Source organism: Celeribacter litoreus (assembly GCF_020165855.1).
Taxonomy (GTDB): Bacteria; Pseudomonadota; Alphaproteobacteria; order Rhodobacterales; family Rhodobacteraceae; genus Celeribacter; species Celeribacter litoreus.
Genome location: NZ_JAIUFY010000007.1, coordinates 1 through 114,151 on the forward strand (window position 1 = coordinate 1; position 114,151 = coordinate 114,151).

General features: G+C 61.7%; 103 protein-coding genes and 1 pseudogene (1 of these 104 cut by a window edge). 73 read left to right on the top strand and 31 right to left on the bottom strand.

The features are described 5' to 3' along the window. The 5 genes and pseudogenes from LA304_RS07380 to LA304_RS07400 all read left to right on the top strand — a co-directional run. Positions 1-114: pseudogene (locus tag LA304_RS07380) on the top strand (ABC transporter permease); the annotation flags it as partial. Continuing rightward, positions 111-1,115: an ABC transporter permease gene (locus LA304_RS07385; RefSeq protein ID WP_224502496.1), complete on the top strand. Its 1,005-nt coding sequence runs from the start codon at positions 111-113 to the stop codon at positions 1,113-1,115. The pseudogene LA304_RS07380 and the gene LA304_RS07385, both read left to right, overlap by 4 nt. Next, the gene (locus LA304_RS07390; RefSeq protein WP_224502721.1) at positions 1,115-1,429 is read left to right on the top strand and encodes an L-rhamnose mutarotase; all 315 of its coding nucleotides are present in this window, start codon (positions 1,115-1,117) and stop codon (positions 1,427-1,429) included. Before LA304_RS07385 ends, LA304_RS07390 begins: the two co-directional genes overlap by 1 nt. Further along, the gene (locus LA304_RS07395) at positions 1,426-2,805 is read left to right on the top strand and encodes an FGGY-family carbohydrate kinase (RefSeq protein ID WP_224502497.1); all 1,380 of its coding nucleotides are present in this window, start codon (positions 1,426-1,428) and stop codon (positions 2,803-2,805) included. The genes LA304_RS07390 and LA304_RS07395 overlap by 4 nt, the downstream gene beginning before the upstream one ends. Then, on the top strand, positions 2,796-3,941 hold the full coding sequence (locus LA304_RS07400; RefSeq protein ID WP_224502498.1) for an alpha-hydroxy acid oxidase: 1,146 nt from the start codon (positions 2,796-2,798) through the stop codon (positions 3,939-3,941). Before LA304_RS07395 ends, LA304_RS07400 begins: the two co-directional genes overlap by 10 nt. Here the strand turns inward: LA304_RS07400 and LA304_RS07405 are convergent. The 5 genes from LA304_RS07405 to LA304_RS07425 form a co-directional block, all read right to left on the bottom strand. Beyond that, the gene (locus LA304_RS07405; protein ID WP_224502499.1) at positions 3,932-4,771 is read right to left on the bottom strand and encodes a glycerophosphodiester phosphodiesterase; all 840 of its coding nucleotides are present in this window, start codon (positions 4,769-4,771) and stop codon (positions 3,932-3,934) included. The genes LA304_RS07400 and LA304_RS07405 overlap by 10 nt on opposite strands. Next, a complete protein-coding gene (locus LA304_RS07410) occupies positions 4,764-5,828 on the bottom strand; it encodes an ABC transporter ATP-binding protein (protein ID WP_224502500.1) in 1,065 nt (354 codons plus the stop codon). The genes LA304_RS07405 and LA304_RS07410 overlap by 8 nt, the downstream gene beginning before the upstream one ends. A gap of 10 nt (positions 5,829-5,838) precedes the next feature. Beyond that, positions 5,839-6,699: an ABC transporter permease gene (locus tag LA304_RS07415; protein WP_224502501.1), complete on the bottom strand. Its 861-nt coding sequence runs from the start codon at positions 6,697-6,699 to the stop codon at positions 5,839-5,841. Then, positions 6,696-7,490: an ABC transporter permease gene (locus LA304_RS07420; protein ID WP_224502502.1), complete on the bottom strand. Its 795-nt coding sequence runs from the start codon at positions 7,488-7,490 to the stop codon at positions 6,696-6,698. The genes LA304_RS07415 and LA304_RS07420 overlap by 4 nt, the downstream gene beginning before the upstream one ends. A 107-nt stretch (positions 7,491-7,597) precedes the next feature. Further along, positions 7,598-8,755 carry an extracellular solute-binding protein gene (locus tag LA304_RS07425; protein ID WP_224502503.1) on the bottom strand — a complete coding sequence of 386 codons (1,158 nt, stop codon included), beginning with the start codon at positions 8,753-8,755 and terminating at the stop codon, positions 7,598-7,600. Between the two features lie 203 nt (positions 8,756-8,958). Here LA304_RS07425 and LA304_RS07430 point away from each other — a divergent pair, with 203 nt between their 5' ends. Both LA304_RS07430 and LA304_RS07435 read left to right on the top strand, forming a co-directional pair. Next, entirely contained in the window at positions 8,959-10,125 is a 1,167-nt protein-coding gene (locus LA304_RS07430; protein ID WP_224502504.1) for an MFS transporter, read from the top strand. Between the two features lie 30 nt (positions 10,126-10,155). After that, on the top strand, positions 10,156-11,517 hold the full coding sequence (locus LA304_RS07435) for a CehA/McbA family metallohydrolase (RefSeq protein ID WP_224502505.1): 1,362 nt from the start codon (positions 10,156-10,158) through the stop codon (positions 11,515-11,517). Positions 11,518-11,524: 7 nt separating this feature from the next. Here LA304_RS07435 and LA304_RS07440 read toward each other — a convergent pair whose 3' ends face one another. Then, complete coding sequence (locus tag LA304_RS07440) at positions 11,525-12,418, bottom strand: LysR family transcriptional regulator (protein ID WP_224502506.1); 894 nt, start codon at positions 12,416-12,418, stop codon at positions 11,525-11,527. Between the two features lie 191 nt (positions 12,419-12,609). Between LA304_RS07440 and LA304_RS07445 the strand changes: the two genes are divergently transcribed. The 11 genes from LA304_RS07445 to LA304_RS07495 all read left to right on the top strand — a co-directional run bounded on the left by LA304_RS07445 (position 12,610) and on the right by LA304_RS07495 (position 23,210). Then, positions 12,610-13,617, top strand: a complete 1,008-nt coding sequence (locus LA304_RS07445) for a hydroxyacid dehydrogenase (RefSeq protein ID WP_224502507.1) — start codon at positions 12,610-12,612, stop codon at positions 13,615-13,617. A 1-nt stretch (position 13,618) separates the two neighbouring features. Continuing rightward, a complete protein-coding gene (locus LA304_RS07450) occupies positions 13,619-14,299 on the top strand; it encodes an RraA family protein (RefSeq protein WP_224502508.1) in 681 nt (226 codons plus the stop codon). Positions 14,300-14,347: 48 nt separating this feature from the next. Beyond that, a complete protein-coding gene (locus tag LA304_RS07455) occupies positions 14,348-15,301 on the top strand; it encodes a Bug family tripartite tricarboxylate transporter substrate binding protein (protein ID WP_224502509.1) in 954 nt (317 codons plus the stop codon). Between the two features lie 149 nt (positions 15,302-15,450). Further along, on the top strand, positions 15,451-15,912 hold the full coding sequence (locus LA304_RS07460) for a tripartite tricarboxylate transporter TctB family protein (RefSeq protein WP_224502510.1): 462 nt from the start codon (positions 15,451-15,453) through the stop codon (positions 15,910-15,912). Positions 15,913-15,919: 7 nt separating this feature from the next. Further along, the gene (locus LA304_RS07465; RefSeq protein WP_224502511.1) at positions 15,920-17,428 is read left to right on the top strand and encodes a tripartite tricarboxylate transporter permease; all 1,509 of its coding nucleotides are present in this window, start codon (positions 15,920-15,922) and stop codon (positions 17,426-17,428) included. 3 nt (positions 17,429-17,431) lie between these two features. Further along, positions 17,432-18,475 carry an amidohydrolase family protein gene (locus LA304_RS07470; RefSeq protein ID WP_224502512.1) on the top strand — a complete coding sequence of 348 codons (1,044 nt, stop codon included), beginning with the start codon at positions 17,432-17,434 and terminating at the stop codon, positions 18,473-18,475. After that, positions 18,472-19,389, top strand: coding sequence for a tripartite tricarboxylate transporter substrate binding protein (locus LA304_RS07475; RefSeq protein ID WP_224502513.1), 918 nt, complete (start codon positions 18,472-18,474; stop codon positions 19,387-19,389). Before LA304_RS07470 ends, LA304_RS07475 begins: the two co-directional genes overlap by 4 nt. 82 nt (positions 19,390-19,471) lie before the next feature. Beyond that, the gene (gene dctP, locus LA304_RS07480) at positions 19,472-20,446 is read left to right on the top strand and encodes a TRAP transporter substrate-binding protein DctP (protein WP_224502514.1); all 975 of its coding nucleotides are present in this window, start codon (positions 19,472-19,474) and stop codon (positions 20,444-20,446) included. Beyond that, a complete protein-coding gene (locus LA304_RS07485) occupies positions 20,430-20,966 on the top strand; it encodes a TRAP transporter small permease (RefSeq protein ID WP_219783727.1) in 537 nt (178 codons plus the stop codon). Before dctP (LA304_RS07480) ends, LA304_RS07485 begins: the two co-directional genes overlap by 17 nt. Before the next feature lies 1 nt (position 20,967). After that, positions 20,968-22,260, top strand: coding sequence for a TRAP transporter large permease (locus tag LA304_RS07490; RefSeq protein ID WP_224502515.1), 1,293 nt, complete (start codon positions 20,968-20,970; stop codon positions 22,258-22,260). Continuing rightward, positions 22,257-23,210: an SMP-30/gluconolactonase/LRE family protein gene (locus LA304_RS07495; RefSeq protein WP_224502516.1), complete on the top strand. Its 954-nt coding sequence runs from the start codon at positions 22,257-22,259 to the stop codon at positions 23,208-23,210. Before LA304_RS07490 ends, LA304_RS07495 begins: the two co-directional genes overlap by 4 nt. Before the next feature lie 33 nt (positions 23,211-23,243). Here LA304_RS07495 and LA304_RS07500 read toward each other — a convergent pair whose 3' ends face one another. The 4 genes from LA304_RS07500 to LA304_RS07515 all read right to left on the bottom strand — a co-directional run bounded on the left by LA304_RS07500 (position 23,244) and on the right by LA304_RS07515 (position 26,241). Beyond that, positions 23,244-24,263 (bottom strand): nucleotidyltransferase family protein, encoded by a 1,020-nt coding sequence (locus LA304_RS07500; RefSeq protein ID WP_224502517.1) that lies wholly within the window; start codon positions 24,261-24,263, stop codon positions 23,244-23,246. 276 nt (positions 24,264-24,539) lie between these two features. Beyond that, the gene (locus tag LA304_RS07505; RefSeq protein WP_224502518.1) at positions 24,540-25,406 is read right to left on the bottom strand and encodes a VOC family protein; all 867 of its coding nucleotides are present in this window, start codon (positions 25,404-25,406) and stop codon (positions 24,540-24,542) included. Further along, positions 25,406-25,852: a DoxX family protein gene (locus tag LA304_RS07510; RefSeq protein ID WP_224502519.1), complete on the bottom strand. Its 447-nt coding sequence runs from the start codon at positions 25,850-25,852 to the stop codon at positions 25,406-25,408. The genes LA304_RS07505 and LA304_RS07510 overlap by 1 nt, the downstream gene beginning before the upstream one ends. A gap of 83 nt (positions 25,853-25,935) precedes the next feature. Next, positions 25,936-26,241 carry a hypothetical protein gene (locus LA304_RS07515; RefSeq protein WP_224502520.1) on the bottom strand — a complete coding sequence of 102 codons (306 nt, stop codon included), beginning with the start codon at positions 26,239-26,241 and terminating at the stop codon, positions 25,936-25,938. A gap of 190 nt (positions 26,242-26,431) precedes the next feature. Between LA304_RS07515 and LA304_RS07520 the strand changes: the two genes are divergently transcribed. The 3 genes from LA304_RS07520 (at position 26,432) to LA304_RS07530 (ending at position 28,901) form a co-directional block, all read left to right on the top strand. Next, positions 26,432-27,232, top strand: coding sequence for a glutathione S-transferase family protein (locus tag LA304_RS07520; RefSeq protein ID WP_224502521.1), 801 nt, complete (start codon positions 26,432-26,434; stop codon positions 27,230-27,232). 145 nt (positions 27,233-27,377) lie between these two features. Continuing rightward, positions 27,378-28,004, top strand: a complete 627-nt coding sequence (locus LA304_RS07525; RefSeq protein ID WP_224502522.1) for a TetR/AcrR family transcriptional regulator — start codon at positions 27,378-27,380, stop codon at positions 28,002-28,004. Positions 28,005-28,070: 66 nt separating this feature from the next. Then, positions 28,071-28,901, top strand: coding sequence for a CPBP family intramembrane glutamic endopeptidase (locus LA304_RS07530; RefSeq protein WP_224502523.1), 831 nt, complete (start codon positions 28,071-28,073; stop codon positions 28,899-28,901). Here LA304_RS07530 and LA304_RS07535 read toward each other — a convergent pair. After that, positions 28,896-29,381 (bottom strand): GNAT family N-acetyltransferase, encoded by a 486-nt coding sequence (locus tag LA304_RS07535; RefSeq protein WP_224502524.1) that lies wholly within the window; start codon positions 29,379-29,381, stop codon positions 28,896-28,898. The two genes, LA304_RS07530 and LA304_RS07535, sit on opposite strands and share 6 nt — an antisense overlap. Positions 29,382-29,516: 135 nt before the next feature. On the opposite strand from LA304_RS07535, the gene LA304_RS07540 reads away from it, so the two are divergent. Both LA304_RS07540 and LA304_RS07545 read left to right on the top strand, forming a co-directional pair. Continuing rightward, positions 29,517-30,581, top strand: a complete 1,065-nt coding sequence (locus LA304_RS07540) for a dipeptidase (protein WP_224502525.1) — start codon at positions 29,517-29,519, stop codon at positions 30,579-30,581. Then, positions 30,578-31,270 carry a gamma-glutamylcyclotransferase gene (locus LA304_RS07545; protein ID WP_224502526.1) on the top strand — a complete coding sequence of 231 codons (693 nt, stop codon included), beginning with the start codon at positions 30,578-30,580 and terminating at the stop codon, positions 31,268-31,270. The genes LA304_RS07540 and LA304_RS07545 overlap by 4 nt, the downstream gene beginning before the upstream one ends. A 487-nt stretch (positions 31,271-31,757) precedes the next feature. Here LA304_RS07545 and LA304_RS07550 read toward each other — a convergent pair whose 3' ends face one another. From LA304_RS07550 to LA304_RS07560, 3 genes are all read right to left on the bottom strand, one after another. Beyond that, the gene (locus LA304_RS07550; protein WP_224502527.1) at positions 31,758-32,402 is read right to left on the bottom strand and encodes a CPBP family intramembrane glutamic endopeptidase; all 645 of its coding nucleotides are present in this window, start codon (positions 32,400-32,402) and stop codon (positions 31,758-31,760) included. 14 nt (positions 32,403-32,416) lie between these two features. Further along, positions 32,417-33,349, bottom strand: coding sequence for an XdhC family protein (locus tag LA304_RS07555; protein ID WP_224502528.1), 933 nt, complete (start codon positions 33,347-33,349; stop codon positions 32,417-32,419). Between the two features lie 133 nt (positions 33,350-33,482). Continuing rightward, a complete protein-coding gene (locus LA304_RS07560) occupies positions 33,483-34,187 on the bottom strand; it encodes a dihydrofolate reductase family protein (protein ID WP_224502529.1) in 705 nt (234 codons plus the stop codon). 412 nt (positions 34,188-34,599) lie between these two features. Here LA304_RS07560 and LA304_RS07565 point away from each other — a divergent pair, with 412 nt between their 5' ends. Further along, positions 34,600-35,061: a (2Fe-2S)-binding protein gene (locus tag LA304_RS07565; protein WP_224502530.1), complete on the top strand. Its 462-nt coding sequence runs from the start codon at positions 34,600-34,602 to the stop codon at positions 35,059-35,061. Beyond that, positions 35,058-37,310 carry a xanthine dehydrogenase family protein molybdopterin-binding subunit gene (locus tag LA304_RS07570; RefSeq protein ID WP_224502531.1) on the top strand — a complete coding sequence of 751 codons (2,253 nt, stop codon included), beginning with the start codon at positions 35,058-35,060 and terminating at the stop codon, positions 37,308-37,310. Before LA304_RS07565 ends, LA304_RS07570 begins: the two co-directional genes overlap by 4 nt. 53 nt (positions 37,311-37,363) lie before the next feature. Here LA304_RS07570 and scpB read toward each other — a convergent pair whose 3' ends face one another. Both scpB and LA304_RS07580 read right to left on the bottom strand, forming a co-directional pair. Continuing rightward, positions 37,364-37,939: an SMC-Scp complex subunit ScpB gene (gene scpB, locus LA304_RS07575; protein WP_224502532.1), complete on the bottom strand. Its 576-nt coding sequence runs from the start codon at positions 37,937-37,939 to the stop codon at positions 37,364-37,366. Between the two features lie 3 nt (positions 37,940-37,942). Next, positions 37,943-38,827: a DUF1403 family protein gene (locus LA304_RS07580; protein WP_224502533.1), complete on the bottom strand. Its 885-nt coding sequence runs from the start codon at positions 38,825-38,827 to the stop codon at positions 37,943-37,945. 126 nt (positions 38,828-38,953) lie between these two features. Here LA304_RS07580 and LA304_RS07585 point away from each other — a divergent pair, with 126 nt between their 5' ends. Beyond that, positions 38,954-40,000 (top strand): tyrosine-type recombinase/integrase, encoded by a 1,047-nt coding sequence (locus LA304_RS07585; RefSeq protein WP_224502534.1) that lies wholly within the window; start codon positions 38,954-38,956, stop codon positions 39,998-40,000. 66 nt (positions 40,001-40,066) lie between these two features. Here LA304_RS07585 and LA304_RS07590 read toward each other — a convergent pair whose 3' ends face one another. Together LA304_RS07590 and LA304_RS07595 are read right to left on the bottom strand one after the other, a co-directional pair. After that, complete coding sequence (locus LA304_RS07590) at positions 40,067-41,158, bottom strand: ParB N-terminal domain-containing protein (protein WP_224502535.1); 1,092 nt, start codon at positions 41,156-41,158, stop codon at positions 40,067-40,069. Then, complete coding sequence (locus LA304_RS07595; RefSeq protein WP_224502536.1) at positions 41,155-42,459, bottom strand: AAA family ATPase; 1,305 nt, start codon at positions 42,457-42,459, stop codon at positions 41,155-41,157. Before LA304_RS07595 ends, LA304_RS07590 begins: the two co-directional genes overlap by 4 nt. A gap of 570 nt (positions 42,460-43,029) precedes the next feature. Between LA304_RS07595 and LA304_RS07600 the strand changes: the two genes are divergently transcribed. Next, positions 43,030-43,731, top strand: a complete 702-nt coding sequence (locus LA304_RS07600) for a hypothetical protein (protein WP_224502537.1) — start codon at positions 43,030-43,032, stop codon at positions 43,729-43,731. A 4-nt stretch (positions 43,732-43,735) separates the two neighbouring features. Here LA304_RS07600 and LA304_RS07605 read toward each other — a convergent pair whose 3' ends face one another. Continuing rightward, a complete protein-coding gene (locus LA304_RS07605; protein WP_224502538.1) occupies positions 43,736-44,518 on the bottom strand; it encodes a helix-turn-helix domain-containing protein in 783 nt (260 codons plus the stop codon). Positions 44,519-44,808: 290 nt separating this feature from the next. On the opposite strand from LA304_RS07605, the gene LA304_RS07610 reads away from it, so the two are divergent. The 8 genes from LA304_RS07610 (at position 44,809) to LA304_RS07645 (ending at position 55,059) form a co-directional block, all read left to right on the top strand. Continuing rightward, positions 44,809-45,663: an oxidoreductase gene (locus LA304_RS07610; RefSeq protein WP_224502539.1), complete on the top strand. Its 855-nt coding sequence runs from the start codon at positions 44,809-44,811 to the stop codon at positions 45,661-45,663. Between the two features lie 52 nt (positions 45,664-45,715). Then, positions 45,716-46,714: an ABC transporter permease gene (locus tag LA304_RS07615; RefSeq protein ID WP_224502540.1), complete on the top strand. Its 999-nt coding sequence runs from the start codon at positions 45,716-45,718 to the stop codon at positions 46,712-46,714. A gap of 40 nt (positions 46,715-46,754) precedes the next feature. Then, positions 46,755-47,762, top strand: coding sequence for a sugar ABC transporter substrate-binding protein (locus LA304_RS07620; protein WP_224502541.1), 1,008 nt, complete (start codon positions 46,755-46,757; stop codon positions 47,760-47,762). A gap of 25 nt (positions 47,763-47,787) precedes the next feature. After that, the gene (locus tag LA304_RS07625) at positions 47,788-49,899 is read left to right on the top strand and encodes an ABC transporter permease (protein WP_224502542.1); all 2,112 of its coding nucleotides are present in this window, start codon (positions 47,788-47,790) and stop codon (positions 49,897-49,899) included. Beyond that, positions 49,896-50,990 (top strand): SMP-30/gluconolactonase/LRE family protein, encoded by a 1,095-nt coding sequence (locus LA304_RS07630; protein WP_224502543.1) that lies wholly within the window; start codon positions 49,896-49,898, stop codon positions 50,988-50,990. Before LA304_RS07625 ends, LA304_RS07630 begins: the two co-directional genes overlap by 4 nt. Continuing rightward, positions 50,990-52,492, top strand: coding sequence for a sugar ABC transporter ATP-binding protein (locus LA304_RS07635; RefSeq protein WP_224502544.1), 1,503 nt, complete (start codon positions 50,990-50,992; stop codon positions 52,490-52,492). Before LA304_RS07630 ends, LA304_RS07635 begins: the two co-directional genes overlap by 1 nt. Before the next feature lie 99 nt (positions 52,493-52,591). After that, positions 52,592-53,623 carry a zinc-dependent alcohol dehydrogenase family protein gene (locus LA304_RS07640; RefSeq protein WP_224502545.1) on the top strand — a complete coding sequence of 344 codons (1,032 nt, stop codon included), beginning with the start codon at positions 52,592-52,594 and terminating at the stop codon, positions 53,621-53,623. 23 nt (positions 53,624-53,646) lie between these two features. Continuing rightward, the gene (locus tag LA304_RS07645) at positions 53,647-55,059 is read left to right on the top strand and encodes an aldehyde dehydrogenase family protein (RefSeq protein ID WP_224502546.1); all 1,413 of its coding nucleotides are present in this window, start codon (positions 53,647-53,649) and stop codon (positions 55,057-55,059) included. Positions 55,060-55,161: 102 nt separating this feature from the next. Here LA304_RS07645 and LA304_RS07650 read toward each other — a convergent pair whose 3' ends face one another. Further along, positions 55,162-55,314 (bottom strand): hypothetical protein, encoded by a 153-nt coding sequence (locus LA304_RS07650; RefSeq protein ID WP_224502547.1) that lies wholly within the window; start codon positions 55,312-55,314, stop codon positions 55,162-55,164. A 291-nt stretch (positions 55,315-55,605) separates the two neighbouring features. Between LA304_RS07650 and LA304_RS07655 the strand changes: the two genes are divergently transcribed. The 3 genes from LA304_RS07655 to LA304_RS07665 all read left to right on the top strand — a co-directional run bounded on the left by LA304_RS07655 (position 55,606) and on the right by LA304_RS07665 (position 58,633). Continuing rightward, on the top strand, positions 55,606-57,069 hold the full coding sequence (locus LA304_RS07655) for an NAD-dependent succinate-semialdehyde dehydrogenase (protein WP_224502548.1): 1,464 nt from the start codon (positions 55,606-55,608) through the stop codon (positions 57,067-57,069). 75 nt (positions 57,070-57,144) lie between these two features. Next, positions 57,145-58,071: an XdhC family protein gene (locus tag LA304_RS07660; RefSeq protein WP_224502549.1), complete on the top strand. Its 927-nt coding sequence runs from the start codon at positions 57,145-57,147 to the stop codon at positions 58,069-58,071. Continuing rightward, positions 58,064-58,633 (top strand): nucleotidyltransferase family protein, encoded by a 570-nt coding sequence (locus LA304_RS07665; RefSeq protein WP_224502550.1) that lies wholly within the window; start codon positions 58,064-58,066, stop codon positions 58,631-58,633. Before LA304_RS07660 ends, LA304_RS07665 begins: the two co-directional genes overlap by 8 nt. 29 nt (positions 58,634-58,662) lie before the next feature. On the opposite strand, the gene LA304_RS07670 is transcribed toward LA304_RS07665, so the two are convergent. Continuing rightward, positions 58,663-60,324, bottom strand: a complete 1,662-nt coding sequence (locus LA304_RS07670) for a sigma-54 interaction domain-containing protein (RefSeq protein WP_224502551.1) — start codon at positions 60,322-60,324, stop codon at positions 58,663-58,665. Between the two features lie 314 nt (positions 60,325-60,638). Here LA304_RS07670 and rpoN point away from each other — a divergent pair, with 314 nt between their 5' ends. From rpoN to LA304_RS07700, 6 genes are all read left to right on the top strand, one after another. After that, positions 60,639-62,090 (top strand): RNA polymerase factor sigma-54, encoded by a 1,452-nt coding sequence (gene rpoN, locus LA304_RS07675; RefSeq protein WP_224502552.1) that lies wholly within the window; start codon positions 60,639-60,641, stop codon positions 62,088-62,090. Between the two features lie 72 nt (positions 62,091-62,162). Continuing rightward, a complete protein-coding gene (locus LA304_RS07680) occupies positions 62,163-62,969 on the top strand; it encodes an enoyl-CoA hydratase-related protein (protein WP_224502553.1) in 807 nt (268 codons plus the stop codon). A 5-nt stretch (positions 62,970-62,974) separates the two neighbouring features. Then, a complete protein-coding gene (locus LA304_RS07685; RefSeq protein ID WP_224502554.1) occupies positions 62,975-63,367 on the top strand; it encodes a Zn-ribbon domain-containing OB-fold protein in 393 nt (130 codons plus the stop codon). Between the two features lie 33 nt (positions 63,368-63,400). Next, the gene (locus tag LA304_RS07690) at positions 63,401-64,246 is read left to right on the top strand and encodes an SDR family oxidoreductase (protein WP_224502555.1); all 846 of its coding nucleotides are present in this window, start codon (positions 63,401-63,403) and stop codon (positions 64,244-64,246) included. Positions 64,247-64,270: 24 nt separating this feature from the next. After that, positions 64,271-65,125 (top strand): thioesterase family protein, encoded by an 855-nt coding sequence (locus LA304_RS07695; protein ID WP_224502556.1) that lies wholly within the window; start codon positions 64,271-64,273, stop codon positions 65,123-65,125. Continuing rightward, positions 65,122-65,946 (top strand): acyl-ACP thioesterase, encoded by an 825-nt coding sequence (locus LA304_RS07700; RefSeq protein WP_224502557.1) that lies wholly within the window; start codon positions 65,122-65,124, stop codon positions 65,944-65,946. The genes LA304_RS07695 and LA304_RS07700 overlap by 4 nt, the downstream gene beginning before the upstream one ends. 105 nt (positions 65,947-66,051) lie before the next feature. Here LA304_RS07700 and pcaF read toward each other — a convergent pair whose 3' ends face one another. The 4 genes from pcaF to LA304_RS07720 all read right to left on the bottom strand — a co-directional run bounded on the left by pcaF (position 66,052) and on the right by LA304_RS07720 (position 69,870). After that, the gene (gene pcaF / locus LA304_RS07705; protein WP_224502558.1) at positions 66,052-67,254 is read right to left on the bottom strand and encodes a 3-oxoadipyl-CoA thiolase; all 1,203 of its coding nucleotides are present in this window, start codon (positions 67,252-67,254) and stop codon (positions 66,052-66,054) included. A 152-nt stretch (positions 67,255-67,406) separates the two neighbouring features. Then, a complete protein-coding gene (locus LA304_RS07710) occupies positions 67,407-68,207 on the bottom strand; it encodes an enoyl-CoA hydratase/isomerase family protein (protein ID WP_224502559.1) in 801 nt (266 codons plus the stop codon). A 10-nt stretch (positions 68,208-68,217) separates the two neighbouring features. Further along, the gene (locus LA304_RS07715; RefSeq protein ID WP_224502560.1) at positions 68,218-68,682 is read right to left on the bottom strand and encodes a MaoC/PaaZ C-terminal domain-containing protein; all 465 of its coding nucleotides are present in this window, start codon (positions 68,680-68,682) and stop codon (positions 68,218-68,220) included. Between the two features lie 21 nt (positions 68,683-68,703). Next, on the bottom strand, positions 68,704-69,870 hold the full coding sequence (locus LA304_RS07720; RefSeq protein WP_224502561.1) for a thiolase C-terminal domain-containing protein: 1,167 nt from the start codon (positions 69,868-69,870) through the stop codon (positions 68,704-68,706). Between the two features lie 323 nt (positions 69,871-70,193). Here LA304_RS07720 and LA304_RS07725 point away from each other — a divergent pair, with 323 nt between their 5' ends. After that, the gene (locus tag LA304_RS07725) at positions 70,194-71,393 is read left to right on the top strand and encodes an acyl-CoA dehydrogenase family protein (RefSeq protein ID WP_224502562.1); all 1,200 of its coding nucleotides are present in this window, start codon (positions 70,194-70,196) and stop codon (positions 71,391-71,393) included. Positions 71,394-71,474: 81 nt separating this feature from the next. Here the strand turns inward: LA304_RS07725 and LA304_RS07730 are convergent, their stop codons facing one another. Continuing rightward, a complete protein-coding gene (locus LA304_RS07730; protein WP_224502563.1) occupies positions 71,475-73,814 on the bottom strand; it encodes a xanthine dehydrogenase family protein molybdopterin-binding subunit in 2,340 nt (779 codons plus the stop codon). A gap of 364 nt (positions 73,815-74,178) precedes the next feature. Between LA304_RS07730 and dctP (LA304_RS07735) the strand changes: the two genes are divergently transcribed. From dctP (LA304_RS07735) to LA304_RS07755, 5 genes are all read left to right on the top strand, one after another. Then, a complete protein-coding gene (gene dctP / locus LA304_RS07735) occupies positions 74,179-75,318 on the top strand; it encodes a TRAP transporter substrate-binding protein DctP (RefSeq protein ID WP_224502564.1) in 1,140 nt (379 codons plus the stop codon). 70 nt (positions 75,319-75,388) lie between these two features. Continuing rightward, a complete protein-coding gene (locus LA304_RS07740) occupies positions 75,389-75,961 on the top strand; it encodes a TRAP transporter small permease (RefSeq protein ID WP_224502565.1) in 573 nt (190 codons plus the stop codon). After that, entirely contained in the window at positions 75,958-77,265 is a 1,308-nt protein-coding gene (locus LA304_RS07745) for a TRAP transporter large permease (RefSeq protein WP_224502566.1), read from the top strand. The genes LA304_RS07740 and LA304_RS07745 overlap by 4 nt, the downstream gene beginning before the upstream one ends. A gap of 67 nt (positions 77,266-77,332) precedes the next feature. Next, the gene (locus LA304_RS07750; RefSeq protein ID WP_224502567.1) at positions 77,333-78,820 is read left to right on the top strand and encodes an aldehyde dehydrogenase; all 1,488 of its coding nucleotides are present in this window, start codon (positions 77,333-77,335) and stop codon (positions 78,818-78,820) included. A gap of 57 nt (positions 78,821-78,877) precedes the next feature. Further along, complete coding sequence (locus LA304_RS07755; RefSeq protein WP_224502568.1) at positions 78,878-79,975, top strand: alcohol dehydrogenase catalytic domain-containing protein; 1,098 nt, start codon at positions 78,878-78,880, stop codon at positions 79,973-79,975. A gap of 18 nt (positions 79,976-79,993) precedes the next feature. Here LA304_RS07755 and LA304_RS07760 read toward each other — a convergent pair whose 3' ends face one another. After that, entirely contained in the window at positions 79,994-81,022 is a 1,029-nt protein-coding gene (locus tag LA304_RS07760; RefSeq protein ID WP_224502569.1) for an AbrB family transcriptional regulator, read from the bottom strand. Between the two features lie 412 nt (positions 81,023-81,434). Here LA304_RS07760 and LA304_RS07765 point away from each other — a divergent pair, with 412 nt between their 5' ends. From LA304_RS07765 to LA304_RS07785, 5 genes are all read left to right on the top strand, one after another. Continuing rightward, entirely contained in the window at positions 81,435-82,667 is a 1,233-nt protein-coding gene (locus LA304_RS07765) for an acyl-CoA dehydrogenase family protein (protein ID WP_224502570.1), read from the top strand. A 63-nt stretch (positions 82,668-82,730) separates the two neighbouring features. Further along, on the top strand, positions 82,731-84,347 hold the full coding sequence (locus LA304_RS07770) for a GMC family oxidoreductase (RefSeq protein ID WP_224502571.1): 1,617 nt from the start codon (positions 82,731-82,733) through the stop codon (positions 84,345-84,347). 109 nt (positions 84,348-84,456) lie between these two features. Beyond that, entirely contained in the window at positions 84,457-85,266 is an 810-nt protein-coding gene (locus tag LA304_RS07775) for an SDR family oxidoreductase (protein WP_224502572.1), read from the top strand. After that, positions 85,263-86,105, top strand: a complete 843-nt coding sequence (locus tag LA304_RS07780) for an enoyl-CoA hydratase/isomerase family protein (RefSeq protein WP_224502573.1) — start codon at positions 85,263-85,265, stop codon at positions 86,103-86,105. The genes LA304_RS07775 and LA304_RS07780 overlap by 4 nt, the downstream gene beginning before the upstream one ends. Before the next feature lie 26 nt (positions 86,106-86,131). Beyond that, positions 86,132-87,028 (top strand): NAD(P)-dependent oxidoreductase, encoded by an 897-nt coding sequence (locus tag LA304_RS07785; protein WP_224502574.1) that lies wholly within the window; start codon positions 86,132-86,134, stop codon positions 87,026-87,028. A gap of 67 nt (positions 87,029-87,095) precedes the next feature. Here LA304_RS07785 and LA304_RS07790 read toward each other — a convergent pair whose 3' ends face one another. Further along, complete coding sequence (locus LA304_RS07790; RefSeq protein ID WP_224502575.1) at positions 87,096-89,216, bottom strand: acetate--CoA ligase family protein; 2,121 nt, start codon at positions 89,214-89,216, stop codon at positions 87,096-87,098. A gap of 273 nt (positions 89,217-89,489) precedes the next feature. Between LA304_RS07790 and LA304_RS07795 the strand changes: the two genes are divergently transcribed. Genes LA304_RS07795 through LA304_RS07805 form a run of 3 tightly spaced genes read left to right on the top strand, consistent with a single transcriptional unit; the run spans position 89,490 to position 91,270 of the window. Further along, on the top strand, positions 89,490-89,930 hold the full coding sequence (locus tag LA304_RS07795; protein ID WP_224502576.1) for a CoxG family protein: 441 nt from the start codon (positions 89,490-89,492) through the stop codon (positions 89,928-89,930). A 30-nt stretch (positions 89,931-89,960) separates the two neighbouring features. After that, entirely contained in the window at positions 89,961-90,440 is a 480-nt protein-coding gene (locus LA304_RS07800; protein WP_224502577.1) for a (2Fe-2S)-binding protein, read from the top strand. 11 nt (positions 90,441-90,451) lie between these two features. Then, positions 90,452-91,270, top strand: coding sequence for an FAD binding domain-containing protein (locus LA304_RS07805; protein ID WP_224502578.1), 819 nt, complete (start codon positions 90,452-90,454; stop codon positions 91,268-91,270). Positions 91,271-91,298: 28 nt separating this feature from the next. Here LA304_RS07805 and LA304_RS07810 read toward each other — a convergent pair whose 3' ends face one another. Further along, a complete protein-coding gene (locus LA304_RS07810) occupies positions 91,299-92,324 on the bottom strand; it encodes a cyclase family protein (protein WP_224502579.1) in 1,026 nt (341 codons plus the stop codon). A 185-nt stretch (positions 92,325-92,509) separates the two neighbouring features. Here LA304_RS07810 and LA304_RS07815 point away from each other — a divergent pair, with 185 nt between their 5' ends. The 13 genes from LA304_RS07815 to LA304_RS07875 all read left to right on the top strand — a co-directional run bounded on the left by LA304_RS07815 (position 92,510) and on the right by LA304_RS07875 (position 109,405). Further along, complete coding sequence (locus LA304_RS07815) at positions 92,510-93,265, top strand: electron transfer flavoprotein subunit beta/FixA family protein (RefSeq protein ID WP_224502580.1); 756 nt, start codon at positions 92,510-92,512, stop codon at positions 93,263-93,265. Next, on the top strand, positions 93,265-94,185 hold the full coding sequence (locus tag LA304_RS07820; RefSeq protein ID WP_224502581.1) for an electron transfer flavoprotein subunit alpha/FixB family protein: 921 nt from the start codon (positions 93,265-93,267) through the stop codon (positions 94,183-94,185). Before LA304_RS07815 ends, LA304_RS07820 begins: the two co-directional genes overlap by 1 nt. A gap of 309 nt (positions 94,186-94,494) precedes the next feature. Next, positions 94,495-95,610 (top strand): CaiB/BaiF CoA transferase family protein, encoded by a 1,116-nt coding sequence (locus LA304_RS07825; RefSeq protein WP_318010681.1) that lies wholly within the window; start codon positions 94,495-94,497, stop codon positions 95,608-95,610. Between the two features lie 360 nt (positions 95,611-95,970). Continuing rightward, complete coding sequence (locus tag LA304_RS07830; protein WP_224502583.1) at positions 95,971-97,350, top strand: aldehyde dehydrogenase family protein; 1,380 nt, start codon at positions 95,971-95,973, stop codon at positions 97,348-97,350. Between the two features lie 61 nt (positions 97,351-97,411). Continuing rightward, positions 97,412-98,509, top strand: coding sequence for an alcohol dehydrogenase catalytic domain-containing protein (locus tag LA304_RS07835; RefSeq protein WP_224502584.1), 1,098 nt, complete (start codon positions 97,412-97,414; stop codon positions 98,507-98,509). Positions 98,510-98,639: 130 nt separating this feature from the next. Next, positions 98,640-99,896, top strand: a complete 1,257-nt coding sequence (locus LA304_RS07840; protein ID WP_224502585.1) for a sugar ABC transporter substrate-binding protein — start codon at positions 98,640-98,642, stop codon at positions 99,894-99,896. A gap of 14 nt (positions 99,897-99,910) precedes the next feature. Continuing rightward, on the top strand, positions 99,911-101,434 hold the full coding sequence (locus tag LA304_RS07845; protein ID WP_224502586.1) for a sugar ABC transporter ATP-binding protein: 1,524 nt from the start codon (positions 99,911-99,913) through the stop codon (positions 101,432-101,434). 18 nt (positions 101,435-101,452) lie between these two features. Continuing rightward, positions 101,453-102,442, top strand: a complete 990-nt coding sequence (locus LA304_RS07850) for an ABC transporter permease (protein WP_224502587.1) — start codon at positions 101,453-101,455, stop codon at positions 102,440-102,442. 31 nt (positions 102,443-102,473) lie between these two features. After that, positions 102,474-103,457 (top strand): ABC transporter permease, encoded by a 984-nt coding sequence (locus LA304_RS07855; protein ID WP_224502588.1) that lies wholly within the window; start codon positions 102,474-102,476, stop codon positions 103,455-103,457. A gap of 55 nt (positions 103,458-103,512) precedes the next feature. Next, positions 103,513-104,577 (top strand): sugar ABC transporter substrate-binding protein, encoded by a 1,065-nt coding sequence (locus LA304_RS07860; RefSeq protein ID WP_224502589.1) that lies wholly within the window; start codon positions 103,513-103,515, stop codon positions 104,575-104,577. Between the two features lie 63 nt (positions 104,578-104,640). Then, complete coding sequence (locus tag LA304_RS07865; RefSeq protein WP_224502590.1) at positions 104,641-106,788, top strand: ABC transporter permease; 2,148 nt, start codon at positions 104,641-104,643, stop codon at positions 106,786-106,788. Then, complete coding sequence (locus tag LA304_RS07870) at positions 106,785-107,873, top strand: SMP-30/gluconolactonase/LRE family protein (RefSeq protein WP_224502591.1); 1,089 nt, start codon at positions 106,785-106,787, stop codon at positions 107,871-107,873. The genes LA304_RS07865 and LA304_RS07870 overlap by 4 nt, the downstream gene beginning before the upstream one ends. Continuing rightward, positions 107,870-109,405 (top strand): sugar ABC transporter ATP-binding protein, encoded by a 1,536-nt coding sequence (locus LA304_RS07875; RefSeq protein WP_224502592.1) that lies wholly within the window; start codon positions 107,870-107,872, stop codon positions 109,403-109,405. The genes LA304_RS07870 and LA304_RS07875 overlap by 4 nt, the downstream gene beginning before the upstream one ends. Positions 109,406-109,480: 75 nt before the next feature. On the opposite strand, the gene LA304_RS07880 is transcribed toward LA304_RS07875, so the two are convergent. Next, complete coding sequence (locus LA304_RS07880; protein ID WP_224502593.1) at positions 109,481-110,626, bottom strand: C4-dicarboxylate TRAP transporter substrate-binding protein; 1,146 nt, start codon at positions 110,624-110,626, stop codon at positions 109,481-109,483. A gap of 34 nt (positions 110,627-110,660) precedes the next feature. After that, positions 110,661-111,713, bottom strand: coding sequence for an alcohol dehydrogenase (locus LA304_RS07885; protein ID WP_224502594.1), 1,053 nt, complete (start codon positions 111,711-111,713; stop codon positions 110,661-110,663). Positions 111,714-111,968: 255 nt separating this feature from the next. Here LA304_RS07885 and LA304_RS07890 point away from each other — a divergent pair, with 255 nt between their 5' ends. Further along, positions 111,969-112,748, top strand: coding sequence for an enoyl-CoA hydratase-related protein (locus tag LA304_RS07890; RefSeq protein ID WP_224502595.1), 780 nt, complete (start codon positions 111,969-111,971; stop codon positions 112,746-112,748). 9 nt (positions 112,749-112,757) lie between these two features. Continuing rightward, positions 112,758-114,151, top strand: the 5' portion of a protein-coding gene (locus LA304_RS07895; protein ID WP_224502596.1) for a class I adenylate-forming enzyme family protein. The gene runs 223 nt beyond the window's last position; only the first 1,394 of its 1,617 coding nucleotides appear in the window; it begins with the start codon at positions 112,758-112,760; the stop codon falls past the right edge of the window.

Here is a 114,151-nt window from a genome sequence, read left to right on the forward strand (position 1 = left end):
TTCTGGCAACTCGCCATCTCCGGGGCTGCGATCATCATCGCCGTGACCTTCAACTCCCGCGCTGGCCGCTCGAAAGGCCGTGTCATCCTCAAATCCGCGGAGCATGCCCAATGAGCCTTGCAGAGACACAACAGACCACCGCCCGCCAAATCCCCGACCGGCTGACGACGCCCCTCGCGCGGACGCTCAAAAGCTGGGAAAGCCTGCTCCTGTTGGTGGCCGTCGGGATTTTCATCCTCAACAGCTTCGCCTCGCCCTACTTCCTGAACGCATGGAACCTCTCGGACGCGACGTTCAACTTCACGGAAAAGGCAATGATCGCGTTCGCCATGGCGCTCTTGATCATCGCGGGGGAGATTGATCTCTCTGTCGCCTCCATCATCGCGCTCGCCTCCACCGCGATGGGTCTCGTGATGCAGGCCGGATTTGGCACCCCCGCGATTGTCGCCACGGGTCTCGTGACGGGTCTCCTGTGCGGTGCCTTCAACGGGGTGCTCGTCACCCGCCTCGGCCTGCCGTCCATCGTTGTGACCATCGGGACCATGAGCCTCTTTCGCGGGATCAGCTACATCGTCCTCGGCGACGGCGCGTTTCGCGGCTACCCGAGTGAGTTTGCGTGGTTCGGTCAGGGCTATGTCTTCTGGGTGATCACCGTCGAACTGACGATCTTTGCGATCCTCGCGGTGATATACGGCATCGTGCTCCACAAAACCAACTTCGGCCGCGCGGTCTATGCCATCGGCAACAACGCCACCGCCGCGACCTTTTCCGGTATCCGTGTAGAGCGGGTGAAATTCATCCTCTTTCTGCTCACGGGCCTCATGTCGGGTCTGGCGGCGGTCTGCCTCACCTCACGTCTTGGCTCCACCCGTCCGTCCATCGCCTCCGGCATGGAATTGGAAGTCGTCACCATGGTCGTCCTCGGCGGTGTGAGCATCCTCGGCGGCTCCGGTTCCATCCCCGGCGTCGTGATCGCGGCCTTCGTGATGGGTCTCGTGACCTTCGGCCTTGGCCTGTTGAACGTGCCGGGCATCGTGATGTCGATCGTCGTCGGCGCGCTCCTGATCGGCGTGATCGCCCTGCCGCGCATCTACCATAACCTGCGGGGGAAATGATGGAGAAATACGCCTTTCGCATGGTCCTCAATGAGGGATGTCTCGACGAATATCGCAAACGCCATGACGAGATCTGGCCGGAGCTTGTCACCCTGCTCAAAGACGCGGGCGTCGAAGATTACTCCATCCACTACGACCCCGAGACCCGCCATCTGTTCGGCGTCCTCTGGCGGCGCGACGATCACGGCATGGCGGACCTGCCCGACCATCCTGTGATGAAGCGCTGGTGGGCGCATATGGCGGATATCATGGAGACCCATCCGGACAACCGCCCGAAAGAGCAACCCCTCGAAACCGTGTTCCACCTGCCATGACCACGCCGCGCCATATCGCCGTTCTCGATGTCGGGAAAACCAACGCCAAGCTTGCGTTGGTTGACGCGGGAAGTCTGACGGAACTCGCCGTCGTCACCCGCCCGAACACCGTTCTCGCGGGACCGCCGTGGCCGCATTTCGATCTCGAAGGGCATTGGGCCTTCTTCCTCGACAATCTCACGGCGTTTCATGCAAGCCACGGGATCGACGCGATTTCTGTCACCACGCACGGTGCCTCGGCTGTGTTGCTCGATGCGGACGGAGGCCTCGCCGCGCCGATGCTCGACTATGAACACGACGGGCCGGATAGCCTCACCTCCGAGTATGACGCCCTCCGCCCGCCATTCTCGGAGACCGGATCGGCCCGCCTCGGCATGGGCCTCAACGTCGGCGCACAGCTCTTTTGGCAGTTCGAGTCTGATCCGACCCTTCGCGACCGCGTCGCCCATGTGCTCACCTATCCGCAATATTGGGGCTATCGCCTCACGGGGCGAATGGCGACGGATGTGACCTCGCTCGGATGTCACACCGATCTGTGGAACCCGTGGGAGGGGCGGTTTTCGTCGCTTGTGGACCGTCTCGGCCTCACCGACAAACTCGCTCCTGCGCATCCCTCCGCTGATGTGCTCGGCACGGTGTCTGAGGAGATCAGCGCCCGCACGGGTCTCTCGCCCGACACACCGGTCGTCTGCGGCATCCACGATTCCAACGCCTCGCTCCTGCCCCATGTCCTCGGACGTCAGGGCGCGTTTTCCGTCGTCTCGACGGGAACTTGGGTCGTCGTCATGTCGGTCGGTGGACGTTCTACCACGCTCGATCCAGACCGCGATACGCTCGTCAATGTAAACGCCTTGGGCCATGCCGTGCCCTCCGCGCGCTTCATGGGCGGGCGCGAATATGAAATCATCCGCGCGGGCGGCGAGACAGAGGTCACAGACGCCGACCGCGCCGCCGTGCTCGCAGAACAGATCATGCTCCTCCCAGCCGTTGAGCCGGGGTCTGGCCCGTTCAGAGGGCGTGAGGCCACGTGGCACAATGAGCCGAACGAGCAAGGACAGCGCATGGCCGCGCTCGGCTTCTACCTCGGGCTGATGTCCAAGACCTGCCTCGATCTCGTCGGCGCAGACGGTCCTGTGATCGTCGAAGGCCCCTTTGCGCGGAACCGCGAATACCTCGATATGCTTGCGACACTGCACGAAGATGGGGTCGAGATTGCGGCGTCCGCGACGGGCACCTCTGTGGGCGCAGCGATGCTATTCGCGGAAAATGCCTCCCCGCCGGAAACCCATAAGGTCACGCCCACACAGAGCGACGCGCTCCTGTCCTATGCCGCCGCATGGAAAGCCAGAGTTGAAGGGGAAACCACATGCGCCTGACCGATTGTCACAACTTCCACGACTTCCGCCGCCTCGCCGAACGTCGCCTCCCCGGTCCGATTTTCAACTACATCGACGGCGGGGCGGATGACGAAGTGACCCTGCGCCGCAACACGGAGTCTTTCGAGCACGTCGATCTCGTCCCCAACGTGCTGCGCGGCGTGACCGATGTGGACCTCTCGACAGAGATCATGGGGCAAAAACTCGACCTGCCCGTCTACCTGTCCCCCACCGCGCTTCAGCGCCTCTTCCACCACGAGGGCGAGCGCGCCACGGCGGCCGCCGCCGCGAAGTTCGGCACAATGTTCGGGGTCTCCTCCCTCGGCACCGTGTCGATGGCGGAGCTCGCCGCGAAACACGACACGCCGCAGGTCTACCAGTTCTATTTCCACAAGGATCGCGGCCTCAATTCCGCGATGATGCAAAAGGCGAAAGAGAGCGGCATTCAGGTGATGATGCTCACCGTCGACAGCATCACCGGCGGCAACCGCGAACGCGATCTGCGCACGGGCTTTTCGATCCCCTTCCGCCTGACGCTCGCGGGTTTGATCCAGTTCGCGATCAAGCCGATGTGGGGGATCAATTACGTCACCCATGAAAAATTCAGCCTGCCCCAACTCGATGCCCATATCGACATGAAAGGCGATACGCTCACCATCGGACGCTACTTCACGGAGATGCTCGACCCGTCGATGAACTGGGACGATGTGGAACGCATGGTCGCCGAGTGGGGCGGGCCGTTCTGTCTCAAAGGGGTGATGAGCGTCGAGGATGCGAAGAAGGCCGCAGAGATTGGCTGTCAGGGCATCGTGCTCTCGAACCACGGCGGGCGGCAGTTGGACGGATCACGGTCGGGCTTTGATCAACTCGACGAGATTGTGCAGGCCGTTGGCGACAAGATCGACGTCATGGTCGATGGCGGGTTCCAGCGCGGCACCCATGTGCTCAAGGCGCTCGCGCTTGGCGCGAAAGCCGTGGGTCTTGGCCGCGCCTATCTCTATGCGCTCGCGGCGGCGGGTCAGCCGGGGATTGAGAGAATGCTCACCCAACTGACCGCAGAGATCACCCGCGACATGCGCCTGATGGGCGTGACGCGGGTCTCTGATCTGACGCCGGATATGCTGCGCTATCGCTGACAGGCCGCGAAGAGGCCCTCGGGATTGTCCGTCGTGATCTGATCCACGCCCAAATCCATGAGGCGTTTGCAGAGGGCGACGGTCTCCGGCGTTGTGGACTGGACCGTGTAGGCGTCGATCCGGCATCCTTCTGCGTGGAAGGCCGCGATCATGTCGAAGTCCCGCGACAGCGCATCGAGGATGAGGCGAATGTCGAGATAGATGACCCGCGCGCGGCCTGCCTCACTCATGGCGTGGGACACAAAGCTCACATCATCACCCGACAGCGCGAGCGCCTCTCTCATCCCGAAGTGACAGGGATCGTGCCCGACCTGCATCTTCGGAAGCGCCTCCGCCAGCAGACCGACCGCTTTGGCGTCGCCGCCCGAGAGGATCATGTGTTGCTGAACAGGAGCGACGGCGCGGGCGAAGGCGTCCACGTCAGCCTGCGTGAGTGTCTTGGAGGTCTCTTTGAGATCAAGCTGGAGCAACGCCCCGTCGCCGACCGTCATCTCGGACAGCGTAGCGCAGAGATCAGAGAGCAGAGCGACCGGCGTGTCCGTCACCTGCCCCGCATTGTCGCGGCGCGTGAGGGACCGGATTTGATCTGCGGTCGCGTCCGCGACGCGCCCCGACCCCGTCGTCGCACGGTCCAGTATTTCGTCATGAAGCACGGCAAAGCCCCCGCCCGCATGGCGCACGAGGTCGATCTCGACTGAGGCGCCGAGTTGCATGCCTTCGATGATCCGCGCGGGGGCGAATTCCATATCAGAGGCGCATTTGCGCCCCCGATGCCATTTGAGCCACGTCCGGCCTTTGGGGTGGAGGATCGTGACAGGAGCGTCAGACATGGGCCACCTCCCGCATCTCAACAGGCGCAACATCGGCGAGCTTTTCGGTGCCACGGAACACGGTGACACGGTCAGCGCTCAGCGAAACCGGCTGTCCGGTCGCGAGACGCGTGGCGGGCGGGCACATGGCCTTCACCCGCGTGCCATCCGCGAGGTCAATGTCCACAAGGATATGCGTGCCGTAATCCGTGGTGCGATGCACTCGCGCGGTTGAGGTCGCCGACGGGGTCACCACGATGGCCTCGGGCCGGATGGCGAGTTCCACGGGTCCGTCGCTCACAGAGGCCTCAATCTGGAAGACCGCATGATCGCTCCGTCCGCCGCGCATGTCACAGGCGAGGAAGTTCATCGACCCGATGAACCCCGCAACAAACCGCGTCTCTGGGGCGCGATACATCTGATCGGGGCTGGCCACCTGTTCGATCTCTCCGCCCTGCAACACGACGATGCGATCGGCGAGCGCCAGTGCTTCGTCCTGACCATGGGTCACGAAGAGCGTGGTGATCCCCAGACGGCGCTGGATGTCGCGCAACTCTTCGCGGAGGTGTTCGCGCAGGTGTTGGTCGAGGCTCGCGAAGGGTTCGTCGAGCAACAGGATTTTCGGCTCCAGCACGAGCGCGCGGGCAATGGCGACACGTTGTTGTTGCCCGCCCGAAAGCTGCCAGACACGGCGGCTGCCATAGTCGGCGAGGCCCACCAACTCGAGCGCCCCCGCCACTTTCTCCTGAATCTCGCGGCGCGGCATCCGGCGGAGTTTGAGGCCAAAGGCGATGTTGTCCGCGACCGACATATGGGACCAGAGCGCGTGGCTCTGAAACACCATCCCCGTCGGGCGTTTCTCCGGCGGGATGCGCGTGACATCCTGCCCGTCGATCAGAATGGCACCGCGATCCGGAGTTTCGAACCCGCCCGCCATGCGCAGGATCGTGGATTTGCCGGACCCCGACGGGCCGAGCAGGCAGACAAGTTCGCCGTCTTCCACATCGAGGGAAATGTCGCGGATCACATCCGTGCCGTCGAAGGACTTGCCGATATTTTTGAGTGAGAGTTGAGCCATAATGTTTTCCTCAGACGCCGAAGCCTTTGGCAAAGGATGCGGACCCGACGAGACGGCGGGTGAACATCAGCGCGATGAAGCTCGGAATCCACAAAAGGACCGAAAGCACCGCGCCGTATTGCACGACGATCTGGTTGTTGATGAAGGTGATCATGAGGACGGGCATGGTGCGGATTTCCGGCGCACCGATGAGCCAAGCGCCCTCGGTTTCGTAGAAGGTGCCGACAAAGCTCAGGAGCACGGCGGCAAAGATGGTGGGCGCGGCCTGCGGCAGGCTCACGGACCAGAAGACCCGCAGAGGGCCAGCGCCCGCATCCCGCGCCGCCTCTTCCATCGCGCGGTCCACGTTCTGAAACGCCGCGACGGGAATCCAGATCATCATCATGAGCGTGCCGACGAGCTGAATGAGCACGACGCCCCAGAAGGTCGAAATCAGGCCGAGGTTGAGAAAGATGCCCGCAATCGCGACCAGCAGGCCGAACTTTGGAAAAGCGTGCGAGGCGAGGAAGGACAGGAACAGGACATTGCGTCCCGGAAAGTCCAACCGCGCAAAGGCATAGGCCGCCGGCAGACAGATGATCGCGGAGAGCAGTGTCACCGTGACCGAGAGCCGGATCGACAGGAACATCGCGCCCCACACATCCGGCCGCGCGAGCGTGGCATTCCAGAACCGCAAACCGAACTCCTGCGGCAGGAGGCTCGGGTAGCGCCAGACCTCGGCAAAGGCCCAGATCGCGACAACGACGAGCGGGACGACGACAACGAGGCCAAGCACCGCCACGATCCCGAGGCCGAGCCAGTCGGTCTTTTTGGTCTTATGCGTGGGCACATGGCTGTCCCTCGCCATGGTGACGGGGTCTATGGCAGTCATCGACGCGCCTCCCGGTTCTTGGCGATGGAGCGGACGTAGAAGGCCCCGAACCCCGCGCAGATGATAAAGGTGATGACGGCCTGCGTGACGGCCATGCGGGTGTCGAGCACCTGAGAGAAGGTCCGCTGCATGAACGGGCCCATCATCTCCGGCGAGGCGGGGCCGAGGACGTAGGGCAGCGTGAAGGCGGAGAAAATGCTCAGCACCGTAAAGGACAGCACCACGAGCATCGCATTCCCGATCTGCGGCAGGATGATGTGCCGGAGGAGTGCAAAGTGCCGCGCACCTGCGTCCCGTGCCGCCTCGACGGCGTTATCCGACACACCCCCAAGACCCGCGACGAGCATGAGGGTCGTGAGCGGAATGTTGTCCCACACGAGACCGATGATCGGCCCCCACGGGGTCAGGTAGGGCGAATTGATTTTCGGCAGGCCCACCGCATTCAGCACCAGATCGACGGCCCCGTTAGGACCAATGGTGCGGATCAACGCGTAGGCGAGGATCACCGACGGCACGAACATCGGAAAGAGCGCGAGGCCCTGAACCAACGCCGCAACCCGGCTCTTGGCGAACCGCAGATAGAGCGCGAGCGGCAGGCACGTCGCCATGAGCAGGGCAGCACAAACCGCCGTCACCCAAAGCGTGAGCCAGAGGTTCGAGAGCGAATAGCCGTCCGTGAGAAACTGGTGATAGCTGTCGAAACCGAACCGGACGCCAGCGTCACCCTTCACAAAGAGCGTGCGTCCGATCGCGTTGAAGATCGGATAGATGATGAGCCAACCAAGAAGCATGACCGGCGCAGAAACGAGAAGGAGGCCCGTGAGCCCCCTTCCGTGACGTTTTGCCTGGCCACCCTTCCGGATACTGCGATCCGGGGATGCCAAAGTCGTCATGGTGCTTAGCCCCGCGAAATGCCCGGAGCGACGTAGCGATACCAACCATCGTTGATCGCCGCGTCCCAGTCACCGCCCGGGAAGGTCGGGATGGAGGCCGGAATGACGTCTTTGTACTTCTCGCGCAGCGCCGCATCGACGTGATCCCACGACACGCCCGGGAAACCGCCAAGCTCGGTGATGATCTTGGACTGCACTTCTTCGGAGAGCACATAGTTTACGAGCTGCATGGCAACGTCTTGGTGGGAGGCGTTGGTCGGCACGGTGATCCGGCTGAACCCACCGCAAAGCGCGAGGTCCTGAAGCTGGACGAGACCGGTGGTTTCCGGCAGCACACCCATGTTGAGCGCCTGAAGAACCTGATCGGACCACACCGGCGTCATAGTCACAACGCCTTGAGCCAAAAGCTGGATCGACTGCGTGTTACCGGAGGAGTAGGACCCGCCTTCATAGAGGCTCGGGGCCAGAGCGTTCAGGATGCCCCATGCGCCCGGCAGGGTCTCCGCCGCGTAGGCGTCGGAGTAGTTGGCAAGGGTGAATTTCATCGGGTCGCGACCGTTGGCTTCGTGGATCGCACGACGCACGAAGTTGCCGCCGGAGCCGCCTTTGTCCGGACGGTTGTAGATGAACTGGCCCGGGTTTGCGTGAATCCACGCGGTCATTTCGTCCCATGTTTTCGGAGCGTCTTCGGCGGACACGCGGGTCGCGTCATAGGCGAGCAGCACCTGAGAGCCACGGTAGGGCAAATCGAAATCGGTCTGTTTCGCGGCAGGGTTCACACGGCCCCAACCGTCGACATTGGCTTCCGCAAAGTTGACCCAGAGACCTGCGTCGATGGAACCTGCGGTCTGGTCCGGCGTGTAGGCTTCGAACAGATCGACCTGCGGGTCGTTGGAGGTGCCGAGAGCCGCCATCGCACGGTCGGCAATTGCACGCAGACCGGCACCGTCACCCGCATCAACCACGCGCACTTTCGCGTCCGCATTCACAGCGCGGAAGCCCGGAAGAATGACGTTGGTCCAGAAATCGGAGATGTTGCTGTCAGAGCCGGTGTAAACGTTGACGAAGCCGTCGGCAGCGAGCGCGATGCGCGGCATGGCAAGCGTTGCGGAAGAGAGAGCTGCCGTTTTGAGAAGGCCGCGGCGCGAAATTTGGGAGGTCATGACATATCCTGTCTAGTCTTGGAAAATCATCGCCAAAGGGAGGATCGGCGATTTGATCAAGTGGTCAGATAGGAACGCTTCGCTGCACTTCGATGAAAGTTTCACGACAGATATATGAAATTCGGCAGCGCTAACAATCGTGCTTTGACTAGCCCCGAAAATGGTGTTTGAGCTGTCCTGTTCCCTTCGATCGGTCAAGACTCATGCCATTCCCCATGCCGCTCACGCTTCTCCCCGCGTGCATCTTCTTCGCCAATGCGACGCTCTACGTGACGCTCTATTCCCGCCTGCCGGAGGTGAGCAACGCACAGGGTGTTTCGCCCTCCGCACTCGGTCTGGCGCTCTTGGCGCAGACGATCGGGACGTTGATGGGCTTTCCATTGGCGACGCCGGTGATCGACCGCTTCGGCGCACGCCGCGTTGCGGGGGCCACCATGTTTGCGGCGCTGATCCTTTTGCCCGCCGCGGCGACAGGCATCATCGCACCGGGGCTTTGGGGCATTGCCATTCCGCTCTGGTTTTACGGGTTCGCGATGGCCATCATGGAGGTCGCGAAAAACCTCATCGCCGCACGGATCGAAGAGCGCAGCGGCAAAAACGTGATCTCGAAGAGCCACGGCTTCTGGTCCGCCGGTCTCTTTGTCGGCGCGCTCCTTGGCGGGTGGGCCGCAGGCAATGGCATGACCACCGGAGAGGAACTGCTCTGGCTCGGCGCAGCGTTTCTGCCTCTCGCCCTTCTCCTGCTGGCCCGCGCCGGTGATCCCGAACCGATGGGCCCCGCGCCCGATAGCGGCCCGCGCTTTTCCAAACCCGACGCCTTTGTCGTCGCCCTCCTCATTCTGGTCGCGGGGTTCAGTATCACCGAGGGCGTCATCTATGACTGGTCCATGTTCTACCTCCGCGAAGAACTAGCCCTCGACGCCACGTTCGCTGCGAAAACCTATGCCGCCTTCACCATCGGGATGTTCGTCGCGCGGATGGTCGGGGATGACCTGCGCAAGCGTCTGTCCACAGATCGCCTGATCCGCCTCATGGCCGTCGTCGTTCTGCTCGGCATTGCGATCACGGTCTTCGGGCCGGAGTTTTCTCTCGGCCTGCTCTACGTCGGCTTCGTGCTGATCGGCTCCGGCGTGGCTCTCGCCGCGCCTGTGGCGACCTCGCTCGCCATGCGTCACCCGACCCGGTCCGCGACCAAGACGATGGCGTCCTATTCCCTTATCTCTCTCTTGGCGCTCTTCGCGGTGCCGCCGCTCATGGGGACGGTCGTCGAAACCCATGGCGCGGTCTGGGCGATCCTGTCTGCCTCGCCCCTTCTGGCCTTTGTCGCGCTCTTTGCCCCTCGCGTTGTCGCGCGGATGCGGGACACCTGAGCCGCCCCACATTTCAGTCACGAGATCATCATGCCCCAGACATTCACCGGACACCTCGGCCTCGACCACATGGGCACACATGTGCCGCACGCTTTCACTGTGCCGGAGGGCGTTGGCACCCTGCGGATACGCTTTACCCACGATCCCGCCCATCCGGGCAGCGGCGACATCCCGCACCAGCTTTCGATCTCCGTCTACGGTCCCAATGGCGCGCGCGGGACGCGGCACAACAACGCCGACCAAAGCCCCGTGATCTCCACGCACCATGCCTCCCCCGGCTATCTCCCCGGCCCGATTGAAGCCGGAGACTGGCGGGTCGAGATTGACGTCCACCGCATCCTTCCGCCGGGCGGGGTGTCCTATCGTATCGAGGTGGACTGGGACGCGGACGAGTTGCCCGCACCTGACGCCCCGCCCGTCCAAACAGCCACGCGAAACCGTGGCGAGGGCTGGTATAAGGGCGATCTGCACGGCCATACGCTCCATTCCGACGGCGCGCTCACCGTCGCGGAGTATCTCGACTATGCGCTAGAACGCGGCTTCGATTTCGTCGCCCTGACCGACCACAACACCACCTCCGCGCTGCCGGAGCTTATGGCCCGCGCGGGGGAAGCGATCACCATTCTTCCGGGCGAGGAACTCACCACCTACAACGGCCATGCGCTCGTCCTCGGGACAACGGCGTGGGTCGATTGGGCCATCCGTGACGGTCAGACGATGGCCGGCCGCGCGCGTGAGGTCACGGAGGACGGCAAGGTCTTCGTCATCGCGCACCCGAAATCCGAGGGCCATCCCTTTTGCACCGGATGTCGCTGGGCCTTTGCCGACCTGCTCCCCGGTCCGGCGCGGCATGTGGAGGTTTGGAACGGGCCGTGGACGTCCTGCCCGCAAAACCCCGGCGGGGTCGCGCTCTTCTATCGCTGGCTGAACGAGGGCTACCGGATGATTGCCACCTGCGGCACCGACACGCACCGCCGCGCCAAACCGGACCAGCGCCACGGGTTCAACGTCATTCGCGCCGCGGACAACACGCTCCCTGCCCTGCTCGACGGTCTACGCGCCGGCGAATCCTATATCACCAGCGGCCCGTTGCTCTACGCGCAGGCCATCAGCGCAGGTGAGAGCGCCACGTTTGGCGACTGCCTTCCGGCGGGCGAGGTCACGGCGACATGTGTCCTCGGCGACGAGGACATGCCCGGCGACCTCACTCTGACCCTCATCCACAACGGCAAAGTCATCGCCCGCACACCCTGCGCGACGGGACTGGAACATAGCGCGGTCCTCACGGCGGGGTCCGGCGATTGGATCACATGGGAACTCCGCGACAGCGACGGCGCACTGCACACGATCACCAACGCCATCCTCTTTGGCGGCGAAGAGGCGTGGATATAACCCCGCCTCACTCCTCCGCGCGCGGCACGCCGTAGTCGCCGCAGAGCGAGACGAGCACCTTGTGCAGCGCCGTCGTGAGTTCGTGGCGGGGCGATCCCGTGCGTTCCACGAGGCCGATCTGTCGGGTCAGTTGCGGCGTGCCGAACGGAATGCGGACGAGGTTCATGTCCTCTGGTTCCTGCAACGCCACATGCGGCACGACGGAGATGCCGAGCCCCTGACGAACGCAGGTCACAATCGAGCCAATGGTGTCGATTTGCGCCACGTCCTGCGTGACGGCACCGATGCGCGACAGCTCTGTGTCGATCAGATTGGCGAGCGGCACCTGACTGTGGAACCGGACATAGGGCATCGTATTGAGCAAATGAATCGGGTCGCGACTCTCGGTATTTCGGGGCGCAATGAGCCAAAGAGGCTCCCGAAGGAAGGGAGTCCACCGCAATGCAGCCGGAAAACCGACGTGTTCCGCGACCATTGCGGCGTCCAAACGGCCCGACGCGACATCCGCAATCAATGTTGAGGAGAGCGAGACCCGCAGGCTGATTGTCAGCTTCGGATAGGTGTCGCGCATCTGCAAAATCGTCCGCGGCAGCAGGTTGAGCGCACTGGAGCGCACCGAGCCGAGCAACAGCTTTCCCGCCACCAGATCACCGCGCAGACTGGCCTTCGCATCCTCCTGACGCTGGAGAATATCCTTCGCCATTTCAATGACCTGCATCCCGTGCGGCGTGAGCTTTGGCGGCCTGTGGGTGCGGTCGAACAGCGTGACGTTCAGCTCCTGTTCGAGGGCCTGAATCTGTTGGCTGACCGCAGAGGGCGTGAGGCCGACAACATCGGCGGCATGGGCAAATGTGCCGTGGCTCTGGATCGCCAAAAGGGTTTTGAGTTGACGCGTGTCCATTCCTAAATCCAGTTTTTCTAAACTTAATAACAAGAATTAATCGCTTTTGTGAAGAGTATCTTCGTCTTACGGTGCTCGCCACACGGAGGAGACTGCCCGTGCTCTGCTGGGAGGCAGACACGGTGATCCCAAATACAGAATTTTGAAGACTGCGCTCGGCTCTGGCTGGGGCGCAACTGGAGACATGTGCGATGAGCAAGACGATCCTTGTAACCGGCCCCGATCTCGCCCCTGCTGCGAAAACGCTCGCTGCCGAGCGCGGCTATAGCCTCGTTTACGGCCCGGCCTACGCAGAGGCCTCTGTGCTCGCTGATCTGATGGTCGAAAGCGGCGCGGTCGGCATCGTGTCTCGTCTGGGTCGCATCGACGCGCAGGTGATGGATGCTGCGCCCCAGCTCAAAGTGATCTCCAAACACGGCGTCGGCGTCGATAACATCGACCTCGCCGCCGCTGGCGAACGCGGCGTGCCTGTCCTCGTTGCAACGGGGGCCAACGCGGTCTCCGTGGCCGAACACGCCATCGCTCTCATGCTCGCCACCGTGAAACGCGTGCTGCCGCTCGACGCGAGCCTCCGCGATGGCCGTTGGGAGAAACCCGGTTTTCAGGGCCGCGAACTCTTTGGTGCGACCATGGGTCTGATGGGCATCGGCGCGATTGCGCGGGCCACTGGCCTCATGGCAAAGGGCCTCGGCCTCAACCTGATCGCATATGACCCGTTCGCCCCCGACAGCCTGTTCGAAGAGATCGGCGCGAAACGCTGCACCACGACCGAAGAGCTTTTCGCCGCCTCCGACGTCCTGTCGCTGCACTGCCCGCTGACCGACAGCACCCGTGGCATCGTGAACGCCGAAGCGCTCGCCCAGATGCCGAAAGGCTCCTACGTGGTGAACACCGCGCGCGGCGGTCTCATCGACGAACCTGCTCTCGTGGCGGCGGTGGAATCCGGTCACATCGCAGGTGCCGGTCTCGACACCTTCGCCTCTGAACCGCCGGGTGCTGACCACATCTTCTTCTCGCAGCCCAACATCGTGATGACCCCGCACATCGGCGGCGTCACCGCTCAGGCCAATGCCCGCGTCGGCGTCGAAGCCCTGACTGGCATCTTTCAGGTGCTCGAAGGCGAATCCGTCGCCCCCGCGCGCATCGCCAACCGCAAATTCCTGACCGCCGATGCGGTCCTTACCACAGTGGAGAAATAATATGCCTGTCGGTTTCCGTATCCTCAACCGCACCCAGGTCGCATCCAAAGATCTGGTCGACGCCTATGCCAAGCTCCCTGTCGCCAACGTGTCGGACAGCATGTCCCGCATGACCGCCGCTGGCCCGACCCTGCGCCCGATGCACGCCTCCGGCGGCATGGCCGGTGTTGCGCTCACGGTGAAAGCCCGCCCGGGTGACAACCTGATGCTGCACAAAGCCATCGACATGGCCGTGCCGGGTGACGTGATCGTCGTTGACGCGGGTGGTGATCTGACCAACGCGCTGATGGGTGAACTGATGCTCGCCTATGCCGTGAAAAAAGGCGTGGCCGGTTTCGTGCTCAACGGTGCAATCCGCGACGTTGACGCCTTTGTCGAAACCAACCTGCCGACCTTCGCCGCCGGTGTGAGCCACCGTGGCCCGTACAAAGACGGCCCGGGCGAAATCAACGTCCCGATCAGCCTCGGCGGCATGGTGATCCACCCGGGTGACATCGTGATCGGCGACAGCGATGGAGTGCACTGTGTGCCGCTCGCAGACGCGGAAGAGGTTCTGAAAAAGACACAGGCCAAATCCGACGCCGAAATCAACCAGATGAAAGCCATCGCCGAAGGCACGAACGACCGCACCTGGGTCGACGCTGCTCTGACGCGGCTTGGCTGTGAATTCCCGGCCGAGTGAGGCCGGGATTATCCCTAACTGACTATTCGCATGAACAGGAGGAGTAGCATGCATAAACTGTTTCAGAAAACCGCCCTCGTGGGCGCCTTTGTCCTCGCAGCGGGCGCTGCCGTGGCCGAATATCCGGAAAAGCCGATCGAAGTGATCGTCGGGTATTCCGCAGGCGGCGGCACCGATGTGATGGCGCGCACGGCCGCTCCGTTCATCGAGAAATATCTCGGTGACGGTGCAAGCCTCGTCGTCAAGAACATGCCCGGCGCGTCCGGTCAGATCGGTGTGACCGAGGTGGCGAATGCGGATCCTGACGGATACACGCTCGGCACGTTCAACCTGCCGGGGATGATGGCCCGCACCATCGACCGTAAGGCCGATTACGACCGCGAGAGCTTTACCTATCTCGCCAACGTCGTGAACGACCCGAACGTGATCGTAACCGCGAAAAGCAGCGGCCTCGACACGATGGACAAACTGATCGAAGCCGCCAAGGCCGATCCGGGCGCCATCACCGTCGGTATGTCGAGCCTCGGCGGTGACGACCACTTCATGTTGATCAAGCTCGAAGGTCTGACCGAGAGCGAGTTCACCATCGTGCCGTTCAAAGGCTCCGCGCCTGCACGGACCGCACTCATGGGTGGCCACGTTGCCATGGGCATTCTCAACATCTCCGAGGTCGCCAGCTTCCAGGAAGAGCTGAACGTGCTCGGTGTTGCGACAACGGAACGCTCTGACTTCGCACCGGAACTGCCGACGCTCCAGGAGCAAGGCTTTGACGTGGTCAACGGCTCCATGCGCGGCTTTGTGGCCCCTGCCGGTCTGCCCGAGGACGTCGTTGCCAAACTCGACGCAGCGTTTGCGCAACTCGCCAGCGATCCGGACTTCCTTCAGGCGATGAAAGACACCGCCAACCCGGTCGAAGTCGTCCGTGGCGAAGAGTTCAAGGCGTTGACCTCGGATCTCTACGATCTGGCAAACCAGGTGTGGCAAGAGACCCCCTGGAACTAACCCTCCTGACCGCAGGCGGCTGATCTGTCGCCTGCGGATCAAAAACGCGCCGGGGCCTCGCTTCCACCTCCCTGACGAGATCCCGGCGTGTGATTTTTCGCGGCTCGGCCGCAACGCCGTTCCCCCCCTATCTCTTTGGAGCTTCAACCATGTCCGAAGGTCAAAAAAATCGCTTCTTGCGTCCCGAAACACTGAGCGCAGTCGGCATTCTCGTTGTTGCCGCCGGTTTTCTGATCCCGACGACCGACTTGCGGTCGATTTCGGCACTGCTGCCCGCCGCCATGCTGATCGGTCTGATCATCCTGTCGCTGCTGCTGCTGTTGTCCGATCAACGCAAAGCTTCTGCGGGTGAAGCCGCCGAGAAAGTGACCAACTCGCCCAAGCGCGTGATCGGGGCGTTCTGTCTCATCGTCGCCTATGCCGTCGCCTCCGACATGATCGGTTTCTACATCAGCACCGTCATTGCCGTGCCGACCGTGGCCTATGTCTTTGGCTTCCGCAATCCGCTCGGTCTCGCGATCGCGACTGCGATCGTCGTTGGCTCCATCTGGCTGATTTTTGATTTCGGGATGTCGCAGGACTTCCCCACTGGCCGTCTCTGGCAGAACTGAGGCTCCCATGTATTCTGATCTACTCCACGCCCTTCCCGAAGTTTTCGCCCTCACAAACTTCATCGCCGTGATCATCGGCGTTCTCGCCGGTATCGTTGTCGGCGCTATGCCGGGCCTGAGCGCTACCATGGCGATCTCGGTCCTCGTGCCTTTCACTTTCGGTCTTGAGCCGCTCGTTGCGCTCGGCCTGATGGCGGGTATCTACAACGGCGCCATGTATGGCGGTGCGATCCCGGCAGTGCTGCTGCGCATTCCCGGCACGCCTGCCGCCGTGGCCACCACCTTTGACGGCTACCCGATGGCCCAAAAGGGTCAGGGCGGTTTTGCCCTTCAGGTCGCTGTTGTGTCCTCCTCCATCGGCGGTATTGCCTCGGCCTTCGCGCTGATGCTGCTCGCGCCGCCGCTGTCCAAAGTGACGCTGCTCTTCGGTCCGGCCGAAGTGTTCTGGGTCGCTGTGTTCGGTCTCGCCTCCATCATCTTCCTGCTCGGCGGGAATCCGGTGAAGGGCCTGATCTCCGCGTGTTTCGGCGTCTTTGTCTCCGTCATCGGCTCTGACCCGATCTACGGCAACGACCGCTTCACCTTTGGTCAGCTCGAACTGCTCGACGGCATCAACATCGTGATCCTGCTCGTGGGTCTTTACGCGCTCCCGCCGGTGATCGACCTGCTCGAAACCCCGCTCAAAACCGACAGCGTCGAAGGCGAGAAACTCGGCACCGAGCCGATCTGGAAAGCCCTGCCCAAAATGAAGGGCTACTGGAAAACATGGCTGCGTGGCTCTTTCATCGGCATCTGGATCGGCATCCTGCCGGGCGCAGGTGGCTCCATGGCCGCGTTCATGTCCTACAACGAAGCGCGTCGTAGCTCCAAAAAGCCTGACGACTGGGGCAAAGGTGAACCCGAAGGCGTCGCAGCCGCAGAAACCGCGAACAACGCAGACACCGCGTCCGCGCTGATCCCGGCCCTGACGCTCGGCATCCCGGGGACGGCTGTGGCGGCTGTTATGCTCGGTGGTCTGCTCGTGCATGGTCTGCAACCGGGTCCGATGCTCTTCCGTGACAACCCTGATGTTGTGTTCGGCTTCATGTGGCAGTTCCTCTTCGGTGCGATCCTGCTCGTGCTGCTCGGCGGCTCTCTCGCCACCAACAGCTTCGCGCGTCTGCTGAACCTGCCGCGTCCGCTGCTCGGGTCGATCATCATCGTCCTCATGCTGATCGGGGTCTATTCGATCCACGGCCGTATGTTCGACGTCTACATGATGCTCGGGTTCGGTGCTGTCGGTTGGGTGATGGACAAACTGAAGTTCCCGCTCCCGCCTGTGGTGCTCGGCCTGATCCTAGGTGCATTCGCCGAAGAGAACCTGCGTCTCGCCCTGCGGATTGGTCGCGGTGACTGGGCCGTGCTCTTCAAGAACACCACCAGCCTCGTGCTCGTCGCTCTCACCGTTGCCGTCGTTGTCGGTCCGATGATCAAGCGTCGCTTCATCGACAGCCGCAAAAAGGAAGGCGAGGCCTGATCCATGGCGCTGGCAAGCCCTCATCATACCGTCCGTGAGGACTGGCTGGCCTTGGTCCGCGAAGAGGTGATTGATCCCGCGCAGCCGATTTTCGACTGCCATCATCACCTCTGGGACCGGCCGGAGGGTCGTTATCGGGCCGAGGAGCTTGCCGCCGACATTGGCGATGGTCACGACCTGCGCGCCAGCCTCTATGTCCAATGCCGCACCGGATATGATGAAAGCGGCCCCGAAGCCCTTCGTCCGGTGGGTGAGGTGCGCACGATCCTCGAGTGGGGACGTGCGCAGCCGCAGTTTCCGGTCGGTCTCGTAGCCTTTGCCGATCTTCAACTGGGCGCCGATGTGCGCCCGGTTCTCGATGCTCTCAAAGCCGCAGGCGAAGGCCGCGTAAAGGGCATTCGCAACACAACCGCGTGGCACGCCGATCCGGCCGTGCGCTCAAATCCGCGCCCTGCCCCTGACGGGCTGTTGCGCACCCCTGCGTTCTACGAAGGGGCCCGTGCGGTGGCCGAGGCGGGGCTTTGCCTCGATGTCTGGGCCTATCAAAGCCAACTCTCCGAGGTCGCGGCACTCGCCCGTGCCCTGCCGGACCTGACAGTGGTCGTGGATCATTGCGGTGGCCCTTTGGGGATCGGGCCCTACCGCATCAATGACGCGACCTGTTTCGCGGACTGGCGCAGCGCCTTGGCCGAGGTGGCCGCGCTGCCCAACACGCGGATCAAGATCGGCGGCTTTGGTCTCTCGGTCATGGGCTATCGCTATGCCGATGCCCCCCTGCCACCGCACTCCGAAATTCTCGCGGCTGACTGGCAACCGCATGTGGCCGCCTGTCTCGATCTCTTCGGTGCAGAGCGCGCCATGTTCGAGAGCAACTTTCCCGTCGACAAAGGGCAGTTCGGCTACCGGACGCTCTGGAATGCCTTCAAACGGCTCGCTGCAGATCTGGACGCCTCTGCGCGCGACGATCTGTTCTGGCGCACCGCCGCCCGCTGCTACGGCATCGACGACACACTTTTCACGACATCAACCGGGAGGACCCTGTCATGAGAAAAACCCTATCCGCCGCGCTGCTCGCGGCGATGGCCGTCGCCACCCCTGCGCTGGCCGAATACCCCGAGAAACCGATCGAAGTCATCGTTGGCTATTCCGCCGGCGGCGGCACCGACGTGATGGCCCGCACCGTGGCGAAGTTCCTTGAAACCGCGCTCGGCGATGGCGCCGCTGTGGTTGTCAAAAACATGCCCGGCGCAGGGGGCCAGATCGGCTTTACCGAAGTCGCGAATGCCGATCCGGATGGCTACACGCTCGGCACGTTCAACCTGCCTGCCGCTTTGGCTCTGACCAACGACCGTAATGCCGATTACGACGTGACGAGCTACACCTACCTCGCCAACTTCGTCGAAGACCCGAACACCGTTGTCGTGAGCGCAGAGTCCGAATTCGAAACCCTCGACGAACTCTTGGCCGCGGCCAAAGCCGATCCGGGCGCAATCACCGTGGGTCTGTCGTCTCTCGGCGGCAATGACCACTTCTCCGCGAACATGATCGCCCAGGCATCCGGAGCCGAATTCACCCTCGTGCCGTTCAAAGGCGCGTCGATGGCCCGCACCGCTCTGATGGGCAAACACGTTGCCGCAGGCACCATGACCCTCAGCCAAACCGCGTCTTTCCAGGACGAACGCTCCGCCTTCCGCCCGGACGTGCCGACCGCGAAAGAACTCGGATACGATGCGCAAATGTCGTCGCTCCGTGGTATCGTAGCACCGGCGGGTCTCGATCCGGAGGTCGAAGCAAAGCTCGAGGCCGCACTGAGCGCAGTGAACGCCATGGAGGAGTTTCAGGCGATGATGGCCGAGCAGGGCAACCCGATTTCTTTCGTATCGGGTGACGCGTTCGAAGCCGTTGCCGTTCAGCAAGATGGTGTCGCACGGGCAATCTGGGAAGAGACGCCCTGGAAATGATCTTTTCCGGCGTTGCCCCTTCGGGCGCGCCGGTCCATACCGCCGAGGAGGAGACCTTCGGCATCTCTAGGAGGATAAACACATGAATTTCAAAACCATCGCCGCCACCGCGCTCACGCTGACCCTGCCGCTCGCAGCACAGGCTGACGACTGGACCGCCTACACCTACTCGTCTGTGTCCACCACGTCCGCCGTGAAAGGCATGACCCGCATCTCGGAACGCGTCGCTGCGGAAACCGACGGCGAACTCGACATCACCCTGCACCTCGGCAAAACGCTTCAGATCGCATCCGCCGACATCACGCAGGCTGTCGGTGACGGCATCGTCGATTTCGCAGCAGACTTCTTCTTTTCCGGCAACGTGCCGATCGCACGTATCCTGAACCTGCCGATGCTCATCGAAAACGATGAAGAGTGGGCCGCTGCCTATGCCGCCATTGAGCCGACGCTCGTCGAGGCCTTCGCAGACCAGAACGTCGTGCTGCTCGGTGGCTACCGCTATCCGGAACAGACGATCTTCACCACCTTCCCGGTCAACAGCCTCGCTGATCTCGACGGTCACAAAATCCGCGTGACCTCGCCGGAACAGGGCAAGTTCGTCGAAGAGTTCGGCGGCGCCGCAATCACCCTGTCGGGCAGCGAAGTGCCGACCTCTCTGGAGCGTGGCGTGATCGAAGGCGTGCTGACCGCAAGCGCCGGTGGTGCGAAGAACTGGCACGAGTTCCTGCCCTACAACTACCGTTTCGCGGTGAACTACGGCAACTCGATGATCATCGCCAATGCCGACGCCTTTGACGCGCTCGATCCGGAAGTGCAGGAAACGCTCCGCGCCATCGTCGCAGAAGAAGGTCCGGCCACAACGGCGGCGTTCCTCGTGGACGAAGACGCACAAAAAGCGTCGCAATCCGCAGCGGGTATGACCCTCACCGATGCTGCCGAAGGCGATGTAGACATGGCCGCTGAAAAGCTCGCTCCGTTCTGGGCAAGCTGGGCGGAAGAAAATGGCCCCGAGTATGTCGAGGCCCTGAAGGTAGTCCGCGATGCAATCGGAAAATAATCCAAACTTTGAAGAACAGAAGGGGCCGGCAACAGCCGGTCCCGTTTTCGACGTTGCCGAACGCACCACACAGGTTGTGACCGGTGTCGTTCTGGCCGCCCTCGTGATCATGGTCTGCACCGAAGCGTTCCTGCGCGGGGCATTCAACTACTCACTGGGCTTCGTCGAAGAACTGACCGGCTACTCCGTCGTGCTGCTGACCTTCCTCGGCGCGGCACAGGCACTCCGTCACGGGGCCCTGTTTCGGGTGCATTTCCTGTTCGACATCCTGTCGCCCAATGCACAACGCTGGATCACACGCATCTTCGTTGTGATGGCGCTTGTGGTTTGTGCGATCCTCGCATGGAAAACCAAAGACCTGATGCTCTCGTCCTTCTCGCGCGGCAAATTTGCCCCGACGGTCCTGCGCACGCCGCTGTGGATTCCGCAGATGGTGCTCCCGCTGGGCTTTACCGTCATCGGTATCTTCCTGGTCGAGAAACTCATCCTGACCTTCCAAAAATCCAAAGAAAGCCTCTGACATGGAAGCGATACTTGCCTTTGGCGTTCTGATCGGCCTCATCCTCGGGGGCATGTGGGTCCAATTCACCGTCGCGAGTGCGGGCCTCTTCTACCTTTGGATGCTCAAAGGGTTTGCTGGCTGGAAGGCACTTGGCCTCGTCAGCTGGGGCGCCGCCAACAGCTTTACCCTCGCGGCGATCCCGCTCTTCGTGCTGATGGCAGAAATCCTCCTCGGATCCGGCCTCGCCTCCCGCCTTTATAACGGCGTCGCGCCCTTTATGCGGCGTTTGCCAGGTGGACTGTTGCACACCAACATCGTCGGCAGCGGCATCTTCGCCGCGATCTCGGGCGGTAGCGCCCCGACCGCCGCAGCGATGTCCACCGTCTCTCTCCCCGAACTGAGCGGCCGCGGCTATAACCGCCGTCTCGTCGCCGGATCGCTGGCCGCTGGCGGCACGCTGGGCATCCTGATCCCGCCGTCGATCACCATGATCATCTACGCCACCTTTACCGAGACCTCGATCGCGCGCCTCTTCGCCGCCGGTCTGATCCCGGGTATCGTGCTGGCGCTGCTCTACATGGGCTTCATCATGATCCGCGCCGTAATCAACCCGTCGCTCGCCCCCAAGAGCGAGACCCGCGCAACGCCTGCCGTGCTGGCGCGGTCGCTCCTCGACATCCTGCCATTCGTTCTGCTGATCTTCATCGTTCTTGGCAGCATCTATGGCGGCTTTGCCACCCCGACCGAAGCGGGCGCCGTCGGCACCGTGGGCGCGATCATCATCTCCGCGATCTATGGCAAACTGAGCCTCGGCCTCATCACCGAAGCGCTCAAGCGCACGGCGGTCATGAGCGGCAACATCCTCTTCGTGGTCTTCACCTCGATGATTTTCGCCTATGCAACGGCCCTCTCGGGCGTCGGCGAAGATCTCGTCGCGAAACTCGAAAGCGCGGAAGTCTCCAAAGTCACCTTCCTCCTGATCATCATGGTGGTCTTCGCGATCCTCGGCTGTTTCATGGAAGGCCTCGGCATGATCGCGATCATCGTGCCCGTGATCTTCCCTGCGCTTCTGGCGCTCGGGGTCGATCCGATCTGGTTCGGTGTCTTCGTGGTGATCCTCGTGGAACTGGGGCAGCTCACACCACCCTTGGGCGTGATCCTCTTCGTGGTGGCGAGTTCGTCGGATAAGGTCTCTGTCGAAGACGTCATTCTCGGCACGATGCCCTTCTTCGTCATCATCCTGATCTTTATGCTCCTGATGATCGCGTTCCCGCAAATCACCCTGTTCCTGCCGGAGGTCACATTCGGATGACGACCCACACCTACCCTGCCCCCGAACCGGTGGTCCTCGATGCAGAGGTGTTCACCGAACTGCCGACCGCGCTGCGGCGCACGGGCGTGTCGTCCTACTGGGCGGACAAGAACCGTGGCGGTGAAGCGGTGGACAGCTTTGTCGAAGGGCCGTCCTTTGACCGCGCGGGCAATCTCTACTTCGTCGATATCCCCTTCGGTCGCGTGTTTCGCGCGACGCCGGAGGGTGTCGTCAGCCAGATTGCCGAATACGAGGGACAGCCCAACGGGTTGAAAATCCACCGTGACGGGCGGATCTTCCTCGCGGATTATCAGAATGGCATCATGCTCCTCGACCCGGAGAGCGGAGCGGTCACACCCGCCCTCGCCGATTGCGACACGGAAGGGTTCAAGGGCTGCAACGACCTGCACTTCGGTCGTGACGGCACGTTGTTCTTCACCGATCAGGGTCAAACCGGCCTCCACGATCCGACCGGCCGCGTCTACCGCTGGAACGAAGGCACCGGACGCCTCGATTGCCTGATCGACACCGCGCCGAGCCCGAATGGTCTCGTGCTCGATCTCGCGGAGCGTGTGCTGTTTCTCGCCGTGACCCGCGCCAATGCGGTGTGGCGTCTGATCCTGTCCCCGAGCGGACGGGTCAACAAAGCGGGGCTGTTCATTCAGTTCTCCGGCGGTCGCGCGGGACCCGATGGACTCGCGCTCACGGCGCAGGGCGGTGTCGTGGTCTGTCAAACCGGCATGGGCCTCGTCTGGGTGCACAACGCGCTCGGTCAGCCGATTGCCGTCGTCCGTTCTCCGCGCGGTCTCGGCACGACCAACTGCGCCTTCGGCGGACCGGACGGACGCAGCCTCTTTATCACCGAATCCGACAGCGGCTCTATCCTCAAGGTCGATTTCCCGCCCGAACTCGGCATCTCCGGCGCGCCGATGTTCTCACAGGCAGACTGATATACCGACGACCGACGCATCCCGTGTCGGTCGTCAGACCACCCCGCGCAACGTCTCTGCCACCTCCGGCAGGAGCGCGAGACTGGCCTCAATCCGCGCGCGCCAACGGGGACCCTGGGCCAGCGCGTCGTCATAAGCCTCGGCGAGATCGTCGGGCCGATCCGCCGCCAGAACCTCAATCAAAAACGCCGCCTGCGCGCGGTCTTTGCGGGACTTCGCCTGATCTTCGCCCCCACGCCGCCGATCCGCGACGATGAGTTTGTGGATCGCAAACCGTTCCGGCCGCGGGATTTGCACCAGGATACCGGACCGATAGAGCGCCACCGCGGGGATCGGTTCTGCAATCAGGTAGTTCAGGTAATTAAGCCCCTGCGCACTCACCCCGAGCGCGGGCAGAGGTTTCACCGTCTCGTCCCCAAACGCGGGCGTCAGGAATTCGACCAGAGCCTCCCCGCTCGCCTGCCGCCACCGCCATACCTGCCGCGTGCCGACACTCGGGACCGGATCGAATTTCAGCGCCTGAAGGATCGTGTCCGGCGCTTCTTCCACCTGATCGCCGAGGGCGACGGACAGGCGTTCGAAACTCGCAAAGTCGATGTCGCCCGTCTGAGCCAACTCTTCGCTGTCGAACCGCACGCCAAGCTCACCCTGATACAGCCCATAGGCCCCCGTCCCGATCAGCGTCCCGCCGAGACGAAACACCCCTGCCCGTGCAAAGGCGGACAACAACGCGCCGGTGTCACGGTCTAGCGCCATGAACCCTTCGGCCCGCAATACGCGCGACAGGCGGGCCATCGTCTTGCGGCGGCCCTCGCTCTCGGCCTTGAGCGCAACGGCATTCTCGATCCGCGACCGCAATTCCGGCGTCGCCTCCCCGAGATAGCGGCTCCGCATCGTCGTCCCGATCCGGAACTTGTCATAGAGATACACCCGCCCGCCGCGCTGCCGCTCTTCGATAGAGCCAACGATTTCAGACGCGGCTTCATCAAGGTGAAGGCGTTTCAAATCCTGATAGGCCACCTGCGCGGCGCGGGAGTGGGATGTGACGGTCATTATCGCTCTGACATGTGTGCAGCAAAAATATTACTGATGCACATAACTGATGTGTGCAGCAAAATCAAGAATGATGCACATGTCCACTCAGCGGCCCGCGACCAAGGCGTCGGACGGAAGACGGAGATTCGGACTACGGGGTGCTGTTGAAGATCAAACGCGCCCAGCAACGTGCATTCAAATATCGCACCAAAGTTCGCTTAAAATTATAAAAATATCGAATAAGAATACAAAAACGGGGCCGCATTTCGCCGCCCCGCTTTTCGTTTTCACGCCTTAGACGAACCGGATGCGTGTGCCCCAGTCGTCCTCGTAGAACATCGGCTCTCCGCCGTCGCGGCGGATGAGTTCGACGTAGTCGAGACCCGCGTCGCGGTCGGAACGGCGGCCGGATCGGGCGCTGAGCCATTCGTTGACGGCGATGTGGTGGTGATAGCCGCCTGTGGACAGGAACACCGCATCCCGACGCGTGCTCACCGCATCGAACCCGAGCGCATCGCTCCACCATTTGCCGGCACGCGTCGCGTTGCCGACCTTCAGGTGCACGTGGCCGATGCTCGTGCCCACCGGCGCGCCGGTCCAGCGCGGCGGCAAGAGACCGAGGGTGCCCATGATGCCATCGACATCCAAAGCAAAGGTGCCCATCTGCACCTCCCCCGCAACCCATTGCCAGGTCTCTTCCGGTTTGTCGGCGTAGATCTCCACACCGTTGCCTTCGGGATCGGTGAGATAAATCGCCTCGCTCACACGGTGATCAGCGGTGCCGGTGACGGGCAGTTGCTCCGCAATGGCCATAGAGATCCACTGCGCGAGCGCCTCACGCGACGGCAGCAAAAACGCGGTGTGGAACAGGCCGGACTCGCGCTGACCGGGGAGGCGAAGCCCCTCTTCCTGCGTCAGACCGAGGAGACGTTGCCCGGCAACACCGAGCCAGATGGTCGATCCCTCACGGCTCACCTCTTTGAGGCCAACAGCCTTTTGATACCACGCAGACAGTGCCTCGGCGTCCTGCGCCTTGAGCCCCACCGCGCCCACATGGATCGGCGCGGAGTGCGGGAGGGCGTTGGCCGCATGCGCGACCAACGGCAGGGTGGACGCGAATGCCGCGGCCCCTGCCCCTTTCAAAAGAGTTCTTCGTTTCATCACAGCTCTTTCTTGATCAGCCGATCCAGCGAGAAACGGCCGCCACCTTTGGTCACAAAGCTCAGCGTCACGGCGGACCAGATGAGCGAAAGTTCAGCGCCCTTATAGCCCTGATCGAGCTTGATCCAGTGGAAGTAAATGGTGACCAGCAGGATCACCGTGGTTCCAGCGGCAGCAAGACGCGTCAGAAGACCAAGCGCGAGGAGCAAGCCGCCCCCGAATTCAGTCACAGAGAGAAGGATGGACCAGAACCAGCCCGGAGCAAAGCCCATGCCCGCCACCATATCGGCGGCGCCGGTCGGGTTTTGAATTTTCGGCCAGCCGTGGGCCATGAGCGCCACGCCACAGATGACACGCAACCAAAGCTGCGCGAGGGGCGCGGTGGCGGCGTAGACGGGAGCGAGAGCAGGAATAAAGAGAGCGGTGCGGTCGGTTTCGTTAGACATAAGTGTATCTCCATAGGGTGCGTTCACCGGAACGGCGACGCGTAAAGTCAGGCGCGGAATGCGCGACGATGTGGGAATGGAGATCAGGCTCTCGGAGGTCGGAAATCCGGCGGCACAATCCGGTCTGCGAGATCAAGTTCGCTCAGAGACAGGGCAAGTTTGTCCCCCGCATCGCGAGGGGTCATCGGGTCCTGCGCGGCTGTGATCGTGCAGGTGAAACAGGGTTTCTCCGCAGGCGCGTGCACGTGGACCGCGGCGCCGGGCGCATAACACACGTCTTCGATGACCACTGTGCTCGGGCACGTGCTCCCCTGCGCCGCCGAGGCGGGCAGAAGCGCGGACATCAGGATGGCCGCAGCAGACAGACAAAGAAGAAGGTAACGCAGCATCCGCGCTCCTCGGTGGTAACTTGCTTCTGGTCTTGTAGCCCCGCCGGAATTTCGATCGCAAGTTTACCTCGCGTCGGTCACGCAGATGTTATGAGATGAAACGAAGCCCGCCCGACAATGCGTTTTGCCGGATCGAGCCGCCGTGCAGTAGGCTCCGATCAACGGACGCGATTTTGAGGAAAGGCCAGCCATGACGCAAAAGCACATCATGTATCACATCCCGATCTGCCCCTACTCGCAACGCCTCGAAATCCTCTTGGCGCTGCGCGGTCAGAGCGACGCGGTGGAATTCAGGGTCGTGGACATCACCAAACCGCGCGATCCCGAATTGCTCGCCAAGACACGCGGGACGACCGCCCTTCCCGTGCTGGAAACCCCGGACGGGCGCATCCTCAAAGAGAGCCTCGTGATCCTCCGCTATCTCGATGAGGTCTTGGACGGCCCCGCGCTGCGCCGGACCGATCCGGTCGAACACGCGATTGAATCCATGCTCATCACCCGCGAAGGCCCGTTCACCATGGCGGGCTATCTCTATGTGATGAATCAGGACAAAGCCCGCCGCGACGAGCACCGCGACAAACTCCTGTCAATCTATCGCGACATCAACGACTTCCTCACCCATGAGAGTCCCGACGGCCCGTATCTGTTCGACGACTTCGGTCTCGCAGAAGCCGTCTTCACCCCGATGTTCAAACGCTTCTGGTTCCTCGACTATTACGAAGATTTCGACCTGCCCGACGGCAAAGACTACGACCGCGTTCGCGCGTGGCGCGAGGCCTGCATGGCCCACCCCGCCACCGATCAGGTCAGCAAGGAAGAAATCGTCAAACTCTACTACGACTACGCCCTCGGCGCGGGCAACGGCGCACTGGTAAAGGGACGGTCGGTGTCGAGCTTTGTCTTTGAACCCGACTGGAAAACCCGCCCGATGCCGCCGAAAGACAAATATGCAGGCAGCGCGACGGACGAGGAACTCGGCCTCATTGCGTGACGTTTCGAGACGCGCAGACGGCAGTTGAAGGGACGCTTTGGCGTCCCTTTTTCACTTGAACCCACCACATGCCGCGCGCCCGGATTTGCCACACATCTTGACTGACTGACCGTCAGTCAGTATAAAAGACAGAAGGAGCATGGCTATGGGAAGAATCGTCAAAGATCCGAAAGTGCGGCGCGCAGAGATCGTCGAAACGGCGGAGCGGCTGTTTCGGGCGCACGGATATGCCAACTGCTCCGTCGACATGATCATCCGTGAAATCGGCGTCGCGAAGGGCACGTTCTACTACTACTTCAAATCCAAACCCGCGATTCTTCAGGCCATCGTGGACAAGACGCTGGACCAGATCGTCGCCATGGCGCGGGGCGTCGCAGACACCCCCACCCTCACAGCCCTCCAAAAGATGGAGGCCCTCCTCGGCAACAGTCACATGGGCGACGACGAGAGCCTTGAAGTCGCCGACATGCTGCATCTGCCGGAGAACCGCGAGCTTCACGAACTGACGAACATCGAGACCATCCTCCGCCTGTCCCCCATCCTCGCGAAGGTGGTTGAGCAGGGAAATAAGGAAGGTGTGTTCGACGTCGAACACCCGCTGGAAACCGTCCAGTTCCTCTTCACCGGCGCGCAGTTTCTCACCGACGGCGGCATGTTCCAGTTTTCCGAATCCGAAATCCGCGCGCGGCGTCTCGTCACGCAAACGATCATTGAAAAAGCCCTCGGCGCAGCAGCGGGCAGTTTTCACTTCATGAACCCGACGCCGACCTAGGCGTCCTCACCCCGCGTTCCGGCATAGCCCGAAACGCGATTAACCAACCATCCGGGGGATCATCCCATGGACCTCACCACCTCAAACACCCGCACCCGTCGCGTTCCGTCTCTGGCCCTCATCGGCTTTTACGCGCTGACCTTTGGCATCACATGGGGCATCGTCGCCATGTATATTCTCGCACCGGACTGGGCGACGGCGCGGTTTGGTGAGATCAGTGGCTCCCACCCGTTCTTCTTTATCGCGACGTGGGCGCCCTGCATCTCCGCCGTCACCCTCGTCCTGTTGTTCGGCGGAGTTTCGGGGCTCAAATCCTTCCTCTCCCGCCTGACGCTCTGGCGCGTGCCTCTTCCGTGGATGCTCCTCATCGCGCTCGGCCTCCCCGCCGTTTACATGATCGGATCGCTGCTCAAGGGCGGACCGCTCCTCACACCGCTTCCGCCCAAAGGCCTCGGCGCGATGGTCAGCCTCACCTTCATGATGCTCTTTCTCGGCCCCATCGAGGAATTCGGCTGGCGCGGCGTCGCCCAACCAATCCTCCAGCGCCACGTCGCGCCGCTCTTTGCCGGCATGATCATCGGCACCGTCTGGGGCATCTGGCATCTACCGGCGTTTTTCCTCGCCAACACCGTATTCGCGACGTGGAATTTCCTGCCGTTCCTGATCGGCAACATCACCCTCGCCGTCCTCGTGACCCCGCTCTTCAACGCCTCACGCGGCAGCCTCCTGTGGCCGATGCTCTTTCACTGGCAACTGATCCTCCCGATCTGGCCGGACGCGCAGCCCTATGACACATGGCTCTACCTTGCCCTGACCGTCGTGGTCGTCTGGTTGAACCGCAACACCATGCTCCGCCGTGCGGGCGCGGTGACAGAGGTCATTCCCGCCGCGTCATAGCTCCATCGACATCTCGTGCCACGCCATCCCGCCGTGATCCGATTCCGATGGTTGTCGGTAAGTATACCCGAATTTCTGATAGAGCGGGACGTGGTGCTCTTTGCACATGAGGTGGATCGTGGCCTTGCCCATCTGCCTCATCCGCGCGACGAATTCGGTCATCAGCGCGGTCGAGAGCCCCTGCCCCTGACGTGCGGGATCGACGACGACGGACATGATCACGACGTTCGGCGCGGCGGGGTCGTGGCCGATCAGCTCCTTGAACGCCTCATTCGACATCTCGACCTCATAGGCGCAGCCGCAGTTGATAAAGCCCGCGATGTCCCCATCGATCTCCAGAACGAGAAATCCGTCGGGATAGGTGGCAATCCGCGTCGCGATCTTTTCCAACGTCGCGGCCTCGTCGCCCTCATAAGCGGTGCTTTCAATCTCATAACAACGGCCCGCGTCCGACGGTCGGGCATTTCGAAAGATGTGCATAGGGTCGTCCAAATCTCTTGAAGCGTTCCACATCATTGCCGCGTCTCCGAGGGGAGGCAAAGGGAATATCCTTGAAAAACGCGCCCCAACGTTGCGAAATGGGGATCACACCCACATCAGAAAGCAGCCCGTCTCATGTCCGATCCCATTCCGTTCTTTGACGGCCACAATGACTTCCTGCTGAAGCTGATGAAATCCCCCGCCCCGCGCGCGGAGATTTGGCTCGGGGATGGAGCCATCGGGCATCTTGATCTCGCCCGCATGAAGGCGGCGGGGTTTGTTGGCGGGTTGTTTGCGATCTTTGTGCCTCCGCGCAGCACCGGAAAGCCGCCGGATTTCAAAACCGCGATGGCGAACCCGCCCTATGCGATGCCGATGCCGCCGGCGCTCTCTCACGACGTGGCGCAGCCTGACGCGCTGACCATGGCGGGATTGCTGCACTGGATGGAGCGCGCCGCGCCCGAGAGTTTCCGTGTCTGCCGCAATGCATCCGACATCCGCGCGGCGATTGCCGACGACGTGATTGCGGGCGTCATGCATATGGAGGGGGCGGAGGCGATTGGGCCTGATCTCGATAGTCTTTACCTCTTTTACGAGATGGGCTTGCGGTCCCTCGGCCCAGTGTGGAGCCGCGACACGATCTTTGGCTACGGCGTTCCGATGGCCTTTCCCGGCACGCCGGACATTGGCCCCGGCCTCACGGAAAAGGGCAAAGACCTCATCCGCCTCTGCGATGAAATTGGCATCCTCATCGACCTGTCGCACCTCAATGAGAAAGGATTCGACGATGTGACGGCGACCTCGACCGCACCGCTGGTCGCGACGCACTCCAACGTCCACGCCCTCTGCCCCAGCCCGCGCAACCTCACGGACCGGCAATTGCACATGATCCGCGAGCGCGGCGGGATGGTCGGATTTAACTTCGCCACCTTCTATATCAATGAGGACGGGAAGGCCGCGAGTGACACCGGATGGGACGCGATGCTGCGCCATATCGACTATCTGATCGAGACGCTCGGCGAGGATCACGTTGGCCTCGGGTCTGACTTCGACGGCTGTGTGCTGCCCGATCTGATCGGCGATGTGACCGGCGTCCCGCGTTTGTTCGACGCGATGAAGGCCCACGGCTATGACGCGCCCCTCCTCACGAAACTCGCGCGGGAGAACTGGCTCTCTTGCATTGAACGGTGTGTGACTTGACCACCCCGACCCTGCGCCTGACCCGTGCGCTGGTCGACCGCCTCCCCGCCCGAACGGACGAACGCGGACCCGCGCTCGTGCAGGAACCACCGGATGAGTTCTACGAAGACACCGCCGCCGATCTACTCGCGCGGCTCGCGTCGAAGGATGAGGTCTGGATTTTTGCCGCAGGCTCTCTGATCTGGAATCCGCGCATGGAGGTGGCCGACCGCCGCGCGGCACACCTCACAGGATGGCAGCGCGCCTTTTGCATCCTCGATCGCCGCTATCGTGGCTGCCCGAGCAATCCGGGCCTCATGATGTCCATTGATCGTGGCGGGAGCTGTTCCGGCGTCGCCCTACGGATGGACACTGGCGACGATCCACACGCCGCGCTCGTGAGCCTATTGAAACAGGAACCGCCCCTGCCGCCCGAACTCGTCGCCGCCGAAACAGACGCGGGCGTGGTGCAGGCCGTGCTCTTCAACATAGATGAGAGCTTTCCGCTCTACCAACCCGAGCCACCCGTCGACACCCTTGCCGACATTCTCGCCTCTGCTATCGGACATGTGGGCACGATGGCGGACTACCTGCTCAACACCGTCACAGAACTCGAACGCGCAGGCGTTCACGACGCGCATCTCTGGCGGTTGCAAGAAATGGTCGCAGAACGGCTAGAGGCCCTGCCTGATCCGAGCGGGCAAACGTGATCAGACGCTGCTGACTTTTCTCTGATTTTCGAGGAGGGGGAGGAAGGAAACGGCAACCCCAGGGAGGAGGAGGAGGGGTTGCCGTCAAATCCATGAAGCTCAAGGGAGGAGGACGAGCTTCCCTTACTTTATGCCTTATCTCTTCGCTGCGAACCATCGCCAATGCTGCAAAGCAGCATTGCGCTGTGTGCAAGTGTCCTTACGTAAACGACTACCTTGGGGGAACGGTCCGGCGCGGCGTCAAAGTGGTCTCTCGCACCTGCCAAAACGGGCGCCCTGACGTGCGGACAAAAAAAAGACCGAGCTAAGCTCGGCCTTAAGTCCAACAGGGAGGTAAAAAGCGCCTCGAGTTTCCTCATGTCGCCCTCTACTGCGCTCTATTTATGTGCGGTTTAAAAACTTATCAAGTAAAACAGTCCTGCAATTCGCACATGGCCGTTATGCGTTACTGCACTGCAACAATGCAGGGCGTCTCACCTGCGTTGAATCAGAACGGCCGGACGACATTGCCCGAATAAAAGAACATGCCCATTCCGAAGGTAAACAACACATTCCCCGCGACGGAATGCAGAATCACCGCGAGCGGAAAAGACCGCCGCACCTCATAGGCCCACGCGAACACAATCCCGCCGCCAAAGGTCATGAGCGCCACCGCCCAGTTCCAATAGAGCAGATGCGCGAGGGAAAAGAGCGCAGCATTGAGCGTGAGCGCCACAGGTTTGTGCGGCAGGATGCTCTCGTAGCGGCGGAAGAACAGAGGGCGAAACACGACCTCTTGCGGCAGGGCCGACACGAGCGGGTAAAGCAGCATGATCGTCAGCCAAAGCGCAGGATTGCTGCGCAGCAATGCAAAGATCGCTGCGGGTTCCGTCACCGACAAAATCCCCCAAGACACGAGCGCCGTCGCACCCCCAACCCCGAGGATGAGCTTGACCGGAATCCTTCGACGGCCTTGAAGCAACTCCCGCCACTGAAACCCCGGCGTCAGGTGCAAGAGCACGATCCCGAGACAGGTGGAGAGCGCGAGCACGGTGAACATCCGACCGGGCGGCAAGAGAACCGCGACGAGGATCGGAAGGATCACAAAGAACGACAGGAACTCGGCCCATAGCAGCCGGCGGTCGAATGCCATCTCAACACGCTCCGTCATCTGGCCCGACCGTGATCGAGGACCTGCGCCAATACACCCACGGCCAGATCACGCGGCGATTTCGCGCGGCGGATATAGCCGAACGGTTGGACCATCCGCGCGATGTCGGCCTCGCTCAGCCCGTTGGCTTGCAACGCATAGCTGCGCAAGGTGCGCGCGCGTTCGCTGCCTTGGGCACCGATGTAGAAGGCATCTGACCGGAGCGCATGGGACAGCAGAGCCGTCTCCCGATCATGATCATGGAAAAACACCGCGACCGCCGTGCGCCCGTCGGGCGTCTCCCCCTCCGGCCAGGCATTGCCAATGAGGAGATGTTCGTAGGGCCCGGATGCATCGCTGAGATAGGTCGTGACAGACAGGTCCGCCGCCTGCGCAAGACGGGCAAAGTGGCGCGGTTCTTCGCCGCTGCCAAAGATGAGCGCCCGCAATCTCGGTTTCACGGTCAGGATCAAACTGGCCCCGTCCGCCACCCCCGCGACCAGTCGGCCCTCTTCCGAGACGGACACCGTGACAGGGGTTCGCGCCTGCAAACGTGTCTGCATAGAGGACAGCACCTCCGGCTCCGGCGTCGGGATCAGCGTCACATCGAGACCGCCACCGCAGGGCAGTTTCAAATCCATAAACGGAGACCCCGCGCCGTAGCGGAGCGTCTTTCCCGCCCCGCTCTGCAGCGCCTCAATCCCGTGGAGCGCCACATCTTCGTCGATGCAGCCAGAGGACAGATTGCCGAACCGCGCGCCTGTGTCAGCCACCGCCATCCCCGCGCCGACGGGCCGATAGGACGTGCCCTCAACCCCCGTGATCAGACAGAGACAGTCGGCCTCCCCCGCAAAGAGCGGCGACAGAGCCAGATCGCTTTCGCACACGGAGACGACACGCGGGCGCGCGTCGATGCCTTGGAGCAGCTCGTGGTCCTTGTGCATCTTCATCGTCTGGGTCTCCGTCGCTATTCAGGCTTCACCGCAGAGCGGTGCTCACACTATTAGATGGGGCAAACTTTCGGGATGATTAGGCACGAATTGCAAAAAGCGTTTATGTGACCCACTCATGAATGCCCGAGGCTCAGGCGTCCGGCGCCTCGACGTCGTAGCACAGGTGCACCGCGCCCTTCTCCAGCGTATCAATGCTGCGGAACCGGATGTTCGCCTGATCGCGAAGCCCCTCCGGCCCCGCTTCAAAGAGCGTATGGCTCCCCGTCACGCCACTCACCGACGGCAAAATCACGAGACTGATCCGGTCCACCGCATGTGCGCGCATGAAGTGCCCGTTGATGATCCCGCCACCGGCGACAATGTAATGATCCCCGCCGAACACCTGTGCCAGACGGTCCAGCAGCCAGAGAGGATCGACATGGCGTTCCGGCGCGACAATGTAGGAAATCCCGCGCTCCGCCAGTTCACACAGATGGCTGTTCGAAATGTTCGGCCCGAGCACCATCACGAGATGATCCCCGTCGAGCATCCCGCTCTTCCAATGCAGCTTGCCATCCGGATCAACCACCACGGCGAGGCTCTCGGTCGCGTCCTGCGCCATATAGCAACAGCGCGCCGCCTCATCGTCTTCTTGCGGTTCACGCGCGTCACCGTCGGCATAGGGCTCCATCGTCGTGCGCCCGACGATATAGCCACGCGCGCCGAGGTCGCGCAGGATGTCGAAATAGATGGTCTCGTAGTCAGAAAACGGGGCGTCGGTGGAGGGGCTCCATTCGGCAACGTCCACGCGCCCGTCAAGCGGGCTGAGCATGTGGCAGGTCACTAAGGGTTTCATGTTTGCCTCGAAAATTAGGTGGTGCGTTTCATCTCTCGCCGCGCGGTCCGGTGCGCCGACGAAAGCTAGGTCCTAAGTCCCGCACTGCCGGAAACTCAAACGGATTTCTCCACAGGCCTCACCAAACGGCGCTCACGGGTTTGTGAAACGCTCCGCGCAAGTCTCGGTTTTTTCAGGAAAAGCGGCAAAAACTCCGGTCGATTAATCGATCTGGACCATAAGTGCTATACGCCCCAGCCCCCTAAATGTCGAAAGCCCCGCGCCCCATACTATCATGTGTAAGCAGTCACGCCGGCACAGATCGGCCCTGCACACACAACCCAGCACCCACAACGGGCGCACGGCGAATACAAAGAAACGCATAACGCACATCTCTCTGGCCTCGTCTTCAGACTTCTTCAAAGAGGATTCCATGCAACTTACCATTAACAATGAAACCTATGACATCGACGCGGATGGCGAGACGCCGCTGCTTTGGGTCATTCGTGACAACCTCGGCATGACCGGAACGAAATACGGCTGCGGCGTCGCCCAATGTGGCGCCTGTTCTGTTTTGGTCGATGGCGTTGTGACGCGCTCCTGCGTGACCCCGATCGAAGTCGTCGAAGGCTCTCAGATCACAACCATCGAAGCCATTGAATCCGATCCCGTCGGCAAACGCGTCGTCGAGAAATGGGTCGAGCATCAGGTGCCGCAGTGCGGTTACTGCCAGTCCGGTCAGGTGATGGCCGCGACATCGCTCCTCAAAGAGACCGCGAAACCGACCGAAGAAGACATCGAATACGCGATGCTGAACCTGTGCCGCTGCGGGACCTACAATTTCATCAGCGCCGCGATCCATGACCTCGCCGGTGGCGAAGGAGACGCGCAATGACCTTTGACCGTCCCGCTTCCGCACCTCAAGACCTCCCGACCGGCGCACCGGTCAACATGTCGCGCCGCCGCTTTCTGATCGGCACCACGACCGCCACCGCAGGCGCGCTCGTCCTCGGTTTCGGCATCCCGACCAAGGCCCGCGCCCAAGCCGCGAACATGGCGCCTGGCACCCGCGTTCCGGCCTTCCTCGAAATCCGCCCCGACAACACCGTGCGCTTCCTGAGCCCCTTCGTCGAAGGCGGCCAAGGCATCTACACCGCCATGGCGCAGATCGTTGGCGAAGAGCTTGACGCCGACCCGTCGTCGTTTGTGGTCGAAAGCGCCCCTGCCGGAACTGACTACCTCGTCGTTGGCGGCTCCATGCGTATCACCGGTGGCTCCATGTCCGTGCGGACGAGCTATGACACCATGCGCAAACTCGGCGCGCTTGCCCGTGCGATGCTGCTCGAAGCGGCTGCCGCGCGTCTCGATGTGCCGGTCTCTGAGTTGACGACCGAACCGGGTCACGTGGTCCATGCCGCCTCCGGTCGCACAGTCACCTATGGTGAGATTGCTGACGCCGCGCTTGATCTTGAGGTGCCGGATCCGGAGAGCATCACGCTCAAAGACCCCGCCGATTTCCGCTGGATCCGTCAGCCGGTCGAACGTCTCGACGTTTATGAAAAATCCACAGGCAAGGCCGTCTACTCCATCGACACCAAAGTTGACGGCATGGTCCACGCCGCCGTGCAACACGCCCCGCGCCTCGGCCTCACCGTCGGCTCCATCGTGAACGAAGCCGAAGTCGCCGCCATGCCCGGCGTGATCTCCATCCACACCCTGCCGGGCGCTGTCGCCGTCGTCTCAGAACGCTGGTGGACCGCACGTCGTGCTGTGGAATCGCTCAATGTCGAGTGGAACGAACCCGGCGCGGACGCCGATCCGACCGCGCGCTATATGCCCGCCGACTTCTCCACCGCCGCCTTTGCCGAACGCCTCGCCAATGAAACCGGCGAAGGCATGGACGCAGAGAACGAAGGCGATGTTGCCGCCGCGTTTGCAGAGGCCGAAACCACCCTCGAAGCCACCTATCACAGCCAGTATGTGAACCACGGCCAGCTAGAGCCGCCCTCGACCACGGCGCGGTTTAACGAAGATGGCTCGCTCGATGTCTGGATGCCGAACCAAGCACCGGAACAGTTTCAGGGCGCGATTGCGCGGATGACCGGCCTCGAAGCGTCGCAGATCAACATCCACTCCCCGATGCTCGGCGGGTTCTTCGGGCGTCACTTCCTCTATCCGCACGCCAACCCCTATCCGCAGGCGATCCAACTCGCCAAGGAAACGGGCCGTCCGGTCAAACTGATCTGGAGCCGCGAAGAAGAGTTCCTCCGCGACCCGCTCCGCCCGATGGCAGCCGTGCGGTTCAAAGGCGCGCTCGACAGCACGGGTATGCCCGTCGCACTCGAAGCCATCTCCGCGACCGAGGGTCCGACCGAAGGCATCTGGGGCCGCAATCCCGAGAGCGTGGACGGCACCGCCGTCGAAGGTCTGTCGGGCAAATCCTACGGCATCCCGAACCACCGCATCGCGCAGGTCTACGTCGAAAACCCGACCATGCTCGCCTATTGGCGCTCTGTCGGGAACTCGATGAACGACTTCCTCTATGAGTCCTTCCTCGACGAACTCGGCGATACGGGCGGCCAAGACCCGTTCGAGATGCGCATGAAACTGCTTGAGGGCAACACCCGCCTTCAGACCCTCCTGCAATCCGTTGCGGATCTGTCCGGCGGTTGGAAACGCGGACCGTTTGAGGCAGAGGACGGCACGATGCGCGCACGCGGTATCGCCATGGCCTCTCCGTTTGGCAGTCACACCGCCGCCATCGCCGAGGTCTCCATCGACCGTGGCGAAGTGAAGGTGCACGACATCTGGCAGGCCATCGACCCCGGCAGCATCGTGAACCCAGCGATCATCGAGGCGCAGGTCAATTCCGCCGTCGCTCTGGGCCTGTCCCAAGTGCTTCTGGAAGAATCCGTCTACGAGAACGGCATGCCGAAAGCGCGCAACTTCGATATGTATCCGATCCTCTCACCGGACCGGATGCCGCGCGTTCACGTCAAAATCGTTGAGAGCGGTGCCCCCATGGGTGGCATCGGCGAACCGGGCCTGCCCGCAGTTCCGCCGGCCGTCGCCAACGCCGTTTCGACCCTGACCGGCCAACGCATCAGGTCCATGCCGCTTTCGAAGTATACCTTCGAAAGCTGAGCTGACCTGATCCTGCTCCGGGCGCTCCTCCCCCACTCCGGCGCCCGGGGCACTTATCTTGAGACCCCCGCATCCTGCATCTGCTCACGATCCGGCAGGTCTTCGAGCGTTTCCAAGCTGAACGCGACCAGAAACGTCTCTGTCGTCACGAAGGTATATGGCGCACCCCGTCGCGGGCTGCGGGGGCCTGTGCCGATGAGGTGACGGTCATGCAGGCGGCCAATCAGGTCGCGGCTAATCTCTTTTCCGAAAATATCCTTCAACCCCTCCCGCGTGATCGGCTGGTGATAGGCGACGGCGGCGAGAACCGCGATGTCGAATTCGCTCAGGTCCTGTAGCTGATCCCCAACATCCGCCGCCGCTTTGATCACCGGCGCGTATTGGGTGCGCGTGCGGAAAATCCAGCCGTCCGCGACCTTCGCAATTTCGAACGCGCGTCCCTCCAGATCGGCGGCGAGGTCTTCGATCAACAGATCCACTGACGCCCCCTGCCCCACCACGCGCGTGAGGTCTTCGCGCGGGACAGGCCTGGCGCTCGCAAAGAGCACGGCTTCGATCCGCCGCATCCATTCGCGCCAGCGCAAATCCGGCGGCAGGTCGTTCAGCTCTCGATCAAGGTCCTGCGCCATCGCTCACACCCCATAGAGCCGAAAGGTGTCGCGTCCGGTGAGTTCGCGCACCGCGCCCAACTCCACGAGCCGATCACACAACCGCCGCGCCGCGCGATCCGGCAACGGCAGCGCAGTCGGGGCCACGGCATCCTGCGTCAGAAACATCTCGACCGCCTCCCCTGCCCCTTTCGCGCGGAGCTTTGGCGCGACGGCAGAGAGATGCGCGGCTTTTCGGGAGAGATCAGAGGCAAGGGTCAGAACCTCCGGCACGGCGGCAATCACCGCGCGATGACAGGCCTCAACCAACGCCTCGCCCGTCGCATTGAAATCCGCGCGTTTCAGGCCGAGCGCGAGCAACGGCAGGACATGCGTCGCCCCCACCGCTTGAGCCAAGGCCGCCTCCGCCATGATCAACGCCGCGACCCGCGCGCGGGGGCGCTCTGTCAGAACCGTCTCCAACACCGCCGCCGCGCGTCGGAGCGGCGCACCCTCTCCGGCATCGAGCCACACCGCGACATCCATCGCCTCAACGTCAGGCAACGCACGGTGCAGGCCCCGCGGGGACACGGGCCGTTCCACCGCCCGCCGCCAAGAGAGATACATCTCCCCCGCGGGTCCGGGCAGATCGCCGTCACGCAGCAAATGGCAGGTGTCCCGCAACTCCGCCGCCCGTTCAAACCGCCCCGAAAGCCCCGCGCAGGCCTCTGCTGCGCGCAAAGCCAACCGATCCCGCAACAAGGCATGGGGCACCTCGGGCCGTGCCGCCACAAGATGCAGATGGCTTAGGGCATAGCCCGACAAAAAAGCCACATCTTCAAAGGTTTCCGCACGCCGCGCGGTGACCCAGCGCGGCAAAGGCGCTATGGTGGTCAGGTCTGATGCGATGTCTGGCGGAGTCATTTTCATGACCGGAGCCTAAATCACCACGGCGCTTTCTTCCAGAAAATACACCCAAAACCGCCGCACTTTTTACGATCCTGTCATGTCCAATACATTTGCATTATCGGACACAATGGTTATAGGCTCCGAAATATGGCCAAAACACCGGAAAACCCACCGCACGAAGACGTAGAAATCACCCTGCCCGACCATGTGGCGGGATCGGGATCGCTTGAGCAGCTTGTGGAAACTGCGCGCTCCTATGCGGAGGCGACGGTCGCGGAGAACACCGCAAAGGCGTACGCCGCAGACTGGGCGCATTTCTCGCGCTGGTGCCGGATGAAGGGCGCGGACCCCCTGCCCCCGTCGCCGGAACTCATCGGCCTCTACCTCACCGACCTCGCGCATCCGTCGGACAAGACCCCGCCTCTGACCGTGGCGAGTATCGAGCGCCGCCTCTCCGGCCTCTCCTGGAACTACGCGCAGCGCGGCCTTTCCCTGAACCGCAAGGAACGCCACATCGCCCGTATCCTCGCGGGCATCAAACGCAAACACGCGCGCCCACCGATGCAGAAGGAAGCGATCTTTCCCGAGGACATTCAGGCCATGGTCGCCACCCTGCCCTATGACCTGCGCGGGCTGCGGGATCGGGCGATCCTGCTCTTGGGTTATGCGGGCGGGTTACGACGCACGGAGATCGTCTGCCTCGACGTGCACAAGGACGACACAGGGGACAGCGGCGGTTGGGTCACGATCTATGAGGAAGGCGCGCTGCTCACGCTCAATTCCAAGACCGGCTGGCGCGAGGTCGAAATCGGGCGCGGGTCGAGTGACGCGACCTGTCCTGTGCATGCGTTGGAGCAATGGCTGCACTTCGCGAAGATCGGGTTCGGGCCGGTGTTTGTCCGCACCTCGCGCGATGGCAAGCGTGCTTTGGACGATCGGCTCAGCGACAAACACGTCGCGCGGTTGATCAAGCAGACGGTTCTGAAAGCGGGTCTGCGTTCGGAGCTACCTGAGAAAGAGCGGCTCGCCCTGTTCTCCGGTCACAGCCTCCGCGCGGGGTTGGCGAGTTCGGCGGACGTGGATGAGCGCTATATCCAAAAGCATCTCGGCCATGCCTCTGTGGAGATGACGCGCCGGTATCAGCGGCGGCGGGATCGGTTCCGGATCAACCTCACGAAAGCCGCCGGTCTCTGACACGCGACGGCAAAAGAAAAAGGCGGCCAGTTGGGCCGCCTTTTGTGTGTCGTCTGATCGGGTGGATTAGCTGTCCAACTCCGCAAAGAACGCGGCGAGCGCGGCCTCGAGTTTCTGCTTTTCCATCTGGCCGAAGTCCATGTCGGAGCGAAGTTCAAGGCGCCCATCCTGCACCGCGCAGCGCACTGTCCCCGCGGGGACAGTCATGCGGAACGTGGTTTTAAGCGTGTTGGCTTTGCCGGTCTGAGCTTTCTTTTCCGGTGCGCGCACATCCGTGAGCAAGCTGCGCAGCACCTCAATCTCTCCCTCTGGCGTTGTCGGCATCACCGCCGCAAGGCGCGATTTCGCACGCGTCACGGCCGCCACATCGTCGGAGAACTTTTTCTCAAGATCGAGACCAAGGGCCCGCGGGATCGCCTCCGGAAATTTGAGCGCGCTGCCGATGTGATCGAGCAGCGTCGCAAAGTGGCGAATGTAGCTGCGCTTTTGACGGTTCGCAGACGCGTAGAGAATGGCGACGGCTTCCTCGACGTTCGCGCATTCGGTTTCCGGATCGGCGGCATAGGCACGGGCGAGCGCGGCCATTTCCGCGAACGAGATGTCACGACGCACGAGGTTCTCATCGACCATCCGACGATAGAGACCATCGAGGGCCTCACCGCTCGACATCAGACCGGCGGGAATTTTTGCAAAGCGTTCGTCGCCGGTTTCCGCGAAAAGTTCGCGGTAGGCGGTGAGACGGCGGAAGCCCTGCACAAGCTCGTATCCCTCGCCAACCTGTTCCACGCGGATCGGGTTCGACAGGCCAAGCTCACGGATCGAAATCTTCAACTCGTCCAACTCGGGGTCGCGCGTGATGCTCCGGTCGCGGGTGAGTTTGGTCGTGGACACGGCGTCAATCGCCACGAGGTCCACGATCAACCCCTGCTTTTTCATCCGCACGAAATCATGGGCGAGGCGGTCGTTCTCTTCGCGGATCGCGGCCTCGGCGGCTTGGCGTTCGCGCAGGGCGGAGGCGTTTTCCTGAATGGCGCTGGCCATAGGACCACGGCGGGCCTCACGGGTGTCCGGCTCATCTGTCCCCGCGGGGACAGGGGTGTCTACCTCGACCGGATCGGTCGGGAAGTCGATGTCAAAGACGCGGCGTTTCTTGCTCATGCCTCATCCTCCAGATTGCCCCAGGCCTCGAGAAGATGCCCGCGGAATTCTTCATACGCGTTGTCGAAAGAGGACCGTGCGCGGCGCCATGTCTCTCGTGTCATGTCGCGGTAGTCGGTCTCATAGATCGACGACAGGAAGCGACCGGACTGCTCCACTGCACGGGTCATCTCAATCGGGTTCTGCGTGAGCCTATCCCCGAAAACCTTTTCAAAGGCAGAACGCATCGCACGGTGCAATTCATTGCCCGCCTCGAACCGCGTCAGGAGGAAACGGATGTCGTGGAACGCCTTCGGCAGGTTGCTTGTCCCCGCGGGGACAACGCCGTTGAAGGCCGAGAGATCTTCGAGCGCTTCGGCGAGCTGACCGATGAAAGAGGTGGTGGAGTCATATTCCCAGTAGCCGGGGCCGGAGGGGATATAGAGCACGTCGGCGGCAAAGACCGCGTTCATGGACTGATAGCCGATGGCGGGCGGACAATCGAAGATGATCATGTCGTAGGCGTCGGCGGGCAGGGTGTCGAGATAGCGGCTCACGGCGGCGAAGAACGACCACTCCGGATTGAGGTGGCGATATTGCGCGGAGGCGAACTCAACAAACGCCGCGTTAGCACAGGACGGGATGATGTCGATGGTCGGCCAGTTGGTCGGCTTGATAAAGTCCGCGACGCGCAGATCAGAAAGACCCATGTCCGTGATCGAGGAGGGCAGGCGGCGTTGGGGCAGGGCGGAGCCGCTCTCTGCTCCACGGGTCGCGGCGTTCATGCGCTCCGTCTCATTGATCAGGTCGCGCGCCATGATGCCCCAGACGGTGAACTCTTCCTGCACGTCGGAGAGACCCATAGAGTGGGACAGCGTCGCCTGCGGATCGAAGTCCACGCAGAGCACGCGGTAGCCATCGAGCGCGGCGGCGTGCGCGAAGTGGAGCGCAACGGTGGATTTGCCTGCGCCGCCTTTGAAGTTCGCAATCGCCGCGCGGATCGCCCGCTTGCCCGCTGGACGGGTCGGCATGAGGGACTTGCGGCTCACCTTCAGACGGCGGCGAAGTTCGTTGATCTCTTCGAGCGTATACCAGCGCTGACGCCCGTCCTCTTCGACAAAGCCCTGCGGCAGGGACGGGTCGGCGGCGAGACGGCCGCGCATGGTGGATTGGTTGACCTTGAAGATGAGCTCGGCCACCTCCCAGCTCGAAAATCTGCGGAGCGTCTTCTCACGCTCGGGGGAATAGGTCTGCTGCCGGATAAATCCCTGCATCTTGAGCGACTGGGCCTGTAGTCGCGACAAGTCCTCATGAGTGAACATTGTGCCTCCTGTCCCCGCGGGGACGCTTTCTATTATCTATTTCGGATTTACGCGGAAAACGGAAAAATTGCAAAACCTAAAAACGTAAATTAGAGTAAAACCGTGAAAAGCGCTGAAATGCCGAAAGCCCCATGTTTTCTGCGCCTTTTCCGGAGGTGCCCTGATTCGGACCGGCGGCCGTGCGCCCGAGAGTCCGGGACGAAATTTCTCGGGCGTGACCCTCTAAATAGGGGGACACATTTAGGGCCTCTACTATCTATTGGGGGACATTTTACCCCTGATTAGGGGACAGCCTGTGTGACCCCCAATACCATTAATACCTTTCTTTTTCTTTTTTTGAGGAATTTGGTTGGGAAGATGAAAGCAGGAGTCGCTTGACAGAATCGAAGAACTCAACGCAAATTGTTCCAAGATCACAAAAAACGCTGAGACCGCGTCTGTTCCGAGGTGTTAACCTTTGACGCGTAGATCTCGGGACACCTTCTTCGGAAGGATTGAGGCAAAGACGGGTCCTGACATCGAGACGGGCCCGACGGATAAAAGCAGAGACCTCTGCGAGGGGCGAGACAGATGCTGTCGAAGAAACCGGTTGGCCCACAGGCTGCCGCAGTCAAATATGATGTGCTCACAGCACTCGGGACTTATGCCCTCTCCCAGTCCAAGGGGAAACAAGTTCTGTGTCTTCGCCTAATGACCCTCATCACAGCCCGCTATAATTGGCAGCGCAACGAGTTGGCCGTGGGTCAACGTGAGATCGCCCGAATGTGGGGTGTGGAGGAACGGACCGTCAAACGCGAGATGGCGAAGCTGCGCGCGATGGAATGGCTCGTCGTGAAACGGCAGGGCGCGCGGGGGCGGGTGACGGAATACGCGCTCTCGGTGGAAAAACTCCTGAAGGACACGCGGCCGATCTGGGCGGCGGTCGGACCGGATTTCGAACAGCGCCTGGAAGGGCAGGGGGCCAAGCCCGCAGACACGGATGCCAAGGTTGTGCCGCTGCAACGGCAGGGCAGGGCGGTCTCCGCACCGGAGGTTGATAGCTCTACGGAATGGGGACTGGCGCGAAGCCTGATCTACGCCGAAGACCCCGCGCGGTTCTCAAGCTGGATCGCAGCACTCGAACGTGGAGAGAGGGTCGGACGCAGGCTCTACCTCAACGCCCCGAGCCGCTTTCACGCGCATTATGTGGCGACGCATTTGAACACACTGTGTCTCGGCGCCGTCCAACAGGTTGATCCGGATATTGATGAAGTGATCGTGGTGTCGAGCTAAGCGCTCAGGATTCCATGGCCTCGGCCACCTCTTTGGCGATTTGTTGCATCATCGGGAGATATTCCTCGACGCCTTCACCGCGCGGCAGGACGTGGCTCAGGAGCATGATACCGAACGCGCCGTAGACCTCTTGTTCTCCGACAATCGGCACACTGACGCCCCAGAGGACACCGTCGTGTTGTTCCTTATAATACTCATCGTCGCTGATCGCGTAGCCGCGGTCGCGGACTTCGGCGATGACTTCTTCCACCGGAGCGGGGTCGGAGGCGCGGCTGTCCCAGGCACTGATCGAGTTCTGGTTGGCGAGATGCCGATAGATCGCCTGGCGGTCCTCATGGGAAACAGCCGAGAGATAGGCGAGGCCGGAGGAGGTCACCAGCATCGGAAAGCGGTAGCCGGGAATGCGGTTCACCACGAGACCACGGGGTTTGCGGATGGCCTCCACAATCACCATGGCGTCGCCGTCAAAGGCCGCGAAGGTCATCGGCCATGTGATGTCTTTACTGTATTTCTCCATGACCGCGCCGCCGACACGGCTCAGTTCGCGGTGTTTGTCGTAGCCGTTTGTGAGCTGCGTGACTTTCCGCGTGACTTCATAGGACGGCCCGTCGGGGCGGCGGTGGACATAGCCCTCATTAATAAGTGTCTCAAGGAGACGCACGATGGTGGCCTTGTCGATGCCGGTGTCCGCATGGATGCTTCCGACTGTCGCCAATTTGCTCAGACTGACGCATCTGAGCACAGCCATGGCACGTTCGACAGCAACGACTTGTCTATAGGATGCCATGTTTTTTCTCCCCCGTGTTAGATGACGGGAGAGACGCAAATTTTACGCCAAGGCGGGCCTGTGCCGCGCACTTTCTCTCCGCCTTTTGTCTAACGGTCCAAGTATAGCACGGTTTTTTTGAAATACCGTTTCACATGGCGACATCTGCGTCTTTTCCCAAAAAATCAAAAAAATCGGTCTAAACGAGCGTGCGCCGCGAAACTGGCACGACGTTTGCGAAGTGGTGTTTCACAAACCTGAAGCGTCGTCTTCGGGATCAGGAACGACACAGTAAAGGAAACATTCGCAAGATGCCGCAGCAGGAACAGAAAACGTGGCTCATTACCGGAGCCGATAAAGGGCTCGGGTTTCAGACGGCCCGCACCGCGCTTGAGCGTGGGGACAATGTTGTCGTGACGGTGATGGCGCCGGATGGTGTTCACAAGCTGATGGAGGACTATCCCGACCGTCTCTGTGCCCTGCATCTGGACGCGCGCGATCAGGCGAAGGTGGGCACCGTTGTGGCCCGCGCGCATGCCGCCTTTGGCCGTATCGATGTTCTGGTGAACAACGCGGGCTATGGTCTCGTGGCGCTCGCCGAGGCGACGGGTGCGGACCTTTACCGTCCGATCTTTGAGGTGAACTTCTTCGGCCTCGTAGAAATGACCCGCGCGGTTCTGCCCTACATGCGGGCGCAGCGCTCCGGCCACATCGTCAACCTGTCCTCTTACGGCGGGTTCATCGGCACGCCGGGCTTTAGCTTTTACTGCGCGACGAAGTTTGCGGTGGAGGGCTATTCCGAGTCCCTGTCGCGCGAAGTCAAACATCTCGGCATCAACGTCACCTGTGTGGAGCCGGGCGGTTTCCGCAGCGATTTCGCCGGTCCGTCGCTTGCGCAGGACATGGACACGCTCGGCGAGGATTACGTCGAGGTTGCAGAGATCGTCGCGAACTACAGCGCGAGCCGCCACGGCAAACAGCCGAACGATCCGTTGCTCTTTGGCGATGCGCTTTGCGCGCTCGTCGATGCGGACCAGCCGCCGTTCCGTTTGCCGCTCGGCACGGATGCCCACGCCTCGATCATGAATGATCTCAAGGAAGTGACCGCAGAGCTCGAGAAGTGGAAGGACCTGTCCGCATCCACGACACGGCCCGTCGACGCATAAGACAAACGCCGGCGGGGAGGACTGTCGGCGGACTGAATAGGGAGGTTTCACCATGAGTGAGAAGGAAAAGACAAAGGGCGGAAAGGGTCTGTCGTTTAGCCAGGAAGGCATCGTCTTCCTGCTGACCCTCGCGCTGTTTGTTGCGTTTTCAATAATTTTGCCGAACTTCCTGACGTCCGGCAACGTGATCGCGCTCATGCGCAGTGTGTCGATCCTCGGGATGCTGGCGCTCGGGATGAGCCTCGTGGTGATTGGCCGCGGGGTGGACCTGACGATGGTTGCGACGCTTGTGGTCGGGGTCGTCTGGGCGGTGAAGCTCACCAATGACGGGATGCCGTTTGGCGAGGCGCTGTTCTATGGCGGCCTGCTGGTGAGTGCCTTTGGACTCATCGTTGGTCTCATCGTGGCGTTTGCGGAAATTCCGCCGATCTTTACGACGCTCGCCATGGCGCCGGTCATTTTCGGCATCGGCAACCCGTTCCTGTTCAAACAGGACACCCACAACGCGCCGCGCAATGTGGAGTGGCTCGGGGATCTCGGGTTTGGTGCGACGCTTGGCATTCCGAACACCATTCTCGTGTTCGGTCTTGTGGCGCTCGTGATCCATCTGATCCTGCGCTACACGCGCTTTGGCCGCTCCATCTATGCGATGGGGGACAACCCGCTGGCCGCGCGCATGACCGGCCTGCCGCTGCGCCCGATCATCGTGTCGCAATACATCATGACCGCGCTCGTGGCCTATCTCGTTGGCCTCGTCATTCTCGCCTCGAACTCCGGCATCAACTCGCGCCTCGCCTACACGACGCTCGTCTATGACGTGCTGCTCGTGGTCGTGCTCGGCGGCATTGGTCTGAGCGGGGGGCGCGGCGGTGTGCGCAACGTGATCGTCGGGACGCTGTTCGTCGGCACGCTTTTGAGCGGCATGACGATTCTCAACCTGTCCCTGACGGCACAGAACCTGATCAAGTCGGTTGTCATGATGTTGGCTCTCATCGCCGACACGCTCGTCAACCCGCGAGATGAACAAACGTCGCAGCAGGGAGACATCTGACGACGTTCAATTACGAGTTTTAAATAGGGAGGAAACTAGGATGAAACTCAAATCAACACTCATTGGCGCATGTGCGGCGCTGGCTCTGGCCGGAACCGCCTCTGCCCAGCAGGAACTCAGCAACGCCTCGCGCGACAGCTACATGGAGGCGGTTGCCGGCAAGCGCATCGTCTACATCCCGATGAGCATGACGACCGACCTCGTTCTGACGTGGCACGCCTTTCTTCAGCGTCAGGCCGACGAGCTTGGCTACACCGTGGACGTGCGCGACCCGAACTGGTCCGCAGAGGCCGGTGCCCGCGCTCTGACCCAGGCGATCGGTGAAAAGCCGGACCTTATCGTCCTGCAAAACCCCGACGTTCAGGCCTATGCACGCCTGATCCAGCGCGCCCAGAAAGCCGGGATCAAGATCGTCCAGCTCAACATGGAATCCCTGTCCCAGAGTGACGCCTATGTAGGCGCCGACTGGTATGGCGTCGGCTATACCGCCGGTGAAGCGATTGCCGCGCAGTGTGGCGGTGGCAATGGTGCTTCGAACAAGGTTGCTGTCGTGACCGGTGTGCCGACCGCGCCAGTTGATCTGTTCCAGATGAGCGGCTTCCGTCAGGCGCTCGAAGATGCAGGCTCCGACGTTGAAATCGTGTCCGAGCAATCCGCAGGTTATGACCCGAGCAAGGCCCGCGCGATCACCTCTTCCGTTCTGCAACAGCACTCCGATCTCTGCGCCGCCTTCGGCATCTGGGACGGTCAGGACGCCGGTATCGGCGCCGCGATCAAGGAAGCTGGCATGGCCGATCAGGTGTTTCTCGTGACCTCCGGCGGTGGTGCGCAGACCTCCTGTGACCGCGTTGAGGACGGCAGCTTTGACATGTTCATCGAATACGACGCGCGGATGCAGGGTCAGGCCCTAAACACGCTCGTCGCAACGCTGCTGCAAAGCGACCGCGAAGCCGGTGCCGAAAAGCTCGTCTACTACGGCCCGAATTACATCGTGACCCCGGAGACCCTGAACCCGGCGTCCTGCTTCGTCGTGGACGAAGGCCAGTAAACTTTACAAAAGGAAGAGTGTTCGCATGTCTGCTACCGATACTCTGGTCAGACTCCGCTACCGGTTTCTTCCCGACCACATGGTCGGGGAGATCCTGTCGAAGCGGTGGACTGACAATGCCATTCCCTTCACGGCATTGGTTCTCACGCTTGCCATTTTCGGCAATATCAACCCCGGTATGTTCAGCGCATTCGGGCTCTACGATCTGGCGGGCCAGATCTCGGAGTTCGGTCTGCTTGCGATCGCTCTGACACTTGTGATGATCTCGGGCGGGATCGACCTGTCGATCGGTTCGGTCTTTGCCCTCTGCGCACTCACTGTCCTGACCGCGCTCAACGTGTATGGCCTCCCCCTTCCGGTGGCGGTTCTGCTCACGCTTGCGGTCGGGGCCTTCTGCGGCGCGATCAACGGTGTGCTCATCGGCTACATGCGTCTGCGCGCCTTCCTGACGACGCTTGTGACGCTCGTCATGTTCCGCTCCATCTATGAAATGATCCTGCCCAAGGTTGCGACCGACATCGTGCTCGGCATGCCGGACTCTGTGGTCTGGGACAACCTCGGGTTCAGCTCCTTCCTCGGGCTGCCCTACGCCTTCTACATCGCGGCGGTTATCGCGATCGTCTGGCACATCGTCCTGTCGCGCTCGCGTCCGGGTTGGCACATCGCCGCCGTGGGTGGCGCGCGCCGCTCCGCGCATAACGCGGGCATCAATGTGCGCCTCGTCATCTGCCTGACCTATGTCTTCTGCGGCATGATGGTGGCGGCGGCTGCGATCCTCTTTGCCGCGCGTCTCACCAGTGTGGGCACCGACACCGGTCTCGGCATGGAAATCTCTGTCCTGACCGCTGTGATCCTCGGCGGCACCACGCTCGGCGGTGGTCGCGGGTCTGTGGCCAAAGCACTCATCGGGTCCGTCATCGTGCTCATCATGACCAACGGTCTGTTGCAGATGGGTGTGATCGGGACGGTCTCCGCGCTCATCCTCGGTGTTGTGCTGCTGCTCGCCGTGTGGCTCGACGTGCGTTGGGTGAAGAACCGTCAGAAACTCATCGACAGTTCCTATGTCTCGCCCGCCTATATCCAACTCAAGGACGAGGACACGAACACCAGCGTTTACACGGAAAACGACAAGCTCCGGAACGTGGAAACCATCGGCCTCGGTCAGGTGGAAGGCCCCGAAGATGTCGCCGTGGACCGTCATGGCAACGTCTACTCCGGCTCCCGTCACGGCGAGATCCACCGCTGGCTCGCCCCGGATTTCAAAGAGCATGAAATCTTCGCCCATATCGGTGGCGGCACCTTCGGGATGAACTTTGACAAGGACGACAACCTCGTTGTCTGTGTCGGCGGCATGGGCCTCTATATGGTCACGCCGGAACGTGAAGTCGTCAAACTGACGGACGAAACGAACCGCAGCTGGACCTCTGTCATTGATGACAGCCGTATCCAGCTCGCTGATGACCTCGACATCGCGCCGGACGGACGTGTGTTCTTCTCCGAGGCATCGATCCGCTACACCGTGCACGACTGGCCGGTGGACATGATCGAAAGCCGCGGCAACGGGCGGATCATCTGCTACGACCCGCGCGACGGCTCCACGAAAACCGTGCTGCGCAACCGCATCTTCCCGAACGGCATCGTCTGTCTGCCGGACGGAGAGTCCCTGCTCTTCAACGAAACATGGGCCTGCCGCGTCTGCCGGTATTGGTTCGACGGTCCGAACAAAGGCAAGGTCGAGGTCGTTCTCGACGGTCTGCCGGGCTATCCGGACAACATCAACCGCGCGTCTGACGGCAACTATTGGGTCTGTCTCGTGGGGATGCGTGGACCGGCGCTCGATCTCGCGATGACCCGTCCGTCCTTCCGCCGTCGCATGACGCGGCGCGTGGCTCCCGCCAACTGGATTTATCCGAACATCAACACCGGCTGCATCATCAAGATCACGGCCGAGGGTGAGGTGCTCGAGTCCATCTGGGACAAAGGCGGCGTCAATCACCCGATGGTCACCTCCTGTAAGGAGCACGAAGGCCATCTCTACATCGGCGGCGTCAGCAACAACCGCGTTGGCCGCTGGAAAATCGAAGGTGCGGACCCGACCTGGTCCAGCCCGGTAGATTATTGGGGTCCGAAATCATGATCTCTCTCGTTCGTAACAAACTCGACTCCTTCCTCGGACGCGGTGCGTTCAGCACCTCTGTCCCCGTCATGGACGGGCCGCTGCAACCCAACCACGCGTTGGACCGCGCCGAGGGTCTTCTGACTGCGAATAAGGTCGACAATCTTGTCGATCTAGGCGGTGCTCTCTTCTTCTCCTCCGGCGTCACCCTCCTCCGCGCCCTCGAGAGCACCGCCGACCAAGTTGCCACCTATGACGCCGAGATTTCCTGTCTCGCGAGCGACGGCCAGAGTGCTCTGGCGGTTGGTCTCGAAGGGCAGGGGGTCGTCCTGCGGGGCGGCGCCTATGATGGCAAGAAAATCGAAACCCTCGGCGGCGCAAAGCTCGGCTGCGCGACCGCCGCTCTCTTCGAGTCACCCGATCTCCTCCTCATTGCGGTTGGCTCGGCGCGTTTCGCTCCAAGTGAGTGGAAACGCGACCTAATGGCGCTCGGAAGCACAGGAAGTGTGTGGCGGATTGATTTGTCCACCGGCACGGAAACCTGTCTCGGGCGTGGACTGGCCTTCCCCTACGGGATTGCCAAGCGGGACGACGGCGCGGTCGTCGTCTCTGAAGCGTGGCGTCACCGTCTCGTGGCGCTCACGGGGGGCAAGCCTGTGCCGGTCCTCGAAAACCTGCCGGGCTATCCCGCACGCATCGCGCCTGCCGCGCATGGCGGGTTCTGGACCTCGCTCTTCGCGCCGCGCAACCAGCTCGTGGAATTTGTTCTGCGGGAGCCGCGCTATCGCCGCGACATGATTGATCAGGTGGACTCCGACTTCTGGATCGCGCCTGCGCTCCAGTCCGGCGAAAGCTACCGCGAACCGCTTCAGGGCGGGTCCGTCAAGCAAATGGGCATCCTCAAACCCTGGGCACCGGCGTTTTCCTACGGCCTCGTTGTGCGGTTGGACGAAGATTTCCAACCGGTCGCGAGCTGGCACAGCCGCGCCGACGGCACCCGCCACGGCGTCACCGCCCTGTGCGAAGCGGACGGACGTCTCGCCGTCGCCGCGAAAGGGGCAGGGGAAATTCTGCTCTTGGAAGAAATCACGATCACCGGAGAGGCCGTCTGATGGAAACCGTTCTGGAACTCAAAGGCGCCACGAAAGATTTCCGTGGCATCTACGCGATCCGCGACATCGATCTGAAACTCGGGCGCGGTGAGGTGCACGCCATTCTCGGTGAGAACGGCGCAGGCAAATCGACGCTCATGAAATCGCTCGCCGGTGTGCACCAGCTCAGCAAGGGCGAGATCATCATGGATGGCAAGCCGGTGACGTTCGAGTCCCCGTCTGCCGCGCTCGAACAAGGCATCGCGATGGTGTTTCAGGAGACGAACCTCGTCGGCTCCATGACCGTTGCGCAAAACATCTATCTGGGCGAGGAGAAGTTTCTCAACCGCCTTCGCGGCCTCAACATCCGTGCCCAGTCCTATCTTCTCTCGATGAACTTCGACGTGGATCCGACGGCTCTTGTGAGCACTTTGGGCGCGGCGCAGCGTCAGATGGTCGAAGTGGCCCGCGCGACGCACCACACGGCGAAGGTCATCATTTTCGATGAACCGACCGCGACGCTCACGCCGGAGGAAAAGCACCACTTCTTCGAACTGGTGCGACGTCTGAAGGCGAAAGGCGTGTCGATCCTGTTCATCACCCACGCGCTCGAAGAGGCGCTGACGCATTCGGATCGCATTACGGTGCTTCGCGACGGTCAGAAAGTGGCTGAGGGGCTGGTGTCCGAATTCACCCGCGATGATGTCATTCAGGCGATGGTGGGGCGTGGCCTCTCCGACGAGCTTTACGGCGCGCGCAAGGGTGTCGAACTGCCGATCCGCACCTCGCGGAACAAGATCCTGAGCGTGGACAACCTCTCGATGGGCAGCATCGTCCGCAACAGTTCCTTCTCCATCTACGACGGGCAGGTGACGGGCATGTTCGGCCTCATCGGGTCGGGCCGGACGGAGACGATGCAGATTGTTTGCGGCGCGCTCAAGCGGAACTTCTTCCACGGCGGCGAAGTGCGTCTCGACGACAAGCCGGTGCGCTACCGCGTGCCGCGTCCGGCGATGAAGGACGGGATCGTTTATGTGACCGAGGACCGCAAACTCGACGGCTTCTTCGAGACCATGTCGATCCGTGACAACATCATGGTCGGCAAACTCGCGGCGGGCTCGAACCCCGCGTCGATCGTGTCGATGTCGCAGGCGCAGGACCTCGCGGAAGAGTGGACCAAAGCGCTTGATATCCGCGCGATCAACCCGTCGTCCAAGGTGATCGAGCTGTCGGGCGGCAACCAGCAGAAGGTTGTGATCGCCAAATCGCTCGTTCAAAAACCGCGTCTCGTGATCTTTGACGAACCGACGCGCGGGGTAGATGTGGGCTCCATCGTGGAGATTCACAACCTGATCAACAAGCTCGCCGACGAAGGCATCGCGGTGGTTCTGATCTCGTCTTACCTGCCGGAAATCCTGTCGCTCTCGGACCGTATCCTCGTCGCCCGCCAAGGGCAGATCGTCGAGGAGATGAGCGCCGCAGAAGCGACCGAAGAAGCCATCATGTACGCGGCCGTGCACTAACGCATGGCCGTGCGCCCGCGCGCGAGGGTGCGCGGGAAAACGACACCAGTCCGGATGCCGCGAAGGGCAGGTCGGGCGCAGACGCAAAGGATATGTGTCATGAAGGGAGTGGTCATTCTCGGGGCTGGGGAACTGGAGATCCGGGATTTCCCTGATCCGGTTCCGGGGCCGGACGAGATCGTCATCAGCATGAAGGCATCGGGGATGTGCGGGACGGATTTGCACCACCTGCACGAACCCTGCCGCCGCACCGAGGATAAGGTCTTCATCGAAGGTCACGAGCCCTGCGGTGTCGTCGCGATGGTCGGTGAGGCCGTGCATCCGCAAGAGGCACAGGTCGGCGATCGCGTGATGATCCACCATTACGACGGCTGTCGCGTGTGTAACTACTGCCGCTCCGGCTGGACCCAGCTTTGCCCGAACGCGAAGGTCATCTATGGCGGTCCGAACGGCCACGGCGCCCACGCGCAATACATGAAAATTCCGGCGCATACGGCGATCAAGATGCCCGACGAGCTGTCGTTCAAAGCGGGCGCTGCGATCTCCTGTGGCGCGGGCACGGCCTATGGCGCGATCAAGCGCGTCGATCTCTGTGCCGGCGATACGGTCGCGATTTTCGGGCAGGGGCCTGTGGGTCTCGCCGCGACGATCTTTGCGAAGTCCTACGGTGCGAAAGTCATCGCCCTAGACATCGGCGAAGAACGTCTCGCCATGGCGAAGTCATTCGGTGCGGATCATATCATCAACCCGCTCGACGGCGATCCGGTGGAGGCCATCCGCGCGCTCACCATTCGCGGCGAGGGCGCGACCAAATCGCTCGAATGTAGTTCGAACCCCGACGCCCGCCGTCAGGCCATCGAATGCGTCAAACGCTGGGGCACGGCCTGTATGGTCGGCGCCTATGGCGACATCGCCTTCAGCACACAGCACATCATCCAGCTTCAGAAAACCGTGGTTGGCTCTCTGACCTTCTCCAAGACGATGATGGATGACTGCGCGCAATATGTGGTGGAGCGCGGCATCGATCTCGAACGCCTTTTCACCCACGAATTCAAACTCGATGAGGCCCATGAGGCCTACGCGCTGTTCGATCAGAGAAAGATCGGCAAGGGCGTCTTCATTTTCGACTGATGCGACAAGACTGAGGATAACAGATGAAACATTACGGTAAATTCTACATCGACGGTGAATGGGTCGATCCGATTTCTTCGCGCCCGTTCGAGCTCGTAAATCCGGCGACCGAAGAGGTCTTTGCAACTGTCGCACTCGGCTGCCCCGAGGACGTGGACCGCGCGGTGGCAGCGGCGCGGGCGGCATTCCCGTCTTTCTCCAAGACCACAAAGGAAGAGCGGATCGAACTGCTCGAAGCGATCATCGCCGTTTATGAAAAGCGCTCCGGCGATATCATGGCCGCCCTGACCGAAGAGATGGGCGCGCCCGTGTCGCTCAAGGGTCAGACGGGGGCGGGCCTCGCGTCGATGCGCCAGGCGATTGAAACGCTCAAGAGTTACGAATTCGAATACCGCGACGGGGTGAACCTGATCTGCCACGAACCGATTGGTGTGGCCGGTCTCATCACGCCGTGGAACTGGCCTGTTCAGCTCGCCTGTAACAAGATGTCTTCCGCCTTTGCCGCCGGGTGTCCGGTCGTGCTCAAACCCTCGGAATTCACGCCGATCAGCTCCATCATCCTCACTGAGGTGATCCATGAGGCCGGTGCGCCGAAGGGGATTTTCAACCTCGTGAACGGCGACGGTCCGGGTGTGGGCAACGCGATCTCTTCGCATGAGGACATCGACATCGTGTCCTTCACCGGCTCCACCCGCGCGGGCATTCTCATCGCGCAGGCGGCAGCGCCGTCGGTGAAACGCGTGACGCAGGAGCTTGGCGGGAAATCCGCGAACCTCATCCTGCCGGACGCCGATCTACAGGCCGCGGCCTATTACAACGTGACCCGCGGCTATTCCAACAGCGGCCAGTCCTGCCACTCTCCGACCCGTATCCTCGTGCAGGAAGAACAGCTCGAAGAGGTGCTCGGCTATCTGAAAGAAGCGGCAGCGACGCTCAAGGTCGGTGATCCGCTCGATCCGGCGACGACGCAGGGGCCGGTGGTCAACCGCGCGCAATATGAGCGCATCCAGAGCTACATCCAGTCCGCCATTGATGAGGGCGCGCGTCTGGTTTGTGGCGGTCCGGGCCGTCCGGAAGGGATCGAGAAGGGCTTCTTTGTGCAGCCGACGATCTTTGCGGTGGATCGTGACATGACCATCGCGCGCGAAGAGATCTTCGGCATGGTGACGTCGGTCATCACCTACAAAACGGTCGAGGAAGCTATCGAGATCGCCAACGACACGAGCTACGGCCTCGGCGGGTATGTCTTCGGACGGGACCGCGAGCGCGCGCTCGACGTCTGCCGCCAGATCCGCGCAGGTCGTATTTTCTATGACGGCGCACCGGCGAATACCTCTGCTCCGATGGGCGGCTACAAGAAGTCCGGCAACGGGCGCGAGATGGGCGTCTACGGGATGGAAGAGTATCTCGAACTCAAGGCGATCATCGGGTTCTGATCCGCCATGGTCGGTCGCTGGGGTGCCTCAGGGCGTGATGCCCGTCACGGACATCATGCGGTGCACTCCGGCTCCGCGCCGACACGCGGCGCGGTGGCAGGCTCAGGCCTGGGAATGGCCGAGGTGGTGACGCTTGAACGGGCGGGCGATCAGAGCGGCAACGGAATGGATCAGAGTGCCGAAAACAACAGCGCGCTCTTCCTTGGCGGAACGGAGAGCTTTCGCAAGTGCAGCATCGGTGTAAGCGGGGTACATTTCATGTCCTTTCAATACGATCAGTGGAATTTAGTATGCGCCTAGCGGAGGGAGTAGACCCCCATTCCACAAGGCTGCTTTGCAGGTGCAGCATGACTCGTTTGCGCTATCACCGCTCTGCGAGCCATGTGCGAAAACGCGGATTTTCATTGAATAACCGGATCATAGGCGCACCGCTTGCCTGTGATCCCCTCTTCTCCGACCGACCCGCCGTTGCGGGTCTCAGAGAGTTTCCAAAACCAGGACGCGGCCCGGAGCGCCGCTTTTCCAGAGACTGAAAAGGATGACACCATGACGGAAGACGTCGCATCTCACAGCTACACATATCCCGCCGTCGGGCTGCTCATCGACGGGGAATGGATTTATGACCGCGAGCCCTGCCATCAGGTCAAGAACCCCGCAGACGACCGCATCCTCGGCCCCGTGCCGGGCGCGACGTCGGAGGATTATGACCGCGCACTGGCCGCTGCCGCGAAGGGGTTCGAGATCTGGCGCAAGGTGCCGCCGCAGGACCGTGCCGCTCTGTTGAAACGCGTGGCCGTCCTGATGCGCGAACGCGCCGCCGAGATCGCGCCTGCGATCACGCTTGAGCATGGCAAGCCGCTCGCCGATGCGGAGGCCGAAGTGGTCCGCTCGTCGAGTTTTCTGGAATGGGACGCCGAGCAGCTTTTGCGCGACTATGGCCGGATCGTTCCGACGCCGCACCCGAACTATCAGTTCGTCGTGCGCGAACCGATTGGCCCCGTCGCGGCCTTTACCCCGTGGAACGTGCCGGTGAGCGCGGCGGGGCGCAAGCTCGCAGGTTCTCTCGCGGCGGGTTGTTCCGTCATCATCAAACCGGCGAGCCAGACACCTGCCTCCACCTGCCTGCTCGCGCAGTGCTTCATCGACGCGGGTCTGCCGGAAGGCGTGCTTCAAGTCATTCACGGCAAATCCTCAGAAGTTTCCGAGCGCCTCATCCTGTCGTCGGTCATCCGCATGGTGACGCTGACCGGGTCTGTCGAGGTGGGCAAACAACTCACCCGCCTCGCTGCCGAAGGGGTCAAACCCGTGCTCATGGAACTCGGCGGTCATGCGCCGGTGCTGATCGGCCCGGATGTGAATCCGGCGACGGTGGCGGACCTCGCCACGTTCGGCAAATTCCGGATGGCGGGGCAGCTCTGCGTGTCTCCGTCGCGGTTCCTCATCCATGAATCCGTCTACTCCGATTTCGTGTCCGAATTCGCGGCCCGCGCGCAGGCGCTCAAGGTCGGTGGCGGGTTTGAAGAGGGGGCCGAGGTTGGTCCGCTCGTCAACTCGCGCCGGATCGACACGATGGAGCGCCTCGTTGCAGACGCGACCGCACGCGGGGCGAAGGTCCTGAGTGGCGGCGCCCGTGTCGGTAACAGCGGCTGTTTCTTCGCGCCAACGGTTCTGGGCGATGTGCCTCTTGATGCTGCCGTGCTGCACGAAGAACCCTTCGGCCCGCTCGCCCCTTGTCTGCCGGTGTCGGACATGGACGAGGCTTTGAAGATCGCGAATGACATTGAGGTCGGTCTGGCCGGATATGTCTTTACGAACGACATGGTGCTGGCGGATCGGTTGACCAACGCGCTCGAATGCGGGTCCGTGGCGCTCAACCAGTTCACCAGCCCCGGCGCAGACGCGCCGTTCGGCGGTCACAAGGAAAGCGGCATCGGCGTCGAAGGTGGCGCGGAATCGCTGCATTCCTACACGGTGTCCAAGACAATCAGCGAACGGCGTGTGCGCGTATAATCGTCATCTGCGATACACAGCACGCTTTGGTTCGTGTACGGCTATGACTGGCATGCGAAATGCAAGGATGGCTGTATGACAGACCAGAAACCGGACACATCCACGGACATCGCGTTCTCCCAGAGCGCGGTGTCGATCTGCGAAAGCGACATCGCCCTCGGGGCGCTCTTTTCCGGAGAGGCCGATAGCCTCTGCGTGATCACGGGCGTTGAGGGCACGTCCTATCGACCCATCGGGGCGGGGATGGCTGTCGATCTGTCCGGCCACCGGTTTGGCAACCTGTCCTCCGGCTGCGTTGACGAAGATGTCGCGCTGCACGCCGTTGAGGCGCTGAAATCCGAGGTGTCGAAATCCCTGCGTTACGGATCGGGGTCTCCGTTCATGGACCTGAAGCTGCCGTGCGGTGGGGGGCTCGATGTGGCGATCATTCCGCGCCCTGATCCCGAGGTGCTCTCCCATATGCAGGCGCGTCTTGAGGCGCGCGAGGCCGTCACCGTTACGGTTCTGCCCGAAGGCGAACTGGTCAAAGGGGCGGCGGAGCGGGGGCTGGTCCTCACGGTTCAGCCGCGTCTTCGGGTGCTGGTGTTCGGCAATGGCGAAGAGCCACGACAATTCGCGCGGCTGGCGCGGTCCGTCGATCTCGCGACGCAACTCTACATGAGCGACGCGGACGAAGAGGGCGAGATCGAGCTGATCGGCAATGGCTGGCCCGAGGGGTTGCAGGTGGATCGTCGGACGGCGGTGCTCGTCTTTTTCCACGACCATGAACGGGAGCCCGCGATCCTCGCGGAAGCTCTCAAAACGGACGCGTTCTACGTCGGTGCGCAGGGCAGCGAAGGCGCGCGGCGTTTGCGCAGCTATGCTCTACAGGAACGCGGCGTGAGTGAGGAAGAGATCGCGCGGATGGTCTATCCGTTCGGTTACATCCATCGCGCCAAGTCTCCGCGTGACATTGCCGTCGGCGTGCTCGCGCAGGTCTTGGACCTCGGCCGCAATGCCTGATCGCGCGGTCATCGTCCTCGCGGCGGGCGCGTCGCGGCGGTTCGGGGCGGAGGACAAACTCCTCGCGGACCTCGGTGGGCGGCCTGTGTTGTCCTACGCTCTGGAAAAGGCCCGTGCGGCGCCCGCGTCGCGGCACATCGTGGTCGTGAGTTCCCCTGCGGTAGCTGAACTGGCCAAGGACGCAGGGTTCGAGATCGTCCAGATCGACGCGGGGCAGGGGCAGTCCGACAGTCTCAAAGCCGGGATTTCCGCCCTCGCGGACACGACGGACACCGGCGCGATGATCGTTTTGGGGGATATGCCGAATGTTGCGCCAGAAGATTTGGCGCGGCTCATGTCCTATCCGATGCCCTCCTGTTTCGAGGGGCCGAATGGTCCGACCGTTCCCGCCTGTCTCCCGCGTGACTGGTTTGCGGACATCATGCGCCTCAGCGGAGATCGCGGGGCGCGGGGGCTGTTGGAGCGTATTCCACACGCCGATCGGGTGCAGGTCTCTGCCGCCACGCTGCGCGACATTGATACGCCGACGGACCTCACAACCGAGACGACCTGCCGCCCGTAAGCCGCCGGTCTATCCGTCGCGTCAGAGGCTTATTCCTCTTCTTCGGTCTCGAGGCTCTCCAGCTTTTTGTAGAGATAGGAGCGCGACACCCCGAGGTGCTCGGCAGCGCGTTTCTTGTTCCCCTTAAAGCGGATGATCGCGTCGTTGATCAGCTTTGCTTCCAACTCTTCGAGATTGTCCTTGAGCGTGCCACTCTTTGCGGCGGGCATGGCGAGGAGCGGGCTTTGTTTGCCGGATTTGGCGTTGCCCGGAATGCCCTCAAAGGCGGAGACGGTCATCTTTCCGTTGTCACAGAACACAAAGGCGCGCTCCATCATGTGGCGCAACTGGCGAATGTTGCCCGGCCATTTCTGCTCCATCAGATAGGAATGCACGTCCGGATCGATCTCCGGAATGGCGCGGTTATATTGACGCGCCATCTCTGCGGCGAAGTGATTGACGAGGAGCGGGATGTCGTCGAGACGTTCCTCGAGGCTCGGCAGGTGGATGACGACGGGGCTGATCCGGTAGAAGAGATCGAGGCGGAATTTGCCTTCATCGACCAGTTCCTCCAGATCGCGGTTCGTCGCGCTACACAGACGGAAATCGACGTGTTTCGGTTTGTCGCCGCCCACGCGTTCGACGATGCGATCTTGCAGAACGCGCAGGAGTTTCGTCTGGGTTTCGAGCGCCATATCCCCGATCTCGTCGAGGAAGATGGTGCCTTTGTCCGCCTGCTCGAATTTCCCCATGCGGCCCTTGCGGTCGGCGCCGGTGAACGATCCGGCCTCATAGCCGAACAGTTCGCTTTCCACGAGAGACTCGGGCAGGGCGGCGGCGTTTACGGTCACGAGACGCCCGCTCTGACGTGCGCTCAGCATGTGCATCGCCTGCGCGACAAGTTCCTTACCCGTGCCGCTTTCCCCTTGAATCAACACAGGAATATCGAGCGGCGCGATTTTGCGGATTTGTTCGCGGACGGATTGGATGGCGACGCTCTGACCGATGATGATGTCGAGGAAGTCTTCGCCCTTCTCTTTGCCACGAGAGTCGGCTTTGTACTCCGCAATCTCGGTTTCCAGATCGCGGATGCGTTTGGACATGGCCTGAAGCTGTTGCGGGCCTTTGAACATCACACGCCCGATGGCGCCGACGACCTTGCCGTTGTGGCGGATCGGGTGGCGGGAGACGACGCGCTCTTTGCCTTGCATGTTGTGGATCTGTCCGACCTCAGCAACGCCGGTGCGCACGACCTGGTGCAGGCGGGTGTTCTCGATCACCTGACGGACGTTTTTGCCGACGCCTTCGCCATTGCGCATGCCAAAGAACTTTTCGTGGATCGGGGAGATGAAGGCGACTTTTTCTTTGGAGTCCACGACCGCCATCGCGTCATATGGATCCGTCAGAATGTGGTTCAGAATGTCATAAGCGAAGGGGACGTTGATCACAAAGTTCATGACCACATCGCTCGCGCCTTCGGAGAAGATGGTGAGGTAGCCCTCCTGAATCTCCGCGCTCATGGCGATGAGTTGGCGGTCATTAAGGGTCACGGGGCGCATCCGCGCAGACACGGTTTCCTCAAACCATTCCTTGTCGCTCAGCATGGCTTCGATTCGCGGATCGGTCGCTACACCGTGGCTAAAGACGATTTCTCCGTCTGTGTCCGTAATGGCGACACCGTGTATGTCTACCAGTGCATTTTTGTCCGTCATGAGTCCACCCTACTGCTGAATTGGGGGTAATCTAGGAAAGTTTGACGGGTCGCGCAACAAAAAGCGTCCTCGGCGCGGTCATATGTTATCGCCAACCGACCGTGACGCGGTCGCTTTCATAAAAATTTATCTTGCAAATTAATTTGAGTCCCTCCACAAAAACGGTGCTGGTCGGTTTTTGTGGAGGAAAGCCGGACCGGCGCGGGGAGAAACGCACAGCTCGTTACCTCATCCCCCGCAGGGAGGAATTCACGTTTTCCATGTCGCTGTGCGCGCCGTGTGCAGAACGTATTGGCATACATTCTGGAGGGTATATGCAACTAAGACATGACATCGGGACCTTTACGAAGCAGACCGTCGGCATCACGTCGCAGGTCATCCAGTCAATCCGCATCCTTCAATTCAGCGCCAACGAACTCGAAGATTTCCTGCGCGACCAGGCAGAACGCAATCCGCTCATGGAGCTTGTGTCGCCACAGGTCGAAACCGCCCGCCCCCTGAACACTGCGGCTGATGCCTCGCTGCGCGAGCGGACCCCGGAGGCCCGCACCCGCGACGCATCGTCCCCGCGCTCTGTGGACCGCGATCCGGGCAAGGCCGGGGTTGGCCGCTCCGGCTCCGCCTCCGGATCGTCCCAAACAGATGACAACGGCATCGAACGCTATCTCGCCGCGAGCGTGAGCCTGCGCGAACATCTCCTGCATCAGGCTGCCATGGCCTTTGACGCGGGCACGGAGGCGATGATCGCCGCCGAACTGATCGAAGCGCTCGACCCGACCGGCTATCTCGGCCAGAGCGTCAAATCCATCGCCCGCCGTCTCGGCACCGAAGAAGAGCGTGTCGAAGCCGTGCTCAAACGCGTGCAAGGGTTCGAGCCGACCGGCGTCGGTGCGCGCGGTCTCGCGGAGTGTCTCGAACTGCAACTGCGGGAAAAGAACCGCTTTGATCCGGCGATGGCGACGCTCGTCGAAAACCTGCCGCTTCTCGCGAAATATGACCTCAAGAAACTCGCCCGCCTTTGTGGTGTGTCCCTCGAAGACCTCAATGAGATGGCTGCGGAAATCCGTGACCTCGACCCGCGTCCGGGTCTGAAGTTCGACACGGCACCCACGCCGCCGGCGCTTCCCGATGTGCTCGTGCATCGCACCGAGGGCGGCGGATATAAGGTCGAACTGAACTCCGAATTGCTGCCGCGTGTTCTCGTGAACCGCCAGTATCACGCAGAGATCACCGCCGGAAAACTCAACGCCAAAGACAAACGCTTTGTCGCGGATTGCATGAAGAACGCGACCTGGCTCGCCCGCAATGTTGATCAGCGCGCACGCACCGTCCTCAATGTCGCGACCGAGATCGTTGCCCAGCAGGACGAATTCCTGAAACACGGGGTGGAGCATCTCAAACCGCTCAATCTCAGCGATGTGGCCGAAACCGTGGGTGTCCACGTGTCCACCGTCTGCCGCGCCATTTCGAACAAACACCTGATGACGGATCGCGGCCTCTTTGACATGCGGTTCTTCTTTGCGAATTCCATCGGTTCTGTCGATGGCGCGGACGATGTGTCGTCCGAGACCGTGCGCCACAAAATCGCGGCGCTGGTGAATGCGGAGACCGTGAACAGCGTTCTCTCCGACGAAGCGATCGTCAATGCGCTGCGCGAGGATGGTGTTGATATTGCTCGCCGAACTGTCGCGAAATACCGCGATATCATGAATATTCCGTCGTCCCTGCAACGCCGCCGCCAGAAAAAGGCAGAAGCGCTCGTTTGACGCGTCACGCCGGATTCTCTGGCACATGGTTTGCGTTGACTCTGTCAGGAGAAGAGAGAGGGAGCGCAGGCCTTGACGGACCAATTTACGGACATTCTTTACGAGATCGACGGCAACGTCGCCACGATCACGATCAACCGGCCTGAAAAGTTGAACTCGTGCACACCGCACACGATGCGCGAGATCGAAATGGCTCTCAATATGGCGGGCAATGACCCCGTCGTGGGCGTCATCGTCTTTACCGGCGCGGGGGAAAAGTCCTTCTGCACGGGGGCCGATGTCTCGCAACAGCGTGACGGCAAGATGGGCACCACTGGCCCGCGGGAATTCTCGCCGCCCTATCTGACGTTCAGCCAGTGCCCCAAACCGATCATCGCCCGCGTCAACGGCTATGCCGTCGGTGGCGGCAACCACTTTGCCTACTTCTGCGATTTCACCATCTCCGCAGATCACGCGATCTACAGCCAGAGCGAACCGCGCGTTGCCTTTCCGACCTCGGGTCCGGTGATCAGCTACCTCGTGCGTGTCATCGGCCATAAACGCGCCCGCGAGATGTGGATGCTCGGCCGCAAATACGATGCGCAGACCATGTATGACTGGGGTCTCGTGAACGCTGTCGTGCCGATGGCCGATCTCGATGCCGAAGTGAAGAAATGGTGTGACGAGCTGCTCGCCGTCGCCCCCACCTGTCTCAAGGTCTACAAAGCGACCTTTGTGCAGGAATTCCAGGATCTGCTCGGGCAGGGCGACAGTCTGCGTCGCTGGCTCGTGCCGGACGATTACCGCGAAACGGAACAACGCGAGGGCACGACCGCTTTCCTCGAAAAGCGCAAGCCCGACTATTCCCGCTTCCGTGCCGCACCTGAAAAGAAGGATTGATGACCATGGCTTCGACACTCGCGAATGGTGACAGCGCCCCGTACTTTGAAGGGGCCGAACAGGGCAAACTGCTGTTCCAGAAATGCACCTCCTGTGGCGAGGTCCAATTCCCGCCGCGCCATCACTGCGCAAAGTGCTGGGAGGCGGATCTCGAATGGACCGAGAGTGAGGGCAAGGGCGAGGTGGAAACCTTTACCATCGTGCGCCGTGCGCCGCTCGCCGCGTTTCGGGACAAAGTGCCCTATGTCGTGGCTTCGGTCATCGTGTCCGAAGGCGTGCGCATGATTGCGTCGCTGACGGGGGAGGATGCGCTCGACGTGGCGATCGGCGATGCCGTGACCGTCGATTTCGCGCCTGACGCCGATGGGAACACCCTTCCGGTGTTCCGTCGCAGCTAACCCACGTTCGAACGGACACTGAAAGGACACCACATGGCAGATACCGCCCCAAAGACCCCCCGTAGCCCGCTCGAAACCTTTGCCCCCGATGTGCTGAAAGGCAAAGCCGCCTTTGTCACTGGCGGTGGCACCGGCATCGGCTTTGGCATCGCCCGCGTTCTGGGCCTGCTCGGTGCGAAAGTATGCATCGTCAGCCGCAAGGAAGACGTGCTCCAGAGCGCCGTCGAAAAACTCGCCGCTGAGGGCATCACCGCGACCTATTCCGTCACCGACATCCGCGATTTCGACGCGGTTCAGAACGCCGTGGATCACTGCGTTGCCGAGCTTGGCGGGCTTGATATCCTCGTGAACTGTGCGGCGGGTCTGTTCCACAGCCCTGCGGAGAACCTGACCGAAAACGGGTTCAAGGTCCTCGTCGACATCAACCTCAATGGCGCATGGGCCTGTTGTAAAGCCGCGTTTGAACCGCTCCGCGCAGCGCCTGACGGTGGCCGGATCGTCAACATCGTGTCACCGTTTGCGTGGCTGAGCTGGCCGGGATCGGTCAACGCCGCTGCCGCAAAGGCGGGTCTCATCTCCATGGCGCACACGCTCGCCGTCGAGTGGGGTCGTTACAACATCCACGTAAACAACATCGCGCCAGGTCCGATTGGCGGCACGGGCGGGATCAACCGCATGGCCGACGATCCGACTCGCTTTGCCGAGGAGATGGAGCGCACCGCGCTTGGCCGTGTGGGTCAGATCGGGGATATCGCGGAGGCCGTGGCCTATCTCGCCTCGCCTGCCGGCTCGTTCATCTCCGGCGCGGACCTCTTGGTTGATGGCGGGCGTCAGTATAACGTCGTCCCTTCCAAAGTTCGCAATTTGCACGCGCTCTAAGGGTGCGTGCCGGAGACGCCCGTGATGTTTGATCGACTGAAACGCACTGAATCCGCCGTCGTGTCCTATTCCGGCGCGGTGAAACGCTGGGAGTGTGACCGCAACGGGCATATGAACGTGCAGTTCTATGTGCGGGCGTTTCAGATGGCGTCCGAAGTGCTCGCGACGCTCGTGCTCGGGGAAAATCCGGGCACGCAAAGCTCCGATCTGCGGCACTACCGGTTTCATGGCGAACTGTTCAGCGGTGAGGCCATGCATATCCAGTCCTCGCGCATCGCCGACGGCGAGTTTGCGGGCTGGGTGCTCCACCGGATGTTCAAGGGCGCGCGTCTCTCCGCCACGGCGATTGAACGGCCCGCCTATCCGGTTGAGGGCCTTCCCGCGTGCCGTCCAGAGGCGCTTGAGAAAGCTTTGCCGCGCGGGCTTTCCCCGACGGCGGAGCGGGCAGGGGGCCTGTCCGACACTCTTTCCGCCTCACCGGTTGGCGTGCTGCGGCCCTCCGAACTCGACCACCACGGGGCGGTGCAATGGAATGCGTTGACGGCGCTGTGTTCGAATGCGTCCCACGGATTTCTCGAACAGATCGGTCTCACGGCGGACTGGGTGAACACCAGCAACTGCAACCGGATGGCGGTCGAAATGTCGATTGCACGCCACGGTCTCGGCGCCGCCGGGGATACGGTGGCGATCCGCGCAGGAATTGCCGACGTTGCGTCGCGGTCCTTCACCATGCGGATGGAGGTGGTTCACGGGGTGACGGCCGCGCCGCTCGCGACCGTCGAACAGCTTTGCCTCGTCGTTGATCTGGAAAGCCGCAAGCCCGTCATGGTGCCCGAATTCGTCCGCACCGCCGCCGCGCGCTACGGGATGGGATCATGAGCGCGCCGATGACGACGTTGCACGGCTTTGTGCCTGCGTGGGAAATCGATGCGAACGATCACTGGAACACAGCCTTCTACCTGCGCAGTTTTCAATATGCATCAGAGCGGTTCGCAGAGGAGGCAGGTCTCCCCGCATCGCCGCCGCAGGTTCTGCACACCCGCTTTTTCCGCGAGTTGCGGCATCAGAAGACGTTCACCGTCGAGTCCCACCGGATCGACACGGCGCAGTCTGGCTACGACGCGCTGCATCTGATGCGGGATCAGACCACGGGAAAGGTGGCCGCCGCGTCTTTGGAGATGCGCGCGGGATTGCCGCCTGTGATCGAAGAATTTGACGCGACCAACTACGCGCCGCGAAGCCTCCCCGTCGGGCCGGACACGCCGGTGGATGCGACAGAGATGCTGCGCGACGGGCGGGCGACCGTGTCGCACGCAGGGGTTCTCCGGCCCGATGATTTCGACGCGGAGGGGCGGCTTTTGTCCCATGCGATCCACATGCGTGTCTCCGAAGGCAACAGCCACCTCTGGCATCATGTAGACGTGACGCCAGATGACTTCTATGGACGTGGCCTTGGGCGCGCAATTGTCGAGCACAAACTGTCGCGCCACGGCGCGGCCAAACCGGGCATGGCGATCCGACAGGTATCCTATTTTGATAATTTCGGCGGCAAGTCCGTTGGTTTGACGCACCAAGTTGAGGACCTCACGACCGGCGCAGTGCTCTCGATCATCCGCACGACGACGCTCGTCCTTGATCTCAAAGCCCGCAAATCCGTTGCCTTGCCCGACGATCTGATCCAGCGCCTCAACCGCGCCTAAACGATATCTTCCGTCCGGAGGCGTTGACCTCCGGAATATGAAAGGCCGCAGACGAGGGGACGTCTGCGGCCTCATTTCTGAACCCGATCAGTGAGGATAGGCGGGTCAGACAGCTTCGATGATCATGGCCGTGCCCTGACCGACGCCCACGCACATGGTGCAGAGCGCATAGCGCCCGCCGCGGCGTTTGAGTTCGTAGGCGGCGGTCATCACGAGACGGGTGCCCGACATGCCGAGCGGGTGCCCGAGTGCAATCGCGCCGCCGTTCGGGTTCACGTGCTCCGCATCATCCGGCACACCGAGTTCGCGCAAGGTGGCGAGGGCCTGGCTCGCGAAGGCTTCGTTCAACTCGATAACATCCATGTCCTCGATCTTGAGACCCGCGCGGGCGAGCACCTTTTGCGAGGCGGGGACAGGACCGATGCCCATGACGCGCGGCGGCACACCGGCGGCGGCCATGGCGACGACGCGGGCCATCGGTTTGAGGCCGTGCTGATCGACCGCGCCCTGATTGGCGAGGATCATCGCCGCCGCCCCGTCGTTCACGCCGGAGGCGTTGCCGGCGGTCACGGTGAGATCCGGCCCGTTCACGCCGCGCAGTTTGGCGAGCTTTTCGGCGCTCGTGCCCGGGCGCGGGTGTTCGTCGGTGTCGAAGATGATCGGATCGGCTTTGCGCTGTGGCACGGAGACGGGCGCGATCTCGTCGGCAAAGATGCCTTTCTCATGCGCCGCTTGCCAACGGGCCTGCGAGCGGGCGGCAAAGGCGTCCTGATCTTCGCGGCTGATGTTGTAGTCCGCTGCCACGTTGTCGGCGGTTTGCGGCATGGAGTCTGTGCCGTGCTCCGCATTCATTTTCGGGTTGATGAAGCGCCAACCGATTGTCGTGTCGTAGACCGCGTTGTTGCGGGTGAAGGCGCTCGTGGCTTTGGGCATCACGAAGGGGGCGCGGCTCATGCTTTCCACCCCGCCTGCGATGACGAAATCGTAGTCGCCTGCACGGATACCGCGCGAGCCTGCGCCCACGGCGTCCATGCCGCTCGCGCAGAGGCGGTTCAATGTGGTGCCGGAGACATTCACCGGCAGTCCGGCGAGGAGCGCGGCCATGCGCGCGACGTTGCGGTTGTCTTCGCCAGCCTGGTTTGCGGAGCCATAGAGCACCTCGTCGAGAGCGGACCAATCGACGTCGGGGTTGCGCTCCATGAGGGCTTTGATCGGCAGCGCGGCCAGATCGTCGGCGCGGATCGAGGACAGCGCGCCGCCGTAGCGTCCGATCGGGGTGCGGATGGCGTCGCAGATGAATGAATCCATGGTTGGTCTCCGAAGGTGGGCGAGTGTCTTCGCGTCAAATTTTCCCGGGCAGGCATCACGAGGAGTTTTGCGTGCCTGCCCGGCGCTTGCCTCTGACCGCGTGAAATGGGAGGGCGCATGTCAGAGGGGGGACTGTGGAACCTGTTGCGGAGTTATTGCCCGCGGAACACAGGTTTCCGTTTTTCTTTAAAGGCCGCGACGGCCTCTTTGTGGTCGTCACTGGTGCGCACGAGCGCGATGTGGGAGCTCAGAGTGTCGAGGTGGGAATGCAGGTCGGTGTTGAGGCTCTGCAGAACCATCCGCTTGATCATGCGCACGGACATAGGCGCGGCCGCGGCGATCTGTTCGGCGTAGGCCGTCACGTCGTCGCGGAAGCTTTCGTCAGGGAACACGCGATTGACCAGCCCGAGCGACAGCGCCTCATCCGCCTCGACCCAGCGCGAGGTCCAGAACATATCGAGCGCGGCAGAGGTGCCGATGATGCGCGGCAGGAACCATGCGCCGCCGACACCGGGGATCAGGCCCATTTTGGCGTAGGTTTCGGCCACACGTGCGGAGGCCGTCATGAGACGTACATCGCACATCAGCGCAACGTCGAGACCGCCACCGACCGCCATGCCGTTGATCGCAGCGATGATCGGTTTGTCGATCTCGGCCACTTTGCGGGCGAGCGACTGGGTGTTGCGGGTCATGCCTTCCTTGGCCTGAAGCGGGGTTTGTTCCGCCTTGTCCTTGAACCGGCTGGTGTCGCCGCCGGCGGAGAAGGAGTTCTCCGTGCCGGTGAACACTATGACCTTCACGTCGTCGCGGGTTTTGCATTCGTCGAGCCACGCCACCCACTGACGCACCATGTCGTCGTGGAAGGAATTGCGCTTTTCAGGACGGTTAATGGTGATGGTTGCGACGCCGTTTTTGACGTCGAACACCAGCTCGTTTTGGGCCTCTTCGCTCATCTTGTGCTCCTCATGCCTCGGGACGACACTTGTACATGAAGGTGGCCATCATTGTCTGCACGACTTCGTCGCGCTGGTTCATGAATTCGCGTTTGACCTTCACAACGCCACGCCCCGGTTTAGAGGTCAGGCGTTTTTCCAAAACGGTGCTCCGCATGTGGACAGTGTCACCATGAAGGACAGGTTTGAGCATGCGCCACTCGTCGATGCCGATCACAGCCAGAAGCGTGCCGTCGTTGACGCCCGCAGCGTAGTTCAGCCCGCCCATGATCGCGTAGATCAGCGGCGCGTGGGCAATCGGTTCGCCGAAGGGCGTGTTCTTGGCGTATTCCCAGTTGGTGTGGACCTCGTTGAAGTCGCCGGACAGGCAGGCAAAGTTCACGATGTCGGTGTTGGTCACGGTGCGGCGGGGCGTCTCGAACGCCTCTCCGACGGTGAAGTCTTCGTAGTATTTTCCGCGGGGCTCGGTAGCCATGTCTAGTTCTCCCTTAATTTCTCAGCGCGCCTCGGAGGTGAGCACCATCGTCAGATGCGACGACAGGATGCCCCCCTCGCCGTGAATGACGGCGGCATTTGCATCTTTGACCTGACGGGCATCGGCTTCGCCGCGCAGCTGGCGCACGGCTTCGATGATCGCCATCAGTCCGCCAACGGCCCCGGCGTGGGCATGGCTGAGCATGCCGCCGTGGGTGTTGACCGGAATTTTCCCGCCAACGGCGGCGAGCCCTTCGGCGAAGTAGGCCCCGCCTTCTCCGCGCGGCGCGAGGCCGAGCTCTTCCATTTCAATGATCGGCACGATGCTGAAACAGTCGTAGAGCATCGCCAGATCCATATCCTCCGGCCCGAGACCGGCCATGCTGTAGGCCGCCCGCGCGGTTTCACCGGCGCCGAATTCCGTGAGGCTCGGGGCGGAGGTCAGGTGTTCGTGGGTGTGCAGTTCGCCGATGCCCGCGAGGTAGATTTCCTTACCCGGCATGTCTTTGGCGCGTTCCGGCGAAGTCACGATAAACGCCCCGCCTGCATCCGAGATGAGACAGCAGTCGAGCATGTTGAGCGGATCGGAGATCGGTTTCGAGCTCAGCACGTCATCCACCGTGATCGCCGTTTTCATATGGGCGTTCGGGTGTTTGAGCGCGTGGTTGCGGGTGTTCACCGACACGGCAGCCATCTGTTCGCGGGTGGTGCCGTATTTGTGCATGTAGGCATTCGCCACAATCGCGTAGAGCGACGGGATGCCGACACCATAAGGGGCCTCGAAATAGGGGTGACCGACCGCAGAGAGGGCGGAGACGGCGGCGTCGCGCGACAGACCCGTTGCTCGGTTCTCACCGGCGCAGACCAGAACGACCTCGGCCTGACCCGTCTCAATCGCCTGCGCCGCGTGGTGCAGCATCGCGGCGGGGGACGCGCCGCCGACGACGAGAGATCCGCCAAAGCGCGGCGTGATCCCGAGGTATTCGGCCAGAACGGAGCCGAGCATGAAATACGGCTCTGTAAAGGAGTAGGCGGTCAGAACGCCGTCAATATCCGTGTGTTTGATCCCCGCATCCGCGATGGCGCGTCGGGCGGCCTGCGCGTTGAGGCCCAGCCCGCTCATATGCGGCATCTTGCCGATGTCGCTTTCGCCCACACCTACGATGACGGCTCGGTTTCTCAGGCTCATACACTGTCTCCCAATCTGGCGCGGCTCGCTTCTCGCGCGCCCGTCTTTGTGTTCCGCGTCAGCCGGTGACCTGCCGTCGGCGGGGGCCTGTGGCGGGTCGGCTAAACTTTGATCGGAACAACGCAAACTCCGTGCCATGTCAGGACGATGCAGCGCGTCGGGACTGTCCCCGCGGGGCCGAAGGGTGGCGCGGGACGTTTGGCACGCGAGTTGCGTAGAGACGGGTGAAATTCCGGATGCCCTACCTGTGCGTTTGATGCACACTCCTTCTGAACAGGCGCGTCGGAATGAACCACAGTCGAAGAAGAGGACTCTTTAAGAATATGGATGAAATGCTTCCTGAAGAAATCCCGGCAATCCGTGACTCGGTGCGTCGTTTCATGGAGACCGAAGTCTGCCCTGTGATGGACGACTACGAGGCAAAGCGTGAATTGCCGCGCGACCTGATCAAGAAAGCCGGTGCCGCAGGTTACTATGGCGCGACCTTCCCGGAATCGGTGGGTGGCAGCGACATGGGCTACCTCGCCGCTGCTGTGATCATCGAAGAGATGGCGCGCAATGACATCCGCTATGGCGGGTTCAACCAGAACGGCGGCAACTGTCCGGCCTGTATCTATCTGGGCGGCACGCAGGAACAGATCGACAAGTATGTGCCTGATCTCCTCGCCGGGAATACCGTTGGTATGATGGCTCTGACCGAGGCCGGTGGCGGCTCTGACGCGGCGGGCTCGATGAAGACCGTGGCCAAGCGTGATGGCGATGTCTACCGTCTGAACGGCTCCAAAATGTGGGCGACCCTCGGGGACGAATGCGATGTGGGTATCCTGCTCGCGAAAACCGATCCTGAGGCCGGCGCACGTGGTGTGACCGCGTTCATCGTAGAGCCGAAGAAATACCCGGGCTTCACCGCGCAGCCGATTGAAGTTGGTCTGTCCAACTCCTTCCGCGTGGCGGCTCTCTTCCTCGACGATTTTATCGTGCCGGTCGAGAACCGTCTCGGTGAAGAGGGCGAAGGCTTTAAAATCATCATGCGCGCGCTTCAGGGCGGTCGTGCCATCGTGGGCGCAAAGGCGCTCGGCATTGCGCAGGGTGCGTTCGAGGATGCGGTGCGCTACTCCAACGAGCGGATCATCAAAGGCACGCCGATCGGTCACCACCAGCTGATCAAAGGCCAGATCGCAGAGATGGCTGTCGCGATCGAGGCGAGCCGTGGTCTCGTGTATCGCGCGGCGGAACTCATGGACCGTGACCTGCCGACCAACCGGATTGCGTCCATCGCGAAATTCCACGCGTCGCAAACTGCGAAATTCTGCACCGAACAGGCGCAGCAGATTTTTGGCGGTTACGGCCTGTCGCGCGAATACCGCATCTCCAAATACAAAGCCTATGCGGACCTGATGTTCACCGGTGAAGGCACCGCGAACATTCAGAAGCTGCTGATCGCAGACGACGCGCTCGGGTATAAGCTCGCCGACCGTCACCACGGCAAAACCGGCCTGCGTTCGATGGGTCGTCCGGCCTAAGTCGCCGACAAACGGAAAAGAGAAAGGGCGGTGGAGAGTTACTCCACCGCCCTTTTCGTTTCGGGACGCTGCCGGTCCCGCTTATCCGGCTTTGTCGAGCGAGACCTCTTGCAACGCGCTCCAGATGCGGAACGGCGTCATCGGCATCTCCGGCAGAATGGCGCCGCGCTGTGACAGGGCGTTGTCGATGGCATTGGCGAGCGCAGGCATCGCGCCCACAGTCCCGCTTTCGCCCGCGCCTTTGACACCCGTCGGGTTCGTCGGCGTCGGCACGGGGTGGCTCCCCGCCTCAACGGAGCAATAGTCGGCCATGCGCGGCATCGCGTAATCCATGAAGGAGCCGGAGAGGATCTGACCGTCCTCATCATAGACCATGTCCTCCATGAGAATCTGACCTGCCCCCTGAAGCACACCGCCGTGCAACTGGCCCTTCACGATCATCGGGTTGATTTCAAAGCCCACGTCATCGACGAGCACATGCGACATCACATCGACCGTGCCCATGTCCGGATCAATCTCCACCTCACAGATGTGGCAGCCGTTGGGGAAGCTCGGGCCGCTCAAATCGCTGCGCCCGTAGACGTGGAACCCGTCTTCCATCCCTTCGGGACGCGTGTCGGCAGAGAAAGCGGCGCGGACAACCTCGACAAAGGTGATTTCCTGCGCGGCGGTTTTATAGATACCGTCGGCAAAGCTCAGATCGGCCTCGTCCGCCTGCAACAGATGCGCGGCGATCTTGCGCCCTTTGTCGACGGCTTTCGCGATGGCGTCCTCGACGGCGGCAGAGGCATAGGCCGCCGTGCGCGAGCCGCCGGTGCCGACACCGTCCTTGATCTCGCGGGTGTCACTCTCGACGACAGAAATGTCGTCGCCGTCATAGCCGAGCCGCTGTGAGATATACTGCGCAAAGAGGGTGGAGTGGCCCTGACCGTGATTCGTGGTGCCCGCGAGGACACGCACTGTGCCGTCGGGCGCGAATTTGAGTTCCGTGGTCTCGTATCCGGCGGCGCCTGCGGTCTCGATACACATCGCCACGCCAATCCCGCGCAGACGTCCGCGGGCCTCTGTTTCGGCCTTGCGCGCGACAAAGCCGCTGTAGTCGGCAGAGGTGATGGCTTTGTCGAGCACCTTTTCGAACTCGCCACAGTCATAGGTAAAGGTCAGCGCCGTCTTATAAGGCATCGCATCCTCGGGGATGAGGTTACGGCGGCGGATGTCCACGGGGTCCATGCCAATCTTGCGCGCGGCCTGATCGACCATGCGTTCGATCACATAGGCGGCTTCGGGACGACCCGCGCCACGGTAGGGCGCGACCGGACCTGTGTTGGTCCAGACGCCCACGGCTTCGACATGCATCGCGGGAATGGTGTAGGGGCCCGCCATGGAGCCGAGGTTGAGCACCGCCGGTGCGATGCCGAAATAGCCGGAGAACGCGCCGATGTTGGAGGTTGTCTCCGCCTTGAACCCGAGGAAGTCGCCGTCGTCGTTAAAGGCAAGCGTCGCCTCCACGATCACGTCGCGGGCATGGTCATCGCCGATGAGCACTTCGGTGCGGGTGGCGGTCCATTTGACGGGCGCGCCGAGACGCTTCGCCGCCCAGCCGACGAGCGGCATTTCCATATTCATGGACCCTTTGAGCCCGAATGAGCCGCCCACATCCCCCGGCACGATGTCCACCTGTTCGGGCGAGACGTGATACATGTCTTTCGCGAACATATCGCGGAAGGAGAAAGAGCGCTGCACCCCGCCGTAGATCGTGTAGTGATCGCGCTCTGCGTCATAGACACCCGTGACGGAGCGCGGCTCCATCGGGTTCGCGTGGATGCGGTTGATGACGATGCGGTCGCTCACCTGATGGGGCGCGTCCTCAATGGCCTGCGCTGCGGCGTCCTTGTCACCGATGTTATGCACGAAAATCTCGTTGCGCGGAAAGTCGTCCCAGATCTGGACCGCGTCGGGATCACGGGCCTCTGCGGTGCGCACCACGGCGGGCAGGGGATCGAGATCAATCTCCACCGCTTCTGCCGCGAGCGAGGCCTCCGCCGGTGTCTCCGCAATCACGAGCGCGACGGGTTCCCCGAGATAGCGCACGCGGTCGATGGGAAGGGGATAGCGGCCCGGGTTCACGAACGGGGAGCCATCCGCCTTTGTCAGCGGGGTTTTGAGGACGATGCCGGGGTTCATCACCTGCCCGAGACCGTCATCGATCCAGTCCTGACCCGTCAGCACCGCTTTGACCCCCGGCATGTCGAGCGCGCCTTCGGTGTCGATACCTTTGATCTCCGCATGCGCGTAAGGAGAGCGGACCACAGCGGCATAGAGCATGCCCGGCAATTTCACATCGTCGGAGTATTGCCCCTTGCCTGTCAGGAGACGATCGTCTTCGTGGCGGGGGTTGGCTTCACCTGGACTGAACTTCATGTTCCTGCCTCGCTTTCAACGGCTGCGTTCGGAGCTTCGCGCGCGCGGGCGCGCAACTCAATATGACACGGGAACGACGCAATCGTTGTGCCATCGTTAAATAGTCTGCCGCAAGGGGCTTGTGCGTCTGTTAAACAGTTGCGTTGAAAGGCGGAATGCGGCTTACTCTGCCGCGTTCGCGAAGGTGCGGAGGGGCTACATGGTATTGTGCACAGTGCCCGAACCGCGTCTTGGCATAGGGTTTGCATAGAGGATTTTACCGCCTGAGGGGCTCATACGGTTTGGAGGAACCGGAGCACCTGACCACAGGCAAGAGATTGACCCGACCGGCACGAACCGGCGGGCCACAACGGAGGAGAAGATTATGAATTCCACATTGAAGAAGGCTCTGGCCGTCACCGCGCTCACCGCACTGGCCGCAGCGCCTGCAACGGCGAAAGAGCTGACTTACGCCATCGGCTTCCCGACAGGGAGCACGCCGGTCAACTCGCTCGAGAAGATGGTGGACTACGCGAAAGAGACCCACGGCCTCGAGATCAAACTGTTCCCGATGTCGCTGCTCGATCTGCGTCAGACCCCGCAGGGCATCGCCGACCATATCGTCGACATGGGGTGGTCCACCTATCAGTATCAGCCCGCCGAATTCGCCAACAGCAACCTCGCCGCCGCGCTCAACATGACCGCGACTGCCGACACCGATCCGCGCGTGGCGAGCTTTGCCATGGCGGGGGCTGTCACCGAATACCTCACTCTGAAATGTCCGGAATGTGTGGCGGAGTTCTCCCGTCAGAACCAGGTCTATCTCGGCGGTCACTCCACCGGCGTGTATCTCACCCAGTGCACGAAACCCGTCGTGACCCTCGCCGATTTCGAAGGCATCAAGGTCCGCACCGCGGCCCCGAGCTGGGCACGTTGGGCCGAAAACGTCGGCGCGACCGCTGTGACCATCTCCGCAAACGAAGCCTATGATGCGCTCTCGCAGGGTGTTGTGGATTGTGTGTTCTTTGCTCCGACCGAGCTTGTGAACTTCCAGCTCACTGACGTTGTGACCGATATGACCACGGGTGTTCCCGGTGGCGTGTTCCCGGGTGTGGGTGACATCAACACCAACATCGACGTCTGGCGTGGTATGTCCGAGGAAGAGCGTGCTGCGCTGATCGACACCGCCGCCTATCTCGTCGCCTACGGCACCCACGCCTATGTCGAGGCCTCTGAAGCCGCGATGGATGTGGCCCGTGAGAACAACATCAACATCCACGCCGCCGCCGACGATCTGGCCGCCGCCTCTGCCGCCTTTGTCGAAGCTGACAAGCCGGTGATCTCCGAAGAGTTTGCGACCAAATACAACCTCGAAGACGCAGCCGGCAAAGCCGCCATCATTTCCGGTCTGATCGAGAAATGGAAAGGCCTCGTGGCCGATGTCGAAACGCCGGAAGCCCTCAAAGAGGTCTACGTCAGCGAGATCTATTCCAAGATCGACCCTGCGTCCTACGCACTCCAATAATCAATAAAATGCCACGTCACCGTCCGGCCCCGTGCCGGGCGGTGGATACACACAATCGGGAGAGCGTAACATGCTCGTTCTGTTAGAGAAATTCGTGATGGGCCTGTCGCGTCTCGTAACCCTTATCGGGGCGCTGATCATCGTGTTGATGATGGTGCACGTGACGGCAGACGTGGTGTCCAAGTTCCTGTTTTCGAAACCGCTGCCTGGCACGATTACCTTCGTATCGAGTTACTACATGGTCACAGTGACCTTCCTGTGCCTCTGCGTGGTCGAGGCCCGCAACGCGCACATTGATGTGGAGCTGATTGCCCAGCATCTGCCGAAACGCATTCAAAAGATCCTGACCGCTTTTGCGCTCGTGATCGGTCTCGGTGTGTTCGGTACCCTGACGTGGAAATCGTCGAGCGTCGCCTATGACAAATTCGAGGTCGGCGCATTCGAGACGGAACAGCGTGTGAAGGTCATCACCTGGCCCTCCTATTTCCTCGTGCCGATTGGTGCGGGTCTCATGACGCTCATGATTTTCACAAAGATCGCCGGTCGCCGGTTTGATCTCAAACACGACACTCTGGCGGACCTCTACGAGCGCGCGAATGAGCTCGAGGCCGAAGAAGAAGAGCGCGAAAAGGGATCGAAATGACACCTGCAGAAACCGGTTTTGCGGGAATTGCCATCCTGCTCCTCCTTATCCTGATCCGTGTGCCGATTGGCATCTCGTTGATCACGGTCTCTTTCACCGGCCTTTGGGTCCTCGTCGGCCCGAGTGCGGCGTGGGGGTCTCTCGGCCTTATTCCCTATAGCTTTGCCGCGCATTGGCAGCTGAGTTCCGTGCCGATGTTCGTCCTGATGGGCTTTGTCTGCTTTCACGCCGGTCTGACCAAGGGGCTCTTTGACGCCGCGCGGCTCTGGCTTGCGAAGTTACCCGGCGGGCTTGCGATTGCGGCTGTGTTCGGGGCCACCGGCTTTGCGGCTGTGACGGGCTCTTCGCTCGCCTGTTCCGCGGCTATGGGCCGGATCGCGGTGCCGGAAATGATGAAATCCCGCTATGACGCGGCGCTGGCCACGGGCAGCGTTGCGGCGGCGGGCACCATTGGCGCGCTCATTCCGCCGTCCATCCTGCTCATCCTTTATGGCATCATCGCACAGGTGCCGGTCGGGGCGCTGTTCCTCGGCGGTGTCGGCGTCGGTGTTCTGACCTCTGTTGCCTATATCTCCGTCATCATGATCCGCGTTCTGCTGAAACCGGAACTCGCGCCGAAGTCGGACGAGGACGCAAGCTGGGCCGCCCGTTTCCGCGCTCTGGCGGACATCTGGCCGGTGCTTTTGCTGATGCTCGGCGTGTTCGGGGGCCTGTTCAGCGGTCTCTTCACCCCGACCGAAGCCGGTGCCGTGGGGGCCTCCCTCTCCGTGATCATTGCGTTTGTCAAACGCACCCTGACATGGAAGCGCATGTGGGATTCCCTCTATGAAACGCTGATGGTCTCTGCGTCGATCTTCATCATCGCCATCGGTGCCAACATGCTGACCCGCTTTATCGCGTTCAGCGGCTCCGGCGATGCGCTCGCAGATCTGGTGGCGAGCCTTGAGGCCAACCGCTATGTGCTCCTGCTCGGCATCACCATCGTTTACCTGCTGTTGGGCATGTTCCTTGATCCCATCGGGGCGATGCTCCTGACGCTGCCGATCCTGCTGCCGATCCTCAAGGACACGGGCTATGACCTGCTGTGGTTCGGCGTGCTGTTGGCGAAATATCTCGAGATCGGGATGATCACGCCGCCCATTGGATTGAACGTGTTCGTGCTCAAGGGGGTCGTGGGCGACAAGATATCGCTCGGCACGATCTTTAAGGGCGTGGCGTGGTTCCTTGTGGCGGACCTGTTCATCGTGCTGGGGGTCATCATGTTCCCGGGCATCGTGACCTATCTGCCCTCGCTTCTCAAATAAGACTTAACCCGAAACGCCCCGGACCCCGTGTGGTCCGGCAGGCGGGGTGTAACCAAAGGATATCGAAATGACCGTTCAAGAGATTATCGAAAACCCAAATCAGTTTTACATCGGCGGCGCATGGACCGACCCGTCCACCGCCGACAAAATCACCGTTCTGAACTCTGCGACCGAAGAAGTGTTCGAAGTTGTGGCCGAGGCCCAGCCTGCCGACGTGGACCGCGCTGTCGCGGCAGCGCGCGAAGCTTTTGACAAAGGCCCGTGGCCGCGCATGAGCCATCTGGAGCGGGCGGAGTATATCCGCGCGCTGGCCGATGAGCTTGAAAAGCGGGCGGATCGTCATTCGCGCATTTGGACGACGGAGTCCGGCGTGATCCACTCCATCGCCTCCGCGCGGATGGACTCGATCACTGCGAACTACCGCTTCCACGCCGATCTGGCGTCCACCTTCCCGTTTCAGGAACGCCATCCGTCGGCCTCCGGCGGGGCGCTTTCTCTTCTCGTGCGGGAACCCGTTGGCGTTGTCGGCGCAATCGTTCCGTGGAACGGTACGCCGGGCCTGATCACGAGCAAGGTTGCCCCCGCGCTCCTCGCCGGGTGCACCGTGATCGTGAAAGCCTCCCCCGAGGCACCGGGGTCCGCCTACATCCTCGCCGAAGCCGCGCACGCTGCCGGTATTCCGGCCGGTGTGATCAACATCCTCACCGCCGACCGCGCCGCATCCGAGCGTCTCGTGGAGCATCCGGACGTCGACAAGATCGCCTTCACCGGCTCCACGATTGCGGGCATGAAAATCGGCTCTATCTGCGGTGGCCGGATCGCGCGTCAGACGCTTGAACTTGGAGGGAAATCTCCGGCGCTCATCCTTGATGACTACGACATCGAGACCGCCGCGAAAACGATCACGGAAAAAGCGACCTTCCTCACCGGTCAGGTCTGTGCTTCTTTGACCCGCATCATCGTCTCGCGCAGCCGTCACGATGATCTGGTGGAAGCGCTCGCGAGCCGCTTCTCCGAGGTTTCCGTCGGCGATCCGTTCGAAGCGAGCTGTCAGATGGGCCCGCTCGCCATGAGCCGCCAGCGCGACCGCGTCGAAGGCTATATCGCCAAAGGCAAGGAAGAGGGCGCAAAACTCGCCACCGGTGGCAGCCGTCCGGCGCATCTCAACCGCGGGTATTTCATCGAACCGACCGTCTTCGGCAACGTGGACAACAACTTCACCATCGCGCGTGAGGAGATCTTTGGTCCGGTGCTCTCCGTCATTCCGGCCGACAGCGACGCCGATATGATCGAAATCGCCAACGACACCGATTTCGGTCTGAACGCCTCGGTGTTCACGAACGATGTGGACCGCGCCTATTCCGTGGCGCGTGAAATCCGCTCCGGCACCGTGGGTCAGAACGGCTACCGCGCCGAGCTGGGTATTGCGTTCGGTGGCTTCAAACAATCCGGTCTCGGTCGCGAAGGCGGCACCGAGGGCGTGCATCCCTATCTCGAAACCAAAGTGGTCGTTCTCGACGGTATGCCCGAGAACGCCGGCCGCGTGGTCGAGTGAGACCAGATAGGTCGGGCGTCATAGTGCGCCCGGCTGTTTTCAAAGGGAGAGGTTCAGATGAAGGTCAAAGCGGCGATTGCCACCGGACAGTTACAACCCCTCGTCGTTGATGAGGTCGATCTCGACGGTCCGCGCGAGGGTGAGGTTCTTATCGAGATCAAATCCGCAGGTCTGTGTCACACCGATCAGATGCTGATCGACGGCTCCCGCGATTGGCCCGATTATCCGCTCATTCTCGGCCATGAGGGCGCGGGGATCGTGCGGGAGGTCGGCAAGGGCGTGACCCGTCTCAAAGAGGGCGATGCGGTGATCCCGCTCGCCATGCCCGAATGCGGGGAATGCCCGCCGTGCAAGAGCAACAAAAGCAACCTGTGCGACCTGTATTTCAAACCGCGCGACCGCAAGCCGTTCTCGTGGAACGGCAAGCCGATCACCTCTTTCATCAACCTCGGCACCTTTGCGCAATATGTCGTTGTGCGGGACTTCCACGTCGCCAAAATTCGTCAGGACGCGCCGCTGGATCAGGTCTGCTGCATGGGCTGCGCGGGGATTACCGGCATCGGCGCCGCGCTCAATACGGCGCGTGTTGAGGCGGGGTCGAGCGTGGTTGTGTTCGGTCTCGGCGGCATCGGTCTCAACGTGATCGACGGGGCGCGCCTCGCAGGTGCGACGACGATCATTGGCGTTGATACCAACACCGACAAAGAGGCCCCCGCGCGCAAGGCGGGTCTCACGCATTTCCTCAACGCCAAGGATTTCCAAGGCGACGACATCGTCACCACGATCCACAACCTGACCAATGGCGGGGCGGATTATTCGTTTGAATGCGTTGGTCATCCGGCGCTCGCACAGCAGGCGGTGAACAGTTCGCGCATGGGCTGGGGCACGACGGTTCTCATCGGGATCATGCCTGGTGCGATCACGGACACGATGCCGATCCAGCCGCGCTCCATTCAGGCGGGGCGTTGGGTCACGGGGTCTTACCTCGGCAACATCAAACCGATCTCGCAGTTCCCTGAACTGGTGGACTGGTATGTCGAGGGCAAGCTCACGCAGGACAACCTGATCTCCCACCGCTTCCCGATCGAGCAGATCAACGAGGGCTTCGACCTCCTGAAATCCGGCAAGGCCGGACGGGTCGTCATCGATTTCTAAGCCAAACGGAGGAGGGGCCTAGCGCCCCTCCAGCCGATGTATCCGGTCGATGATGAACGGGATACTCGGGATCACGATGAAGATCCGCGTCAGGTGGAACGCGGTGATCAGCGCCACATCAATGCCGAGGAACTTGGCCGTCAGCGCCATCTCCGTGACACCCCCCGGCGTCGAGGCAAGCACCAGCGTCTCCCACGACAGATCGACAAAGACCGATAGCCCCGCCGCGATGAGCGCCGAGGCGGCGATGAACATGAAGGTCGACACCACAGACGCGACCATCATCCGCCCCGCCGAAGAGAACAGCGAGCGACGGAAATTCGACCCTAGCCACGTCCCGAGCACCACTTGCGCCGCCCATAGGATGACCGACGGGTAGGGTTCGAACTGGATGCCTGCGGCGGTGATAGCCGAGCTGAAGGCGAGCGGCCCGAGGAAGAACGGGTTTGAAATCTTGAGCTTGCGGAAGAGATACATCCCGATCCCCGACAGGACGAGCAGCGAGACGATGCTGACAATGTCGTAATCCGCATTGAAGGCGCGCGCGACGCGGGCTGTTTCGCCGTCGATAAAGAAGATCGCCATTGGGATGAGCACCACCACGAGAGAGATGCGCATCGTCTGCGACAGAATGATGGGCGCGGGCGGGAACCCGTAGCGCTCTCCGACAATGGCGGCTTCGACGGGACTCGTGGGCAGGGTCGCGATCATGGCGGAGGTCAGGGGCACCCGTGCCATGCGCGACAGGGCGATGGCGATGAGAAAGGCGGTGATGATGATGACAATGGCCATCCCCACCAACAGAGGCGCGAGTTGGAGCAGTGAGGCAAAAACCGCAGGCGAGAACGACAGGCCAACCTGTGAGGCGACCACCATCTGACCGAAGGGGCGCGTTTGCACAGGGATGCGGAACTCGAACAGCTCGAAAATGCCAATCGCCGCGGCGACGATGATCGGGCCGATCATCCACGGGAGCGGCAGTCCGAGCTTGTAGAATAAATAGCCGCCCGCCGCTGTGAGCGGGTAGACAAGTAGGGTTTTTAACACTTCACTCTCACTTTCAACCTGTCGCATGTTTTAGGTTGGCGCGTCGATTGGTCCAGTGTGCATGTGCACCGCACGGTTTGCACAGACGGGGTCCGGCGTGGTCTCGGTTGCGATACCGGGAATCAAATAGACCTGCAATTTTTGTGCCATGCGTTTGGGAGGACGCTGACACGGCCTGTGAGATTTTAGACGTGCTGCGCCTGTGCTGTCTGCGATGAACTGGCACGGCGATTGCGTTTGTTTGTGCAAGGCCGGAACGCCGCGCCATCCAACACCTGATTGGATCATGAGTCAGCATGGAGGTGCTGACTGGCGTTCTCGGTACATTGATCGGCGGCGAGCGCACGCCTGAGCCGATATCTGTTGAGCCGCGCCGGTGAGCCGGAGGGCGGCATTTGAGAGGAGAGACAAAATGGACGATTTTCTTCCAGAAGAGATTCCGGCGATCCGCGAGAGCGTGATCAAGTTCATGGAAACCGAAGTAAATCCGGTCATGGACAAATACGAAGAACGCGGCGAAGCCCCGCGTGATCTGGTGCTCAAGGCGGGTGAAGCCGGTTTCTTTGGTGCGGTGTTCCCTGAGTCCGTGGGCGGCACGGATCTCGGGTATCTGGCGGCTGTGGTGATTCAGGAAGAAGTGGCCCGTAACGACATCCGTTTCGCGGCCTGTCTGAACCAGCAGAGCTCCACGTGTCCGAACTTCATCTACTACGGCGGCACGCCGGAGCAGGTGATGAAATACGTTCCGAACCTCGTTGCGGGTAAAACCATCGGCATGATGTCCCTGACAGAACCGGGTGGCGGCTCTGACGCGCTCGGCGCGATGAAGACCGTCGCGAAGCGCGAAGGCGATGTCTACAAGATCAACGGGTCCAAGATGTGGGCCTCGCTCGCCAACGAGACCGATGTGGGGGTGCTCGTCTGTAAGACCGACCCGAGCGCGGGTGCAAAGGGCGTCTCCGCCTTTATCGTCGAGCCGAAGAAATATCCGGGTTGGACAGCGCAGCCGGTGCCGATGATGGGTCTGTCCAAGGCCTTCCGCACCAATGCACTGTTCCTCGACGACTTCGTTGTGCCTGCCGAAAACCTGATCGGTCAGGAAGGCGACGGGTTCAAAATCGCCATGCGCGCGCTTCAGCCGGGTCGTGTAACCGTGGGTGCAAAGGCGCTCGGCATCGCCCGTGCGGCGTTTGACGAGGCGGTGAAATACGCGAACGACCGTGTGATCAAAGGCAGCCCGATCGGCAAGTTCCAGATGATCCAGTCCGACATCGCCGACATGGCCGCCCAGATCGAAGCCAGCCGTGCCCTGATCTACCATGCCGCGCGTTGCCTCGACGCAAACCTGCCGTCGAACCGCATCGCCTCTATCGCGAAATACCACGCGTCTCTCACGGCAAAGTTTGTGGCCGACAAGGCGCAGCAAATCTTCGGCGGCTATGGTCTCTCGACGGAATATAAGATTTCCTACCTCAAAGCCTATTCCGACATGTTCTACACGGGTGAAGGCACCGCAAACGTGCAGAAAATCGTGATTGCCGAAGACGCGCTTGGCTACAAGCTCGCCGATCGTCACCACGGGTCGAGCACGCTGCGCAACCCGCGTCTGAGCGACGTGGCCCGCGAACTGCAGGGCGCGGAATAATCGGAAGATCACAGGCGCCGCGCCCCAAAGGGTGCGGCACTGTTGACGCAAGTGAGGTGGAGCATGGCGGCCAAGAGCTATGACTATATCGTCGTCGGGTCCGGGTCGGCGGGGGGCATCGTCGCCGCCCGACTGTCCGAGAGCGGCAAATACAAGGTGCTGTTGCTTGAGGCCGGCACGAAAGACAGCAAATACATCTTTACCCAGCCACCGGCGGGCACGGTGTTTCTCATCGACAACCCGAAAGTGAACTGGCGCTATCGCTCTGAGCCGAACAAGGATCTCGGCGGGCGCGAGATTTACGTGCCGCGCGGCAAGATGCTCGGCGGGTCGAGTTCGATCAACGGGACGATCTACAACCGTGGCCAGTCCATCGACTATGACACATGGGCGCAGATGGGGAACCGTGGCTGGAGCTACGACGACGTGCTCCCGTTCTTTAAAAAGATCGAAAACACCAAGCTCGGCGATGACACCTATCGCGGCCGCTCCGGCCCGATCCGTGTCACCGAGACGAGCAAGATCACACCTTTCTACGATCTCTTCATCGCCGCCGCGCAAAAGGCCGGACTGCCCTACAACAGCGACTACAGCGGGGCGAGCCAAGAAGGCGTCGCCATGGCGCAACAGACCGTGCATCGCGGCAAACGTCACAGCGTGGCGAACCGCTATGTCGAACCGGCCAAACGCAAAGGCCGTCTAGATGTGATGCAGGGCGCGGAGGCCACGTCTCTGATCCTCGACGGCAAACGTTGCGTCGGGGTGCGGGTGCTTCAGAACGGCACGCCGGTCGAAGTGCGCGCCACCCGCGAGGTGATTGTGTCCTGTGGCGCGGCGAACTCGCCAAAGCTTTTGGAACTGTCGGGCATCGGCAACCCCGATATCCTCCGCGAAACCGGCATCACGCCGGTGCATGATCTGCCGGGCGTGGGTGAGAACCTGCGCGATCACTATGCGGCGATCCTCAAATGGAAGATCACCAAGCCGGGTATTTCGCTCGCGAAACGCGGGCGGGGACTTGGCCTCGTGAAAGAGGTGATCCGCTACGGTTTGACGCGCACGGGCTTTATCTCTCAGGGGATCGGCACGATGCGCGTTTTCATGAAATCGCGCGAGGACAAACAAGAGCCGGACATCATGATGGTGGTTGCGCCCTTCCTCATCGAGATCAAGACAGGCGAAGGCCGTCGGATGGCGAAGGAAGACGGCTTCTTCATGTATTCGCACGTCCAGCGGACGGAAAGTTCGGGCAGCATCCACGCCCGTTCCGCCGACCCGCTCGACCCGCCGAAGATCGACTTCCGTTTCCTCGAAACCGAGGGCGACCGTCAAACCGCGATCCTCGCCGTGCGTCAGGCGCGGGCCATCATTGACAAGGACCCGATCAAGTCGGTCGTTGGCGAAGAGATGGCACCGGGCAAAAACGTTCAGACCGATGAAGAAATCCTCAACTTCATCCGCGAAACGGGCCAGATCACGCACCACATGGTCGGCACCTGCCGGATGGGCTCTGACCCGATGGCGGTGGTCGATGACCGCCTGCGCGTCCACGGCCTTCAGGGGCTGCGCGTGGCGGATGCCTCCATCATGCCGACAGTGCCGTCGGGCAACACCAACATTCCGTGCATGATGGTTGGTGAAAAATGCGCTGCGATGATCCTTGAGGACGTAGTAGGCTGAGCCGACGTCGGCTTGGCACTCAATTTGCGACCATCACTGTGAACACCGGATCGGGACACCTGACGGACAGGCGCCTGATCCGGCCACAGACTTGAAGGAGCAAAAACAAATGACCTTTACAAAAGACGCACTTGCAGGCCGCGTGGCACTCATCACCGGCGGCGGGAGCGGCATCGGCTTCGGCATCGCCAAGGCGATGGCCGCCGCAGGCGCCAAACTCGTGATCGCCAGCCGCAACGCCGAACGTCTCGAAGGAGCTGTCGCCCAGCTCAAGGAGATGGGTGCAGAGGCAATGGCTGTCACCTGTGACGTGCGCGATCCGGAGGCCGTGAGCGCCGCCGTGGACGAAGCTGTCAAAGCCTATGGTGGCCTCGACGTGATGATCGCGAACGCTGCGGGCAACTTTGTCGTGCCGGTGTCTGAGATGTCCCCGAACGCATGGCGCACTGTGGTCGATATCGACCTGAACGGCACGTTCAACTGCGCGAAAGCCGCCTATCCGGCGCTCAAGGCCTCTGCAAACGGCGGTCGCTTTATCGCGATCTCCACCACCCGCGCGCTCGAGGGCTGGCCGGGCTGTGCGCACGCCGGCGCCGCGAAAGCCGGTATCATGTCCCTGATGCGCACACTCTGTGGTGAGTGGGGCAAAGACGGCATCCGTTGTAACACCATCGCACCGGGCGCAATTGGCGACACCGAGGGCGTGAAACGCATCTATGAGGACTCCGGTCGCAAGGAGCTCGAGCTTTCCTCCATCCCGCTTGGCGAATTCGGCAAGACCTCCGACATCGCGAACGCAGCCGTGTTCCTGTGCTCTGACGCGGGTCAATACATCACCGGCGCAGACATCGTTGTGGACGGCGGGCGTAACCGTTCCCGCTCCTCCACCGGTGTCGCCGTTGCGGAGGCGACAGCATGAGTGAGATCAAATCCTATCCCCACGTAGAGACAGAGCGCCGCGGGGCGGTGCTCATCATCCGCCTCGACAACGCGAAGGCGAGCAACTCTCTCACCCGTGAACTGCGCATGTCCCTGCGGGATATCGTGCGCGAGATCGAGGACGACCACACGGTCCGCGCCGTCTATCTCACGGGTAAGGGCAAGAACTTCTGCGCGGGGGGTGATCTGCGGATGCTCACCGGCGCGAACGAGCCGTGGCCGGTGCATCGCCGTTTCCAACACGCGGCCTCCCTGTTCCCGCCGCTGATGCAGCTCAACCGTCCGGTTGTCTGTGGTGTGCGCGGTGTCGCCATAGGGGGCGGCATGGGTCTAGCGCTCATGAGCGATCTCATCGTCGTGGGCGAAAGCGCGAAGTTCAGCGCAGGCTTCTTCCGCCTCGGGGCGGTGCCAGATTGTCTCACGCTCTTCACCCTGCCGCGCACCATCGGTTTGGCGAAAACGCGCAACTTCATCTACACAAACGGGTCCTGGGACGCGCAGGAGATCGTGGACAACGGCCTCGCGCTCAAGGTGGTGCCGGATGACGATGTGGACGCCGAAGGCATCGCGATCGCTGAAAAGCTCGCGGCCGGTCCGGCGGAGATCATGGGCGTGGCCAAGCAGATGCTGCTCAAGAGCTTCGAAAGCAGCCTCGATGAACTCATGGACTACGAAGGCTTCGGTCAGGTGCTCGCCATGAGCTCTGTGGAGTTCCGCGAGGGGCTTCAGGCGCTCATCGAAAAACGCCCGTCCGACCCGATGGGGGCCGCTGCGGCCACGCCATACAATGACGGTCTGCCCTCGTCCGAGGGCTCCTGACCACACGAAAAGAGGAGGGTCCGGCCATGGCGCTCGGCTATATCGGTTTGGGAAATATGGGCGGTCCGCTCGCGCGGCGTCTGCTTCTGGCCGGCCCCCTCATCGTCTATGATCGCAGCGAGGCCGCCTGTGCGGCCTTTGCCGAGGCAGGCGCAACCGTGGCGGAAAGTGCCGCGGCACTCGCCGAAAGCTGTGATGTGATTGTCCTGTGTCTGCCAACGACGCCCCATGTCGAGGGGCTGCTCTTTGGCGAGGACGGGATTGCCGGGGTCCTCGCGCCCGGCACGCTGTTGATTGACCAGACGTCGGGCGATCCGATTGCGTCGCGCAAACTCGCCGCGCGACTGGCGGAACAGGGTGTTTCCATCGTGGATGCGCCTGTCTCCGGCGGTCCCGAGGGGGCGAACGCAGGCACGATTGCGATGCTGGTCGGCTGCACGGACGCGGAATTCGAGCGCGTCGAGAGGATCCTCTCCGCCATCAGCCCCAATGTGATCCACGCAGGCGGCTTCGGCACGGGCTATGTCGCGAAACTCACCAACAACCTGCTGTTCTCCGCGCAAAGACTGATGACGTTTGAGGCCGTCGCGCTCGCCGCCAAAAACGGCCTCGCGCCGGAAAAGGCGGTGGAAATCCTGAGCAAAGGGTCTGCGCGGAATTTTTTCCTCGAACACACGATGGCGCCGCGGGTTCTGACGGGGAAGCTGGACTCGGGCTTCACGCTCGGCCTTGCGCATAAAGACGTGCGGCTCGCGACGGAATTGGGGATCGCCTCGGATGTGCCGATGGTCTTCGGCAATCTGGTGCGGGACATGTACACGATGGCGATCAATGAAATCGGACGGGAGGCGCAGGTGAATGAAGTGGCGCGCCTCGTGGATCGTGCCTCGGGCACGCAAGTCGTTCCTGAGACAGAAGACTGATATTTTAAAAAATCAATTTTCAGAAAGAGTTGCCCGGCTGGTGTCCTGACCAGCCGGGCGTTTTCGTTTAGTCGCGCGTGGTGCCGAGGAAGTCGACCGCCACGAGGCCTTTGCCTTCAGGGCGCACCATCACAGGGTTGACCTCTGCTTCTGCGAGGGTCGGCGTGCGCAGGATCGTGTCACCGAAGCCGACGGCGGCTTTGATCAGCGCATCGATGTCCGCCTTCGGCGCACCACGGAAGCCTTCGAGAAGGTGCCAGAGCTTGAGCTTTTTGAGCGCCGCTTCGACCTGCGCCGGGGTCACCGGCAGGGCGAGGTAGGTCACATCGCGGTAGAGTTCGATCGCGACACCGCCGGAGCCGATGGAGAGCACCGGACCGAAGTCGGTGTTGCCGAGGCAGGACAGAACGACCTCAACGCTATCGGACACCATTTCCTGCACCAGAACGCCCATGTCGGGTTTGTTCAGGATTTTGCGGAATTCGGCGGCGTGGGCATCGACGTCTTCCGGCGTCTGCACCTTGAGCTTCACGAGGCCAAGCTCCGTCTTGTGCTCGGCGGCATCCGGCAGAACCTTGACCACGAGCGGGTAGGTGAGGTCTTTGCAGGCCTCTGCGGCGGACTCGTCCGGACCGATCACGCGCCAGTTGGCAGGCGTCACAGATGCGGTTTCGAGGAAGTCCATCATTTCGCCCCAGGTTTCCGGCGGCGTCAACTCGGACTGCGTCGTGTCGCGCTTTGCGATCTCGATGGTTTTGAACCGCTTGCGGTCATAGAGCCATTTCAGCGCGCGCATGGTGTTCGCCGGATCGTCAGAGATCAGGATGCCAGCGGCCATGAAGTCTTCTTTGATCGCGAGGTCGATCTTTTCCTGCGCGAAGGTGATGACGATGGGCAGGCCGCTTTCCTTGGCCGCGTTTTTGAAGTCGTCGCCGTTGTCCAAGAGGTCACGCAGACCGCTGGAGGCGAACTGGACCACGATGGCCTCGGTGCGCGGGTCTTCGTTGAGGACAGCGAGCGTGTCGCGGAACAGGTTCGGGAAGGAACGGATCTGGCCGGTGAGATCGACCGGGTTCGCCTTGCGCGCGAATTCCGGCAGGATGTCTTCGAGCTTGGCCGCGGCCGCATCGCTGAACGTCGCCATCGGCAGGCCGCGTTCGTCGCTGTGGTCGGCCAAGAGCGCGCCTGCGCCACCGGAGGAGGACATGACAGAAATGCCGCCCATCGGATCGCCGGAGACACGCGGGTCGGGCATGAAGGACAAAACTTCAACAGCCGCCATGGCTTCGCCGAGGCTCTCGACCATGATGATACCGGCCTGATCGAGCACGTCTTTGTAGATGCCGTAGGGCGACGCGATTTTACCGGTGTGGGAGGCGGTGGCCTCTTGACCAAAGGCGGAGCGGCCTGCCTTGAGCGTTACGATCTGAACACCGCGCTCACGGGCGCGGGCGGCGAGCGGCAGAAGTCGCGCCGCATCATCAAGGCCTTCGAGATAGAGCGCGACAACGCGCACGTCGTCCTGTTCGATCACCCAGGACAGTGCATCGAGCGCGTCCATGCAGGTCTCGTTGCCGACACTGACAATGTAGGAACAGCCGAGGCCGTTGCGCTGAAGATAGTTGCCGATCGCACCGGCGAGGGCGCCGGACTGGCTCACAATTGCAATCGGAGAGTGGCGCAGGTTTTCGAGACCGAAGGCCGCCGCACCAAAGGTCAGCATGGTTTTCGATTTGATCGACCAGACACCCTGACCGTTCGGGCCGAGGACGTTCACGTTGTGCTTGCGCGCGGCTTCTTTGAGCTGGCGGGCGATGTCTTTGCCGCTCTCGATTTCCTCAAAGCCGGCGGAGTAGACGATGGCACAGGTCACGCCTTTTTCACCGCATTCCTCGATGAGACCCGGAACGGTCGCGGCAGGGGTGATGATCAGTGCAACATCAGGCACTTCCGGCAGATCGGCGAGGGTTTTGTAGGCTTTGTGACCCTCGACTTCGTCGGCGCTCGGCGAGACCGGATAGATGCGGCCTTCAAAGCCGTGCTTGATCAGCACCTTCACAATACGGTTGCGGGCGCCGGGCTTGGGCGAGGCACCGACGATGGCCACGCTTTGCGCGCGAAAGATCTTGTCGAGTTGCGGAACGAGAATCCCTGTGTCCTCTAGCGTCTGGCTGTCCATTGTATTCATGTCGTTCGTCTTTCCGGTTCTTACGGTTTATAGCATCATTGACGGCGCGCCGAGGAGCGCCTTTGATTTTTCTTCCCGCTGACAAAGCCGCAGCGGAAACGTATTTGAGACCTGAAAAGCAATTCGCATGCCATTTGCCCTGAAATTCGTATCTGATCTGAAATTGGGTTTCACAGAATCCGCTGGTGTCCGATGGCACGGCATTTGCATGTTTGCGTCAATGAGATGCGTCTTTGTCACCAAAAACGCAGAGGATTCGAGAGGAGAGGCCGAATGGAACTAAACGGTGAATACCGCATCCCCGCAGAGCGCGAAAAAGTCTGGAGCATGTTGAATGATCCGGATGTCCTGCGCGACTGCATTCCGGGATGTCAGGAGCTTGAGGGCAGTCCGGAGGAGGGATTTGCCGCGACGGTCAAGCTCAAGATCGGCCCTGTATCCGCGACCTTCAAAGGCGAAGTGACCCTCACCAACGTGAATGCCCCCGAGAGCTACACAATTGTCGGCGAGGGCAAGGGCGGTGTTGCCGGTTTCGCGAGCGGCGGGGCCGATGTGTCCTTGGCCGAGGACGGCGCTGAAACCGTTCTGACCTATGCGGTGAATGCGAAAGTGGGTGGCAAGCTTGCGCAACTCGGGTCGCGGATGATCAAATCGACCTCGGACAAACTCGCGAAGCAGTTTTTTGATTGTTTCGCAGAAAAAGCTTCGGCCTAAACAGACCCCACACGCGGAGGAGAGACCGGCATGACAGAAGTGACCATCACCGTGAATGGCGACGCGCAGACCCACGATGTCGAAGATCGCACATTGCTGGTCCATTTCCTGCGGGATCACGTTGGGCTGACGGGAACGCACGTGGGCTGTGACACGACGCAATGCGGGGCTTGCACTGTGCATCTCGACGGCAAGGCCGTGAAATCCTGCACCATCCTCGCTGTGGCGGTGGACGGGGCAGAGGTGCGCACCATCGAAGGCATGGCGGAACAGGGCGTTTTGTCCGCGATCCAGCAGGCCTTCAAAGACCACCACGGTCTCCAGTGCGGCTTCTGCACGCCGGGCATGGTGATGGCGGGCGCGGATATGATCCGCCGCTATGACGGTCAGCTCGACGAGCACACGATCCGCGAGGAACTCGACGGCAACATCTGCCGCTGCACCGGCTACACGAACATCGTCAAAGCGTTGCTCAGCGCGGCCGAAAGCCACCGCGCGACCGCATCGTAAGGAGACGCATCATGTACACCTATGAGTTTTCGTATCACAAACCCAAGTCGGTCGAAGAGGCGCTCACGCTCTTTGGAGAGTTCGATGCGCCGAGCTTTCTGTCCGGTGGACACACGCTCATCCCGACGATGAAAAACCGTCTGGCGATGCCGGACGCGCTCATTGATCTGCGGTCCATTCCGGATTTGCAGGGCATCCGCCGCAATGGCGACCGGATCGAGATTGGCGCCGCCACGACGCATTATGAGACCTCGACCTCCGACATCGTGCGCGAGGCGATCCCCGCGCTTGCGGCGCTGGCGGGCTCTATCGCCGATCCGCAGGTGCGCCATGTGGGCACAATGGGCGGCTCTGTTGCGAACAATGACCCCTCTGCGGACTATCCGTCGGCGGTCCTGTCGCTCGGCGCGGATGTCGTGACCAATCAACGCGTCATTCCCGCCGACGAGTATTTCGACGGTCTCTTCACCACCGCGCTCGAAGAAGGCGAGATTATCCAGCATTTCTCCTTCCCGATCCCGGAGAGCGCGGGCTACGCGAAACTGTGCAGTCAGGCCTCCCGCTATCCTGTCGCAGGCAGCTTTGTGAGCAAATTCGGCGACACTGTCCGCGTTGGCGTCACCGGTGCAGGCAGCGACGGTGTGTTCCGTTGGACCGAGGCGGAAGAGGCCCTGAGCGCCGATTTCTCCGCGGGCGCTCTCGCCGGTCTATTGCCGGATGCAGAAGAGATGATCACCGATCTGAACGGCTCCGGCGAATATCGCGCCAATCTCGTGGCGGTCGTGACCCGCACCGCCGTCGAGCATCAGGGAACTGCGAACGTCCGGTGATCTGCCGGACGTTCAAGCTCCACCGCACTTAGACCGTCGCAATCGGGGTCACGGGCGACCCAACCGCCCCGCGCAGACGCAAGGGGGGGGCGGAGAGGAAAAATCCGGAGCGATTGTTGGCGCGCAGCCAGTCTGCCAGTTCCTTGAAATACCAAAGCTCCCCGAGTTGCAGGCCGAGTTTGAACAGGCAGTGATGGTGCAGCGGCAGCTTTGCGTGCGGATCACAGACTGGATCGCGGGCGGGGTAGGCCTCCACCGCGAAATTGTCGGCGCAAATAGCGGCAATCCCGCTATCGGTGATCCAATTGAGCAGCTTGTCATCCCGCCCGTCGAGCCCCGCGCATGAGGTGGCGAGCACTTCTGGATCGGGCTTTTTCTGCATCGACAGGATGAGTTCGCCGAAGCCTGTGTAGAGGCAGAGGAAATCGCCCGGTTCGACCGTCACATCCATCCCGTCCATCGCCCGCATGAGATCGTCATAGCCGACAAAGGCGCGGTCGCGCCCGTAGATGCGTTCGAGATCGACGAGCACCCCGCGCCCCTGCGCGCAGGCGGTGGCGAGGTTTTCGATCCCGAGCTTATGCGCGCCTTTCTCTTCGCCCGGATCCTCCGGTCCTATGAGATCGACGCCGCCGCGATAGCCGTTGTAATAGACGATCTCGTCCTCCCCGTCGGCATTCGCGTCAAACCGCGCGCCGACATGGCCGAGGGCATCCCAATGCGTCGAATACTGCGTGTCGAGTGTCACCGCCTCGTCAGAAATCACGTCGCAAGCGCAGGGTGACAGGCGGGCGAGCTCGAAGTTGAAATTGTAACCGTCGCCGCGCTCCGCGTAGTGGAACCGTGGCTCTTCGCGATGCGCGAGCAGGGCGTTTCCACCGGGATAATCGAGCGGCAGCGACAGGCAGAAACTTTCGCCCGTGCGGATCTCCTTGGCCGCGCGGAGCCGCGATTGCGCCGTCACGAGATTGACCCGCCCGACCTGATCGTCCGCGCCGAAGTCACCCCAGTTCGACCCCTCGGGCCGCTGCGCCCACCGTCTTTGATCCGCCATCTGTCTCCTCCACCTACAATTCGCGCCCGTTATCGTCCTCACCATGCAATTTTTATGCCTCTATCGACGTGTTTTCGGCGCGTTTGGCCCGTGATTTGCATTTCCGGCGATGAGACGCGGGCCGGAGAGGTCCGCATATTGCATGACGCAATCATACGTCCCGAAAGGGAAAGGAGAGCACAAAGATGAAGGTCCTCGTACCCGTCAAACGTGTGATCGATTATAACGTGAAGGTCCGTGTGAAATCGGACGGGAGCGGGGTCGATCTCACCAACGTCAAAATGTCGATGAACCCGTTCGACGAAATCGCCGTCGAAGAAGCCGTCCGGTTGAAAGAAGCCGGCAGTGCCGAAGAGGTCGTCGTCGTTTCCATCGGCGTCAAACAGGCTCAGGACACGCTGCGCAATGCGCTCGCTATGGGGGCGGATCGTGCGATCCTCGTGGAGATCGAAGACGCCTCCCAAGACATCGAACCGCTCACCGTTGCGAAAATCCTCAAGTCGGTGATCGATGACGAGGCCCCCCAACTGGTGATCGCGGGCAAACAGGCCATTGATAACGACATGAACGCGACGGGTCAGATGCTCGCCGCGCTTCTCGGTTGGGGTCAGGCGACCTTTGCCTCCGAGGTGAAAATCGACGGCGATAGCGCCGACGTGACCCGTGAGGTCGATGGCGGCCTGCAAACGATCAAAGTCAAACTTCCGGCCATCGTGACCGCCGACCTGCGCCTCAACGAGCCGCGCTATGCGTCTCTGCCGAACATCATGAAGGCGAAGAAAAAGCCGCTCGACATCAAACCGGCGGCGGAGTTTGGCATCGACATGACCCCGCGCCTCGAAGTCGTGAAAACGGCGGAGCCTGCGGGCCGCACTGCCGGTGAAATGGTCGGGTCTGTGGATGAACTCGTGGCGAAACTCAAAGAGAAGGGGATCGTGTGATGGCTGTTCTTTTGTTGGCTGAACTCTCTGGCGAGGCTCTGGCACTCGATGCCACGGCAAAGGCTGTGACGGCGGCGACCGCGCTTGGCGATGTGACGGTTCTGGTTGCGGGCTCTGCAGCAGCGGCTGCCGAGGCGGCGAGTATTGCGGGCGTGTCCAAGGTGCTCGTGGCTGAGGACGCGATCTATGCGAAGGGTCTCGCAGAGCCGCTCGCCGACCTCGTGGTCGGTCTCTCCGGCGACTATTCCCACATCGTCGCACCGTCCACCGCGTCGGCGAAAAACGTCATGCCGCGTGTTGCTGCGCTCCTTGATGTGATGGTGATGTCGGATGTCATCGCTGTGATCGACGCGGACACGTTTGACCGTCCGGTCTATGCGGGCAACGCGATCCAGACGGTGAAATCGCGCGATGCGAAAAAGGTGCTCACTGTGCGCACCTCCAATTTCGACGCCGCCGCGACGGGCAATTCCGCGCCGGTCGAGGCCACGTCGGCACAGGCCGATCCGGCGCTCAGCACATGGGTGGACGAGAAGGTCGCAGAAAGCGATCGTCCCGAACTGACCTCCGCGCAGGTGGTTGTGTCCGGTGGTCGGGGTATCGGTTCTGAAGAGAACTTCCAAATTGTGGAGGCCCTCGCCGACAAACTCGGGGCGGCTGTTGGGGCCTCGCGCGCGGCGGTGGACTCCGGCTTTGCGCCGAACGACTGGCAGGTTGGCCAGACCGGCAAAGTCGTCGCGCCGGGTCTCTATATTGCCGTCGGCATCTCCGGCGCGATCCAGCACCTTGCGGGGATGAAGGACTCCAAGATCATTGTCGCGATCAACAAGGACGAGGAGGCCCCGATCTTCCAGGTGGCCGATTACGGTCTCGTGGCGGACCTGTTCGACGCTGTGCCGGAACTGACGGACAAGCTCTGATTTCGAGGACACGCGTGCGCCTCAAACACACACACCAAAGGTCCGCCTCGTGCGGGCCTTTTTTCATGCGGGATCGCGCGGGCCAAAGAGCGGCGATCCGGTGGGGAAAATGTGGGCGGTAACATTTCTTTCCCCGAATGCCGCCCGCGCGCGGCAACTTGGCATGCCTTTTGCTTCTCTAAAACTCAAGACGAATAAAGGTGACTCATGGACAATGTAAAAGAGCAATTAAAGGAAGCATCAGCGCCCGTTCCCGGACACAATCTTCCGCGATTGCGAACGGGGGAGGGGTTTGGCTTTCTTTCCGGTGTGCGCATTGTCGATCTGACGACCTCGGTTGCGGGTCCGTATGGCACAATGCTTCTGTCCGATTTCGGGGCCGAAGTGATCAAGGTCGAACGCCCGAGCGGCGACGACGCGCGCCAATGGGGGCCTCCGTTTCTCGACGGGCAGGCGCTCTGGTTCGCGTCGGTCAACCGCAACAAAAAGAGCGTCGCGCTCGACCTGCGCCAAGAGGAGGCGCGGGCGTCTCTCACCACTCTGATCGAAGGCGCGGACGTCTTCATCACGAACCAGCCGCCAGACGTGCAGCGCAAGCTCGGACTCGATTACGAGAGCATCAAGGCCATCCGCGAGGACATCATTTTCGTGTCCATCACGGGCTTCGGTCTCTCCGGTCCACGTGCGGAACTCACCTGTTACGACCTCATCGCAGAGGGCTATTCCGGCATCATGGACATCACGGGTGCTGCCGGTGGCAAGCCGCAGAAAATCGGGGCACCGGCGGCGGATATGCTCGCTGGTCAGGACGCTGCGATGGCGACCATGGCCGCCCTGATGGACCGTCAGCGCACGAAGCAGGGGCACAAGATCGACATCAGCCTCGTCGAGAGCATGACCCGTTTCCTGACCTGCCGGATTTCGTCCTACCTCGGCTCTGGCGACGTGCCGGTCCGCTCGGGCGGGACCGACAGCGTGATCGCGATCTATCAGCCGTTCGACACCGCCGACCTTCCGATCAACCTTGGCCTTGGCTCCGATCCGATCTGGACACGGTTCTGGAAGGCGATGGGGGACGAGGAATACGGCGCACGTCCGGAGTTTGCGAGCAACGCAAAGCGGCGCGAGGCCCGCGCCGAGATCGTGGACCGCATTCAGGAAATTCTGTTGACCCGCTCCCGCGCCGAGTGGCTCGCGCTTTTCGCGACCGCGCGGGTGCCTGCGGGACCGATCAACCGTGTGGACGAAGTCGCCGGAGATGCGGAGCTGCAAGCGCGTGGCCTGTTTTTTGCTCTGGAAGACGACGCGGGGAACGTGTCGCCGCAGATCGGGCTGGGCATTCAGGTGGACGACAGCATCTGCGTCCCGCGCAGCGTGCCGCCGCGCCTTGGTGAGCACAACGACGAGGTCTTGGGGCAAACATAAAGGACGGATCGCCTGACGGCTATTTGCCGCGACCAGACGACGAACCGGACAAGGAATAGGACGACGCAATGAATTGATTTCAAAAGGGGACCTCGCGGAGGAGGAACTGCGGGCCCCCTTTCATCCGGCGACAGGGCAGTTGGAGGACTGCAACCAGACGTTCGGACATTTTGATTGGAGCGGCGGTGTTTGACCGTCGTCTCACAGGGAGGAGAATACCAATGCGAGATTGGGACGTTGCACGGGATGCACGGAAGGGCGGCTATGGAATGCCGGACCTTTCGCGTGCCTGCTGTGCCCGTACGGATCATCGGTTTGCTCTCTTCCCTGACGGGTTGGAGACAAACGGAGGATCCCGGAATGTATAAACTTTTTATCAATGGTGAGTTGGTCGAGGGCGCGAAGATGTCGCCCGTGCTCAACCCCGCAACCGAAGAGCCGCTCGCGGATTGCCCGCGCGCCTCGAAAGAACAGCTCGACGATGCCGTTGCCGCCGCGAAAGCCGCGTTTCCGGCCTGGGCGGGGCTCACCCTCGCGGAGCGTCAGGACTACCTCTCCAAACTCGCGGATGTGATCGACGCGCATACCGACGAACTCGCGCGTCTGATGACGCAAGAGCAGGGTAAGGTGCTCGCAGAAACCACGGGCGAAGTGATGTATTCCGCGATGCTCCTGCGCTACAACGCGGACCGCGATATTCCGGTGCAGGTGATTGAAGACAGCGACACCCGCAAGGTCGAGCTTTACCGCAAGCCGCTCGGTGTCGTTGCGACGATCACGCCGTGGAACTTCCCTCTCGTCACCCCGATCATCAAAGCGGCGCCTGCGCTCTTGGCGGGTAACACCGTGGTCTCCAAACCCGCTCCGACGACGCCGCTCACGCTCCTGCGCTTTATCGAACTGGCGAAAGACGTTCTGCCCGCAGGTGTGTTCAACGTGATCGTGGACGAAAACGATCTCGGCGCGGCGCTCGTGGCGCATCCGGATGTGGCGAAGATTTCCTTCACCGGCTCCACCGAGACCGGCAAGAAAGTCATGGCTTCCGCCGCAGAGACAGTGAAACGCGTGACCCTCGAACTTGGCGGGAATGACGCGGCCATCGTGCTCGACGACTCCGATCCGAAAGTGGTCGCGCCGGGTCTCTTTGCGAAGGCCTTTGTGAACACCGGTCAGGTCTGTGTCGCGATCAAACGCATCTACGCGCCGGAGACGATCTACGACGAGCTGTGCGACGAACTCGCGACGCTCGCGAAAGACGCCATCGTGGACGACGGCCTGTCGCAAGGCACCACGATGGGGCCGGTCCAGAACAAGATGCAGTATGAAAAGCTCAAGGGCTTTCTCGAAGACGCGCATGCAAACGGCACCATTATTGCCGGTGGCGCGGTCATGGATCGTCCGGGCTATTTCATCGAGCCGACCGTTGTGCGTGACATCTCCGAAGGCTCCCGCCTCGTGGACGAAGAGCAGTTTGGCCCGATCGTGCCTGTCATCAAATACGAGAGCCTCGACGATGCCGTCGAGCGGGCGAACGCGACCTCCTATGGTCTCGGCGCCTCTGTCTGGACCTCCAACCGCGCGCGCGGTGTCGAAGTCGCGAACAAGCTCGTGGCGGGCTCTGTCTGGGTCAACAAGCACGATGACGCCTTCACCCACATTCCGTTTGGCGGGGCGAAGCAGTCGGGCGTCGGTGTCGATGGCATCGAAGAATACACCCAGCTCACCGTCATCAATTCCTGACATCTGATTTGCGCGGGCCGCGTCTGTGGCCCGCTTCTTTCCCGATATTTGAGGTTCACAAATGGCTCATATTCACACGTCGATCCCGAAAACCATGAAAGCTGCGGTCATGACCGCGAAACGTGCGCCTCTTGAGGTGCAAACCGTCCCCGTGCCGGAAATCGGTGAGGACGAAGCCCTCGTTAAAATCATCGCCTCCGGCATCTGCCGCAGCGACTGGCACCTGTGGAACGGTGATTGGGGCTGGTTTGCGGAACTGCCGCTGCCTGCCGTGCTCGGTCACGAAATCGGCGCGGAAGTGGTGGCCGTCGGCTCCGGCGTGCGCAACGTCAAAGTTGGCCAGCGCGTCACGATCCCGTTCAACCTCGCCTGTGGTCACTGCCCGTATTGCCACACCGGTTCGCAGAACCTCTGCGACAACCTGATGGTGCCGCTCTTTGTGCCGGGTGGCGGTGGCTGGGGCGAATACGCCCGTGTGCCGACGGCGGATATGAACTGTATTGCCCTGCCGGATGAGGTGGATGCGCTCTCTGCGGCGGCGCTCGGCTGTCGCTACATGACCGCGTGGCGCGCCGTGCGTGACCGCGCGCACGTGACGGCGGGCGAGTTTGTGGCCGTGATCGGCTGCGGTGGCGTGGGTCTTGCCGCGATTGAAATCGCGAGCGCCATGGGCGGTCTCGTGATCGCGGTGGACATCGACGACGCGAAACTCACCGAGGCCAAAAAGAACGGCGCAATCCACACGATTTCGGTGAAGGGTCTGAGCCCCGAGGAGAGCGTCGCTAAGATTCAGGAAGTGGCCGGCGGTCTCGGGCCGCATGTGTCCATCGACGCCTTGGGCGGGAGCCGCACGGCGCTTCCCGCCGTGAACTGTCTGCGCAAGGGCGGTCGTTTTATCCAGGTGGGTCTCACGGGTGCAGAGGACGAGGGCAAGGTCAACTTCCCTGCCGATGACATCGTGAACAAGGAAATCTCCGTCATTGGCAGCCTCGGCAACCCGCAATCCACGTTCCCCGAACTGCTCAACATGGTCGCCGCTGGCCGGTTGAAGCCCGGGGCGCTCGTCAGTCGTGAGGTGAACATCTCCGAGGTCAGCGGTGTGCTGACCGAAATGGATAACTTCGCGACCTCTGGATACGTGCTCATCACCTCGTTCTGAGCCGAGACATCGGGCCCCGGCACCCCAGCCGCAGGGGTGTCGGTGTCCGTCGGCGGGGCGTCCCGTCGATCAAAAACATGCGGTACCCGACAGGATCGCAGCGATCCGAAACATCGAATGGGAGGACACCATGGAAGATAAAGAGCTCAAGATCGTGAAGACGGCCTTGGCAATGCCCGAGGGCATGCAGCGTCGGACATTCCTGAAACTGGCGAGTGCGGCGGGCATCTCGATGGCGATGACGCCGGCGATGACCCGTCTGGCCGAAGCCGCCGACATCATGCGCCCGACGCTCGCCAGCACGAGCTACAACCGCGCCATCGACTTTTTCCGTATCTGGGAGGACGGATTTAACGGGGCCAACGGGGCGTTCGAGACGGACCCGAAATACTACTATTCCGAATTTGACATTTCCCGCACCCTGTCCCAGATCCGCAGCATGCCGGCCGCTGGTGTCAAAGGTCTCGCCGGTGTGATTACGCCGACGGGTGCGATCCCGCAGGTCTCGCGTCTGTGTGCCGAGAACGACATCATGTTCACCCCGACATGGGATACGCCGGATTGGTGGAGTCCGGTGGACGAAGGCGATCACGTTGTGTCCCTCGTCACGCTCGACTCTGTCCGCGATGGCTACGAAGTGGCAAAGCTCCTGTTCGACAGCATCGGCGGCGAAGGCAAGGTTGTGCATATCAAGGGCCTTCCGGCGCCGACCGACACCTACCGCACCCTTGGTCTCATGAAAGCGGCCGAAGAGTATCCGGGCATCGAAATCGTTGGCGGTCTGCGCGCGGACTGGGACCGCGACAAGGCGCGGCAGGTCATGCTCTCCATGTTTGCCGCTCATCCGGACATGAAGGCCGTCTTCGCCCAATCTGACGACATGGCCTTTGGCGTCATCAGTGCGCTGCGCGAGCGTGGCATGAAGGACGTGAAAGTTGCGGGTGTTGTGGGTCTGCCGGAAGGCATCCAAGAGGTGCAGAAGGGCGACTACTTCGTCGCCACCGCAACCAACGTCCCGACCTACATGGCAGGTCTGTGTAGCACCCTGTTGTTCGATGCGATCAACGGTTGGAAACCGACGCTCGGCGAGCGGATGCTCTACGTAGGGTCCGTCATGGTGACGCAGGAGAACGCGCAGACCATGCTCGATAAAATCTATGGCGAAGGCGATAGCTTTGACTGGGCGAAAATGAGCCGCACGCTCAATCCGGAAGACTGGGATCCGCAATACGAAGTGCGCTCCATCGATCCGGACCAGCTTTATGCGAGTGCGGAGACCGAGCGCAAACTGAACCCTGTCTATGACGGTGCCGCCGCGGCCGGAGAGTTCTCCAAAGTCGATGCGCTCTATGCCGAGCACTACAAGACCGGCCCCCTGAAATCCTGATTGAGGTGAAAGCGATGTCGCATCCGCCCGCATTGAAGCTCAGCAATATCTGCAAGCGATACGGCCCCGTTACGGCGCTCCATTCTGTCGATCTCACGCTCAACAAGCATGAGATCCTCGGGTTGGTCGGCGAGAACGGGGCAGGGAAATCGACCATGATTTCCGTCATCAACGGCACTGTGCGCCCGACCGAGGGCACACTTGCGGTCAACGGTGAGGAATTCACCTTTGGTCACACCGCCGAAGCCGGGCGGGTGGGCGTCGCCACCGTGTTTCAGGAACAAGGTCTGATCGGCAATCTGCCGGTCTATGAAAACATCCTGCTCGGGCGCGAGAGTGAATTCTCGCGCCTCGGCATCCGCAACCGCGCGGCGATGGTGCGTTTGACCCAGGAGGTGCTCGACGATCTCGGTCTCGACATCAGCCCGTATGCGATCACCGGCAACCTGACCTTCGGTCAGCGCCAGTTGGTCGAGATCGCCAAGGCCTTTGCCCTCGGCCGCATCTATCCGGTTGATCCCATTATCCTGCTCGACGAGCCGACGAGTGCGCTCTCGGACAAGGAAACGCAGATTTTCTTTGATCTCATTCGCAAATGGCGCGGCAAGGCGTCGATCATATTTATCTCTCACCACCTGTCCGACGTGTTCGAGGTCTGCGACTCTGTTGTCGCCCTGCGCGACGGGACGGTGAATGGTCGCTGGCCCATCGAAGAGGCCACGCCCGACATCCTGCACGAAGCCATCGTGGGCCGCAAAAGATCGGCGGGCTATTACAAGGAAACCGAGCAGCGCGAAGAGCTCGGCGAAGTGGTTCTTGACGTGCAGGACGTGTCCATTCCGGGCGAAATCCATGACATCACCTTTGAGGTGCGCGCCGGTGAAATCGTCGGCGTGGCGGGGGTGCTCGGGTCCGGCAAAACGGATCTGGGCAAGGTCATCACAGGCGAGAAACGTCAGGGCACGGGCAGCGTGCGCGTCAATGGCGTCACCCTCAAACCCGGCTCGCGCGCTTCGGCGCTTGAGGCAGATGTCGGCTCCATCCCGTCGGAACGCAATGTCGCCGGTGTGATCGGGATGCATTCGATCGAATGGAACCTGACGCTCCCCGCGCTCAAGAATTTCAAAATGGGCAATACGCCGTTTCTGTCGAGCAAGGCACAGGCCGAAACGACCGACTGGTGGATCGACCGGCTCAAGGTCAAAACCCCGAGCCGCGCTGTCCTCATCAGCAACATGTCTGGCGGCAACGCGCAGAAGGTCGTGTTCGCGAAATGGCTCGCCCGCGGGGTGAAGGTCTTTGTCCTCGACGATCCGTGTCGCGGTCTCGATGTGGGCGCGAAAGAGGAGATTTACATCCTGCTGCGCGAACTGGCCCGCGAAGGCGTCGCCATCGTGCTGATCTCCGACAACCTGCCGGAAGTCATCGGATTGTCGAACCGCATTCTCGTGCTGCGCTCCGGAATTATCTCGGCGGAAATTCCCGCCCCCATCCATAGCAAACCGAGCGAAACGTCCGTCGTTTCCCGAATGGTCTAACCGAATAGGAAATCACCCATGTCTGTTACACAATCCGGGACCCCCGCGCCCGCGTCGAAATTCTCAACCTGGTTCTTCGCCAACACCGCCACGATCTATCCGCTTTTGGTGATCCTCGCGCTGGTGGTCATGTTCGCGATCATGAACCCGTATTTCGCGACGTTTAACAATTTCACCAACATCGGGCGGCAATCCTCGGTGCTGTTGATCGTGGCGCTCGCCGGAACGATGGTGATCATGATCGGGTCCATTGACCTGTCGGTCGGCTCCACCGTGACGCTCGCCGGTGTCCTTGCGGCGATGGCGATGGACACAGTCGGACCCGTTGGCGCGGTGTTCGCTGGTGTCGGTGTCGGCGCATTCATTGGCCTGATCAACGGCGGCATCATGTTGACGCTGAAGGTGCCCTCGTTCCTCGTGACGCTCGGGATGCTCTCGATCCTGACAGGGATCACCAACACGATCTGTAACGGTCAGTCGATCCTCTTCAACGACCTGTCGCTGAACAGCTTTGTGAACTCCAGCCCGATCTTCGGCATTCCGAACATCATCTTCATCGCGCTCATCACCGCCGCGATCCTCGTGTTCATGTCCTTCAAAACCGTCGTCGGGCGTCACCTCTTTGCCATCGGCGGCGGGGAAATCGTCGCGGCGAACGCAGGCGTGCCGGTGAACCGCACGAAGATCTACGCTTTTATGCTCTGTGGCGGTCTTGCTGGGCTCGGCGGCGTGGTTCTCGCGGCGCAGGTGGGCGCAGGCTCTCCGACCGGTATCCCGACCATACTGCTCGACTCCATCGCAGCCATCGTGATGGGCGGCACCGCCCTGTCGGGTGGCGTCGGCGGCCCGCAGCGCACCATTCTCGGCGCGATGGTCATCGCCATCCTGTCCAACGGCATGGATGTGACCGGTGTGAGCAGCTTCACCCAACAGATCGTCAAAGGTGCCGTGATCATCCTCGCCGTCGCGTCGACCATCGACCGTCGCAAGTATCCGTTCATCAAGTGACGGCCCGTCTCAATCCATTGAGGTCAACTAAATGAGTGTGAAATCAAGCATCGGTCGCTTGGATCAGGAAAAGGTCGTGCTTGTGATTTCCGCGGCCATGTTCCTGATCTTCGCGATGACCCTGAACGGTTTTGCGACCATTCCGAACATCCTCTCCCTGTTCCAGAGCGTGTCTATCATCGGCGCTCTGGGATTGGGGATGGCAATTGTGATCATCGGGCGTGGCATTGACCTGTCGATGATTGCGGTGATGGTCATGCCGGTGGCGTGGTCGTTCATGCAGATCGCGGACGGGATGCCGGTCTCTATGGCCTTCGGCTTTGCGATCCTAATCGCTGTGGGGCTCGGGCTTTTGAACGGCTGGCTCGTGGCCTTCGTAGAAGTGCCTTCGATCTTTGCGACGCTTGCCACAGGCATGATCCTCTTCGGCGGCATGCAGTATATCAAAGTGCAGAGCGACATCATTCAGCTCCCGCCCGTCCTCGAATGGTTCAACACCGTCATGACGCGCACCACGCTCGGCGTGCCGAACTCGATGGTTTTCCTGCTCGTCTTGTCCGCGATTGTGTGGCTGTTCCTGCGCTTTACGCGGCAGGGGCGGTTCATCTACGCGATCGGCGACAACCCGATGGCGGCGCGGACGACGGGTCTGCCGGTGCGCCAGATCGTGGTGCTGCAATACGTGCTCGCCGCTGTGCTCGCGCTCTTCGTGGGCAATGTTCTCGCGGCGATGGTGGATAGCGCCAACACGCGGCTGTTCTATTCCAACATGATGTATGACGTGATCCTTGTTGTTGTGCTCGGCGGTGTCGGGCTCGGCGGTGGCAAGGGTCGCATTTCCAACGTCCTCGCCGGAACCGCCCTGATCGGCATTCTGGTGAACGGCATGACGATCCTGGACGTGAGCTACATGGTCCAGAATTTGGTCAAGGCGTCCGTGCTGCTTTTGGCACTCGTCGTGGACAGCCTGATCAACCCCAGAGACGAACAAACATCGCAACAAGGGGACATTTGATCGACCGGACCGGAGGAGTCCGGCGACAAGCCAAATCTCAATAGTGGAGGAAGAGATGAACATTCAAAAAGCAGGTGCGCGCACGCGCCTCGGTGCATGGGGCGGCAAACTCGGCGCAGCCGTGCTGACCGCCGCAGCGCTCTCGATCACCGCGACCGCAGGTGTCGCCGAGGAGCGCAGCTACGACGACGGGTTGCTCAACAGCTATTACGAAGCTGCCAAAGGCAAGACCGTGGCCTTCGTGCCGATCGCGATGAGCTTTGACATCACCCAGGGCTACGCCGCGGGGATGCAGCGTCAGGCCGACAAACTCGGCTACGAACTGGTCATCCGTGACCCGAACTTTAGCGTGGAGCAGGCCGTGCAGGCCATTGACCAGCTCATCGTTGAAAAGCCGGACGTGATCATCGCGCACCCGCTCGATGCGGCGGCGTTCAACCGTCTCGCGATCAAGGCGCAGAAGGCGGGCATTTACTGGATCTGGGCGAACCTCAAGGGCGGTCCGAACGGCGACGGATACGTTGGCGGCAACCACTACGAAACCGGTGTCGTGGAAACCCGTCTTGCCGCAGAGGCCTGTGCCGACAGCGAGTCCAAGAAGATCGCGCTGATTACTGCCCCGCCGACCAACTCCGTGACCATCGCGTCCAACGCAGGCATTCAGGACGAGTTGAAAAACCACCCCGATCTCAAAGTGGTGGCCACCCAATCCGCTGACTCCGACGCTGGCAAGGCCCGCGCGATTGCGAGCACGGTTCTCAAACAGCACCCTGATCTCTGCGCCATCATCGGCCAGTGGGACGGCACCGACATCGCGATCCCGTCCGCAGTCGAAGAGGCCGGTCTGACCGGCAAAGTGGCCGTGATCACCCAAGGTGGCGGCAGCAAGGCGACGGCCTGTGACAAGGTCGCAGACGGCTCTTTCTACGCCTTCGTGAGCTACGATGTCGGCGCGCAGACGCAGGACCTCAACAACCTGATCCTGCAACTCCTGCAGGCCAAGCCGGAACCGGCGAGCCAGCCTGTCGCGCTCTACATGAATCCGAAGGTGCTCACCAAGGACTCGCTTGCCTACACCTCGTGCTGGACGGTCGAAGACCTCTCCCGCCCGCTTGATTGATCCCTAGAGCCGGCCGCCGCCGCCCGGTGGCGGCTGTGCCTTTTGGAGCGCTGAAAATACGCCATGTCCGACACCTATTCCAATGATCGCCCGGGCACGTGGACCCGGCTCCGGTATCGCCTGATCCCTGATCACGCCATCGGTGAAATCCTGTCAAAACCATGGATCGACACCGCCATTCCGGTCCTGTTCCTGTTGATGCTCGCCGGGTTTTTCAGCGTCGTTTCGCCGGAATTCTTTCTACCTGCCAACCTGAACAACCTCTCCCGTATCCTCGGCGAGAACATGTTGCTTGCGATCGGGCTTGCCATCGTCGTGATCGGCGGCGGGATCGACCTGAGCGTCGGGTCTATTTTCGCGCTCTGTAACTTCGTGGCGCTTGCGCTCATCTTCCATTTTCAGGTCCACGTGGCCCTCGTGTTCCCGCTCGTCGTGCTCTGTGGGGCGTTGTGCGGAGCGTTCAACGGTTTACTGATTGGCTATCTGCGCCTCCGCGCGTTTCTCTCGACGCTCGTGACGCTCATCATCATCCGCGCGATTGTTGAAATTCTCGCGCTGAACTACGCCTCGACGATCATGAGCAGCTATGATGCGAACGGATGGGATCTTCTCGACTTCGTCGCGGACGGCTCTGTCTTTGGCCTGCCGTCGAGCTTTATCTTCGCCCTCATCGTCGCTGTCATCGCGCATATCTTCATGACGCGGATGCGGATGGGGTGGCATATCCTCGCTGTGGGTGGCGCGCGTCGCTCTGCGTTCAACGTGGGGATCAAGGTCCGCTTTACCGTCTTTATGACCTACGTCATCTCCGGCGCGCTCGCCGGTGCGGCGGCCTATTTCTACGCCGCGCGTCTCAATGCGGCGGGGAACCAGACGGGTCTCGGCCTCGAACTCATCGTGATCACCGGCGTCGTGCTCGGCGGTGTGAGCCTCGGCGGGGGTCGTGGCTCCATCACCAAGGCGATGATCGGCACCATCATTGTCGTGTCCATCGTCAACGGCTTGCTGCGCCTCGGTCTCGCGAGCGGCGGCAGCACCGCGATCCTCGGGATCATCCTGCTTTTGGCTGTGGTCGTCGACATCCGCTGGAACAAGAACCGCCTCAAAGTACTCAACCGCGCCTATGTGTCGCCGACGCTCGTTGAAATGGACGAGATGCCGAGCATTGAAGAGGGATCGACCTCTCCCTACGCCCGCAATGCCGCCCTCAAAGACGCGCGGCCCATTGGCCTTGGCGTGCTCGACGGGCCGGAGGACATGGTGCTCGACGATGAGGGCAACCTCTTCGCCGGTTCGCGCGAAGGCGATATCTTCCGCTTCTTCGGCCCTGACTTCACCCGTCATGAGCTTTACGCGCATATCGGGGGGCGTCCGCTCGGCGTGCAGGTGGATCGCGATGGCTCTATCGTGGTCTGTGTGGCTGGTATGGGTCTCTACCGCGTGACGAAAGAGCGCGAGGTTGTGCCGCTCTCGGTGCGCACGAACCGCTCCTTCTTCTCTGTGCTCGACGACTCCCGTGTGCGGATGGCGGACGATCTCGACATTGCGCCGGATGGCCGGATTTTCTTCTCCGACCCGACGACGCGTTATGAGATCAGCGGCTGGCTCACCGATGCGCTCGAAGGGCGCGGGAACGGGCGACTGTTGTGCTACGACCCGAAAGACGGGCGCACCAAGACGGTGCTCAAGAACCTCGTCTTCGCCAACGGCATCTGTCTCATGAACGACGGCGACTCTGTCCTCGTCGCGGAAACATGGGCCGCGCGCATCCGTCGCTACTGGATTTCCGGTCCGAAGGCTGGGCAGGACGAGGTGTTCCTCGACAATCTCCCCGGCTATCCGGACAACATCAACCGCGCCTCGGACGGCACCTATTGGGCCGCGCTGGTGGGGGTTCGCTCTCCGTCGTTCGATTTGGCCCTCAACATGCCGAAGTTCCGCAAACGCATGATCAGCCGCGTTGCACCCGACAACTGGATCATGCCGAACTCCAACCATGGCTGTGTGATCAAGTTCGACGACGACGCCAAGATCGTCGGCTCGCTCTGGGACAGTCCGGACGGCAGCCACCCGCAGGTGACGTCGATCCGCGAACATAAGGGCAAGCTCTATCTCGGCGGCGTGTTCAACAACCGTGTGGGCGAGATCGATCTGCCGGACGCAGATCAGGAGTGGACGGGCTACACATCCTATTGGGGGACCAAAGCATGATCGGCGCTGTGACCAGAATGTGGGATGCCATCCGCGGGACAGGGGATGCGGCGCTGACCGTGCCTGCGATGGACGGGGCCTTTATGGCCGACACCGCCATCGAGACGGCCGATGTGCTCTATGCCTGCGCGGAGCCCGATAACCTCGTGGCGACCTCTTCGGGCGTGGTATTCTCCACCGGCGGGACAATCCTGCGGGTAGAGCAGGGCGGTGCGCCTGTGGTGGTTGAAGAGGGCGATGCCTCTGTGACCGCCTTGGCTGCGCTGTCCGACGGGCGGGTGATTGTCGCGCGCTCGGGCGCGGCGCCGTATATCCTCGGGGAAGTCGGTCAGGCCCCGCTCTTTCCCGACACCAAGGGGATGACAGGCGACATCACGGCGCTCACGGTGCTGCCCGACGGGCGGGTCGCCGCGACCATCGGCGCGGAGGGGTTGGCAGAGGCCGACTGGCCCCGCGACTTTCTCAAGCGCGGGTCCACGGGCTCCGTCTGGGTCGGACTGCCGGGGCAGGCGGCGCAGCGTGTCGCAAAGGATCTCGCCTATCCGAACGGCGTTGTGGCGGATGATGACGGTGCGCTCGTCGTGTCGCTGGCGTGGCGCTGCGCGCTCGTGCGGGTGCGGACGGGTAAGGCGCCTGAGACGCTCTTGAGCAACCTGCCGGGCTATCCGGCGCGGATCACGCGGTCTGCGTCAGGGGGCTATTGGCTCTCGCTTTTCGCGCCGCGCAACCAGTTCATCGAATTCGTCCTGCGCGAACCGGCCTACGTGCGCCGGATGATTGCAGAGGTCGATCCGCGCTACTGGGTCACGCCGCGTCTCAGTCCCGAAATCGGGCCGCTTGATCCGATGTTGGAGGGCTGCACCAAGAAAGGGTCGGAAATCAAACCCTGGGCGCCGTCGTTGTCCTACGGCATGGTCGCGCATTTGCGGCCTGATTTTCATCCCGATAGCAGCGTCCAGAGCCGCGCCAACGGGCATCGCCACGGCATCCGCAGCGCCGTCGAGGCAGACGGCACGCTCTATATCGCAAGCCGCGGCGGAAACGTCATCGTCACGCTGCCGACCGCACAGGAGACTGTCCAATGAACGCGATGAACATGCCGCTCGGTGGCCAAGAGACGACGACCGGCCCGCTGGTCAAAATGAAGGGGATCACCAAGGAGTATCACGGTGTGCCTGCGGTGAAGAACGTGGATTTCACGCTCGAACGCGGAGAGGTCCATGCGCTCTTGGGCGAAAACGGTGCGGGGAAATCGACGCTGACAAAGATGCTGTCGGGTGTGACGAACCCCACCCACGGCGTGATCGAGGTGGACGGAAAAGAAGTGCGGATCGGATCTCCGTCGGATGCGCGCGATCTCGGCATCGTCATGGTCTATCAGGAGACGAGCCTCGTGTCCTCCATGAGCGTGGGGCAAAACCTGTTTCTCGGCGATGAGGCGCGGTTCAATAAGCTGCGCGATCTCTACATTCAGGCGCAGGTGATCCTGCACTCGCTCAATTTCGACGTGAACCCGTGGGATCAGGTCGACACCTTGGGCGCGGCGCAGAAACAGATGGTCGAGATCGCGCGCGCCGTCCGTCAGAACGCGCGTGTCATCATCTTTGACGAACCGACCGCAACCCTGACACCAGAGGAGCGTGCGCATTTCTTTTCTCTCATCGGGCGTCTGCGCAATCAGGGCGTCACCATCGTCTTCATCACCCACGCGCTCGAAGAGGCGCTCAATGTCTCCGACCGGATCACCATCCTGCGGGATGGCGAGATCGTCACCTCGGACGTCACATCCAACTTCACGCAGGACTCCATCGTGCGCGACATGGTGGGGCGTGATCTGACCGAGGAACTCTATGGTCACGTTGAAAAGCGGGAGGCCCGTCAAGCCAAAGGCGAGGTTCTGAGCGTCGAGAACCTGTCGCTGGGGAGTATCGTGCGCAACAACTCCTTCACGATCTACGGGGGACAAATCACCGGCTTTTTCGGTCTCGTCGGCTCCGGTCGGACCGAGGCGGCGAAGATCGTGTCGGGTGTGCTCAAGCGCAACTTCTTCCACGGGGGCACGGTGCGTCTCGGCGGGAAACCCGTGCGCTACCGTGTGCCGCTTCAGGCGATGCGCGACGGGATCGTCTATGTGACCGAGGACCGCAAGATTGAGGGCTTCTTTGAAACCATGTCGATCGGGGAGAACCTGCACATCGCCGACCTCGCGGCCTCACCCGAAAAAGGGTCCGTCATCCGCATGAGCGAGGCGAAGGAACTGTTCAAGGTCTGGAAAGAAAAGCTCTCGATCCGCGCCATGAGCGCAGAGGCGAAGGTGCTCGAACTGTCGGGTGGCAACCAGCAGAAGGTCGTGATCGCGAAATCGCTTTTGCAAAAGCCGAAGCTCATCATCTTTGACGAGCCGACGCGCGGTGTGGACGTGGGGGCGATTGCGGAGATTCACAAGATCATCAACGAACTCGCGGATAGCGGGATGGCCGTCGTCGTGATCTCTTCCTACCTGCCGGAAATCCAGCACCTCTCCGACCGCATTCTCGTGAACCGCGGCGGGCGGGTCGTGGCGGAGTTTCCGCGCGGGGCGACCGACGACGAGATCATGTTCGCCTCTGTCCACTAGGTCGCGACCGAAGACACGAAAAAACCCCCGGCTGATCCTGTCGGCCGGGGGTTTTCTATTTTTGTGCGGTGTGGATCACTCCATGCCGTAGGTGGTCGCGTCCACTTTCGAGAAAATCTCGTCCTCGTAAATCTGTGCGAGCGTCTCCACGTCTTTGACATCGCGGGTCAGGCCTTTCCACTTTTCGACCAGCGCGCGGACAGTCGCCACTTTCTCGGCGGCGTTATCGACGCCGTAGGTCTCGGTGAAAAGTTCGGAAATCAGCGCAGCGTCTTCCATCACGAAGGTCTCGGTGGCTTCGGTGAGTTCAGGGCCGGCCTCGATGATGTCGATGCCTTCTTCACGCGCGGCGGCGAGGGCCTCCATCGGACGGGTGTAGTAGTTGAAGGTGATTTCCGCGCTGTTGAACGCGGCGGCTTTAAGCATTGCGACACGTTCGTCCGTGCTCAGGCTGCGCCATGCGTCGATGTTGGTGTTTGCGGCACCCACACCCACGAACAGACCACCCGGCACGCCGAGGGTGATGTGCTTGGTCACGTCCATGAGTTGCAGGTCGAGCAAGTCGGCAGGGTGCACCACGGTGCAATCCACGAGACCCTGGCTCAGTGCCTCATAGGTTTCGTTGGCGGAGATGCTCACACGGGTTGCGCCCATGGCTTCGGCCCAACGGCCCCAGTTGGCGGAGGCCACGCGGAGTTTCTTGCCCTTGAGGTCCTCGACCGCGCGGATCGGGGTGGTGCAGAGCAGGGCGTAATCGTGGGTGGCGATGCTGCCGAGGTAAATCTGCTGCTCACGCGCAAATTCGGCGGTGCATTCGGGGCAGTCGAGCATGATGTATTCGGTCAGCGCGCCTGTCATCGCAAAGCCCGGGGCGTCAATCCGCTCGCCCACGGTGGAGAGCATGTTGAGGTCCGCGCCAAGGTTTGAGTTCGCGTATTCCGCCGGATGGTAGGGCATGATCACATAGCCCATGTCCACGATGTGATCGCGCAGACCCGGCCCGGTCTGTTTGAGATCAAGCAGCGAGAGCGGGTAGAGCTTGATCGTCGGGCCGCCGTTTTCAGCGACTTTGGCGACGAATTTTTCAAGGCTCTGGACCACGGTGCTCCCCGACGGGAAGCCGACGGCGTAGGTCAGATCCTTTGCGCTAACGGCTTGGCCGGCGAACATGAGGGCAGCGATGCTGGCCCCCTTGATTGCGGTTTTCCATGATGTGTTCATTGAGTTCCTCCTCCTCTGTTAACTTTTTGCGCGCCTATGGCACGAGCACGGCGCGACCGACGATGCGGCCTTCTTCGAGTTCGTGCATGGCGTCATTCGCCTCTTCGAGCGCATAGCGCGTGGTCTGGAGCGGCTGGACTTTGCCCGCGCGTGCCAGATCAATCAGTTCGGCAAATTCCGGCAGGCTTCCGACGACGGAGCCGATGACGCTCACCGCCTTGAGCGGGAACATCGGCAACGGCCAGTCAGAGGCCCCGCCAAACAAACCCACGAGAATGACTTTTCCGCCCTTGCTCACCATGTCGAACGACATGCCCGCCGTTGCGGGGGCGGCAACAAAATCGATGACGGAGGGGATCGGCGCGCCGACGGCGGCCTGAATCTGGGCCATGGCATCTTCGGCCTTGCCGTCGATCACCGCACCGGCCCCGGCCTCAAGCGCGGCGGCGCGTTTGGCGGGATCGATGTCCACAACGACCGGCGGCAGACCGCCAAGCGCCTGAACGAGACCGACACACATCAACCCGAGACCACCGGCTCCGATGATGACCAGCGGGGTCTCCGCAATTGTGTCTTCGACCTTCTTGAGCGCAGAAAACGCCGTCAGGCCAGAACAGGCGAGCGGCGCCGCAATCGCGGGGTCCATGTCGCCGATGTCAAAGAGGTAGCGCGGGTGCTTCACCTTGATCATCGAGGCAAAGCCGCCGTCGGTATGAAATCCGAGATTGCGCGGTTTGAGGCAGAAGTTCTCCGCCCCTTCGAGGCATTTGCGGCACTCGCCGCAGCCCTGCCACGGAAAGACGACATAGGTGCTGTTGGTGTCGAGGCCCTTGACCTCTGCGCCCGTCGCGACGATTTCGCCCGCGATCTCGTGGCCGAGGATCACAGGGAGTTCGAGACCACGGCTCGCAAACTCCAATTTGCGCCCGTGACCGAGGTCGTAATTGCCGCTGTGGATATGCAGATCGCTGTGGCACAGGCCCGCTGCGGTGATCTTGACCAATACTTCTGTACCGGTGGGTGTCGGGTCGCTCCGGTCCTCATGAACCAACGGTGCACCGAACTCGTGCATGCATTCACAGCGCATTTTTCCTCCTGAACGCGGATGTCGCGAATTTTTCTCCTGACCCATGGCGCGCAATTCCTGTGCCAAGGTGCTGTTGGGGCAAAAACAGGGGTGGCGCGAAATATCCGGCGCTCGCGCGGTTTTTGGCCGGAGCTGGCACAACTTTTGCGTGGTTCGAAAACAGACCTCAGTGGAACTGTCCTCGGGCGCTCCACTTTGAGGAAAAACAGCAAATTTACGCTCCGAAAAAGGAGTGGGAAGTGGAAGGACGACACTATGAGCTTTAGCGAAATTCTCTTTGAGGAAGATGGTCCAATCGCCAAGATCACGCTGAACCGGCCGGACAACGGCAACATGTTCACCGAGACCATGTGCCACGAGATCCGCGACTGTATCGAAGGCATCCGCCGTGAAACCCGCACGCGTGTCGTGGTGATCACCGGCGCGGGCGACCGGTTCTTCTGCATCGGCGGCCAGAAAGACGGGATGGAGAAGACCAATCTCTATGCTGGCACGCTTCCGGTTCTGGAAATGTATGAAGCCATCGACAAGCTGCAAAAGCCGGTGATCGCCTCTGTGAACGGCTATGCCGTGGGCGGCGGCAACGTGCTTCAGGTTGTGTGTGATGTGACCATCGCCAAAGAGAGCGCGGTGTTCCGTCAGGTCGGCCCGATGATGGGCTCTTTCGATGCGGGCTATGGCACCTGGTATCTCGAAGATCTCGTCGGCAAGAAACGCGCCAAAGAGATTTGGTACTGCAACAAGAAGATGACCGCGGCCGAGGCCAAAGAGATCGGCATGATCAACCGTGTCGTGCCGGATGACCAGCTTGAGGAAAAGACGCGCGAATTTGCGCTTGAGATCGCGGATCGCGGGTCGTTTGCTCTGGCCTCGATCAAAGGTGCGTTCAATGCTCGTCACGGCGGCGTCGGTGGTCTGTCGCGCGTCACGCACGACCTGCTTTTGACCCAGTATCTCGGCAGCGATGAACACAAGGAGCTCAACGAGAGCTTTAACGGTCGCCGCGCGCCCGATCCGTCCAAATTCGGCAAGTGAGGTGATCCAATGCGCCCGTTTCTGACGCTCCACGATCCGCAATCGTCCCGGAAATACTACGAAGCCGGGCTTTGGCAGAACGAGACATTCTACGATCTCCTCGCGCAGCATGCAGAGGCCAATCCCGACGGCTTCGCCCTGCGTGACGGGCGCGAAACGCTTGATTGGCAGAGCCTCAAGGCCCGTGTCGATGCCATGGCCGACAACCTGTTCGAACATGGCGTCGTTGCAGGCGACCGGATTTCTATCTGGATGTCGAACCGTGTTGAGGTGGTGATCACCTTCCTCGCCTGTTCGCGTCAGGGGATTGCCTGCAACCCGTCCCTGCACCGCAGCTACACCTGCGCGGAGATCATTGATCTGCTCACGGAACTCAACGCCAAGGCGCTCGTGACCGAAGAGGGCTGGGGCGCGGACCGGACGCAGCATGACTTCACGGCGATGGCCAAAGCGCTGCCGTTCATGGAAAAGGTCTACACCCCGCAGAATTTCCCGAACCACATCACGCAGGTAGATCCTGAACCGCATTCGAACCCCGATAGCGTGGCCTATCTGGCGTTTACCTCGGGGACGACCGGACGCCCGAAATGCGTGATGCATTCGTGCAATACGCTCCTCGCCAACGCCCGTGATCTGGCGCGGGACTGGGCGCTCGACGAGCACAGCGTCATCCTCACACTGAGCCCGTTTTCGCACCATATCGCGTGGGTCGCGCTCGGGCAGTGGCTCGTGTGTGGTGGCCAGTTGGTGATGGATGACCCGCCAGAGGGTCTGAGCCGCCTCGACTGGATCGTTGAAACGGGCGCAACCTATGTGATGGGCGTGCCGACGCATGCGATGGACATTCTGTCCGAACAAAAACGCCGTGGCATCGCCCGCATCGGTCAGGTGCAGACCTTCTATATGGCGGGCTCGCCCATTCCCGAAGTCGTCGCGCAGGAGTTCGTCGAACAGGGGATCACGCCGCAGAACATCTACGGCATGACCGAATGTTCCTCTCACCAATACACCCATCCGAGCGACGACAAAGCCGTCTGGATTTCGACCTGCGGGCGCGGGGGGCCGGGCTATGAGGTGAAAATCTGGGACCCCGAAAACCCCGATGTGGAACTGCCGCAGGGCAAATCCGGCGAGATCGGCGGTCGCGGTGCGGCGATGATGCTCGGTTATTTTGCCAACCAGGCGGCGACCGAGAAGACGTTTAACAAACACGGATATCTTCTCTCGGGCGATCTCGGGTCGTTTGACACGAACGGCAACCTGCGGATCGAGGGCCGGATTAAGGACCTCATCATCCGTGGCGGCCACAACATCTTCCCGTCGCGGATCGAGGCCCTGACGCTCACTCATTCGCGCATTGAAAAGGCAGCGGCCTTTGGTGTGCCGGATGATCGTCTCGGCGA

What these genes read in the sequence shown, in the direction of transcription:
- LA304_RS07730 (WP_224502563.1), bottom strand. Translation starts at nt 73,814, where the DNA reads ATGAAGTTCAGTCCAGGTGAAGCCAACCCCCGCCACGAAGACGATCGT.
- LA304_RS07840 (WP_224502585.1), top strand. Translation starts at nt 98,640, where the DNA reads ATGGAAGATAAAGAGCTCAAGATCGTGAAGACGGCCTTGGCAATGCCC.
- LA304_RS07510 (WP_224502519.1), bottom strand. Translation starts at nt 25,852, where the DNA reads ATGTCTAACGAAACCGACCGCACCGCTCTCTTTATTCCTGCTCTCGCT.
- LA304_RS07530 (WP_224502523.1), top strand. Translation starts at nt 28,071, where the DNA reads ATGGACCTCACCACCTCAAACACCCGCACCCGTCGCGTTCCGTCTCTG.
- LA304_RS07710 (WP_224502559.1), bottom strand. Translation starts at nt 68,207, where the DNA reads ATGAGCGAAGAGGCCCAAAACGAGCTGGTGTTCGACGTCAAAAACGGC.
- LA304_RS07800 (WP_224502577.1), top strand. Translation starts at nt 89,961, where the DNA reads ATGACAGAAGTGACCATCACCGTGAATGGCGACGCGCAGACCCACGAT.
- LA304_RS07875 (WP_224502592.1), top strand. Translation starts at nt 107,870, where the DNA reads ATGAACGCGATGAACATGCCGCTCGGTGGCCAAGAGACGACGACCGGC.
- LA304_RS07745 (WP_224502566.1), top strand. Translation starts at nt 75,958, where the DNA reads ATGACACCTGCAGAAACCGGTTTTGCGGGAATTGCCATCCTGCTCCTC.
- LA304_RS07790 (WP_224502575.1), bottom strand. Translation starts at nt 89,216, where the DNA reads ATGAATACAATGGACAGCCAGACGCTAGAGGACACAGGGATTCTCGTT.
- LA304_RS07785 (WP_224502574.1), top strand. Translation starts at nt 86,132, where the DNA reads ATGGCGCTCGGCTATATCGGTTTGGGAAATATGGGCGGTCCGCTCGCG.
- LA304_RS07435 (WP_224502505.1), top strand. Translation starts at nt 10,156, where the DNA reads ATGCCCCAGACATTCACCGGACACCTCGGCCTCGACCACATGGGCACA.
- LA304_RS07750 (WP_224502567.1), top strand. Translation starts at nt 77,333, where the DNA reads ATGACCGTTCAAGAGATTATCGAAAACCCAAATCAGTTTTACATCGGC.
- LA304_RS07560 (WP_224502529.1), bottom strand. Translation starts at nt 34,187, where the DNA reads ATGAAACCCTTAGTGACCTGCCACATGCTCAGCCCGCTTGACGGGCGC.
- rpoN (WP_224502552.1), top strand. Translation starts at nt 60,639, where the DNA reads ATGCAACTAAGACATGACATCGGGACCTTTACGAAGCAGACCGTCGGC.
- LA304_RS07700 (WP_224502557.1), top strand. Translation starts at nt 65,122, where the DNA reads ATGAGCGCGCCGATGACGACGTTGCACGGCTTTGTGCCTGCGTGGGAA.
- LA304_RS07585 (WP_224502534.1), top strand. Translation starts at nt 38,954, where the DNA reads ATGGCCAAAACACCGGAAAACCCACCGCACGAAGACGTAGAAATCACC.
- LA304_RS07570 (WP_224502531.1), top strand. Translation starts at nt 35,058, where the DNA reads ATGACCTTTGACCGTCCCGCTTCCGCACCTCAAGACCTCCCGACCGGC.
- LA304_RS07455 (WP_224502509.1), top strand. Translation starts at nt 14,348, where the DNA reads ATGCATAAACTGTTTCAGAAAACCGCCCTCGTGGGCGCCTTTGTCCTC.
- LA304_RS07385 (WP_224502496.1), top strand. Translation starts at nt 111, where the DNA reads ATGAGCCTTGCAGAGACACAACAGACCACCGCCCGCCAAATCCCCGAC.
- LA304_RS07715 (WP_224502560.1), bottom strand. Translation starts at nt 68,682, where the DNA reads ATGGCTACCGAGCCCCGCGGAAAATACTACGAAGACTTCACCGTCGGA.
- LA304_RS07830 (WP_224502583.1), top strand. Translation starts at nt 95,971, where the DNA reads ATGTATAAACTTTTTATCAATGGTGAGTTGGTCGAGGGCGCGAAGATG.
- LA304_RS07550 (WP_224502527.1), bottom strand. Translation starts at nt 32,402, where the DNA reads ATGGCATTCGACCGCCGGCTGCTATGGGCCGAGTTCCTGTCGTTCTTT.
- LA304_RS07695 (WP_224502556.1), top strand. Translation starts at nt 64,271, where the DNA reads ATGTTTGATCGACTGAAACGCACTGAATCCGCCGTCGTGTCCTATTCC.
- LA304_RS07850 (WP_224502587.1), top strand. Translation starts at nt 101,453, where the DNA reads ATGTCTGTTACACAATCCGGGACCCCCGCGCCCGCGTCGAAATTCTCA.
- LA304_RS07755 (WP_224502568.1), top strand. Translation starts at nt 78,878, where the DNA reads ATGAAGGTCAAAGCGGCGATTGCCACCGGACAGTTACAACCCCTCGTC.
- dctP (WP_224502564.1), top strand. Translation starts at nt 74,179, where the DNA reads ATGAATTCCACATTGAAGAAGGCTCTGGCCGTCACCGCGCTCACCGCA.
- LA304_RS07470 (WP_224502512.1), top strand. Translation starts at nt 17,432, where the DNA reads ATGGCGCTGGCAAGCCCTCATCATACCGTCCGTGAGGACTGGCTGGCC.
- LA304_RS07430 (WP_224502504.1), top strand. Translation starts at nt 8,959, where the DNA reads ATGCCATTCCCCATGCCGCTCACGCTTCTCCCCGCGTGCATCTTCTTC.
- LA304_RS07635 (WP_224502544.1), top strand. Translation starts at nt 50,990, where the DNA reads ATGGAAACCGTTCTGGAACTCAAAGGCGCCACGAAAGATTTCCGTGGC.
- LA304_RS07810 (WP_224502579.1), bottom strand. Translation starts at nt 92,324, where the DNA reads ATGGCGGATCAAAGACGGTGGGCGCAGCGGCCCGAGGGGTCGAACTGG.
- LA304_RS07525 (WP_224502522.1), top strand. Translation starts at nt 27,378, where the DNA reads ATGGGAAGAATCGTCAAAGATCCGAAAGTGCGGCGCGCAGAGATCGTC.
- LA304_RS07400 (WP_224502498.1), top strand. Translation starts at nt 2,796, where the DNA reads ATGCGCCTGACCGATTGTCACAACTTCCACGACTTCCGCCGCCTCGCC.
- LA304_RS07650 (WP_224502547.1), bottom strand. Translation starts at nt 55,314, where the DNA reads ATGTACCCCGCTTACACCGATGCTGCACTTGCGAAAGCTCTCCGTTCC.
- LA304_RS07505 (WP_224502518.1), bottom strand. Translation starts at nt 25,406, where the DNA reads ATGAAACGAAGAACTCTTTTGAAAGGGGCAGGGGCCGCGGCATTCGCG.
- LA304_RS07665 (WP_224502550.1), top strand. Translation starts at nt 58,064, where the DNA reads ATGCCTGATCGCGCGGTCATCGTCCTCGCGGCGGGCGCGTCGCGGCGG.
- LA304_RS07485 (WP_219783727.1), top strand. Translation starts at nt 20,430, where the DNA reads ATGCAATCGGAAAATAATCCAAACTTTGAAGAACAGAAGGGGCCGGCA.
- LA304_RS07835 (WP_224502584.1), top strand. Translation starts at nt 97,412, where the DNA reads ATGGCTCATATTCACACGTCGATCCCGAAAACCATGAAAGCTGCGGTC.
- LA304_RS07740 (WP_224502565.1), top strand. Translation starts at nt 75,389, where the DNA reads ATGCTCGTTCTGTTAGAGAAATTCGTGATGGGCCTGTCGCGTCTCGTA.
- LA304_RS07805 (WP_224502578.1), top strand. Translation starts at nt 90,452, where the DNA reads ATGTACACCTATGAGTTTTCGTATCACAAACCCAAGTCGGTCGAAGAG.
- LA304_RS07780 (WP_224502573.1), top strand. Translation starts at nt 85,263, where the DNA reads ATGAGTGAGATCAAATCCTATCCCCACGTAGAGACAGAGCGCCGCGGG.
- LA304_RS07620 (WP_224502541.1), top strand. Translation starts at nt 46,755, where the DNA reads ATGAAACTCAAATCAACACTCATTGGCGCATGTGCGGCGCTGGCTCTG.
- LA304_RS07655 (WP_224502548.1), top strand. Translation starts at nt 55,606, where the DNA reads ATGACGGAAGACGTCGCATCTCACAGCTACACATATCCCGCCGTCGGG.
- LA304_RS07390 (WP_224502721.1), top strand. Translation starts at nt 1,115, where the DNA reads ATGGAGAAATACGCCTTTCGCATGGTCCTCAATGAGGGATGTCTCGAC.
- LA304_RS07765 (WP_224502570.1), top strand. Translation starts at nt 81,435, where the DNA reads ATGGACGATTTTCTTCCAGAAGAGATTCCGGCGATCCGCGAGAGCGTG.
- LA304_RS07405 (WP_224502499.1), bottom strand. Translation starts at nt 4,771, where the DNA reads ATGTCTGACGCTCCTGTCACGATCCTCCACCCCAAAGGCCGGACGTGG.
- LA304_RS07660 (WP_224502549.1), top strand. Translation starts at nt 57,145, where the DNA reads ATGACAGACCAGAAACCGGACACATCCACGGACATCGCGTTCTCCCAG.
- LA304_RS07720 (WP_224502561.1), bottom strand. Translation starts at nt 69,870, where the DNA reads ATGAGCCTGAGAAACCGAGCCGTCATCGTAGGTGTGGGCGAAAGCGAC.
- LA304_RS07640 (WP_224502545.1), top strand. Translation starts at nt 52,592, where the DNA reads ATGAAGGGAGTGGTCATTCTCGGGGCTGGGGAACTGGAGATCCGGGAT.
- LA304_RS07880 (WP_224502593.1), bottom strand. Translation starts at nt 110,626, where the DNA reads ATGAACACATCATGGAAAACCGCAATCAAGGGGGCCAGCATCGCTGCC.
- LA304_RS07580 (WP_224502533.1), bottom strand. Translation starts at nt 38,827, where the DNA reads ATGAAAATGACTCCGCCAGACATCGCATCAGACCTGACCACCATAGCG.
- LA304_RS07610 (WP_224502539.1), top strand. Translation starts at nt 44,809, where the DNA reads ATGCCGCAGCAGGAACAGAAAACGTGGCTCATTACCGGAGCCGATAAA.
- LA304_RS07855 (WP_224502588.1), top strand. Translation starts at nt 102,474, where the DNA reads ATGAGTGTGAAATCAAGCATCGGTCGCTTGGATCAGGAAAAGGTCGTG.
- LA304_RS07725 (WP_224502562.1), top strand. Translation starts at nt 70,194, where the DNA reads ATGGATGAAATGCTTCCTGAAGAAATCCCGGCAATCCGTGACTCGGTG.
- LA304_RS07465 (WP_224502511.1), top strand. Translation starts at nt 15,920, where the DNA reads ATGTATTCTGATCTACTCCACGCCCTTCCCGAAGTTTTCGCCCTCACA.
- LA304_RS07590 (WP_224502535.1), bottom strand. Translation starts at nt 41,158, where the DNA reads ATGAGCAAGAAACGCCGCGTCTTTGACATCGACTTCCCGACCGATCCG.
- LA304_RS07630 (WP_224502543.1), top strand. Translation starts at nt 49,896, where the DNA reads ATGATCTCTCTCGTTCGTAACAAACTCGACTCCTTCCTCGGACGCGGT.
- dctP (WP_224502514.1), top strand. Translation starts at nt 19,472, where the DNA reads ATGAATTTCAAAACCATCGCCGCCACCGCGCTCACGCTGACCCTGCCG.
- LA304_RS07565 (WP_224502530.1), top strand. Translation starts at nt 34,600, where the DNA reads ATGCAACTTACCATTAACAATGAAACCTATGACATCGACGCGGATGGC.
- pcaF (WP_224502558.1), bottom strand. Translation starts at nt 67,254, where the DNA reads ATGGATTCATTCATCTGCGACGCCATCCGCACCCCGATCGGACGCTAC.
- LA304_RS07450 (WP_224502508.1), top strand. Translation starts at nt 13,619, where the DNA reads ATGCCTGTCGGTTTCCGTATCCTCAACCGCACCCAGGTCGCATCCAAA.
- LA304_RS07440 (WP_224502506.1), bottom strand. Translation starts at nt 12,418, where the DNA reads ATGGACACGCGTCAACTCAAAACCCTTTTGGCGATCCAGAGCCACGGC.
- LA304_RS07860 (WP_224502589.1), top strand. Translation starts at nt 103,513, where the DNA reads ATGAACATTCAAAAAGCAGGTGCGCGCACGCGCCTCGGTGCATGGGGC.
- LA304_RS07690 (WP_224502555.1), top strand. Translation starts at nt 63,401, where the DNA reads ATGGCAGATACCGCCCCAAAGACCCCCCGTAGCCCGCTCGAAACCTTT.
- LA304_RS07515 (WP_224502520.1), bottom strand. Translation starts at nt 26,241, where the DNA reads ATGCTGCGTTACCTTCTTCTTTGTCTGTCTGCTGCGGCCATCCTGATG.
- LA304_RS07815 (WP_224502580.1), top strand. Translation starts at nt 92,510, where the DNA reads ATGAAGGTCCTCGTACCCGTCAAACGTGTGATCGATTATAACGTGAAG.
- LA304_RS07820 (WP_224502581.1), top strand. Translation starts at nt 93,265, where the DNA reads ATGGCTGTTCTTTTGTTGGCTGAACTCTCTGGCGAGGCTCTGGCACTC.
- LA304_RS07600 (WP_224502537.1), top strand. Translation starts at nt 43,030, where the DNA reads ATGCTGTCGAAGAAACCGGTTGGCCCACAGGCTGCCGCAGTCAAATAT.
- LA304_RS07595 (WP_224502536.1), bottom strand. Translation starts at nt 42,459, where the DNA reads ATGTTCACTCATGAGGACTTGTCGCGACTACAGGCCCAGTCGCTCAAG.
- LA304_RS07625 (WP_224502542.1), top strand. Translation starts at nt 47,788, where the DNA reads ATGTCTGCTACCGATACTCTGGTCAGACTCCGCTACCGGTTTCTTCCC.
- LA304_RS07395 (WP_224502497.1), top strand. Translation starts at nt 1,426, where the DNA reads ATGACCACGCCGCGCCATATCGCCGTTCTCGATGTCGGGAAAACCAAC.
- LA304_RS07500 (WP_224502517.1), bottom strand. Translation starts at nt 24,263, where the DNA reads ATGACCGTCACATCCCACTCCCGCGCCGCGCAGGTGGCCTATCAGGAT.
- LA304_RS07460 (WP_224502510.1), top strand. Translation starts at nt 15,451, where the DNA reads ATGTCCGAAGGTCAAAAAAATCGCTTCTTGCGTCCCGAAACACTGAGC.
- LA304_RS07490 (WP_224502515.1), top strand. Translation starts at nt 20,968, where the DNA reads ATGGAAGCGATACTTGCCTTTGGCGTTCTGATCGGCCTCATCCTCGGG.
- LA304_RS07555 (WP_224502528.1), bottom strand. Translation starts at nt 33,349, where the DNA reads ATGAAGATGCACAAGGACCACGAGCTGCTCCAAGGCATCGACGCGCGC.
- LA304_RS07410 (WP_224502500.1), bottom strand. Translation starts at nt 5,828, where the DNA reads ATGGCTCAACTCTCACTCAAAAATATCGGCAAGTCCTTCGACGGCACG.
- LA304_RS07615 (WP_224502540.1), top strand. Translation starts at nt 45,716, where the DNA reads ATGAGTGAGAAGGAAAAGACAAAGGGCGGAAAGGGTCTGTCGTTTAGC.
- LA304_RS07540 (WP_224502525.1), top strand. Translation starts at nt 29,517, where the DNA reads ATGTCCGATCCCATTCCGTTCTTTGACGGCCACAATGACTTCCTGCTG.
- LA304_RS07885 (WP_224502594.1), bottom strand. Translation starts at nt 111,713, where the DNA reads ATGCGCTGTGAATGCATGCACGAGTTCGGTGCACCGTTGGTTCATGAG.
- LA304_RS07775 (WP_224502572.1), top strand. Translation starts at nt 84,457, where the DNA reads ATGACCTTTACAAAAGACGCACTTGCAGGCCGCGTGGCACTCATCACC.
- LA304_RS07685 (WP_224502554.1), top strand. Translation starts at nt 62,975, where the DNA reads ATGGCTTCGACACTCGCGAATGGTGACAGCGCCCCGTACTTTGAAGGG.
- LA304_RS07795 (WP_224502576.1), top strand. Translation starts at nt 89,490, where the DNA reads ATGGAACTAAACGGTGAATACCGCATCCCCGCAGAGCGCGAAAAAGTC.
- LA304_RS07425 (WP_224502503.1), bottom strand. Translation starts at nt 8,755, where the DNA reads ATGACCTCCCAAATTTCGCGCCGCGGCCTTCTCAAAACGGCAGCTCTC.
- LA304_RS07870 (WP_224502591.1), top strand. Translation starts at nt 106,785, where the DNA reads ATGATCGGCGCTGTGACCAGAATGTGGGATGCCATCCGCGGGACAGGG.
- LA304_RS07445 (WP_224502507.1), top strand. Translation starts at nt 12,610, where the DNA reads ATGAGCAAGACGATCCTTGTAACCGGCCCCGATCTCGCCCCTGCTGCG.
- LA304_RS07770 (WP_224502571.1), top strand. Translation starts at nt 82,731, where the DNA reads ATGGCGGCCAAGAGCTATGACTATATCGTCGTCGGGTCCGGGTCGGCG.
- LA304_RS07475 (WP_224502513.1), top strand. Translation starts at nt 18,472, where the DNA reads ATGAGAAAAACCCTATCCGCCGCGCTGCTCGCGGCGATGGCCGTCGCC.
- scpB (WP_224502532.1), bottom strand. Translation starts at nt 37,939, where the DNA reads ATGGCGCAGGACCTTGATCGAGAGCTGAACGACCTGCCGCCGGATTTG.
- LA304_RS07890 (WP_224502595.1), top strand. Translation starts at nt 111,969, where the DNA reads ATGAGCTTTAGCGAAATTCTCTTTGAGGAAGATGGTCCAATCGCCAAG.
- LA304_RS07415 (WP_224502501.1), bottom strand. Translation starts at nt 6,699, where the DNA reads ATGACTGCCATAGACCCCGTCACCATGGCGAGGGACAGCCATGTGCCC.
- LA304_RS07420 (WP_224502502.1), bottom strand. Translation starts at nt 7,490, where the DNA reads ATGCTTCTTGGTTGGCTCATCATCTATCCGATCTTCAACGCGATCGGA.
- LA304_RS07645 (WP_224502546.1), top strand. Translation starts at nt 53,647, where the DNA reads ATGAAACATTACGGTAAATTCTACATCGACGGTGAATGGGTCGATCCG.
- LA304_RS07520 (WP_224502521.1), top strand. Translation starts at nt 26,432, where the DNA reads ATGACGCAAAAGCACATCATGTATCACATCCCGATCTGCCCCTACTCG.
- LA304_RS07605 (WP_224502538.1), bottom strand. Translation starts at nt 44,518, where the DNA reads ATGGCATCCTATAGACAAGTCGTTGCTGTCGAACGTGCCATGGCTGTG.
- LA304_RS07535 (WP_224502524.1), bottom strand. Translation starts at nt 29,381, where the DNA reads ATGCACATCTTTCGAAATGCCCGACCGTCGGACGCGGGCCGTTGTTAT.
- LA304_RS07865 (WP_224502590.1), top strand. Translation starts at nt 104,641, where the DNA reads ATGTCCGACACCTATTCCAATGATCGCCCGGGCACGTGGACCCGGCTC.
- LA304_RS07495 (WP_224502516.1), top strand. Translation starts at nt 22,257, where the DNA reads ATGACGACCCACACCTACCCTGCCCCCGAACCGGTGGTCCTCGATGCA.
- LA304_RS07670 (WP_224502551.1), bottom strand. Translation starts at nt 60,324, where the DNA reads ATGACGGACAAAAATGCACTGGTAGACATACACGGTGTCGCCATTACG.
- LA304_RS07845 (WP_224502586.1), top strand. Translation starts at nt 99,911, where the DNA reads ATGTCGCATCCGCCCGCATTGAAGCTCAGCAATATCTGCAAGCGATAC.